At 62.9% G+C, this 114,351-nt stretch carries 103 protein-coding genes and 5 pseudogenes (1 of these 108 only partly in view); 28 read left to right on the top strand and 80 right to left on the bottom strand.

The window, feature by feature from the left end:
* The 3 genes from FH041_RS00535 to FH041_RS00525 all read right to left on the bottom strand — a co-directional run.
* Positions 1-154, bottom strand: partial view of a diacylglycerol kinase gene (locus tag FH041_RS00535; protein ID WP_027913901.1) — the 5' portion only. The gene continues 215 nt to the left of window position 1, outside the view; 154 of the gene's 369 nt are visible here — the first part of the coding sequence; the start codon lies at positions 152-154; its stop codon lies off the left edge, out of view.
* 73 nt (positions 155-227) lie between these two features.
* Positions 228-878 carry a response regulator transcription factor ErdR gene (gene erdR / locus FH041_RS00530; protein WP_027913900.1) on the bottom strand — a complete coding sequence of 217 codons (651 nt, stop codon included), beginning with the start codon at positions 876-878 and terminating at the stop codon, positions 228-230.
* 175 nt (positions 879-1,053) lie between these two features.
* Complete coding sequence (locus tag FH041_RS00525; RefSeq protein ID WP_059183695.1) at positions 1,054-1,764, bottom strand: tRNA-uridine aminocarboxypropyltransferase; 711 nt, start codon at positions 1,762-1,764, stop codon at positions 1,054-1,056.
* Between the two features lie 210 nt (positions 1,765-1,974).
* Between FH041_RS00525 and FH041_RS00520 the strand changes: the two genes are divergently transcribed.
* Positions 1,975-2,394, top strand: coding sequence for a quorum-sensing-regulated virulence factor family protein (locus FH041_RS00520; RefSeq protein ID WP_027913898.1), 420 nt, complete (start codon positions 1,975-1,977; stop codon positions 2,392-2,394).
* A 118-nt stretch (positions 2,395-2,512) separates the two neighbouring features.
* Positions 2,513-3,622: a TIGR00730 family Rossman fold protein gene (locus FH041_RS00515; protein WP_059183694.1), complete on the top strand. Its 1,110-nt coding sequence runs from the start codon at positions 2,513-2,515 to the stop codon at positions 3,620-3,622.
* 15 nt (positions 3,623-3,637) lie between these two features.
* Here the strand turns inward: FH041_RS00515 and recX are convergent, their stop codons facing one another.
* The 3 genes from recX to FH041_RS00500 all read right to left on the bottom strand — a co-directional run bounded on the left by recX (position 3,638) and on the right by FH041_RS00500 (position 5,778).
* The gene (recX, locus tag FH041_RS00510; protein WP_027913897.1) at positions 3,638-4,105 is read right to left on the bottom strand and encodes a recombination regulator RecX; all 468 of its coding nucleotides are present in this window, start codon (positions 4,103-4,105) and stop codon (positions 3,638-3,640) included.
* Between the two features lie 20 nt (positions 4,106-4,125).
* Positions 4,126-5,193 (bottom strand): recombinase RecA, encoded by a 1,068-nt coding sequence (gene recA / locus FH041_RS00505; protein ID WP_023534161.1) that lies wholly within the window; start codon positions 5,191-5,193, stop codon positions 4,126-4,128.
* A gap of 102 nt (positions 5,194-5,295) precedes the next feature.
* Positions 5,296-5,778, bottom strand: coding sequence for a CinA family protein (locus tag FH041_RS00500; protein WP_027913896.1), 483 nt, complete (start codon positions 5,776-5,778; stop codon positions 5,296-5,298).
* A gap of 199 nt (positions 5,779-5,977) precedes the next feature.
* Here FH041_RS00500 and mutS point away from each other — a divergent pair, with 199 nt between their 5' ends.
* Both mutS and fdxA read left to right on the top strand, forming a co-directional pair.
* Entirely contained in the window at positions 5,978-8,551 is a 2,574-nt protein-coding gene (mutS, locus tag FH041_RS00495) for a DNA mismatch repair protein MutS (protein ID WP_023534160.1), read from the top strand.
* Between the two features lie 139 nt (positions 8,552-8,690).
* Positions 8,691-9,014 carry a ferredoxin FdxA gene (fdxA, locus tag FH041_RS00490; RefSeq protein ID WP_023534129.1) on the top strand — a complete coding sequence of 108 codons (324 nt, stop codon included), beginning with the start codon at positions 8,691-8,693 and terminating at the stop codon, positions 9,012-9,014.
* A gap of 654 nt (positions 9,015-9,668) precedes the next feature.
* On the opposite strand, the gene rpoS is transcribed toward fdxA, so the two are convergent.
* From rpoS to FH041_RS00450, 8 genes are all read right to left on the bottom strand, one after another.
* Complete coding sequence (rpoS, locus tag FH041_RS00485; protein WP_023534146.1) at positions 9,669-10,676, bottom strand: RNA polymerase sigma factor RpoS; 1,008 nt, start codon at positions 10,674-10,676, stop codon at positions 9,669-9,671.
* Positions 10,677-10,784: 108 nt separating this feature from the next.
* Entirely contained in the window at positions 10,785-11,642 is an 858-nt protein-coding gene (locus FH041_RS00480) for a peptidoglycan DD-metalloendopeptidase family protein (protein ID WP_027913895.1), read from the bottom strand.
* Positions 11,643-11,834: 192 nt separating this feature from the next.
* Positions 11,835-12,473 carry a protein-L-isoaspartate(D-aspartate) O-methyltransferase gene (locus tag FH041_RS00475; RefSeq protein ID WP_161780410.1) on the bottom strand — a complete coding sequence of 213 codons (639 nt, stop codon included), beginning with the start codon at positions 12,471-12,473 and terminating at the stop codon, positions 11,835-11,837.
* Between the two features lie 35 nt (positions 12,474-12,508).
* Entirely contained in the window at positions 12,509-13,258 is a 750-nt protein-coding gene (gene surE, locus FH041_RS00470; protein WP_033694933.1) for a 5'/3'-nucleotidase SurE, read from the bottom strand.
* Positions 13,246-14,304, bottom strand: a complete 1,059-nt coding sequence (gene truD, locus FH041_RS00465) for a tRNA pseudouridine(13) synthase TruD (protein WP_027913892.1) — start codon at positions 14,302-14,304, stop codon at positions 13,246-13,248. Before truD ends, surE begins: the two co-directional genes overlap by 13 nt.
* The gene (gene ispF / locus FH041_RS00460) at positions 14,301-14,774 is read right to left on the bottom strand and encodes a 2-C-methyl-D-erythritol 2,4-cyclodiphosphate synthase (protein ID WP_027913891.1); all 474 of its coding nucleotides are present in this window, start codon (positions 14,772-14,774) and stop codon (positions 14,301-14,303) included. The genes truD and ispF overlap by 4 nt, the downstream gene beginning before the upstream one ends.
* 96 nt (positions 14,775-14,870) lie before the next feature.
* The gene (fghA, locus tag FH041_RS00455; RefSeq protein WP_028686879.1) at positions 14,871-15,725 is read right to left on the bottom strand and encodes an S-formylglutathione hydrolase; all 855 of its coding nucleotides are present in this window, start codon (positions 15,723-15,725) and stop codon (positions 14,871-14,873) included.
* Between the two features lie 8 nt (positions 15,726-15,733).
* The gene (locus FH041_RS00450) at positions 15,734-16,846 is read right to left on the bottom strand and encodes an S-(hydroxymethyl)glutathione dehydrogenase/class III alcohol dehydrogenase (RefSeq protein WP_023534027.1); all 1,113 of its coding nucleotides are present in this window, start codon (positions 16,844-16,846) and stop codon (positions 15,734-15,736) included.
* A 107-nt stretch (positions 16,847-16,953) separates the two neighbouring features.
* Between FH041_RS00450 and FH041_RS00445 the strand changes: the two genes are divergently transcribed.
* On the top strand, positions 16,954-17,847 hold the full coding sequence (locus FH041_RS00445; RefSeq protein WP_027913889.1) for a LysR substrate-binding domain-containing protein: 894 nt from the start codon (positions 16,954-16,956) through the stop codon (positions 17,845-17,847).
* Between the two features lie 69 nt (positions 17,848-17,916).
* On the opposite strand, the gene ispD is transcribed toward FH041_RS00445, so the two are convergent.
* From ispD to rpsB, 23 genes are all read right to left on the bottom strand, one after another.
* Entirely contained in the window at positions 17,917-18,624 is a 708-nt protein-coding gene (gene ispD, locus FH041_RS00440; RefSeq protein WP_027913888.1) for a 2-C-methyl-D-erythritol 4-phosphate cytidylyltransferase, read from the bottom strand.
* Positions 18,621-18,902 (bottom strand): cell division protein FtsB, encoded by a 282-nt coding sequence (gene ftsB, locus FH041_RS00435; RefSeq protein WP_023534037.1) that lies wholly within the window; start codon positions 18,900-18,902, stop codon positions 18,621-18,623. Before ftsB ends, ispD begins: the two co-directional genes overlap by 4 nt.
* Positions 18,903-19,060: 158 nt before the next feature.
* Positions 19,061-20,350, bottom strand: coding sequence for a phosphopyruvate hydratase (gene eno, locus FH041_RS00430; protein WP_023534096.1), 1,290 nt, complete (start codon positions 20,348-20,350; stop codon positions 19,061-19,063).
* A gap of 152 nt (positions 20,351-20,502) precedes the next feature.
* Positions 20,503-21,348, bottom strand: coding sequence for a 3-deoxy-8-phosphooctulonate synthase (gene kdsA, locus FH041_RS00425; RefSeq protein ID WP_027913886.1), 846 nt, complete (start codon positions 21,346-21,348; stop codon positions 20,503-20,505).
* A 3-nt stretch (positions 21,349-21,351) separates the two neighbouring features.
* On the bottom strand, positions 21,352-22,980 hold the full coding sequence (locus FH041_RS00420; RefSeq protein WP_027913885.1) for a CTP synthase: 1,629 nt from the start codon (positions 22,978-22,980) through the stop codon (positions 21,352-21,354).
* Between the two features lie 270 nt (positions 22,981-23,250).
* Positions 23,251-24,534 (bottom strand): tRNA lysidine(34) synthetase TilS, encoded by a 1,284-nt coding sequence (gene tilS, locus FH041_RS00415; RefSeq protein WP_027913884.1) that lies wholly within the window; start codon positions 24,532-24,534, stop codon positions 23,251-23,253.
* 87 nt (positions 24,535-24,621) lie between these two features.
* On the bottom strand, positions 24,622-25,569 hold the full coding sequence (locus FH041_RS00410; protein ID WP_027913883.1) for an acetyl-CoA carboxylase carboxyltransferase subunit alpha: 948 nt from the start codon (positions 25,567-25,569) through the stop codon (positions 24,622-24,624).
* A 106-nt stretch (positions 25,570-25,675) separates the two neighbouring features.
* A complete protein-coding gene (gene dnaE, locus FH041_RS00405; RefSeq protein ID WP_140174113.1) occupies positions 25,676-29,200 on the bottom strand; it encodes a DNA polymerase III subunit alpha in 3,525 nt (1,174 codons plus the stop codon).
* Between the two features lie 175 nt (positions 29,201-29,375).
* Positions 29,376-29,999, bottom strand: a complete 624-nt coding sequence (gene rnhB, locus FH041_RS00400) for a ribonuclease HII (protein WP_027913881.1) — start codon at positions 29,997-29,999, stop codon at positions 29,376-29,378.
* A 1-nt stretch (position 30,000) separates the two neighbouring features.
* Positions 30,001-31,128: a lipid-A-disaccharide synthase gene (gene lpxB / locus FH041_RS00395; protein ID WP_027913880.1), complete on the bottom strand. Its 1,128-nt coding sequence runs from the start codon at positions 31,126-31,128 to the stop codon at positions 30,001-30,003.
* A gap of 1 nt (position 31,129) precedes the next feature.
* Complete coding sequence (gene lpxA / locus FH041_RS00390; protein WP_027913879.1) at positions 31,130-31,906, bottom strand: acyl-ACP--UDP-N-acetylglucosamine O-acyltransferase; 777 nt, start codon at positions 31,904-31,906, stop codon at positions 31,130-31,132.
* Positions 31,903-32,343 (bottom strand): 3-hydroxyacyl-ACP dehydratase FabZ, encoded by a 441-nt coding sequence (gene fabZ, locus FH041_RS00385; protein ID WP_023534097.1) that lies wholly within the window; start codon positions 32,341-32,343, stop codon positions 31,903-31,905. The genes lpxA and fabZ overlap by 4 nt, the downstream gene beginning before the upstream one ends.
* A 113-nt stretch (positions 32,344-32,456) precedes the next feature.
* Positions 32,457-33,512, bottom strand: coding sequence for a UDP-3-O-(3-hydroxymyristoyl)glucosamine N-acyltransferase (gene lpxD, locus FH041_RS00380; protein ID WP_027913878.1), 1,056 nt, complete (start codon positions 33,510-33,512; stop codon positions 32,457-32,459).
* Between the two features lies 1 nt (position 33,513).
* A complete protein-coding gene (locus FH041_RS00375) occupies positions 33,514-34,017 on the bottom strand; it encodes an OmpH family outer membrane protein (RefSeq protein WP_023534153.1) in 504 nt (167 codons plus the stop codon).
* 44 nt (positions 34,018-34,061) lie between these two features.
* Positions 34,062-36,413, bottom strand: coding sequence for an outer membrane protein assembly factor BamA (gene bamA, locus FH041_RS00370; protein WP_027913877.1), 2,352 nt, complete (start codon positions 36,411-36,413; stop codon positions 34,062-34,064).
* A 74-nt stretch (positions 36,414-36,487) separates the two neighbouring features.
* Complete coding sequence (rseP, locus tag FH041_RS00365) at positions 36,488-37,840, bottom strand: RIP metalloprotease RseP (protein WP_027913876.1); 1,353 nt, start codon at positions 37,838-37,840, stop codon at positions 36,488-36,490.
* A 67-nt stretch (positions 37,841-37,907) separates the two neighbouring features.
* Positions 37,908-39,098 (bottom strand): 1-deoxy-D-xylulose-5-phosphate reductoisomerase, encoded by a 1,191-nt coding sequence (gene ispC, locus FH041_RS00360; protein ID WP_088523259.1) that lies wholly within the window; start codon positions 39,096-39,098, stop codon positions 37,908-37,910.
* Positions 39,095-39,910 carry a phosphatidate cytidylyltransferase gene (locus FH041_RS00355; protein ID WP_028686886.1) on the bottom strand — a complete coding sequence of 272 codons (816 nt, stop codon included), beginning with the start codon at positions 39,908-39,910 and terminating at the stop codon, positions 39,095-39,097. Before FH041_RS00355 ends, ispC begins: the two co-directional genes overlap by 4 nt.
* Complete coding sequence (uppS, locus tag FH041_RS00350; RefSeq protein WP_088523258.1) at positions 39,910-40,665, bottom strand: polyprenyl diphosphate synthase; 756 nt, start codon at positions 40,663-40,665, stop codon at positions 39,910-39,912. Before uppS ends, FH041_RS00355 begins: the two co-directional genes overlap by 1 nt.
* Positions 40,666-40,680: 15 nt before the next feature.
* Entirely contained in the window at positions 40,681-41,238 is a 558-nt protein-coding gene (frr, locus tag FH041_RS00345) for a ribosome recycling factor (protein WP_027913872.1), read from the bottom strand.
* The gene (gene pyrH / locus FH041_RS00340; protein ID WP_023534028.1) at positions 41,235-41,978 is read right to left on the bottom strand and encodes a UMP kinase; all 744 of its coding nucleotides are present in this window, start codon (positions 41,976-41,978) and stop codon (positions 41,235-41,237) included. Before pyrH ends, frr begins: the two co-directional genes overlap by 4 nt.
* Before the next feature lie 180 nt (positions 41,979-42,158).
* Positions 42,159-43,022, bottom strand: a complete 864-nt coding sequence (gene tsf / locus FH041_RS00335; RefSeq protein WP_023534066.1) for a translation elongation factor Ts — start codon at positions 43,020-43,022, stop codon at positions 42,159-42,161.
* A gap of 182 nt (positions 43,023-43,204) precedes the next feature.
* A complete protein-coding gene (rpsB, locus tag FH041_RS00330) occupies positions 43,205-43,942 on the bottom strand; it encodes a 30S ribosomal protein S2 (RefSeq protein ID WP_003252287.1) in 738 nt (245 codons plus the stop codon).
* 351 nt (positions 43,943-44,293) lie between these two features.
* Between rpsB and map the strand changes: the two genes are divergently transcribed.
* The 3 genes from map to dapC are packed head-to-tail and all read left to right on the top strand — an operon-like array spanning position 44,294 to position 49,038.
* A complete protein-coding gene (gene map / locus FH041_RS00325; protein ID WP_027913871.1) occupies positions 44,294-45,076 on the top strand; it encodes a type I methionyl aminopeptidase in 783 nt (260 codons plus the stop codon).
* Between the two features lie 38 nt (positions 45,077-45,114).
* Positions 45,115-47,814 (top strand): [protein-PII] uridylyltransferase, encoded by a 2,700-nt coding sequence (locus FH041_RS00320; protein WP_088523257.1) that lies wholly within the window; start codon positions 45,115-45,117, stop codon positions 47,812-47,814.
* 27 nt (positions 47,815-47,841) lie between these two features.
* Positions 47,842-49,038: a succinyldiaminopimelate transaminase gene (dapC, locus tag FH041_RS00315; RefSeq protein ID WP_027913869.1), complete on the top strand. Its 1,197-nt coding sequence runs from the start codon at positions 47,842-47,844 to the stop codon at positions 49,036-49,038.
* A gap of 26 nt (positions 49,039-49,064) precedes the next feature.
* On the opposite strand, the gene FH041_RS00310 is transcribed toward dapC, so the two are convergent.
* On the bottom strand, positions 49,065-50,711 hold the full coding sequence (locus FH041_RS00310) for a Na+/H+ antiporter (RefSeq protein ID WP_027913868.1): 1,647 nt from the start codon (positions 50,709-50,711) through the stop codon (positions 49,065-49,067).
* A 363-nt stretch (positions 50,712-51,074) separates the two neighbouring features.
* Between FH041_RS00310 and FH041_RS00305 the strand changes: the two genes are divergently transcribed.
* The 4 genes from FH041_RS00305 (at position 51,075) to FH041_RS00290 (ending at position 54,182) form a co-directional block, all read left to right on the top strand.
* A complete protein-coding gene (locus FH041_RS00305; protein WP_027913867.1) occupies positions 51,075-51,422 on the top strand; it encodes an ArsC family reductase in 348 nt (115 codons plus the stop codon).
* Positions 51,423-51,453: 31 nt separating this feature from the next.
* On the top strand, positions 51,454-52,488 hold the full coding sequence (dapD, locus tag FH041_RS00300; protein ID WP_027913866.1) for a 2,3,4,5-tetrahydropyridine-2,6-dicarboxylate N-succinyltransferase: 1,035 nt from the start codon (positions 51,454-51,456) through the stop codon (positions 52,486-52,488).
* A gap of 81 nt (positions 52,489-52,569) precedes the next feature.
* On the top strand, positions 52,570-53,775 hold the full coding sequence (locus tag FH041_RS00295; protein ID WP_027913865.1) for an aminotransferase class V-fold PLP-dependent enzyme: 1,206 nt from the start codon (positions 52,570-52,572) through the stop codon (positions 53,773-53,775).
* On the top strand, positions 53,772-54,182 hold the full coding sequence (locus tag FH041_RS00290; protein ID WP_027913864.1) for a SufE family protein: 411 nt from the start codon (positions 53,772-53,774) through the stop codon (positions 54,180-54,182). The genes FH041_RS00295 and FH041_RS00290 overlap by 4 nt, the downstream gene beginning before the upstream one ends.
* Before the next feature lie 13 nt (positions 54,183-54,195).
* On the opposite strand, the gene tcdA is transcribed toward FH041_RS00290, so the two are convergent.
* Complete coding sequence (gene tcdA / locus FH041_RS00285) at positions 54,196-55,005, bottom strand: tRNA cyclic N6-threonylcarbamoyladenosine(37) synthase TcdA (protein ID WP_033694928.1); 810 nt, start codon at positions 55,003-55,005, stop codon at positions 54,196-54,198.
* Between the two features lie 118 nt (positions 55,006-55,123).
* On the opposite strand from tcdA, the gene FH041_RS00280 reads away from it, so the two are divergent.
* The 4 genes from FH041_RS00280 (at position 55,124) to FH041_RS00265 (ending at position 60,264) form a co-directional block, all read left to right on the top strand.
* Positions 55,124-57,721, top strand: coding sequence for a glycosyltransferase (locus FH041_RS00280; RefSeq protein WP_027913862.1), 2,598 nt, complete (start codon positions 55,124-55,126; stop codon positions 57,719-57,721).
* A gap of 181 nt (positions 57,722-57,902) precedes the next feature.
* Positions 57,903-59,054 carry a succinyl-diaminopimelate desuccinylase gene (dapE, locus tag FH041_RS00275; RefSeq protein WP_027913861.1) on the top strand — a complete coding sequence of 384 codons (1,152 nt, stop codon included), beginning with the start codon at positions 57,903-57,905 and terminating at the stop codon, positions 59,052-59,054.
* A complete protein-coding gene (locus FH041_RS00270) occupies positions 59,054-59,866 on the top strand; it encodes a putative RNA methyltransferase (RefSeq protein ID WP_027913860.1) in 813 nt (270 codons plus the stop codon). Before dapE ends, FH041_RS00270 begins: the two co-directional genes overlap by 1 nt.
* 17 nt (positions 59,867-59,883) lie before the next feature.
* A complete protein-coding gene (locus FH041_RS00265) occupies positions 59,884-60,264 on the top strand; it encodes a hypothetical protein (RefSeq protein WP_023534045.1) in 381 nt (126 codons plus the stop codon).
* Between the two features lie 60 nt (positions 60,265-60,324).
* Here FH041_RS00265 and FH041_RS00260 read toward each other — a convergent pair whose 3' ends face one another.
* Positions 60,325-60,534: a cold-shock protein gene (locus FH041_RS00260; RefSeq protein ID WP_023534051.1), complete on the bottom strand. Its 210-nt coding sequence runs from the start codon at positions 60,532-60,534 to the stop codon at positions 60,325-60,327.
* Positions 60,535-60,778: 244 nt separating this feature from the next.
* Here FH041_RS00260 and plsB point away from each other — a divergent pair, with 244 nt between their 5' ends.
* Both plsB and FH041_RS00250 read left to right on the top strand, forming a co-directional pair.
* Complete coding sequence (gene plsB / locus FH041_RS00255; RefSeq protein ID WP_140174112.1) at positions 60,779-63,265, top strand: glycerol-3-phosphate 1-O-acyltransferase PlsB; 2,487 nt, start codon at positions 60,779-60,781, stop codon at positions 63,263-63,265.
* Between the two features lie 28 nt (positions 63,266-63,293).
* Entirely contained in the window at positions 63,294-63,980 is a 687-nt protein-coding gene (locus FH041_RS00250; protein ID WP_027913858.1) for a DUF4197 domain-containing protein, read from the top strand.
* A 57-nt stretch (positions 63,981-64,037) separates the two neighbouring features.
* Here FH041_RS00250 and FH041_RS00245 read toward each other — a convergent pair whose 3' ends face one another.
* Together FH041_RS00245 and FH041_RS00240 are read right to left on the bottom strand one after the other, a co-directional pair.
* Positions 64,038-67,106: an efflux RND transporter permease subunit gene (locus FH041_RS00245; protein WP_027913857.1), complete on the bottom strand. Its 3,069-nt coding sequence runs from the start codon at positions 67,104-67,106 to the stop codon at positions 64,038-64,040.
* A 6-nt stretch (positions 67,107-67,112) separates the two neighbouring features.
* Positions 67,113-68,210 carry an efflux RND transporter periplasmic adaptor subunit gene (locus FH041_RS00240; RefSeq protein WP_027913856.1) on the bottom strand — a complete coding sequence of 366 codons (1,098 nt, stop codon included), beginning with the start codon at positions 68,208-68,210 and terminating at the stop codon, positions 67,113-67,115.
* Positions 68,211-68,383: 173 nt separating this feature from the next.
* On the opposite strand from FH041_RS00240, the gene FH041_RS00235 reads away from it, so the two are divergent.
* Positions 68,384-69,025, top strand: coding sequence for a TetR/AcrR family transcriptional regulator C-terminal domain-containing protein (locus FH041_RS00235; RefSeq protein ID WP_027913855.1), 642 nt, complete (start codon positions 68,384-68,386; stop codon positions 69,023-69,025).
* A 78-nt stretch (positions 69,026-69,103) separates the two neighbouring features.
* Here FH041_RS00235 and FH041_RS00230 read toward each other — a convergent pair whose 3' ends face one another.
* Positions 69,104-69,880: a class I SAM-dependent methyltransferase gene (locus tag FH041_RS00230; protein WP_059183687.1), complete on the bottom strand. Its 777-nt coding sequence runs from the start codon at positions 69,878-69,880 to the stop codon at positions 69,104-69,106.
* Positions 69,881-69,984: 104 nt separating this feature from the next.
* On the opposite strand from FH041_RS00230, the gene FH041_RS00225 reads away from it, so the two are divergent.
* Positions 69,985-70,605, top strand: coding sequence for a hypothetical protein (locus FH041_RS00225; protein WP_027913853.1), 621 nt, complete (start codon positions 69,985-69,987; stop codon positions 70,603-70,605).
* Between the two features lie 2 nt (positions 70,606-70,607).
* On the opposite strand, the gene FH041_RS00220 is transcribed toward FH041_RS00225, so the two are convergent.
* The 7 genes from FH041_RS00220 to ppc all read right to left on the bottom strand — a co-directional run bounded on the left by FH041_RS00220 (position 70,608) and on the right by ppc (position 77,826).
* Positions 70,608-71,297 carry an extensin family protein gene (locus tag FH041_RS00220; RefSeq protein ID WP_027913852.1) on the bottom strand — a complete coding sequence of 230 codons (690 nt, stop codon included), beginning with the start codon at positions 71,295-71,297 and terminating at the stop codon, positions 70,608-70,610.
* Positions 71,294-72,127, bottom strand: coding sequence for an oxaloacetate decarboxylase (locus FH041_RS00215; protein ID WP_140174111.1), 834 nt, complete (start codon positions 72,125-72,127; stop codon positions 71,294-71,296). The genes FH041_RS00220 and FH041_RS00215 overlap by 4 nt, the downstream gene beginning before the upstream one ends.
* Before the next feature lie 29 nt (positions 72,128-72,156).
* Positions 72,157-73,026 (bottom strand): DUF72 domain-containing protein, encoded by an 870-nt coding sequence (locus tag FH041_RS00210; RefSeq protein ID WP_140174110.1) that lies wholly within the window; start codon positions 73,024-73,026, stop codon positions 72,157-72,159.
* Positions 73,027-73,029: 3 nt separating this feature from the next.
* Complete coding sequence (locus FH041_RS00205) at positions 73,030-73,320, bottom strand: hypothetical protein (protein ID WP_049695516.1); 291 nt, start codon at positions 73,318-73,320, stop codon at positions 73,030-73,032.
* 130 nt (positions 73,321-73,450) lie between these two features.
* Positions 73,451-74,125, bottom strand: coding sequence for a tRNA (adenosine(37)-N6)-threonylcarbamoyltransferase complex dimerization subunit type 1 TsaB (tsaB, locus tag FH041_RS00200; protein WP_140174109.1), 675 nt, complete (start codon positions 74,123-74,125; stop codon positions 73,451-73,453).
* Positions 74,126-74,291: 166 nt separating this feature from the next.
* A complete protein-coding gene (gene adk, locus FH041_RS00195; RefSeq protein WP_140174108.1) occupies positions 74,292-74,942 on the bottom strand; it encodes an adenylate kinase in 651 nt (216 codons plus the stop codon).
* A 256-nt stretch (positions 74,943-75,198) separates the two neighbouring features.
* Positions 75,199-77,826 (bottom strand): phosphoenolpyruvate carboxylase, encoded by a 2,628-nt coding sequence (gene ppc, locus FH041_RS00190; protein WP_027913846.1) that lies wholly within the window; start codon positions 77,824-77,826, stop codon positions 75,199-75,201.
* A gap of 197 nt (positions 77,827-78,023) precedes the next feature.
* Here ppc and FH041_RS00185 point away from each other — a divergent pair, with 197 nt between their 5' ends.
* From FH041_RS00185 to FH041_RS00175, 3 genes are all read left to right on the top strand, one after another.
* Positions 78,024-78,365 (top strand): hypothetical protein, encoded by a 342-nt coding sequence (locus FH041_RS00185; RefSeq protein WP_027913845.1) that lies wholly within the window; start codon positions 78,024-78,026, stop codon positions 78,363-78,365.
* 279 nt (positions 78,366-78,644) lie between these two features.
* On the top strand, positions 78,645-79,058 hold the full coding sequence (locus FH041_RS00180) for a DUF4398 domain-containing protein (RefSeq protein ID WP_023534068.1): 414 nt from the start codon (positions 78,645-78,647) through the stop codon (positions 79,056-79,058).
* Between the two features lie 50 nt (positions 79,059-79,108).
* Entirely contained in the window at positions 79,109-79,891 is a 783-nt protein-coding gene (locus FH041_RS00175; RefSeq protein WP_027913844.1) for an OmpA family protein, read from the top strand.
* Between the two features lie 88 nt (positions 79,892-79,979).
* On the opposite strand, the gene FH041_RS00170 is transcribed toward FH041_RS00175, so the two are convergent.
* The 18 genes from FH041_RS00170 to FH041_RS00085 form a co-directional block, all read right to left on the bottom strand.
* A complete protein-coding gene (locus FH041_RS00170; protein ID WP_023534135.1) occupies positions 79,980-80,306 on the bottom strand; it encodes a hypothetical protein in 327 nt (108 codons plus the stop codon).
* The gene (locus tag FH041_RS00165) at positions 80,303-81,226 is read right to left on the bottom strand and encodes an alpha/beta hydrolase (protein ID WP_140174107.1); all 924 of its coding nucleotides are present in this window, start codon (positions 81,224-81,226) and stop codon (positions 80,303-80,305) included. Before FH041_RS00165 ends, FH041_RS00170 begins: the two co-directional genes overlap by 4 nt.
* A complete protein-coding gene (locus FH041_RS00160) occupies positions 81,198-82,496 on the bottom strand; it encodes a flavohemoglobin expression-modulating QEGLA motif protein (RefSeq protein ID WP_177438137.1) in 1,299 nt (432 codons plus the stop codon). Before FH041_RS00160 ends, FH041_RS00165 begins: the two co-directional genes overlap by 29 nt.
* A gap of 103 nt (positions 82,497-82,599) precedes the next feature.
* Complete coding sequence (locus FH041_RS00155; protein WP_027913841.1) at positions 82,600-83,148, bottom strand: hypothetical protein; 549 nt, start codon at positions 83,146-83,148, stop codon at positions 82,600-82,602.
* Positions 83,149-83,175: 27 nt separating this feature from the next.
* A complete protein-coding gene (locus FH041_RS00150) occupies positions 83,176-83,880 on the bottom strand; it encodes a TetR/AcrR family transcriptional regulator (RefSeq protein ID WP_028686904.1) in 705 nt (234 codons plus the stop codon).
* A gap of 188 nt (positions 83,881-84,068) precedes the next feature.
* Positions 84,069-85,571, bottom strand: a complete 1,503-nt coding sequence (gene lysS / locus FH041_RS00145) for a lysine--tRNA ligase (RefSeq protein ID WP_028686905.1) — start codon at positions 85,569-85,571, stop codon at positions 84,069-84,071.
* Between the two features lie 92 nt (positions 85,572-85,663).
* Positions 85,664-86,759 (bottom strand): peptide chain release factor 2 gene (gene prfB / locus FH041_RS00140; RefSeq protein WP_097223500.1). Its coding sequence is split into 2 segments (ribosomal slippage): positions 85,664-86,686 and positions 86,688-86,759, totalling 1,095 coding nucleotides; the frame shifts between segments, so codons are not numbered across the junction.
* A 140-nt stretch (positions 86,760-86,899) separates the two neighbouring features.
* The gene (locus FH041_RS00135) at positions 86,900-87,904 is read right to left on the bottom strand and encodes a PleD family two-component system response regulator (protein WP_027913837.1); all 1,005 of its coding nucleotides are present in this window, start codon (positions 87,902-87,904) and stop codon (positions 86,900-86,902) included.
* Positions 87,905-87,955: 51 nt separating this feature from the next.
* Positions 87,956-88,969, bottom strand: a complete 1,014-nt coding sequence (locus FH041_RS00130; RefSeq protein WP_027913836.1) for a chemotaxis response regulator protein-glutamate methylesterase — start codon at positions 88,967-88,969, stop codon at positions 87,956-87,958.
* On the bottom strand, positions 88,966-91,269 hold the full coding sequence (locus tag FH041_RS00125; RefSeq protein WP_027913835.1) for a hybrid sensor histidine kinase/response regulator: 2,304 nt from the start codon (positions 91,267-91,269) through the stop codon (positions 88,966-88,968). The genes FH041_RS00130 and FH041_RS00125 overlap by 4 nt, the downstream gene beginning before the upstream one ends.
* Positions 91,266-91,934, bottom strand: coding sequence for a chemotaxis protein CheW (locus FH041_RS00120; RefSeq protein ID WP_028686909.1), 669 nt, complete (start codon positions 91,932-91,934; stop codon positions 91,266-91,268). The genes FH041_RS00125 and FH041_RS00120 overlap by 4 nt, the downstream gene beginning before the upstream one ends.
* A complete protein-coding gene (locus FH041_RS00115) occupies positions 91,931-93,196 on the bottom strand; it encodes a protein-glutamate O-methyltransferase CheR (RefSeq protein WP_028686910.1) in 1,266 nt (421 codons plus the stop codon). The genes FH041_RS00120 and FH041_RS00115 overlap by 4 nt, the downstream gene beginning before the upstream one ends.
* Positions 93,193-93,699 carry a chemotaxis protein CheW gene (locus FH041_RS00110; RefSeq protein WP_028686911.1) on the bottom strand — a complete coding sequence of 169 codons (507 nt, stop codon included), beginning with the start codon at positions 93,697-93,699 and terminating at the stop codon, positions 93,193-93,195. The genes FH041_RS00115 and FH041_RS00110 overlap by 4 nt, the downstream gene beginning before the upstream one ends.
* A gap of 5 nt (positions 93,700-93,704) precedes the next feature.
* Entirely contained in the window at positions 93,705-95,327 is a 1,623-nt protein-coding gene (locus FH041_RS00105; RefSeq protein ID WP_028686912.1) for a methyl-accepting chemotaxis protein, read from the bottom strand.
* 143 nt (positions 95,328-95,470) lie between these two features.
* Positions 95,471-96,154 carry a tellurite resistance TerB family protein gene (locus FH041_RS00100; RefSeq protein WP_028686913.1) on the bottom strand — a complete coding sequence of 228 codons (684 nt, stop codon included), beginning with the start codon at positions 96,152-96,154 and terminating at the stop codon, positions 95,471-95,473.
* A 143-nt stretch (positions 96,155-96,297) separates the two neighbouring features.
* On the bottom strand, positions 96,298-97,404 hold the full coding sequence (locus FH041_RS00095) for an NADH:flavin oxidoreductase/NADH oxidase (RefSeq protein WP_028686914.1): 1,107 nt from the start codon (positions 97,402-97,404) through the stop codon (positions 96,298-96,300).
* Between the two features lie 224 nt (positions 97,405-97,628).
* On the bottom strand, positions 97,629-99,338 hold the full coding sequence (gene recJ / locus FH041_RS00090) for a single-stranded-DNA-specific exonuclease RecJ (RefSeq protein WP_027913828.1): 1,710 nt from the start codon (positions 99,336-99,338) through the stop codon (positions 97,629-97,631).
* Between the two features lie 8 nt (positions 99,339-99,346).
* Positions 99,347-99,889 (bottom strand): YaeQ family protein, encoded by a 543-nt coding sequence (locus tag FH041_RS00085; RefSeq protein ID WP_023534041.1) that lies wholly within the window; start codon positions 99,887-99,889, stop codon positions 99,347-99,349.
* Between the two features lie 132 nt (positions 99,890-100,021).
* Between FH041_RS00085 and FH041_RS00080 the strand changes: the two genes are divergently transcribed.
* Together FH041_RS00080 and FH041_RS00075 are read left to right on the top strand one after the other, a co-directional pair.
* On the top strand, positions 100,022-101,221 hold the full coding sequence (locus FH041_RS00080) for a CaiB/BaiF CoA-transferase family protein (RefSeq protein WP_027913827.1): 1,200 nt from the start codon (positions 100,022-100,024) through the stop codon (positions 101,219-101,221).
* A gap of 2 nt (positions 101,222-101,223) precedes the next feature.
* Positions 101,224-102,186 (top strand): TIGR02285 family protein, encoded by a 963-nt coding sequence (locus FH041_RS00075; protein WP_373682153.1) that lies wholly within the window; start codon positions 101,224-101,226, stop codon positions 102,184-102,186.
* Between the two features lie 126 nt (positions 102,187-102,312).
* On the opposite strand, the gene FH041_RS00070 is transcribed toward FH041_RS00075, so the two are convergent.
* From FH041_RS00070 to ffh, 12 genes and pseudogenes are all read right to left on the bottom strand, one after another.
* Positions 102,313-102,594 (bottom strand): DUF3509 domain-containing protein, encoded by a 282-nt coding sequence (locus tag FH041_RS00070; protein ID WP_023534040.1) that lies wholly within the window; start codon positions 102,592-102,594, stop codon positions 102,313-102,315.
* Between the two features lie 69 nt (positions 102,595-102,663).
* Positions 102,664-103,092, bottom strand: coding sequence for a response regulator transcription factor (locus tag FH041_RS00065; RefSeq protein WP_128610241.1), 429 nt, complete (start codon positions 103,090-103,092; stop codon positions 102,664-102,666).
* Positions 103,093-103,218: 126 nt separating this feature from the next.
* Positions 103,219-104,628 (bottom strand): threonine synthase, encoded by a 1,410-nt coding sequence (gene thrC / locus FH041_RS00060; protein ID WP_027913825.1) that lies wholly within the window; start codon positions 104,626-104,628, stop codon positions 103,219-103,221.
* Positions 104,629-104,873: 245 nt separating this feature from the next.
* Positions 104,874-106,178: a homoserine dehydrogenase gene (locus FH041_RS00055; RefSeq protein WP_023534107.1), complete on the bottom strand. Its 1,305-nt coding sequence runs from the start codon at positions 106,176-106,178 to the stop codon at positions 104,874-104,876.
* A gap of 83 nt (positions 106,179-106,261) precedes the next feature.
* Positions 106,262-107,005, bottom strand: a complete 744-nt coding sequence (locus tag FH041_RS00050; protein WP_027913823.1) for a thioredoxin fold domain-containing protein — start codon at positions 107,003-107,005, stop codon at positions 106,262-106,264.
* Between the two features lie 154 nt (positions 107,006-107,159).
* The gene (gene xerD, locus FH041_RS00045; RefSeq protein WP_027913822.1) at positions 107,160-108,056 is read right to left on the bottom strand and encodes a site-specific tyrosine recombinase XerD; all 897 of its coding nucleotides are present in this window, start codon (positions 108,054-108,056) and stop codon (positions 107,160-107,162) included.
* A 587-nt stretch (positions 108,057-108,643) separates the two neighbouring features.
* Positions 108,644-109,063: an acyl-CoA thioesterase gene (locus tag FH041_RS00040; RefSeq protein ID WP_027913821.1), complete on the bottom strand. Its 420-nt coding sequence runs from the start codon at positions 109,061-109,063 to the stop codon at positions 108,644-108,646.
* 93 nt (positions 109,064-109,156) lie between these two features.
* Positions 109,157-109,508, bottom strand: a pseudogene (rplS, locus tag FH041_RS00035) (50S ribosomal protein L19).
* Between the two features lie 41 nt (positions 109,509-109,549).
* Positions 109,550-110,128, bottom strand: a pseudogene (gene trmD / locus FH041_RS00030) (tRNA (guanosine(37)-N1)-methyltransferase TrmD); the annotation flags it as partial.
* A gap of 181 nt (positions 110,129-110,309) precedes the next feature.
* Positions 110,310-110,846, bottom strand: a pseudogene (gene rimM / locus FH041_RS00025) (ribosome maturation factor RimM).
* A gap of 5 nt (positions 110,847-110,851) precedes the next feature.
* On the bottom strand, positions 110,852-111,103 hold the full coding sequence (gene rpsP / locus FH041_RS00020; protein ID WP_023533649.1) for a 30S ribosomal protein S16: 252 nt from the start codon (positions 111,101-111,103) through the stop codon (positions 110,852-110,854).
* A gap of 239 nt (positions 111,104-111,342) precedes the next feature.
* Positions 111,343-112,714 (bottom strand): annotated as a pseudogene (gene ffh, locus FH041_RS00015) (signal recognition particle protein).
* A 251-nt stretch (positions 112,715-112,965) separates the two neighbouring features.
* Here ffh and FH041_RS22615 point away from each other — a divergent pair.
* From FH041_RS22615 to FH041_RS22610, 3 genes and pseudogenes are all read left to right on the top strand, one after another.
* Positions 112,966-113,106: a hypothetical protein gene (locus tag FH041_RS22615; protein WP_168199518.1), complete on the top strand. Its 141-nt coding sequence runs from the start codon at positions 112,966-112,968 to the stop codon at positions 113,104-113,106.
* A 115-nt stretch (positions 113,107-113,221) separates the two neighbouring features.
* Positions 113,222-113,770, top strand: coding sequence for an inner membrane protein YpjD (locus tag FH041_RS00010; protein WP_140174106.1), 549 nt, complete (start codon positions 113,222-113,224; stop codon positions 113,768-113,770).
* Between the two features lie 9 nt (positions 113,771-113,779).
* A pseudogene (locus tag FH041_RS22610) lies at positions 113,780-114,350 on the top strand (transporter); the annotation flags it as partial.
* Position 114,351 lies beyond the last annotated feature (1 nt).

The following is a 114,351-nucleotide window of genomic DNA, read 5'->3' as shown; positions in this document are numbered from 1 at the left end:
AGAATGCAACAGGCACCAGCACGACGTTGAGCAGCACCAGCTGGCGGAACGCAGCCTCGCCCTTGAAGGCGGCGCGCAGCCCGTCCAGGGAATAGCCTGCGGCGTTGAGGATTCGTTTCAGGCCAGTCTGGCCCTTGAAAGGTGATGGCGTCATGAGGTTCGCTTAGCTACAAAAAGGCCGGCAGACTAGGCTGGCAAGGGTCAAAAAAGCGTGAAGCCACGTACAGTCAGGTGCTTGCAACCGATTCAAGTTGTTGCAGCAACAAAGCGGCCTGGGTGCGCGTGCGCACGCCCAGTTTGCGGAAAATGGCCGTCACATGGGCCTTGATGGTAGCTTCGGACACACTCAGCTCGTAGGCGATCTGCTTGTTAAGCAAGCCCTCGCAGACCATGGTCAGCACCCGAAACTGCTGCGGCGTGAGGCTAGCGAGGCCTTCGCTGGCAGCCTTCGCTTCGGCAGGCACATCGACCTTCTCGAACGCCTGCGGTGGCCACCACACGTCGCCATCGAGCACTTTGCGCACCGCATCCTGAATCACTTCAAGGGTGCTCGATTTGGGAATGAACCCGCTGGCGCCGAACTCGCGGGACTTGACCACGACCGCAGCCTCCTCCTGCGCCGAAACCATCACCACCGGTATCTGCGGGTACTGCCCGCGCAGCAGGACCAATCCGGAAAAACCATAGGCACCCGGCATGTTCAGGTCCAGCAGCACCAGGTCCCAGTCTGCCTTCTCGCTCAGGCGGTTTTCCAGCTCGGCGATACTTGCCACTTCCACCAGGCGCACGTCCGGGCCCATGCCCAGGGTTACGGCCTGGCGCAGTGCACCGCGAAACAGCGGGTGGTCATCGGCAATCAGGATTTCATATGTGGCCATCGATCTAAGGATCCTGTTCTGTACCAAGGGCCCGTCGACACGGGCACGTTGGCGGGAATCGGCGCCAAGGATGCCGAGCGGCAACGGCAAAGGTCAAGCCAGCCTGCCAGTCGTTCAACCCGCCTCGGCGGCATGCCGGCCATTATGAACCAAAGCCGGTAGGCTGCCCCTTGGACTATAGGAAGGTATGCAGGCGCTGGTGAACAGCATCCTGCTCATCCAGAGGCAGGCGACGCTTGCCACTGAGGTAGTGCAAGCTGAAGACGTCCAGATAGGCATCCAGTGCCTGTGAGGCGAGGTGGTCCCCAGCCAGGTCCAGGCACATGGCGGCTACTTCCGCCGTGCAGAAGTGGTCATCGCGCCGCGAGCGGCGCAGGCGGTAGCGCGACATCTGCTCGGGCTGCAGGCTGAGCACCGGAAAACGCTCCAGGTACGGACTTTTGCGGAACATCTTGCGCGCCTCGGTCCAGGTGGCGTCGAGCAGGATGAACAATGGCCGCTTCTCAGGCGAGCGCACCACGTCCGTCACGACGCGCTCCGGCGCCACGAATTCACCCGGGAACACGATGTACGGCTGCCATTGCGGGTCATCGAGCAACGCCAGCAAGCCTTCGTCCACCGAGGTTCGCAGCCAGCCGAAGGCTGATGTGTCTTCGATCAGGTCAGCGATGAGCCAGCCGGTGTTGGTTGGCTTGAGCGGCTCGGTATCGTGCATCAACAGGCAGATGCCCGACTCGGCACTGACACTGGGCTTCCAGTCACACAGGCAATGCGTGGCGATGACCCGGCAGCCCGGGCAACGCTCGGCACGTGAGCCGCGTGCGACGAAGGGTTTGTTGCTGCGTGCCAGGCGTTCGGCGCGCAGCCGTGCGACGGCATGACTCATGCCGGCACGCGGTGCAGAAGAGAGGTGGCAGTCACAGCAATTGCTCGATTGAAAACGGCCGGCAGTTTACCAGAATGCTGGCCAGTTGCTGTGCAGACGACCAGTGCGCCCCTATACTCGCGATTTCAAGCGCCATACGGGCGGCAGCGATTACGGAACGCCGCCTGTCCTTGCCTGTCCAAGCGCCAGTCACCGAACCAGGAGAGATCCATGCTGCGCCTTATCGCCCCCGCCCTGAGCTTGCTGCTCGCATTGCCACTTGCAGCCCAGGCGGCTTCCAAGCAGGACTATGACCTGAACACGATGCTGCAAAAGGTTGCCAAGGAAAGCAGCGTCGGCACACCCCGCGCCATCAACGAAGACATTCTCGACCAAGGCTATACCGTCGAAGGCAAGGCCCTGATCAATCACCTCAGCGTACGCGCCGACCATGCTGCGCGCATGCAGGCCAACCCTGAGCAGGTGCGTAGCCAGTTGGGCGACAGCGTTTGCCGCAACAGCGGGTTCCGCAACCTGATGTCCAAGGGCGCAGTGATGGTGTACCGCTTCACGGTCTACAAGACCAATCAGCCGTTGATGGATCAGGCCTTCGACAGCGCCAGCTGCGTTGCCGGTAACAAGAAGAAGTAAATCTTCGACTACCGCTCAAGCCCCGTCCGGGCGCCCTCATGCGCCCGACGCCCTGATACGGGCTGGGCGTGACCGGTGCTAAAGGGCTAGATTGATGAGGTGCAGAAGGAGAAGTTGCATGCCCTATCAATCGAATGACCTGCTTTACAGCCACTTCCGCGATCATGACATCGACCTGAGCTACATCGACGCGCAACTCGAACGCGTGGCCCCCGATAGCCCCAACCTGCCCCTCTATCGCGACATGATGCTGACGGTCCTGCGCATGGCCCATGACGATGCCGACCGCTGGAGCACCAAGATCACCCTGCAAGCACTGCGCGAACTCGACCAGTCCTTTCGCGCACTGCGTCGCCACAAGCATCGCCGCAAGGTCACCGTCTTCGGCTCGGCGCGTACGCCGCTGGAGCACCCCATGTATGCCCTGGCCCGTGAGCTGGGTGCTGCGCTGGCCCGCTCGGACCTGATGGTCATCACCGGGGGTGGTGGCGGTATCATGGCCGCCGCCCATGAAGGTTCAGGCGCCGACAACAGCCTTGGCTTCAACATCACCCTGCCCTTCGAGCAACATGCCAACCCAACGATAGACGGCACCGACAAGCTGCTGTCGTTTCACTTCTTTTTCATTCGCAAGTTGTTTTTCGTCAAGGAAGCGGACGCGCTGGTGTTGTGCCCCGGAGGGTTCGGTACGCTCGATGAGGCACTGGAAGTGCTGACGCTTATCCAGACAGGCAAGAGCCCGCTGGTACCGGTGGTGCTGTTGGACTCGCCGCAGGGTACTTTCTGGCAGGACTGCCTGACGTTCATTCGCCATCAGTTGCAGGACAACCGCTACATCCTCCCAGGCGACCTCAAGCTGCTGCGCCTGGTGCACAGTGCTGACGAAGCTGTCGAGGAAATCAATCAGTTTTACCGAAACTACCACTCCAGCCGCTGGCTGAAACGCCAGTTCGTCCTGCGCATGCACCGGCCACTCACGCCCGAAGCGTTGCACGCAATTGGCGAGCGGTTTAGTGATCTCTGCCTGAGCGGCAGCTTCGAGCAAACGCCTGACAGCAATGTCGAAAACGAGACCGGGGATTTTGGGCACCTGACACGCCTGAGCTTCGCTTTTACCGGCCGTGATCAAGGCCGACTGCGAGAGCTGGTGGACTTCATCAATCTGCCGCAACATTGGGCTGTTGCGCCACCGACCTGCCTTGAACAGCGTTTGCCGGATCTATCCTAGGCGCAGGCTGTGCGCTCAGTCGTCCCAGCCTCGACCACTAAGCAGCCTGCCAATCATGTCCATGGGGAAACCGCGATAGGCGAGGAAACGCATTTGCTGCGCACGCGCCTTGGGGTCTTCAGGGCGTTGCCCGGCATATTTGCGCTGCCATACTTCAAACAGCCGCTCGCCCCAGTCGATTTGACTCTCGCGAAGCGCCGCGTCGATATCACCACGCGCCAAGCCGCGCTGCCCGAGCTCCTCACGGATTCGGGCAGGGCCATAACCTGAACTGGATCGATAGCGAATGAAGCTTTCCAGATAACGAGCTTCACTCAGCAGGCCTTCGTCGCTCAGCCGATCGAGCTCAGGCTCGATCAGCGTCTGCAACGCCCCGCGCTGAAGTAACTTGCGGGTCAATTCCACGCGACCATGCTCACGTCGCGCAAGCAGGTCCATGGCTGCCCGCCGAATGGCGACGGGAGTGTCGAGTACGGCAGGCATGTTCGGCTACGGTCGCGTGATCAATAGCCAGCTTCGGCTTCGGCCACGTCACCCGCATCGGCCTGTGCGGCTGCAGCCTTGGCAGCAGCGGCTACAGCACCGGCATTGAGCAGCTTGTCGCGGATCTGCTTCTCGATTTCGCTACCGATAGCGGGATTCTCATGCAGGTACTTGGCAGCATTCGCCTTGCCCTGACCGATCTTGTTGCCTTGATAGCTGTACCAGGCGCCCGATTTCTCGACCAGGCCCTGAGACACGCCCAGGTCGATGATTTCACCGTTACGGTAGATACCCTTGCCGTACAGAATCTGGAATTCCGCTTGACGGAATGGTGGCGCCACCTTGTTCTTGACGATCTTGACGCGGGTTTCACTACCCACCACCTCGTCGCCTTCCTTGACTGCACCGGTGCGGCGGATGTCCAGGCGAACCGAGGCATAGAACTTCAGTGCGTTGCCGCCGGTGGTGGTTTCCGGACTACCGAACATCACGCCGATCTTCATACGGATCTGGTTGATGAAGATAACCAGGCAGTTGGCGTTCTTGATGTTACCGGTGATCTTGCGCAGCGCCTGGGACATCAGACGAGCCTGCAAGCCCACGTGCATGTCACCCATTTCGCCTTCGATTTCAGCCTTGGGTACCAGCGCCGCCACGGAGTCGACGATGATGACGTCGACCGCGTTGGACCGTACCAACATGTCGGTAATTTCCAGCGCCTGCTCACCCGTGTCAGGCTGCGAAACCAGCAGGTCGTCTACGTTGACGCCCAGTTTGCCAGCGTACTCCGGATCAAGAGCATGCTCGGCATCGACGAACGCACAGGTGGCGCCACTTTTCTGGGCTTCGGCGATGACCGAGAGCGTGAGCGTGGTTTTACCTGACGATTCCGGACCGTAGATTTCAACGATACGGCCTTTTGGCAGACCGCCGATACCCAGGGCGATGTCCAGCCCCAGAGAGCCGGTGGAAATGGAAGGGATGGCTTGGCGCTCATGGTCGCCCATGCGCATGACCGCGCCCTTACCGAATTGACGTTCGATTTGACCCAGGGCCGCAGCCAAGGCGCGCTTCTTGTTGTCGTCCATTGAAATCCTCACGTGTTCGACTTGGCCCTGATGGCCGGATAACTGTATAAGTAGCCAGTATTATTCCACAGGCGAGCGTTCGAGCAAACCCCCGATTTCGATTTAACCGATGCCAAGCTGTAACAAGCCTTCTAAGGCGGCGATGACGGTCTGGCGCCGCACGGCCTCGCGGTCGCCGTCGAACTGACGACGCTCGCTGACGACCTGCTGGCCATCGCTCCAGGCCAACCATACAGTCCCCACGGGCTTGTCGGCCGAACCGCCGCCGGGGCCGGCCACTCCGCTGACCGCCACGGCAAAGCGGGCGCCGCTGGCCAGCTGCGCGCCCTTGACCATGGCCTCGACCACCTCCTGACTTACGGCGCCCACCTGCCCGAACAACGCTTCGGGCACCCCGAGCTGACGCGTTTTTTGCCGGTTGGAATAGGTCACGTAGCCGGCTTCGAACCAGGCCGAGCTGCCGGCAATCCGGGTAATGGCCTCGGCAATGCCGCCGCCGGTACAGGATTCGGCGGTGCTCACATGCGCCCCCAGGCGTTGAAGGTGGTCACCCAGGCGAGTGGCGAGTGTGGTAATCGGGTCCATGCGAGGGCTCCTTGTAGACTGACTACTACCCTATCACCCCAATAGAGAAGCTTGCCCGGCAAACGTTCAGGTTTTCCAAGCCCCTGACGCAGCACCCATGGTGGGCAGGCACGGCGTTCGGCGCCTGCATCGCACCGAAAAAGCCTGTACCATTGCCGGTTTACCCTTGCCAACCAGATCACCCGCTGTAAGGCCGACCATGTCCGATCTCTCCGCACATACCCCAATGATGCAGCAGTACTGGAAGCTGAAAAACCAGCATCCGGACCAGCTGATGTTCTATCGCATGGGCGACTTCTACGAGATCTTCTATGAAGATGCGAAAAAGGCCGCCAGCCTGCTGGACATCACCCTGACCGCGCGCGGGCAGTCCGCCGGCCAGTCCATTCCCATGTGCGGGGTGCCGTTTCATTCCCTCGAGGGTTACCTAGCCAAGCTGGTCAAGCTGGGCGAATCGGTGGTCATCTGCGAGCAGATCGGCGACCCGGCCACCAGCAAGGGGCCGGTCGAGCGCCAGGTCGTGCGCATCATCACGCCAGGTACCGTCAGCGACGAAGCGCTGCTCGATGAGCGCCGTGACAACCTGATCGCAGCGCTGCTGGGCGACGAGCGCCTGTTTGGCCTGGCCGTGCTCGACATCACCAGCGGTCACTTCGGCGTCCAGGAGATCAAAGGCTGGGAAACCCTGCTGGCTGAACTGGACCGCCTCAACCCGGTCGAGCTGCTCATCCCGGATGACTGGCCACGCGACCTGCCTGCCGAGAAACGCCCCGGTGCGCGTCGCCGAGCGCCCTGGGACTTTGACCGCGACTCGGCGCGCAAAGCGCTCTGCCAACAATTTGCCACCAAGGACCTCAAGGGCTTTGGCTGTGACAAGCTGACCCTGGCCATCGGCGCCGCCGGCTGCCTGCTGGCCTATGCCAAGGAAACCCAGCGTACGGCCCTGCCGCACTTGCGCAGCCTGCGTCACGAGCGCCTGGACGACACCGTCATCCTCGACGGGGCCAGCCGTCGCAACCTGGAGCTGGACGTCAACCTGGCAGGTGGGCGTGACAATACCCTGCAATCGGTCGTCGATCGCTGCCAGACGGCCATGGCCAGCCGCCTGCTGAGCCGCTGGCTGAACCGTCCGCTGCGCGACCTCAAGGTCATACAGGCCCGCCAGGATTCGATCCGCTGCCTGCTCGACAGCTACCGGTTCGAAAAGCTGCAACCCCAGCTCAAGGAAATCGGCGATATCGAGCGCATCCTGGCCCGTATCGGCTTGCGCAACGCCCGCCCACGCGACCTGGCGCGGTTGCGAGACGCACTGGGCGCCCTGCCCGAGCTGCAGAATGCAATGACCGAGCTCGAGGCGCCGCACCTGGCACGCCTGGCCGCGATCACCGGCACCTACCCGGAGCTGGCCAGCCTGCTGGAGCGTGCGGTGGTCGACAACCCGCCTGCCGTGATCCGTGATGGAGGCGTGCTCAAGACCGGCTACGACAGCGAGCTCGACGAGCTACTGGCCATCAGCGAAAACGCCGGGCAGTTCCTGATCGACCTCGAGGCGCGTGAGAAGGCGCGCACCGGCCTTGCCAACCTCAAGGTCGGCTACAACCGTGTGCATGGCTATTTCATCGAGCTGCCTTCCAAGCAGGCTGAGCAGGCCCCGGTCGACTACATCCGCCGGCAGACCCTCAAGGGCGCCGAGCGTTTCATCACGCCGGAACTCAAGGCATTCGAGGACAAGGCGCTGTCGGCCAAGAGCCGCGCCCTGGCCCGGGAAAAGATGCTCTACGACGCGCTGCTGGAGACCCTGATCAGCCACTTGGCGCCACTGCAGGACAGTGCCGCCGCCCTGGCCGAACTGGACGTGCTCAGCAACCTGGCAGAGCGTGCCCTGAACCTGGACCTGAACTGCCCACGCTTCGTCGACGAGCCGTGCCTGCGCATCGAGCAGGGGCGTCACCCGGTGGTCGAGCAGGTGCTCACCACGCCGTTCGTGGCCAACGACCTGGGCCTGGACGACAGTACCCGGATGCTGATCATCACCGGGCCGAACATGGGTGGTAAGTCCACGTACATGCGCCAGACCGCACTGATCGTGCTGATGGCGCACATCGGCAGCTTCGTTCCAGCAGCGCGCTGCGAGCTGTCGGTGGTCGACCGCATCTTCACCCGCATTGGCTCGAGCGACGACTTGGCAGGCGGGCGCTCCACCTTCATGGTGGAAATGAGCGAAACCGCCAATATCCTGCACAACGCAACCGACCGCAGCCTGGTGCTGATGGACGAAGTAGGCCGCGGCACCAGTACCTTCGATGGCCTGTCGCTGGCCTGGGCAGCAGCCGAACGCCTGGCGCGCCTGCGGGCCTACACCTTGTTCGCTACCCACTATTTCGAACTGACCGTGTTGCCCGACAGTGAGCCGCTGGTGGCTAACGTGCACCTCAATGCAACGGAGCACAACGACCGTATCGTGTTCCTGCACCACGTGCTGCCAGGGCCTGCGAGCCAGAGCTATGGCCTGGCGGTTGCGCAACTGGCAGGTGTACCGGCGGTGGTCATCCAGCGCGCCCGTGAGCACCTGTCACGCCTGGAAACCACCAGCCTGCCGCACGACTCGACTCAGGTCACGAAAGCGCAGGATGCACCACAAGTGCCGCACCAGAGCGACCTGTTCGCCAGCCTGCCTCACCCAGCCATCGAGAAACTGGGCAAGCTGCAGCTTGATGACATGACACCGCGCCAAGCTATCGAAATGCTATATCAACTAAAGAACCTGTTATAACGGCAGCCATGACAAGCTGGTAGAATCCGCCGCGGTTTGCTGGTACTGCACGGTTATTAGCCTGGCCTGCAGCCAAAACCCGCAAACCGCGCGGCCCGAGAGGAAGGGCCGCCGCCGTCGCCTGAGGAGAGAACTAGAAATGACCTTCGTCGTCACCGACAACTGCATCAAATGCAAATACACCGACTGCGTGGAAGTCTGTCCGGTGGACTGCTTCTACGAAGGCCCGAACTTCCTGGTCATCCACCCGGATGAGTGCATCGACTGTGCACTGTGCGAACCAGAGTGCCCGGCACAAGCCATTTTCTCGGAAGACGAAGTGCCATCGGGCATGGAGAACTTCATCGAGTTGAACGCCGAACTGGCTGAAATCTGGCCCAACATCACCGAGCGCAAGGATGCCCTTCCTGATGCTGAGGAGTGGGACGGCAAGCCAGGCAAGATTGCCGACTTGCAGCGTTAACGTCGCATGAAAAAACGAAAAGGCCCGCAAGGGCCTTTTTGTTTAGCGCGAAAAACCTGCATGCAGACGTGGCCGCCGCCACGCGGGTTCTGGCAGAGCTGTTCACAAGCGTCATGCAGTCTGGCGCTGGTATCGAAAAGCTCAGATCCTGAAAAAAAGGCAAAAAAAAGGGGCGGTTTGACCCGCCCACATTTTTTTCCGTAGTCCCTGCTTGTCCTGTACATCGTCCTGATGAAATCGCTTCTTGCGATGTCCTTGGCGCTCTTCCTGAGTGCCTGTGCGTGTCCGTGTGCACAGTTCGAATACTAGCGATCTGAGCAGGATGTGCAACGCGTCCTCCTCACAGAATGTTGCGACCTACAAACTTTCACACATCTAAATACTTCAGCTTTTTCAATGACTTAAGAAAAGGTTGCTTTTGAAAACGACAATGATTTACCGCCACACCCTTCAAAGGCTTACGCAACGAGTAAGCAAAGGCTTACAGGCCGAACTGTCAGGGTGAGCACATCGCTGAGTACGCCTGTGAATCTGCAAACCGGGCCGAGCACCGCTCACCGCAGAGAACGGATCGACAGCACGGCTCCCCAAACCCCAAACGCAAAAACGCCCCTTTTTATCGGGGCGTTTCTGTACGCAGCGTAAGACCAGGGACTAACGAAAAAGCGACTCGCTGGATAAGCCGTTCTTTTCCAGAATCTCACGCAGGCGCTTGAGCCCCTCGACCTGTATCTGCCGCACCCGCTCGCGGGTCAGGCCGATTTCCAGACCGACGTCCTCCAACGTACTGCTTTCGTGTCCACGCAAGCCGAACCGGCGCACCACCACTTCACGTTGCTTGTCGGTCAGTTCACCGAGCCACTGATCGATGCTCTGCGACAGGTCATCGTCCTGCAGCAACTCGAACGGGTCAGTGGGGCGATCATCCGTCAGGGTGTCGAGCAGCGTCTTGTCCGAGTCAGGGCCCAGAGACACGTCCACGGAGGACACCCGCTCGTTGAGACCCAGCATGCGCTTGACCTCGGCAACCGGCTTCTCAAGCAAGGCGGCGATCTCTTCGGGCGAAGGCTCGTGATCCAGCTTCTGGGTCAGTTCGCGCGCCGCGCGCAAGTAAACGTTGAGTTCCTTGACCACATGAATGGGGAGGCGAATGGTGCGGGTCTGGTTCATGATCGCCCGCTCGATGGTCTGCCGAATCCACCAGGTGGCATAGGTCGAGAAACGGAAGCCCCGCTCAGGATCGAACTTCTCCACCGCGCGAATCAGCCCAAGGTTGCCCTCCTCGATCAGATCGAGCAATGACAACCCCCGGTTCACGTAGCGGCGAGCGATTTTCACCACCAGGCGCAGATTGCTTTCGATCATGCGCTTGCGGCCGGCAGGGTCGCCCTTTTGCGACAAGCGCGCAAAATGCACTTCTTCTTCCGGCGAAAGCAGAGGCGAAAAACCAATCTCGTTGAGGTACAACTGAGTCGCATCGAGGGCGCGGCTGTAATCGATGTACTTGTGTTGTTTAAGTGAAGAGCCTGATTTGGCCCTGGTCCGAACCGAAGGTACAGCAGGTTCGTCTGACACCACATCCGTTTCCAAAACGATGCCCGTCTCCATGAGGAGGACGTCATCGTCGATGTCAAACTCCGGCGCTTCTTTGCTGAGAGCCATTGTTATAGTCCTTTGCTGAGTTCGAACTCAGACTCAAGCGGCGCCTTTCTCCTTGGCAGCGCTGGAGCCTGTCCCCTCCATGTCAGCGGAACAGACCGGAAACAACAATCAACGGCGTGGCAGGAACTGGAGCGGATCGACGGGTTTGCCCTGACGGCGAATTTCGAAATGCAACTTCACCCGATCTGTGCCTGTAGACCCCATTTCAGCAATCGACTGCCCTGCCTTGACCTGCTGCCCCTCCCGTACCAAGAGCCTGCGGTTGTGGCCGTAGGCACTGACATAGGTATCGCTGTGCTTGATGATGATCAGCTCGCCGTAGCCCCTCAAACCACTCCCGGCGTACACCACTGATCCACTGGCCGCAGCAAAAACAGGCTGTCCCAAATCACCGGCGATATCAATGCCTTTATTCAAACTACCGTTTGAAGCAAATTTGCCGATCAAAACCCCGTTCGCCGGCCAGGTCCAGCCACCGGCCGCACGTTCGGCGGCAGGCACGGTAGCGACTACCGGCGTGCTCGCCGAGCTGGATGTGGTGACGGTCTTGGTGGTCGTGGCAGGAGTAGAGGCCGTGGCACCCACAGGACGGCGGGTGACCGTGGTTCGGCTGGACGAGGACGGGCTGGCCACTACGGTGGTGCTGCCCGAGGCCCCGCTACTGAAGCGAATTGGCTGGCCAGGGCGAATGGTATACGGCGGGGCGATACCGTTGCGGGCCGCCAACTCCTTGTAGTCCCAGCCATAGCGAAACGCGATGGAGAACAGCGTGTCGCCTGGCTTGACCACATACTGACCGGAGGTCACGGTAGGCCGTTTGGGCGCGCTGCTGTTGCGGTCGACGACACGCGCACTGTTGCTGCCGGAGCTCGAGCACCCCACCAACAGTGTGCCCATGGCCAGTACCAGCACCAGGAGCCTGAGACCCGAGCTGTCCTTGCGCTGCCGAAAGACTGTGTGACCCACCCGCGCTCCCCTCATGGTGCCGAAAACGTTTCAAGACATGAATGCAATATTGTTGCAATTATAACGAAGCTCGCCAGTCTTGGCAGGCGGCTGCAACACACTTGCGCAACGTGCGTGCACCGCCAGATAGACAGGTCGATCCTGCAAGAATTCGACGCAGGTGCAAAAATAGCCCGTCGATGCCCAGATGAATCAGGTTACCGGTCCATTGAGCAGAGGCACGAAGCGTACCGCCCCAAGCACACGGCGTGAAAACCCATGCTCTTCTCGGACGATGAGCATCAGCTGCTGCACTTCACCGGGTGAACCCACTGGAATCACCATCCGCCCACCCGGCGCCAGTTGGTCGAGCAGCGCCTGGGGCACTTCCGAAGCAACGGCGGTCACGATGATGCCATTGTAGGGGGCCAGTGCCGGCCACCCCTCACACCCATCGCCCCAACGAAACACCACGTTGCGCAGGTTCAGCTCCACCAGGCGTTCCTTGGCGCGGTCCTGCAAGACCTTGATGCGCTCGACCGAGAACACCCGCTCGACCAGTTGCGCCAGCACGGCGGTCTGGTAGCCAGAACCGGTGCCGATCTCCAGGACTTTATCCAGCGGACCCGCCTCGAGCAGCAATTCGCTCATGTGCGCCACCATGAACGGTTGCGAGATGGTCTGGTTGTGGCCGATGGGCAGCGCGGTATCTTCATAGGCGCGATGGGCCAGTGCCTCGTCCACGAACAGATGGCGTGGCGTGCGGCGAATCACATCGAGCACCTGGGGGCTGGACACGCCCTCCTCGCACAGCCGCTGGATCAGACGCTCGCGGGTGCGCTGGGACGTCATGCCGATGCCCCGACGCAACATATCGTCCTCACGCATCAAAGCAAGCCCTCCAGCCAGCCATCGAGCTGCTCGAAAGCGTCGTTGAAGGTGCGGTCGAGCTGCAACGGGGTGATGGAAACGTAGCCTTGCATCACGGCATGGAAGTCGGTGCCCGGGCCGCCGTCCTCTGCATCGCCGGCGACTGCGATCCAGTAACCTTCCTTACCACGCGGGTTGACCACTTTGGTGGGTGCCGCGGCCCGCGCCCGATGGCCGAGTCGCGTCAGCTGGATGCCACGAATGCGCTCAAGCGGCAGGTTGGGTATGTTGACATTGAGCACGGTGCGCGGCGGCAGCGTCAGGCGCGACTGTGCCTCGACCAGGCGACGGGCGATATGAGCCGCGGCGGGAAGGTTGTCCGGCTGGCGCGAAAGCAGTGAGAACGCCAGCGACGTACCGCCCAGGAAACGACCCTCCAGCGCAGCGGCCACGGTGCCCGAGTACAGCACGTCATCGCCCAGGTTGGCCCCCAGGTTGATGCCCGACACGACCATGTCTGGCGTATACGGCAACAGCCCGTTGAGCCCCAGGTGCACGCAGTCGGTCGGCGTGCCATTGAGGCTGATGAAGCCGTTGGCCAGCGTCTGCGGATGCAGCGGCCGGTCCAACGTCAGCGAGCTGCCGGCGCCGCTCTTGTCTTGGTCAGGTGCAATGACCGCGCACTGCGCGTAATCGGCAAGCGCAGCGTGCAGCGCGGCGATGCCTGGTGCGGTCACACCGTCGTCGTTCGAAATCAGAATACGCATGGGCTGTCCGTCTGCCCTGCCGACACCAGATCCACCACCTCGCGCACCACGACGGTGGCGAAGCATCCGGCCGGAAGGACGAATTCCAGTTGCAGGATATCAGGCTCGGGATAATGCCACGTAAGGCCAGCAATAGGGAGCCGCAGAATACGCCGTTCGTGATCCATGCCCGCCTTTGCCAACCACTGGCACAGCGCGGGCTGGGCAGCACCGACCGAATTTTCCAATGCCCGGGTTCGACCGCTGGCTGGCGAATCGCCCTCGCCCCACAGGGGGCCTGTAGGGTGCAGGTCGAGAACGGCTAGGCGAGGATCAGCGCATTCAGCTTCAGCAGCCGGAAAAAAGCTGCGGCTGTCGGTGAATGCCAGCAGATCGCCCACTTGCGCACTGGCCCAGCTGCCATCGGCTACCCGTGCGGCCAGGACCTGGTTGAACAGGTAGCTGCGACCGGCTGAAAGCAGGCGCGAGCGAACGTTACGTTGCTCAGGCAAGGCCTGGCGCTCGGCCCAGGCCAGGGCGTCATGCACATTGCCGCCGGCATGCCCGAAGCGCTGGGTACCGAAGTAATTGGGCACGCCGTTCGCTTTGAGCTGGGCCAGGCGCGCGTCGACTGCCTGATGATCGGCTGCCAGCTGGGTCAGGCGCAGCGTGAAGCCATTGGACGAATGCGCGCCGCGCTGCAACTTGCGCTGGTGGCGCATCTGCTTGAGGACGCGCAGATTGGCATCCTCGGCCCGCGACAGGTCGGGGTCGGCCTTGCCCGGCAAATGCAGGCTGAACCACTGGCGGGTCAAGGCCTGGCGGTCCTTGAGCCCGGCGTAGCTGATCGCGCGCGCAGGCACCCCCGCGGCCCTTGCAAGCCGGCGGGCCGCTTCCTCGGTATTGAGCTCACGCTTTTCCACCCATAGCCACAGGTGCTCGCCCTGGCCAGACAGCGGGATATCAAGCACTTCGTCGACCTGAAAATCTTCGGCAACGGCCTTGAGCACAGCCGTACCGAGCGCTTGCCCCGAGGCCCTTGGGCCCAGCAGATCCAATTCGGTCATGCTGGCAGCAACAGGGCAACCGCATGCACGGCGATCCCCTCCTCGCGCCCGGCGAAGCCGAGCTTTTCGGTGGTGGTGGCCTTGACGTTGACCTGGTCCAGGCCCACTTTGAGGTCGTCGGCGATGCGCTGGCGCATGACCTCGATGTGGGGTGCCATCTTCGGCGCCTGGGCAATGATGGTGGCGTCGACGTTGCCGACTTGCCAGCCCTTGGCCCGAACGACATCCAGCACATGACGCAGCAGCACGCGGCTGTCGGCGCCCTTGAACTGCGGGTCGGTGTCGGGGAAGTGCTTGCCGATATCACCCAGCGCGGCGGCGCCGAGCAATGCGTCGCTCAGGGCATGCAGCAGCACGTCACCATCGGAATGGGCCAGCAGGCCGTACTTGTGGGGGATACGCACCCCGCCCAGGGTAATGAAATCACCGTCGCAAAACCGGTGCACATCGTAGCCGTGGCCAATACGCATAAGAAAACGCCCTGAATGAGTCAGGGCGTGATTCTACCTGCATTTGCAACGCCAAGGTGCAGAGCCGGCCAACGTCGCCGGCTGGCTGCCCTGCGGCTACACCCGGCCCAAAGCCACCGCGTGATGACGCAGGTGTTCCTCGATGAAGCTGGCGATGAAGTAGTAGCTGTGATCGTAGCCCGGTTGCAGACGCAGGGTCAGCTCATGACCGCCTTTGCGCGCCGCCTGCTCCAGGGCTTCGGGCTTGAGCTGCTTTTCGAGGAAGTCGTCGCGATCGCCCTGGTCCACCAGCAACGCAGGGCACTGCCCCGACGGGGTTTCGGCCAACAACACGCTGGCATCCCACTCACGCCAGCGCGTGCGCTCTTCACCCAGGTAGCGGCTGAAGGCCTTTTCGCCCCAAGGGCAATCCATCGGGTTGCAGATCGGCGAAAACGCCGACACCGAGCGATAGCGGCCTGGGTTGCGCAATGCGCAGACCAGGGCGCCGTGCCCGCCCATGGAATGCCCACTGATGCTGCGCTCGCCGGAGGCCGGGAAATGCGCCTCGATCAGGGCTGGCAGCTCCTGCACCACGTAATCGTGCATGCGGTAGTGCTGAGCCCAGGGTTGCTGCGTGGCATTGAGGTAGAAGCCAGCACCCAGGCCAAAGTCCCAGGCACCGTCGGGATCACCGGGTACCTGCTCGCCGCGAGGGCTGGTATCGGGCGCCACGATGATCAGCCCCAGCTCTGCGGCCAGGCGCTGGGCGCCGGCTTTCTGCATGAAGTTCTCGTCGTTGCAGGTCAACCCGCTGAGCCAGTACAGGACCGGCAGCTTTTCGCCCTGCTCGGCCTGGGGTGGCAGGTAGACGGCGAAGACCATGTCGCAACCCAGCACCTTGGAGGTGTGGCGGTAACGCTTGTGCCAGCCGCCGAAGCTCTTCTGGCAGGAAATATTGTCCAGGGTCATGGCAAGCCTCAGAAGTGGATGACGCTGCGAATGCTCTTGCCTTCGTGCATCAGGTCGAAGGCCTTGTTGATGTCCTCCAGGCCCATGGTGTGGGTGATGAAGGTATCCAGCGGAATCTCGCCCTTCTCGGACATTTCCACGTAGCTAGGCAGTTCGCTGCGGCCACGCACGCCGCCGAACGCCGAACCGCGCCAGACGCGTCCGGTGACCAGTTGGAATGGCCGGGTGGCGATTTCCTGACCGGCGCCAGCGACACCGATGATGACCGACTCGCCCCAGCCCTTGTGGCAGCACTCCAGGGCCGCACGCATCAGTTGCACGTTGCCGATGCACTCGAAGGAGAAGTCCACGCCGCCGTCGGTAAGGTCGACGATCACTTCCTGGATGGGGCGATCGTACTCCTTGGGGTTGATGCAATCGGTAGCGCCCAGCTGGCGAGCGATTTCGAACTTGGCCGGGTTGATGTCGATGGCGATGATGCGCGAAGCCTTGGCCTTGACTGCACCAATGATGGCCGACAGGCCGATGCCGCCCAGGCCGAAGACGGCGACGGTATCACCCGGCTGCACCTTGGCGGTGTTCAGCACGGCGCCAATACCCGTGGTCACGCCGCAACCCAGCAGGCAGACCTTCTCCAGCGGCGCTTCTTTCTGGATCTTGGCCACCGAGATTTCCGGCAATACGGTGTATTCGGAGAACGTCGAGGTGCCCATGTAGTGGAACAGCTGCTGACCCTTGTAGGAGAAGCGCGTGGTGCCGTCGGGCATCAGGCCCTTGCCCTGGGTGGCACGGATGGCCTGGCACAGGTTGGTCTTGCCAGACAGGCAGAATTTGCACTTGCCACACTCGGGCGTGTACAGCGGAATCACATGATCACCCACCGCCACCGAGGTCACGCCCTCGCCCACGGCTTCGACGATGGCACCGCCTTCGTGGCCCAGGATGGACGGGAAGATGCCTTCGGGGTCAGCACCGGACAAGGTATAGGCATCGGTGTGGCACACGCCGCTGGCGACCACGCGCAGCAATACCTCGCCAGCCTTGGGCATGGCCACATCGACTTCAACGATTTCCAAGGGTTTCTTGGCTTCGAATGCTACGGCAGCGCGGGACTTGATCATCGCAGGGGCTCCAGACAGGTCAATGAAATCGGCAGACAGTGTAATTCACCCGCAATTGCTGAATAATCGGGTGAAAGACAAAACATTATTGCTGTGCAGGGATAATCATGAGCAACCGCTGGGAGGGCATCGATGAGTTCGTGGCGGTGGCCGAATTGGGGCAGTTTACGGCGGCGGCTGAACGGCTGGGCGTATCCTCGTCCCATGTGAGCCGGCAGATAGCGCGCCTGGAAGAACGCGTGCAGACACGTTTGCTGTACCGCAGCACGCGAAGGGTTACGCTCAGCGAGGCCGGTCAGACGTTCCTGCAGCACTGCCAGCGCCTGCAGGATGGGCGTGAGGAAGCGCTGCGGGCAATGGGCGACCTGGCCAGCGAGCCCAAGGGGCTGCTGCGCATGACGTGCGCCGTGGCCTACGGCGAGCGCTTCATCGTGCCGCTGGTGACCCGTTTCATGGCGTTGTACCCGCAGTTGAGGGTGGACGTCGAACTGAGCAACCAGACCCTGGACCTGCTGCACGAAGGCATGGACCTGGCCATCCGCCTCGGTCGCCTGGCCGACTCGCGCCTGATCGCGACGCGCCTTGCGCCCCGGCGCATGTACGTGTGCGCCTCGCCGGGCTACCTGGCGCGCTATGGCAGGCCCCACAGCCTGTCGGAACTGGCCAGGCACAACTGCCTGATAGGCAGCTCGGATGTATGGGCATTGCAAATGGAGGGGCGTGAAATCAGCCAGCGTGTTCAGGGCAACTGGCGGTGCAACAGCGGCCAGGCGGTGCTGGATGCGGCGCTCCAGGGCATCGGTTTATGCCAACTGCCGGATTACTACGTGCTCGAACACCTGCACAGCGGCGCATTGGTCCCGCTGCTGCAAGCCCACCAACCCCCCAATACGGCAGTATGGGCCTTGTACCCGCAACAGCGGCATTTGTCGCCCAAGGTGCGGCGCCTGGTGGACTATCTGAAAGAGGGCTTGGCAGGTCTGCCTGAGTACCGGGCATGACCGGCGCTCAGTCAGAATGGCGGGTGGTGGGAGCCTGACTCAATCACCGGGGAGTTGAACGGGGCCCTGTCAACGCCGCCCATTCCAGCGTTGGCGCAGCCACTCCAGGTCTTCGGGGCGCGTAACCTTGAGGTTGTCACTGCGGCCTTCGATCAGCCGTGGCGACTGACCGGACCATTCGATGGCCGACGCCTCATCGGTCACCACCACATCCGAGACCAGGCACTCGGCCAGCGCCCGATGCAGCGCCCCTAAACGGAACATCTGCGGCGTATAGGCTTGCCAGATGGTGCTGCGGTCAACCGTGGCGCTGACGCGCCCATGGCCGTCGGATTTTTTGAGCGTATCGCGAGCAGGTACCGCCAACAGGCCGCCCACCGGATCATCTGCCAATTCGGCCAGCAGCTTGTCCAGGTCACTGCGTGCCAGGTTGGGCCGCGCCGCATCGTGCACCAACACCCAGTCATCATCTTGCGCGCCCTGAGCGTGCAACAGCAGCAAGGCATTGAGTACCGAGTCAGCACGCTCGCGCCCCCCGGCAGCCCGGCGGATGCGCGGGTCGCTGGCGCACCCAAGGCCGGGCCAGTAAGGGTCATGTTCAGCGATGCTGACCACGACCCCCTTGAGGGCGGGGTGATCGAGAAAACACGCCAGGCTGTGCTCGATGATGGTCTGCCCCGCCAACGACAGGTATTGCTTGGGGCGATCGGCAGCCATGCGGGCGCCCACTCCCGCCGCAGGGATCACGGCCCAGAAGGCCGGCAAGCGCTCACTCATTTCTGTGGCAACTGAAAGAGGGTTTCGCCTTCCTTGACCATGCCAAGCTCGTGGCGGGCACGTTCTTCGACGGTTTCCATGCCTTTTTTCAACTCCAGTACTTCGGCGTCGAGCACACGGTTACGCTCCAGCAGCCGCTCGTTCTCGGCATGCTGCTCGTCAATCTGCTGCTTGAGCTCGGCCACCTGCGCCAGGCTGCCATTGCCTACCCACAAACGGTATTGCAGGCCGCCCAGCAGCAGAAGCAGGACCAGGAACAACCAATAAGGACTGCGCATCAAGATATCCAGGTTGAAAGACCCTGTTGGTTCAGGGTCTCAGATAGCACGAAGCCTGGCCGAGGCCAGGCTTCTCAAACAGAAACCCGATGGAACGTAGGAAGTTACGGTACGAACGTTCCTACAGCTCCGGCTGCTGTCTTTTTACCATCTCTTGCTTAGCCGCGAAACTCGGTACGGCCACGGTAAACCGCCTTGGCACCCAGTTGCTCTTCGATGCGCAGCAATTGGTTGTACTTCGACACGCGGTCGGAGCGGCACAGCGAACCCGTCTTGATCTGACCGGCCGCAGTACCCACAGCCAGGTCGGCGATGGTGGAGTCTTCGGTTTCACCCGAGCGGTGGGAGATCACGGCGGTGTAACCGGCAGCCTTGGCCATCTGGATGGCTTCCAGGGTCTCGGTCAGCGAGCCGATCTGGTTGAACTTGATCAGAATCGAGTTACCGATGCCCTTCTCGATGCCTTCCTTGAGGATCTTGGTATTGGTCACGAACAGGTCGTCACCGACCAGTTGCACCTTCTCGCCGATCTTGTCAGTGAGGATCTTCCAGCCAGCCCAATCGGACTCGTCCAGGCCATCTTCGATCGAAATGATCGGGAAGCGCTCGGTCAGGCCTTTGAGGTAGTCGGCAAAGCCTTCGGCGTCGAACGACTTGCCTTCGCCGGACAGGTTGTACTTGCCGTTTTCATAAAACTCGGAGGCGGCGCAGTCCAGGGCCAGGGTCACGTCGGTGCCCAGTTTGTAGCCGGCTTTCTCGACGGCTTCGGCGATGGCGCCAAGGGCGTCTTCGTTGGAGGCCAGGTTAGGGGCGAAACCGCCTTCGTCACCCACGGCAGTGTTCAGGCCACGGGCCTTGAGCACGGCCTTGAGGTGATGGAAGATCTCGGTCCCCATGCGCAGGCCGTCGGAGAAGGTCTTGGCGCCCACTGGCTGAACCATGAACTCCTGGATATCGACGTTGTTGTCGGCATGCTCGCCACCGTTGATGATATTCATCATGGGTACCGGCATCGAGTACTGGCCTGGAGTGCCGTTGAGGTTGGCAATGTGGGCGTACAGGGGCAGGTCCTGATCCTGGGCTGCCGCTTTGGCAGCCGCCAGGGACACGGCCAGGATGGCGTTGGCGCCCAGCTTGGCCTTGTTCTCGGTACCGTCCAGCTCGATCATGGCGTGGTCCAGGGCCTTCTGGTCGGAAGGGTCCTTGCCCAGCAGCAGGTCGCGGATTGGGCCATTGATGTTGGCGACAGCCTTCAGCACACCCTTGCCCAAGTAACGGCTCTTGTCGCCATCACGCAGCTCCAGCGCTTCGCGCGAGCCGGTGGAAGCACCGGACGGCGCGCAGGCGCTGCCGATGATGCCGTTGTCGAGCAGTACATCGGCTTCCACGGTGGGGTTGCCACGTGAATCGAGAACTTCACGACCTTTGATGTCGACGATTTTTGCCATTGTTGTAAGCACTCCAGAATTGACGAAAACAACGCAGCTTAGAAAATTCTTGCCGTTCACCGGACGAGGATGCAGAGGCAGGCCCGGCGAAGGGAGCCCCTGACCGAGTGGTCAGGGGTGAATCGGACGGTACTTTACCCGAGAAAAGTGCTTTACGCGGTTTCTACCGTCGGAAAACTTTTCACCAGGTCATCCAGTTGCTTGAGCTGAGCCAGGAACGGCTCCAGCTTGTCCAGGCGCAAGGCACACGGGCCGTCGCACTTGGCGTTGTCCGGATCGGGGTGAGCTTCGAGGAACAACCCTGCCAGCCCCTGGCTCATGCCGGCCTTGGCCAGGTCGGTCACCTGAGCGCGGCGCCCGCCTGCGGAGTCGGCACGACCACCCGGCATCTGCAGGGCATGGGTCACGTCGAAGAACACCGGGTACTCGAACTGCTTCATGACACCGAAGCCGAGCATGTCCACGACCAGGTTGTTGTAACCGAAGCTCGAACCACGCTCGCACAGGATCAATTGGTCATTACCGGCTTCCTCGCACTTGGTCAGGATGTGTTTCATCTCCTGGGGTGCGAGGAACTGCGCCTTCTTGATATTGATCACCGCGCCAGTCTTGGCCATCGCCACCACCAGGTCGGTCTGGCGCGACAGGAAAGCCGGCAACTGGATGATGTCGCAGACCTTGGCCACCGGCTCGGCCTGGTAGGGCTCGTGCACATCGGTGATCACCGGCACGTTGTAGGTGCGCTTGATCTCCTCGAAGATCTTCAGGCCCTCTTCCAGGCCAGGGCCGCGGTAGGAAGTGACCGAGGACCGATTGGCCTTGTCGAAGCTGGCCTTGAACACATACGGGATACCGAGCTTTTCGGTAACCCGCACGTATTCTTCGCACACCTTCATGGCCAGGTCGCGGGACTCCAGAACGTTCATGCCACCGAACAGGACGAATGGCTTGTCGTTGGCGATATCGATGTGACCGACGCGGATGATCTTCTGGGGCATGGGTCAGGCCTTGTTCTTCTGGGCGAGCGCTGCCTTGACGAAGCCACTGAACAGCGGGTGGCCATCGCGTGGGGTGGAGGTGAACTCCGGGTGGAACTGGCAGGCGACGAACCACGGGTGGTCCTTGGACTCCACCACCTCGACCAGGGCACCGTCTTCGGAACGACCGGAAACCACCAGGCCTGCGCCCACCAGCTGCGGCAGCAGGTTGTTGTTCACTTCGTAGCGGTGACGGTGACGCTCGGTGATGATGTCCTTGCCATAGCACGCATGCACGTTGGAACCGGCAGCCAGCTGGCAGTCCTGGGCGCCCAGGCGCATGGTGCCGCCCAGGTCCGACGCCTCGCTACGGGTTTCGACCGCGCCGGTGGCATCGGCCCACTCGGTGATCAGGCCGACGACCGGGTGGCCGCTGTCGCGATCGAACTCGGTGGAGTTGGCGTCGCTCCAGCCCATCACGTTGCGGGCGAACTCGATGACGGCCACTTGCATGCCCAGGCAGATACCCAGGTACGGCACCTTGTTCTCACGGGCGTATTGCACCGCCGTGATCTTGCCTTCGACACCGCGCAGGCCGAAACCACCGGGTACCAGGATGGCATCGGCGCCCTGGAGCAGGCTGGTGCCCTGGTTCTCGATGTCTTCGGAATCGATGTAGCGCAGGTTGACCTTGGTGCGGTTGGTGATGCCCGCGTGGCTCATCGCTTCGATCAGCGACTTGTACGCATCGAGCAGCTCCATGTACTTGCCGACCATGGCGATGGTGACTTCATGCTCCGGGTTGAGCTTGGCGTCGACCACCTTGTCCCACTCGGACAGGTCGGCACTGCTGCACTGCAGGCCGAAACGCTCGACGACGAAGTCGTCCAGACCCTGGGCGTGCAAGACACCTGGAATCTTGTAGATGGTGTCGACGTCTTCCAGCGAAATCACAGCGCGCTCTTCAACGTTGGTGAACAACGCGATCTTGCGGCGCGACGATGCATCGACAGGGTGGTCGGAGCGGCAGATCAGCACGTCAGGCTGCAGGCCGATGGAGCGCAGCTCCTTGACCGAGTGCTGGGTCGGCTTGGTCTTGGTTTCACCGGCGGTGGCGATGTAAGGCACCAGCGTCAGGTGCATCAGCATCGCGCGCTTGGAACCCACTTCCACGCGCAGTTGGCGAATGGCTTCGAGGAACGGCTGGGACTCGATGTCGCCCACGGTGCCGCCGATCTCGACCAGGGCCACGTCGGCATCGCCTGCACCCTTGATGATGCGGCGCTTGATTTCATCGGTGATGTGCGGGATGACCTGGATGGTCGCGCCCAGGTAGTCACCACGGCGTTCCTTGCGCAGCACGTGCTCGTAGACGCGGCCGGTGGTGAAGTTGTTGTTCTGGGTCATGGTGGTGCGGATGAACCGCTCGTAGTGGCCCAGGTCCAGGTCGGTCTCGGCGCCATCCTGGGTGACGAATACTTCACCGTGCTGGAACGGGCTCATGGTGCCTGGGTCGACGTTGATGTACGGATCCAGCTTGAGCATGGTGACCTTCAGGCCCCGCGCCTCCAGGATGGCCGCCAGGGAAGCCGAGGCAATGCCTTTCCCCAATGAAGAAACAACACCGCCCGTGACGAATATGTAGCGCGTCATGAAAAACCCTAGAAGTCTGCGTTAAAGCGGCCAGCGCCGCCGGAGATAGCGAAGGAGGGCAAACGCCCCCGATCACCTGCGTCAATCACAGTGCATCTCGAAAAACTGCCGCGTGTGTACAGACCAGGGGTAACCCTGGCAGGGCGCTCGCTCGTCATTTCTAAGAATCAGCCCAGCAAAAAACTGCTTGGTAATCGGCAACTCCTGTGTTTTCGCGGAACCCACAGAAGCTGTATCAAGAAGGGAGGGTAGTCTACCCGAATGTACCCACTAGCTCAAACCTTGCGCGCGCGTCGGCAACTGCCAATGCAGCCGGTAATCCCCCTGAGCCAAACTGGGCAGGTTGGCCACCGCCAGCAGCCGCTCACCTTGGAAAAGCAGAGGCAGGCGCATGCGCAGAAAATGCGGCACTTGCAGCTCATTGAGCAGGCGCTTGAGATCACGCCGCCCGCGTCCTGGGATGTCCAGCCACTCCCCGCCCTGACGGTAGCCGATACGCAGGCCCGTCAGCGAGCCTGCGCCAACAAGTCGCACACTGCCGTTGCCCGGCAAGGCCAACGGCTCATCGGCGTTTTCCCAAGCCATGGCCTGACGCGGCGTTTGCAACCAGTCGCCGCTCAGCCACCAGATGCGCCCTTGGCTGCGCACCAGTTGGCCATCGCTCAGTTGCCACACGGGGCAGGCATCGCCAGCGGCGTCGCGCAGGTCCGCCCAGCCGGCCCAGTGGCGCGTGTCGGGCAAGCGGGTTCGGTGGCTGAGCCAATACTGCAACGCATTGCGTTGGCGTGCAGGTGAAAGCGCGAGCAGGCCGGCCAGGTCCAGCGAATCGAGTCCAGGCCAAACAGCAGGGGCATTTTGGCGTACCGGCGCCAGGTCGCTCTCGGCCAGCTCGTCCAGCAGGCTCAGGGCTTCGCCCAGGTGGTCGGCGGCACGGGCCAGGCTCTGCCCGGCGTGCGGCCAGCGCTGCCGAAGGGACGGCAGAACCTCCCTGCGCAGATAGTTGCGGGCAAACCGGGTGTCGGCATTCGAAGGGTCCTCGACCCAGCCCAACGCGTGCGCCTGTGCATAGTGTTGCAACTGTCGCCGGGAGCAACCGAGCAAAGGCCTGACCAGCCTGCCCTGCCCCATCGCCCGCTCCCTCGGCATCGCCGCCAGGCCGCGCAACCCCGCGCCCCGCAGCAGGCGAAACAGCAGCGTTTCAGCCTGGTCGTCGCGGTGCTGGCCAGTGAACAGCATGTCATCTGCCGCCAACACCCGCTCGAAGGCGGCGTAACGGGCATGGCGGGCAGCCTGCTCCAGGCTCGGGCCCGGGGCGACGTCGACCTCGATGACCTGCAGCTCGATGCCCAGGTCATCGCAGACGCGTTGGCAATGGGCAGGCCACGCCTGCGCGACCGGTTGCAGGCCATGCTGGATGTGAATCGCGCGCAGCGGCGGTGCACGATGGCTGCGGGCGTAGGCGGCGAGCCAGTGCAGCAGAACGGTGGAGTCCAGGCCGCCAGAGAGGGCGACGTACCAGGTGCGGGCGCAAAGCCAGGGGGCGGGATCAATCATCAAGGCTTCCATCAACCTGAGTGACGGATGCGGGTGAGCCTGGGTTCCAGGCTCACCCGAGGGGCCGACAGACGGCCCCGAAGGCGATCAGACGCCGTAGCTCATCAGACGATCGTAACGGCGAGCCAGCAGTGCGTCGTGGTCCAACCCGCTGAGCATGTCCAACTGCTGCACCAGCTCGGCGCGGATGCTTTCGGACATGGCGGCAGGGTCACGGTGAGCGCCACCCAGTGGCTCCGGGATAACCTTGTCGACGATGTCCAGGCTCTTGAGGCGCTCAGCCGTGATGCCCATGGCCTCGGCGGCATCGGCAGCCTTGTCGGCCGTCTTCCACAGGATCGAAGCGCAGCCTTCGGGCGAGATGACCGAGTAGGTGGAGTACTGCAGCATGTTCAGCTGGTCGCACACGCCGATGGCCAGCGCGCCGCCCGACCCGCCTTCACCGATCACCGTAGCGATGATTGGCGTCTTCAGGCGCGCCATCACGCGCAGGTTCCAGGCGATGGCCTCGCTCTGGTTACGCTCTTCGGCGTCGATACCTGGATAGGCACCCGGCGTGTCGATGAAGGTCAGAATCGGCATGCGGAAACGCTCGGCCATTTCCATCAGACGGCACGCCTTGCGGTAGCCCTCAGGGCGCGGCATGCCGAAGTTACGGCGAACCTTCTCCCGCACTTCGCGGCCCTTCTGGTGCCCGATGACCATGACCGGCTTGCCGTCCAGGCGTGCGGTACCGCCAACGATGGCAGCATCGTCGGAGAAGTGGCGATCGCCGTGCAGTTCTTCGAATTCGGTGAAGATGTGCTGCAGGTAGTCCAGGGTATAGGGACGACGCGGGTGACGTGCCAGGCGAGCGATCTGCCAGCTGGTCAGGTTGCCGAAGATGCTTTCGGTCAGGGTATTGCTCTTGTCTTGCAGACGGGCAATTTCATCGCTGATGTTCAGCGAATTGTCGTTGCCTACCAGGCGCAGGCCTTCGATCTTGGCTTGCAGGTCGGCAATCGGCTGTTCGAAGTCGAGAAAGTTCGGGTTCATAGTCATCCGTCTTGGGTCTACGGCCAGGCGGCCGGCCGGTTGATCCGTTTGGCGCCATACCTTAAGGGATCAGGCGCCTTCAGGTCGAGATTAAATGTTGAGCGGCTCAACGGTATTGCAAAAAGACGTTCTCACGTCCGAACTGGTCACGCAGGGTCTGAATCAGCCCGTCTGCGGGGTCGATGGCCCACTGGTCGCCAAATTGCAGCATGGCCTTGGCATCGCTGCCGGTATATTCCAGCGTGATCGGGCAGGCGCCGCGGTGACGGGTGATCAACTCACCCAACCACTTGAGGCGATCGCCCTTGAGCGCCTCGTGGGCGACCTTCAGGCGCAGGCTCTCGGCCAGCTTGGTACGGGCATCCTCCAAGGTCATCACCTGCTTGACCCGCAGCCGCAGGCCGCCTGAGAAATCGTCGTTGCTGACCTCCCCTTCGACCACCACCATCGCATCGTTCTGCAGCAGTGACTGGGCCGTGATATAGGCATCGGCAAACAGCGAGGCCTCGATGCGGCCAGACCTGTCATCCAGGGTGACGAACCCCATCTTGTCGCCCTTTTTGTTCTTCATGACTCGCAGGGCGATGATCATGCCGGCGATGGTCTGGGTTTCGCGCGAGGGCTTGAGGTCGATGATGCGCTGGCGCGCGAAGCGGCGGATTTCAGCCTCGTATTCATCGATCGGGTGACCGGTGAGGTAAAGCCCCAGCGTGTCCTTCTCGCCCTTGAGCCGCTCCTTGAGCGTCAGTGGTCGCGCTTTGCGATAACTGGCATACACGTCGGCGTCCGGCTCGTCGAACATGCCGCCGAACAGGTCGATGTGACCGCTGTCGGCCGTGCGGGCCGTCTGCTCGGCCGCCTTGATGGCATCGCCCAGTGCCGCCAGCAGGATGGCCCGGTTGATGTCGATGTGGGCATGGTAAGCCTTGATCTCGTCATGAAAATGCGGGCCGAGCCGGTCCAGCGCGCCACTGCGTACCAGCGCATCGAGGGTGCGCTTGTTGACGCGCTTGAGGTCGATACGCTCGCAGAAGTCATACAGGTCCTTGAACGGGCCGCCCTCGGCACGGGCCTCGACGATCGCCTCCACAGGCCCCTCACCCACGCCCTTGATGGCGCCGAGGCCATACACAATGCGGCCATCGTCGTTGACGGTGAACTTGAAGTCCGAGAAGTTCACATCTGGCGCGTCCAGACGCAACTTCATGGTGCGCACTTCCTCGACCAGCACCACCACCTTGTCGGTGTTGTGCATGTCCGCCGACAACACCGCGGCCATGAACGGTGCCGGGTGGTGGGTCTTGAGCCAGGCTGTCTGGTAGGACACCAGGCCATAGGCGGCCGAGTGAGACTTGTTGAAGCCGTAACCTGCGAACTTCTCTACCAGGTCGAAGATGTTGCCCGCAAGATCCCCATCGATTCCATTATTGGCACAGCCTTCAATGAAACCGCCGCGCTGCTTGGCCATTTCCTCGGGCTTCTTCTTGCCCATTGCCCGACGCAGCATGTCGGCGCCACCCAAGGTGTACCCCGCCATCACCTGGGCGATCTGCATCACCTGCTCCTGATACAGGATGATGCCGTAGGTCGGCGCCAGCACCGGCTGCAAGCCGTCATACTGATAGTCCGGATGCGGGTAGGCCAGCTCGGCACGTCCGTGCTTGCGGTTGATGAAGTCGTCCACCATGCCCGACTGCAGCGGGCCGGGGCGGAACAGCGCCACCAAGGCGATGAGATCTTCGAGGCAGTCGGGCTTGAGCTTCTTGATCAGCTCTTTCATGCCGCGCGATTCGAGCTGGAACACCGCTGTGGTTTCGGCCTTCTGCAACAGCTCGTAGGTCTTGCGGTCATCGAGCGGGATGAAGTCGATGTTCAGGTCGGGCAGGTCTTTCTTGGCCTGCTCACGGTTGATGATCTCCATCGCCCACTTGATGATGGTCAGGGTGCGCAGGCCCAGGAAGTCGAACTTCACAAGGCCCGCCGCCTCCACGTCGTCCTTGTCGAACTGGGTGATCAGGCCACCGCCTTCTTCGTCGCAGGCGATGGGCGAGAAATCAGTAAGCTTGGTCGGCGCAATGACCACGCCACCGGCGTGCTTGCCGGTACCGCGCGTGACGCCTTCGAGCTTCAGGGCCATGTCCCAGATTTCGCGAGCGTCCTCGTCACCCTTGAGGAAGTCGCGCAGGATTTCTTCCTGCTCGTAGGCCTTCTCCAGGGTCATGCCCACTTCGAACGGAATCATCTTCGACAGACGATCGGCCAGGCCGTAGGACTTGCCTTGCACGCGTGCCACGTCGCGCACCACGGCCTTGGCCGCCATGGTGCCAAAGGTAATGATCTGGCTCACGGCATTACGCCCGTAGGCCTCTGCCACGTAGTCGATGACCCGGTCCCGGCCGTCCATGCAGAAGTCGACGTCGAAGTCGGGCATGGACACCCGCTCAGGGTTCAGGAAGCGCTCGAACAGCAGGTCGTAGGCCAGCGGGTCGAGGTCGGTGATCTTGAGCACATAGGCCACCAGCGAGCCTGCACCCGAGCCTCGGCCAGGTCCCACCGGTACGCCGTTGTTCTTGGCCCACTTGATGAAGTCCATCACGATCAGGAAGTAACCGGGGAAGCCCATCTGGATGATGATATCCAGCTCGAACTTCAGCCGATCGAGGTAGACCTGGCGCTTTTGCTCGTAGTCGGGCGTGGTCTCTTTAGGCCACAGCACCGCCAGGCGCTCTTCCAGCCCTTCGTGGGACACGTGCCGCAGGTAATCGTCGATCCCCATGCCATTGGGCGTGGGGAAGTCAGGCAGGAAGTACTTGCCCAGTTGCACCTGGATATTGCAGCGCTTGGCGATTTCGACGGTGTTGGCCAGGGCGTCCGGCAGGTCGCTGAACAGCTCGGCCATTTCCTCGGCCGATTTCAGGTATTGCTGGTCGCTGTACAGGCGCGGGCGACGCGGATCGTCCAGCGTCCAGCCTTCACCGATGCATACACGGGTTTCGTGGGCGTCGAAATCGGTCTGTTTGATGAAACGCACATCGTTGGTGGCCACCAGCGGCGCACCCAGCCGATCGGCGAGGGCCACGGCGGCATGCACATACTCTTCGTCCCTGGGGCGACTGGTGCGCTGGACTTCGACATAAAAGCGCTCGGGGAACATGGCCATCCAGTCCTCGAGCAGCGCTTGCGCCTCCTCACTACGCCCCCCCAGCAACGCCATGCCGATGTCGCCTTCCTTGCCCGCCGAAAGCGCGATCAAGCCTTCGCTGGCCGCGGCAATCCAGTCACGCTGGATGATGACCAGGCCATTGCGCTGGCCCTCGGTCCAGCCCCGGGAAAGCAACTCGGTCAGGTTGCGGTAGCCCAGAGGGTTCATGGCCAGGAAGCAGATACGCGACAGCGGCGCCTGCGCATCTTCACCGGCCAACCACAGGTCCGCACCACAGATCGGCTTGATGCCCGCCCCCATGGCCGCCTTGTAGAACTTGACCAGCGAGCACATGTTGCTCTGGTCGGTGATCGCCACCGCAGGCATGTTCATCCCGACCAGCGCCTTGGCCAGCGGTTTGATCCGGACCAGACCGTCGACCAGCGAGAATTCGGAGTGGACGCGCAGGTGAACGAAGGAAACCGACATGAATGATCCTGTAGCAGTGCTTAACGACAAGGGCGCGATTGTAGCTCAATTGGGCAGGGGTTTTGAGGGCCGGTTGCCCCTGCGCGACGGCAGGGCGGCCTGAGCAAATGCCCGGGAACGTGGTCCAGCCCGACCCCACAGGGCCTCAAGCCCCTGGATACGGCAGGGTTGGGTATCAGATCAGCGAGGCGGTCACAGCCTCACGCACACCCCAGGCGGCACGCACGGGCGCAAACGATCGACGATGAATGGGCGTCGGCCCGAGCCGTGCCAGTGCCTCCAGGTGGACCGGCGTCGGGTAGCCTTTATGCGCGCCTATGCCGTACCCGGGGTAGATCAGCTCGAAGGCGCCCATTTCGCGATCCCGCGTCACCTTGGCCAGGATCGAAGCCGCCGCGATGGCGGGCACCTTGGCATCCCCCTGCACGACCGGTGCCGAGGGCACCGACAGCTGCGGGCAGCGATTGCCGTCGATCAAGGCCATGTTCGGGGTGATGTGCAAGCCTTCCACCGCGCGCTGCATGGCCAGCATGGTGGCATGCAGGATATTGAGGCGGTCGATTTCTTCGACTTCAGCGCGGGCAATGAAAAAGCTCAGGGCCTTGTCGCAGATTTCGTCGAACAAGGCCTCACGGCGTGCCTGGGTCAGCTTCTTCGAGTCGTTCAGCCCCAGGATCGGGCGTGCTGGGTCAAGGATCACGGCAGCCGTCACCACGTCGCCACACAGGGGGCCGCGGCCCACTTCGTCGACGCCGGCGACCAAGTCTTCGACCAGGTTGAAATCCAGACCGAACTGCATCTCAGCGTTTCTCCAGCAGGGCCAGCACGGCGTCGGCGGCCTGATTGGAGGCATCCCGGCGCAACGTGCGGTGAATCTCGTCGAACGAGTCGGTTTGCCCGCTACCGTCGCGCAGCAAGGGCAGCAGCGCATCGACCAGCGCTTCGCTGGTCGCGGCGTCTTGCAGCAACTCGGGCACCAGTGCACGGCGCGCCAGCAGGTTGGGCAAGGACACGTAGGGGCTTTTCACCAGCCGTTTGAGTATCCAGTAGGTAAGCGGCGCCAGGCGGTAGGCGACTACCATGGGTCGCTTGAACAGCAGCGCTTCCAGGGTGGCCGTACCCGATGCGATCAGGACGGCGTCACACGCGGCAAGCGCCTCGTGCGAGCGGCCATCGAGCAGGGCCAACGGCAAGTTGCGGCCCTCGAGCATTTGCTCGAGCTGCGCGCGGCGAGCGGCGTTGGCACAGGGCAGCACGAAGCGCACACCCGGCACCTGCTGCTGCAGACGTTGCGCTGCATCCAGGAACAGCGCACCCAGGCGCCCGACTTCGCCCCCACGGCTGCCTGGCATCAGGGCGACCACCGGGCCATCGCCCAGGCCCAGGGCGGCGCGCGCCGCGGGCCGATCCGCCTGCAGGGCAATGGTATCGGCCAGCGGGTGGCCGACGAATCGCACCGGCACGCCCTGCTCTTCATAGAAGCGGGCCTCGAACGGCAACAATGTCAGCATCAGGTCGCAACCCTGACGTATCTTCAACACGCGCTTTTGCCGCCATGCCCACACTGAAGGGCTGACGTAATGGACGGTCTTGATCCCCGCCTGGCGCAGTTTGAGTTCGATCTCCAGCGTAAAGTCGGGCGCATCGATACCGATGAACACGTCCGGCTTCTGCTCGATGAGTGTCTGGACCAGCAGCTTGCGGCGCTTGAGCAATTCACGCAGGCGACCGAGCACCTCGACCAGCCCCATGACGGCCAAGCGCTCCATGGGGAAGTAGGATTGCAGGCCTTCGGCCTCCATGAGCGGGCCACCGACACCGATGAAGCGCACATCGGGATGGCGCGCCTTCAAGGCGCGCATCAAGCCGGAACCGAGGATGTCGCCGCTGGCTTCACCGGCGACCAGGGCTACGCAGAGCTGGGCCATGTCAGCGAGTGATGCCGCGGGCCGAACTCACGATCGACTGGCGGAACAGCTCGACCTCGGGATGCTGCGCCGCCGGCGCTTCGAGTTCGCGCAATGCATCCTCCACCGTCAGGCCCTGGCGGTAGACGATCTTGTAGCAGCGACGCAGCACATGGATGACCTCGTCGCTGAAACCACGGCGGCGCATGCCTTCGAAGTTCATGCTGCGCGCTTCGGCGGGGCTGCCGAAAACGGTGACGAACGCGGGTACGTCCTTGCCGATGGCCGTGCCCATGCCAGAAAACGCATGGGCGCCGATGTGGCAATACTGGTGCACCAGGGTGAACCCGGACAGGATCGCCCAGTCGCCCACATGCACATGGCCCGCCAGCGCAGTGTTGTTGACCAGAATGCAGTGGCTGCCGATCACGCTGTCATGGCCAATGTGGGCATAGGCCATGATCAGGTTATGGTCGCCGACGGTGGTTTCGGCGCGATCCTGCACGGTACCGCGGTGGATCGTGACGCCTTCACGGATGACGTTGTGATCGCCGATCACCAGGCGGGTGGGCTCACCCTTGTACTTGAGGTCCGGGGTGTCTTCGCCAATCGAGGAAAACTGAAAGATACGGTTGTGCTTGCCGATCCGGGTCGGCCCCTTGAGCACAACGTGTGGGCCGATGACGGTGCCCTCCCCGATTTCGACATCGGGGCCAACGATCGACCAAGGGCCCACCTCGACGCCTTCGGCCAGCTTGGCCGAAGGGTCGATGATGGCCCGAGGATCAATCGAATTCATAGGGAGCGTTCCGCACAGGTGATTTCGGCCGAGCATACTGCCTTGCCGTCGACCAGGGCACGGCATTCGAATTTCCAGATCATGCTTTTGCGGCTCAGGAACTTCGCTTCCAGCACCAGCTGGTCACCCGGCAGCACCGGCTGACGGAAACGCAGCTTGTCGGAGCCTACGAAGTAGTACAAGGTGCCGTCGGCAGGCTTGGCATCGAGCATCTTGAAACCGAGGATGCCGGCCGCCTGGGCCATGGCTTCGATGATCAGGACGCCGGGCATGATGGGGTGCGCCGGGAAGTGACCGTTGAAGAACGGCTCGTTGATGCTGACATTCTTGTAGGCACGAATGCTCTGGGCCTCGTAATCCAGATCCGTCACGCGGTCCACTAGCAGGAACGGGTAACGGTGAGGCAGGTATTCGCGAATCTCGTTGATGTCCATCATTTCGGGGGGGAAGCCTGTATAAGAATAGGGAGCGCAGGTGCTGACCACACGCTCCTTTTGCAATCCAAAGAGGAGCCAGCTAGCGACTGTTCACTCTTGCTCAGGAAATGGTATCAGCCTTCTGATGTCGGCTGCCCACCTGAGGTCACGGTATCGACGCGTTTTTCCAACTGCTGGAGACGCTTGGCCATGTCGTCCAGGTGGCGGATACGCGCGGCGCTCTTGCGCCAGTCAGCCAGAGGCTGCATGGCAGTCCCGGAAGAATAGCCACCCGGCTCGGTGATCGAGCGGGTCACCATGGTCATTCCGGACACGAAAACGTTGTCGCAGACATCGATATGACCGACCATGCCCACGCCACCGGCGATGGTGCAATGCTTGCCGATACGCGTGCTGCCGGAGATACCCACGCACGCGGCCATGGCCGTATGCTCCCCGATCTGCACGTTGTGGGCAATCTGGATCTGGTTGTCGAGCTTGACGCCGTGGGCGATGCAGGTGTCGGACAAGGCGCCACGGTCCACGGCCGTGTTCACACCAATCTCCACATCGTCACCAATGCTGACCCCGCCGATCTGGGCGATCTTGCGCCACACGCCTTTCTCGTTGGCAAAGCCAAAGCCTTCACCACCGATCACTGCGCCGGACTGGATGACCACCCGCTTGCCAATGGTGACATCGTGATACAGCGTGACCCGCGGCGCCAGCCAGCCCCCTTCGCCGATCACGCAGCGGGCACCGATGAAGCAGTGGGCACCGATGGTGACATGGGCGCCGATACGCGCACCGCTTTCAACGACCGCGAAAGGCCCGACACTGGCCGTCGCGTCTACCTGGGCATCCCCGGCCACCACGGCGCTGGGGTGAATCCCCGCCACAGCCTTGGGTTTGGGGTCGAACAGGTGGGAAATGCGGGCATATGCCAGGTAGGGATCGGCAACGATCAGGGCATGACCGGCGAACGCCTCGGCATCGGCGGCCTTGAGCAGCACGGCAGCCGCCTGGCTCTCGTCCAGGTATTTGCGGTACTGCGGGTTGGCAAGAAAGCTCAACTGACCCGGCCCGGCCTCCTGCAAGGTGGCAAGGCCTGTGATCTGCAGCGTCTCGGGGCCCTTGAGGGTGGCCCCGAGGGTCTCGGCCAGTTGGCCAAGCGTCATGGTCACGGTCATATCAACGGGCTTGGTTCATACGCTCGATAACCTGGCGGGTGATGTCGTACTGAGGCTTGACATCAATGACCGCACCGCGCTCGAGCACCAGGTCGTAACCGCCCTTCTTGATCACTTCCTCGACGGCGCCGTCCAGCTTGGGCTTGAGCTGCTTGAGCATGTCGCGGTCGGCAACAGCCTTGGCTTCGTTCAGCTCCTTGGACTGGAACTGGAAGTCACGGGCCTTTTGCTTGAACTCGAGCTCCAGGCGCTCACGCTCCTGCTGCTGCATCTTGTCACCGCCCTTGATCAGGCGATCCTGGATGCCCTTGGCGCTGCTTTCCAGGCCTTTGAGCTTGGTCAGCTGAGGGCCGAACTTCTTTTCGGCATCCACGGCGTACTTCTTGGCGGCATCGGACTCGAGCAGTGCCATCTGATAGTTCAGAACGGCAACCTTCATTTCGGCGAAAGCCGGGGTGGCGACCAGCGCCGCGGCCACTACGGCCATTTGGGTCAACTTGCGCACGATGAACTCCTGGATAAACCGTTGTCGTTAAGCAAGGGCCGACCTTAGAAGGTCTGGCCCAGAGAGAATTGGAACACCTGGGTGTCTGCCTCGTCCGGCTTCTTGATCGGCATCGCCAGGCTGAAGCTCAACGGGCCCAAGGCCGTGATCCACGTCACGCCAAGACCGACCGAACTGGCCATGTCGGAGAAACCGACCTTGGTGCAGTCCGGCTTGTTGCCGCAGTTGGTGTCGAACACGTTACCCACGTCCCAGAAGACCGAGGTGCGCAGGGAACGCTGGTCCTTGACGAACGGCAGCGGGAACAGCAACTCGACGCCGCCCTGGACCAGGACGTTGCCGCCGAATGGAAGCGGGTCTTGGTCGGGGTCAAGCAGAGTTCCGTTCTTCTCGTTAAGTTTACTTGGCGTACTGCGCGGCCCCAGGGTGCTGTCCTTGAAGCCGCGAACCGAGTTGAAGCCGCCCGCGTAGTAGTTCTCGTAGAACGGCAGACCGGAGGTACCCCCGAAGCCGTCACCGTAACCCAGTTCGGTGTGCAGACGCAGGGTGTAGTTCTGGCTCAATGGCTTGAACAGCTGGCCGCGGTAGTCCAGTTTGTAGAACGACAAGTCGCTGCCTGGAATCGTGGTTTCGAGACTCAGGCTCTGAGAGTGACCGCGTGTCGCCAGCACACCTTTGTTCAACGTCGATTCGGACCAGCCGATCGAGGCTTTGAAGTTGGTGAAGTTCTCGCCTTCCTTGTTGATGAAATCAAAGATCTCGTCAACGGTGTACTTACCGGTCTTGAGCTTGTCCTGCTGCACACTCAACCCATAGGTCAGGCGCGACGTCTCGCTGATCGGGTAACCCAGGCTCACACCGGCACCCAGGCTGTCCACCGCGTAGCTCGCCACGTCGACATCGAGGTCGTCGTAGTTGGTGCTGCGGTAGAAGGCGTTGTAACCCAGGCTCACGCCATCGGCAGTGAAGTAGGGATCGACGAAGCCGAAGTTGTATCGCGACTGGTACTCGGACCGGGTCAGGCCAACGGAAACCTTGTTACCGGTACCCAGGAAGTTGCTCTGGCTGATCGAGCCACCCAGGATCAAGCCTGCGCTCTGGGCAAAGCCGACGCTGGCGGTGATCGAACCGGAGGCCTGCTCTTCGACGCTGTAGTTCACGTCGACCTGATCGTCGGTGCCCGGCACCGGTGGGGTCTCGACGTTCACGTCCTTGAAGAAGCCCAGCCGTTCCAGACGGGTCTTGGACTGGTCGATCAGGTAGGTCGAGGCCCAGCCGCCTTCCATCTGACGCATTTCGCGGCGCAGCACTTCGTCTTCGGTCTTGGTGTTGCCGCGGTAGTTGATGCGGTTGACGTAGGCACGCTTGCCCGGATCGACCACGAACATGATGTCGACGGTGTGATCCTGGTCGTTTGGCTGAGGCACACCGTTGACGTTGGCGAAGGTATAGCCTTCGTTACCCAGGCGGCGGGTGATCAGCTCGGACGTGCTGGTCATCACCTTGCGCGAGAACACCTGGCCCGGCTGCACCAGCAGCAGCGACTTGACCTGGTCTTCCGGCACCTTGAGGTCACCGGAGAGCTTCACGTCACGGACGGTGTACTTCTCGCCTTCGTTGATGTTGACGGTGATGTAGACGTGTTTCTTGTCAGGCGTGATGGACACCTGGGTGGACGCGATGTCCATGTTGATGTAGCCGCGGTCCAGGTAGTAGGAACGCAGACGCTCCAGGTCACCGGACAGTTTTTCGCGGGCATACTTGTCGTCATTCTTGAAGAACGACAACCAGTTGGTGGTCTTGAGCTCGAACAGCTGACCCAGGGTGTCGTCATCGAACACGTTGTTGCCAACGATGTTGATGTGCTGGATGGCAGCGACGGTGCCCTCGTTGATCTTGATCTTCAAGGCCACACGGTTGCGCGGCTGAGGCACCACCTCGGCGTCGACCTCGGCCGAGTAGCGGCCCTGGGCCACGTACTGGCGCTGCAGCTCGTTACGCACGCCTTCGAGGGTAGCACGCTGGAAGATCTCGCCTTCGGCCAGGCCCGATTGCTTCAGGCCCTTCATCAGGTCTTCGGTACTGATCGCCTTGTTGCCTTCGATCTCGATGCTCGACACCGACGGGCGCTCGACCACATTGATGATCAGCACGTTGCCATCACGGTTCAGCTCGATGTCCTGGAAGAACCCGGTCTTGAACAGCGAGCGGGTCGACTCCACCAGGCGCCGGTCATCGGCCTGGTCGCCCACGTTCAGGGGCAAGGCACCGAAGACGCTGCCGGCGGAAACCCGCTGCAGGCCATTGACGCGGATATCGGAGATGGTGAAGGACTCGGCGTGAACTTCAGCGATCATCAGTGCGGAGAGCACCGCAGTTAGCAACAGACGTTTCATGAAGTCCTTTTATTCCAACTGGCAATAAACAACCTGCCGTCATGAACGACAGGTTTCGCAATTGAGCGAAGCTTTTATAGTCGACCCAGATCGTTGATCAGGGCGAGCAACATCACCCCCAAGACCAAACTGATACCGATCTGGACCCCCCAACCTTGTACCCGGTCAGACAACGGACGACCGCGCGCCCATTCAACCAGGTAGAACAGCAAGTGCCCCCCATCCAGTACCGGGATGGGCAGCAGGTTAAGAACCCCCAGGCTTATGCTCAGGTAGGCCAGGAAATTCAGGAAATCCCCCACGCCGGACTGGGCTGAAGCGCCCGCCACTTTAGCAATGGTTATCGGTCCACTCAAGTTTTTTACCGAGAGCTCACCGAACAGCATTTTCTTCAGTGACCCAAGCGTGAGCACGCTCATGTTCCAGGTGCGCGACAGGCCTTCACCCACCGCCTCCAGCGGCCCATAGCTGACTTCGCGCAGCATCGAGGCCGGCCATTGACCGCCTTTGACGCCCGCCCCCAGGTAGCCTGCCGCCGCCTCACCCTCGCCCTTCACGCCCAGCGTTACCGGTACGTCCAAGGGCGCACCGTCGCGCTCCACACGCACTACCATCTGGGCGCCGGGCCGCGCGCGCACGCTATCGACCACCTGCTGCCATTCGTTCACCGACTGGCCGCCGATGCCCAACAACCGGTCGCCGGTCTTCAAGCCCGCCGCCCCGGCCGGCCCCTTGGGGTCGATCTCGGCCAGCACCGGCTCGATGGCCGGGCGCCAGGGTTGAAGCCCCAGCGAGCGAATCGGATCGGGCTCATCGGCACCTTTCAACCACTGGTCGAGTTTCACCTGGCGCTGCTGATCGGTACTGCTGCCTTCATCGCGCACACCGATGTTCAGCGTGCCGCTCTCACCCAGGCGGCGAACCAATTGCAGGTTGACCGCCGACCAACCGTTGGTCGGCTTGCCATCCACTGAGACGATTTCCTGGCCGGCCGTCAGCCCTGCTGCTGCCGCCGGGCTGCCATTCTCGACGGTGCCGATTACCGGTCGGATCTGCTGGCTGCCGAGCATCGCCAGCACCCAGAAGAAGAAGATGGCCAGCAAAAAGTTGGCGACCGGCCCCGCGGCAACGATCGCGATGCGCTGGCCGACGGGCTTGCGATTGAATGATTGACCCACCAGTGCAGGGGGCACGTCGCCTTCGCGCTCGTCGAGCATTTTCACGTAGCCACCCAGTGGAATGGCTGCAATGACGAACTCGGTGCCCTGGCGATCATGCCAGCGCACCAGCGGCGTACCGAAGCCCACGGAAAACCGCAGCACTTTCACGCCACAGCGACGCGCCACCCAGAAGTGGCCGAACTCATGGAAGGTGACCAGCACACCCAAGGCGACGAGCGTACCGATGATCATGTAGAGCGCTGTCATGTCCATCTCCGAATGATGAGCAATGGGTCAATAGGGGTGCTGTCGTCGATGACCGGGCGAGCCCGCCTCAGCGGCCGTTGAGGTCCAGCCAGGCCCAGGCCAGCTCGCGCGCGCGCTGGTCGGCGGCAAACACTGCTTCCAGCGAAGTCAGCGGCACCACGGGCTCCTGGTCCAGTACCTGTTCGATCATACTCGCGATCTCCGGGAAGCGGATACGGCCCTGGAGGAACGTCTGCACCGCCACTTCGTTGGCCGCATTGAGCACGGCTGGGGCGCTGTTGCCTGCCTGCGCCGCCTGTCGTGCCAGGCGCAGGCAAGGGAAACGCTGCTCATCGGGCGCCTCGAAATCCAGGCGCGCAATGCTGAACAGGTCCAGCGGCGCGACCCCGGAATCGATTCGCTCTGGCCAGGCCAGGGCATTGGCGATGGGTGTACGCATGTCCGGATTACCCAACTGTGCCAGCACCGAACCGTCGACGTAATCAACCAGGGAGTGGATCACGCTCTGCGGGTGCACCACCACCTCAACCAAGCTGGGCGGCGCATCGAACAGCCAGCATGCCTCGATCAACTCCAGGCCCTTGTTCATCATGCTGGCCGAATCGACGGAAATCTTGCGCCCCATCGACCAGTTCGGGTGGGCGCACGCCTGTTCGGGCGTGACGTCCTGCAGGGCCTGGGTCGATGTCTGGCGGAACGGTCCACCCGAGGCCGTCAGCAGAATGCGGCGCACACCCACAGCGCTCAGCCCGCGCGCGTAGTCGCCGGGCATGCACTGGAAGATGGCGTTGTGCTCACTGTCGATGGGCAACAACACGGCGCCCGACTGACGCACGGCGTCCATGAACAAGGCGCCCGACATGACCAGGGCCTCCTTGTTGGCCAGCAGCACCTTCTTGCCGGCCTGCACGGCGGCCAGGGTCGGCCGCAGGCCGGCGGCGCCGACGATGGCGGCCATGACCGCATCCACTTCGCTGGCGCAGGCGACCTGGCACAACCCGGCTTCGCCTTCCAGCACTTCGGTAGCGCACCCTGCCGCTGCCAGGCCTGCACGCAGGCGCCCCGCCGCGTCGGCGCTCGGCACCACGGCGTAGGCCGGGCGATGCCGCACACACAGGGCCAACAGCTCCTCGACGCGGGTGTAGCCGGTCAAGGCGAAGGCCTGATAGCGCTCAGAGTGGCGGGCAATCACGTCCAGGGTACTCAGACCAATGGAGCCGGTGGCCCCCAGCACGGTAATGCGTTGCACTTGACTCACATCACACCCCATTCAGCCGCCCACAACAGCACGGCGAACAATGGGATGGCCGCCGTCAGGCTGTCGATGCGGTCGAGCACGCCACCGTGGCCAGGCAGCAGATTGCTGCTGTCCTTGATGCCCGAGCGGCGCTTGAACATGCTTTCGGTCAGGTCGCCGATCACCGAGGCCATGACCACCAGCGCAGCGCCTGCCAGACCCAGCAGCAGCTGACCAATGCTCCAGTCTCGGCTGATACCCACCACCAGGGTGATCACCAGGCTGACCGCCAGCCCGCCGTACACGCCTTCCCAGCTTTTGCCAGGGCTGACCTGCGGCGCCAGCTTGCGCTTGCCGAAGGCCCTGCCGGAAAAGTACGCACCGATGTCGGCGGCCCAGACCAGAGCCATGACCGACAGGATCAGCCAGTTGCCCAGCGGCCAGTGCTTGAGCAGCACCAGGCCTTGCCAGGCCGGCAGCAACACCAGCAGGCCGATCAGCAGCCGGCAGGCAGCGCTGGCCCACAGTTCGCTGGTGCGTGGGTACGTTAGCACCAGCCAAGTGGCCAACCCCCACCAGATGACGGCAGCCCCAAGCACCCAGGGTGCAAGCTCCGGCAGGATGTACAGCAGCATCAACGCCCCGGCAACGACCAAGGCATAGGCGACACGCAGGGGCTGAGCCATCAACCCCGCCAACCGTGCCCACTCCCAGGCGCCGAGCGTTACCACCAGACCGATGAACAGGGCGAAGTTGCCCCCCTCGAGCAGGAAGAACCCACCCAGCGCTATGGGCAACAGGATCAGCGCGGTAATGATGCGTTGTTTAAGCATTAAGCACGCGCTCCAGCCTCGACCTGCTCGCTGGTCTTACCAAAGCGGCGCTGGCGCGAAGCGAAATCAGCCAATGCACTGCGCATGGCCTCGTGTTTGAAGTCCGGCCAGTAAAGGTCGGAGAAATACAACTCGGCGTAGGCCAGTTGCCACAACAGGAAATTGCTGATGCGATGCTCGCCGCCGGTGCGGATGCACAAGTCCGGCAAAGGCTGCTCGCCGGTCGCAAGGCACGCCTGCAACAACCCTGGGGTGATGTCGTCGGGGCGAAGATGGCCAGCCTGAACTTCACGCGCCAGCCGCTGCGCGGCCTGGGCGATGTCCCACTGCCCACCGTAGTTGGCGGCGATCTGCAGGATGAAGCGGCTGTTGCCTGCGGTCAGCGCCTCGGCTTCGCGCATGGCAGCCTGCAACTCCGGGTGAAAGCGCGAGCGGTCGCCGATGATGCGCAGGCTGATGTTGTTGTCGTTCAAGCGACGCGCCTCGCGGCGCAGCGCCGAGAAGAACAACTCCATCAATGCACCGACCTCATCGGCAGGTCGCTGCCAGTTTTCACTGGAGAAGGCAAACAGGGTCAGCACTTCGACGCCGGCCTCGGCGCACACTTCGATGACTGCGCGCACGGCATCGACGCCCGCCTTGTGCCCGGCAACGCCAGGCAACAAGCGCCGTTTCGCCCAGCGATTGTTGCCGTCCATGATGATCGCGACGTGACGCGGCACCGAGGGAGGCACCGCTGGCTTGGTCTTTTCCATTAAAAAAACCCGGCCTTAGACGGCCATCAGGTCCTTTTCCTTGGCCTTGAAGGCTGCATCCACCTCGGCGACGAACTTGTCCGTCAGCTTCTGGATGTCATCGGCAGCGCGGCGCTCTTCGTCTTCGCTGATGGACTTGTCCTTGGTGAGCTTCTTCAAGTCCGCCAGGGCATCACGACGCACGTTGCGCACGGCGACCTTGGCGTCTTCGGCAACGCCGCTGGCCTGCTTGGTGTAGTTTTTGCGGGTTTCTTCGGTCAGAGCAGGCATCGGCACACGGATGGTGGTGCCGGCGCTCGACGGGTTCAGCCCGAGGTCGGAGGTCAGGATGGCCTTTTCGATGGCAGCGCTCAGGTTCTTGTCGTGAGCGACGATCTTCAGGGTGCGCGCGTCCTCGACGCTGATCGCAGCGACCTGATTCAGCGGCATCTCGCTACCCCAGGCAGTGACCTTGACGCTGTCCAGAATGCTTGGGTGCGCGCGACCGGTGCGGATGGCCGCCAGGTTGCGGCCCAGGGCCTCGATGGACTTGGTCATGCGCTCCTGCGCGTCTTTCTTGATGTCGTTGATCATGCTTGGCCTTCCTCGATCAGAGTGCCTTCAGCGCCGCCCACCACGATGTTCAGCAGGGCGCCTGGCTTGTTCATGTTGAATACCCGCAATGGCATGCCGTGGTCACGGCACAGGCAGATTGCGGTCAAGTCCATCACGCCGAGCTTACGATCCAGGACCTCGTCATAGGTCAGGCGATCGAACTTCTCGGCGTGCGGGTCCTTGAATGGATCGGCAGTGTACACACCATCGACCTTGGTCGCCTTCAGCACCACGTCGGCATCGATTTCGATGGCTCGCAGACAGGCTGCCGAGTCGGTGGTGAAGAACGGGTTGCCGGTACCGGCGGAGAAAATTACCACATCCCCGGAATTGAGGTGGCGAATCGCTTTGCGACGGTCATAGTGATCGGTAACGCCCACCATGGAGATGGCCGACATGACCAGTGCCGGAATGTTCGAGCGCTCCAGCGCATCGCGCATGGCCAAGGCGTTCATCACGGTAGCCAGCATCCCCATGTGGTCGCCGGTAACGCGGTCCATGCCGGCGGCGCTCAGCGCAGCCCCTCGGAACAGGTTGCCACCACCGATGACCAGGCCGACCTGCACACCGATACCGACCAGCTGCCCTACTTCAAGGGCCATGCGATCGAGCACCTTCGGGTCGATCCCGAAGTCTTCGGAGCCCATCAGGGCCTCGCCGCTAAGTTTGAGCAAAATGCGTTTATAGCGAGGTTGGCGACCACTCACCTGCTGAGCCATTGCGAGTCTCTCCTGCGGCGTACTGTAGAAAATTCGTGCGGGCTGTTTGCAGCCTGCTAACTGTAGCGTGGCACCGTTTCGGCGCCAGCGGCGGCAGCGTCGTGTAAACGCCTCGCCGCTTTGACAAAGAGGCTGCGCGCGTGAGCGGGCAGCCTCTTTGGGGCGACAGACGGGGCTGTCTTACTGCTTGGCAGCAGCAACCTGTGCGGCAACTTCGGCAGCGAAGTCGTCGACTGGCTTCTCGATGCCTTCGCCAACCTTAAAGTAGGTGAAGGAAACGATTTCAGCACCGGCTTTCTTGGCCAGCTCGCCGACCTTGACTTCCGGGTTCATGACGAACGCCTGCTCTTTGAGCGAGGCTTCAGCCTTGAACTTGGTGATACGGCCGTTGATCATGTTTTCAACGATGTTTTCCGGCTTGCCGGCAATCTTGTCGGCGTTCAGCTGCAGGAAGACACCCTTCTCGCGCTCGATGGCTTCGGCGGAGATTTCCGACGAGTCCAGGAACTCGGGGTTGGACGCTGCAACGTGCATGGCGATGTTCTTGGCCAGCTCGACGTCACCGCCTTTCAGGACAACGACAGCACCGATCTTGTTGCCGTGCAGGTAGGCGCCGACCACGTCGCCTTCCACACGTACCAGGCGGCGGATGTTGACGTTTTCGCCGCACTTGGCGACCAGGGCTTCACGGGCAGCTTCACGCGAGGCGATCAGCGGAGCGGCGTCGGTCAGCTTCTGGGCGAAGGCTTCTTCCAGGCTTTCGGCGACGAAGTTCTTGAAGTCGTCTTGCAGGGCCAGGAAGTCGGTCTGCGAGTTCACTTCCAGCAGTACGGCGGCCTTGCCGTCGGTCTTGACGGCGATAGCGCCTTCGGCAGCCACGTTGCCAGCCTTCTTGGCGGCCTTGATGGCGCCCGAGGCACGCATGTCGTCAATGGCTTTTTCGATGTCGCCGTCAGCCTTTTCCAAGGCTTTCTTGCAATCCATCATGCCTTCGCCGGTACGCTCGCGCAGTTCTTTGACCAGCGCTGCAGTAATTGCTGCCATTTCAAAATCCTCTTGGAAAGTTTTTCAACCATTCCACCCGTTTGTGACGGGCGTTCAATTCTGCTAATCCGCTGTCTGTGCCTGCATGCCCATGAAAGGGACGGCTGCCGACAGCAGGATTTCAAGGTGGCAAAAAGGGGGCATAGCCCCCTTTTCGCGTGCCAAGTCGACGCTAGCGTCTATTACTCGGCAGCAGGTGCAGCCGCTTCTTCAGCGTAGACTTCGGTGCCGCCAGCAACGTTGTTGCGGCCACGGATGACAGCGTCAGCCATGGAAGTCATGTACAGCTCGATAGCGCGAATGGCGTCATCGTTACCTGGGATGATGTAGTCAACACCTTCCGGGCTGCTGTTGGTATCGACAACGCCAATGACCGGGATACCCAGTTTGTTGGCTTCGGTGATCGCGATGCGCTCGTGATCAACGTCGATGACGAACAGAGCGTCAGGCAGACCGCCCATGTCCTTGATGCCGCCCAGGCTGCGGTCCAGTTTTTCCAGATCGCGGGAGCGCATCAGGGCTTCTTTCTTGGTCAGCTTGGCAAAGGTGCCATCTTCGGCCTGAGTTTCCAGGTCGCGCAGACGCTTGATCGAAGCACGGATGGTCTTGTAGTTGGTCAGCATGCCGCCCAACCAACGGTGGTCAACGTACGGCGAACCGCAACGAGCAGCTTGCTCGGCGACGATCTTGCCGGCGGAACGCTTGGTGCCGACGAACAGGATCTTGTTCTTGCCCTGGGCCAGGCGCTCAACGAACGACAGGGCGTCGTTGAACATCGGCAGGGTTTTTTCCAGGTTGACGATGTGGATCTTGTTGCGCGCACCGAAAATGTACTTGCCCATTTTCGGGTTCCAGTAACGGGTCTGGTGGCCGAAGTGCACACCGGCCTTCAGCATATCGCGCATGTTGACTTGGGACATGATAGTTCCTTGATAAGTCGGGTTGGGCCTCCACGTATCCCAATGACCAACCCGCGAACCCTGAAGCTCGGGGCACCCAGGCCATCGTGTCGACACGTGTGTGGGTTTGGATGCAGACGGAGCTGGCTCCGAAAGCGGCGCATGTTATACCACAGGCTGCGCGCAAACAAAACACGAAACTCACCCCCCAACCGCCGGACGGCAGGGCATGTGCGCCAGCGCACGACCAGCGACGGTGCAGGTGTGGCGTGTTTGCAAGGGCCGCGTGCCGCTACGAGCCCGCACCTCTGATAGAATGACGCCTTTCCCGATTTGAACGCGCCGCCTGCGGCGCCGAGTAGAGAGCCTGTAATGACCGTCACCATCAAGACTGCAGAAGACATCGAGAAGATGCGCATCGCCGGCCGCCTGGCAGCCGACGTGCTGGAAATGATCGAGGAGCACGTCAAGCCCGGTGTCACCACCGAGGAGCTCGACCGCCTGTGCCACGACTACATCGTCAACGTCCAGCAGGCCATACCGGCGCCGCTCAACTACAAGGGCTACCCCAAGTCGATCTGCACGTCGATCAACCACGTGGTCTGTCACGGCATCCCCAATGACAAGCCCCTGAAAAACGGCGATACCCTGAACATCGACATCACGGTGATCAAGGACGGCTACCACGGCGACACCAGCCGCATGTTCCACGTCGGCACCGTGCCGGTGTGGGCCCAGCGTCTGTCCCAGGTCACCCAGGAATGCCTGTACAAGGCCATCGAACTGGTCAAGCCGGGCTGTCGCCTGGGCGACATCGGCGAAGTCATCCAGAAGCATGCCGAGAAGAACGGTTTCTCGGTGGTGCGCGAGTTCTGCGGCCATGGCATCGGCAAGGTATTCCACGAAGAGCCGCAGATCCTGCATTACGGCCGCGCCGGCACCGGCATGGAACTCAAGGAAGGCATGACCTTCACCATCGAGCCGATGATCAACCAGGGCAAGGCCGACACCAAGGTGCTGGGCGATGGCTGGACCGCGATCACCAAGGACCGCAAGCTCTCGGCGCAGTGGGAGCATACCCTGGTGGTCACGGCGACCGGGTACGAGATCTTCACCCTGCGCAAGGACGACACCATCGCCCGCACCTCGGCCTGAGCCACCCCAGCAGCCTTCGATGACAGGAACCTGACCCCATGCTCCAGCTCGACCCCGAACTGTTCGACCGTGGTCAGTTCCAGGCGGAACTGGCCCTCAAGGCCAGCCCCATACCCGCCTTCAAGAAGGCCATTCGCCAGGCGGGCGAGGTGCTGGACAAGCGCTTTTGCGCAGGCCACGCCATCCGCCCACTGATTCAAGCTCGGGCCTGGCTGGTGGACAACGTCCTGCAGCAGGCCTGGAACCAGTTCGACTGGGGCGAGCAGGGCGGCATTTCCCTGGTGGCGGTCGGCGGCTACGGGCGCGGTGAGCTTCACCCGCACTCGGACATCGACCTGCTTATCCTGCTGGGAGAGGCCGAGCACGAACGGTATCGCGATGCCATCGAGCGCTTTCTGACCCTGCTGTGGGACATCGGCCTGGAGGTCGGCCAGAGCGTGCGCACCGTCGATGAGTGTGCCGAACAGGCCCGCGCCGACCTCACCATCATCACCAACATGATGGAAAGCCGCACCATCGCCGGCCCGGAAGCCCTGCGCCAGCGCATGCTCGAGGTCACCAGCACGGCGCACATGTGGCCGAGCCGCGAGTTCTTCCTGGCCAAGCGCGCCGAGCTGCAGGCGCGCCACCACAAGTACAACGACACCGAGTACAACCTCGAGCCCAACGTCAAGGGCTCGCCTGGGGGGCTGCGCGACATCCAGACCGTGCTGTGGGTGGCGCGCCGCCAGTACGGTACCCTGAACCTGCATGCCCTGGCCGGCGAAGGCTTCCTACTGGAAAGCGAGAATGCGCTCCTGGCCTCCTCCCAGGATTTCCTGTGGCGGGTGCGCTACGCCCTGCACATGCTCGCCGGCCGTGCCGAGGATCGCCTGCTGTTCGACCACCAGCGCAGCATTGCCGCCCTGCTGGGCTACAGCGACGAAAACCCCAAGCGTGCCATCGAGCAGTTCATGCAGCAGTACTACCGGGTGGTGATGAGCATCAGCCAGTTGTGCGACCTGATCATCCAGCATTTCGAGGAAGTCATTCTCGCCGACGACGACAGTGGTACCACCCAACCGCTCAATGCGCGCTTCCGCCTGCATGACGGCTACATCGAGGCCGTGCGCCCGAACGTGTTCAAGCGCACGCCGTTCGCCATGCTGGAAATATTCGTGCTGATGGCCCAGCACCCGGACATCAAGGGTGTGCGTGCCGACACGGTACGCCTGCTGCGCGAGCATCGGCACCTGATCGACGACACCTTCCGCAACGATATTCGCAACACCAGTCTGTTCATCGAACTGTTCAAGTGTGAAATCGGTATTCATCGCAACCTGCGGCGCATGAACCGCTACGGCATCCTCGGGCGCTACCTGCCGGAGTTCGGGCTGATCGTCGGGCAGATGCAGCACGACCTGTTCCACATCTATACCGTCGATGCCCATACCCTCAACCTGATCAAGCACCTGCGCAAGCTGCAGTACACACCGGTGTCGGAGAAATTCCCGCTGGCCAGCAAGCTCATGGGCCGCTTGCCCAAGCCCGAGCTGATCTACCTGGCCGGTCTCTACCACGACATCGGCAAAGGCCGTCAGGGCGATCATTCCGAGCTCGGCGCGGTCGATGCCCTCAAGTTCTGCGAGCGCCACCAGCTCCCAGCCTGGGACAGCCGGTTGATCGCCTGGCTGGTGCAGAACCACCTGGTCATGTCCACCACCGCCCAGCGCAAGGACTTGTCCGATCCGCAGGTGATCAACGACTTCGCCCTGCACGTGGGGGATGAAACACGGCTGGACTACCTCTATGTGCTGACGGTGGCGGACATCAACGCCACCAACCCCACCTTGTGGAATTCATGGCGAGCCAGCCTGTTGCGCCAGTTGTACACCGAGACCAAGCGTGCCCTGCGCCGTGGGCTCGAAAACCCGCTGGATCGTGAGGAGCAGATTCGCCAGACCCAGTCCTCGGCATTGGACACGCTGGTGCGCGAAGGCACCGACCCAGATGACGTGGAGCAGCTGTGGTCGCAGCTGGGGGATGACTACTTCCTCAAGCACACCGCCTCCGACGTGGCCTGGCACACCGACGCCATCCTGCAACAGCCGGCTGACGGTGGCCCGCTGGTACTGATCAAGGAAACCACCCAGCGCGAATTCGAAGGCGGGACTCAGATCTTCATCTATGCCCCTGACCAGCACGATTTCTTCGCCGTGACGGTGGCGGCCATGTCGCAGCTGAACCTGAACATCCACGACGCCCGCATCATCACCTCCAGCAGCCAGTTCACCCTGGACACCTACATCGTGCTGGACAACGACGGCGGTGCGATCGGCGACAACCCGCAACGGGTCAGGCAGATTCGCGACGGCCTGACCGAGGCGCTGCGCAACCCCGAAGACTACCCCACGATCATCCAGCGTCGGGTGCCGCGCCAACTCAAGCACTTCGACTTCCCGCCGCAGGTGACCATCCTCAACGACGCCCAGCGCCCGGTGACCATTCTCGAAATCACCGCGCCCGACCGGCCGGGCCTGCTGGCGCGGCTGGGGCGCATCTTCCTGGAATTCGACCTGTCGTTGCAGAACGCCAAGATTGCCACCCTGGGCGAGCGTGTGGAGGACGTGTTCTTCATCACCGACGCCGACAACCAGCCCCTGTCCGACCCGCAACTGTGCAGCCGCCTGCAGGAAGCCATCGTGCAACAACTGCAAGCAGGGCAGGCCAGCGCCAGCCCTGCCCGCGTGACCTTTTGACGACATGATTGACGAGACCTTGCGCCAATGAACCCTGCCTTGAGCCAGCTTCAGCCCTACCCTTTCGAAAAGCTTCGTGCCCTGCTGGGCAGCGTTACGCCCGCTGCTGACAAACGCGCCATTGCCCTGTCGATTGGCGAGCCCAAGCACGCCTCGCCACCCTTCGTGGCCCAGGCGATGGCCGACAACCTCGACAAGCTGGCGGTATACCCCAGCACGCTGGGCCTGCCTGCCTTGCGCCAGGCCATCGGGCAGTGGTGCGAGCGCCGCTTTGGCGTGCCTGCTGGCTGGCTGGATGCCGATCGTCATATCCTGCCGGTGAACGGCACCCGCGAAGCGCTGTTCGCCTTTACCCAGGCGGTGGTCGACCGTAGTGCCGATGGCCTGGTGTTGAGCCCCAACCCGTTCTACCAGATCTATGAAGGGGCTGCGCTGTTGGCCGGTGCCACCCCGTACTACCTGCCGTGCCTGGAAAGCAACGGCTTGAACCCCGACTTCGACGCGGTGCCCGACCACGTCTGGGCCCGTTGCCAGGTCCTGTTCCTGTGCTCACCCGGCAACCCCACCGGCGCCCTGGTGCCCATGGACACCTTGAAAAAGCTGATCGCACTGGCCGATGCGCACGATTTCGTGATCGCTGCCGACGAATGCTACAGCGAGTTGTATTTCGATGAGGATGCACCGCCACCGGGGCTGTTGTCGGCCTGTGCGGAGCTGGGGCGTAATGACTTCAAGCGCTGCGTGGTGTTCCACAGCCTGTCCAAGCGTTCGAACCTGCCGGGGCTGCGCTCGGGCTTCGTGGCCGGCGATGCCGACATCATCAAGCCGTTTCTGCTGTACCGCACCTACCATGGTTGCGCCATGCCGGTGCAGACACAGTTGGCCAGCATCGCCGCCTGGGAGGATGAGGCGCATGTGCGCGCAAACCGCGACCAGTACCGCGCCAAGTATGACGCCGTGCTGGCCATCCTCGAGCCGGTCATGGATGTGCAGCGCCCGGACGGCAGCTTCTACCTGTGGGCCAAGGTGCCGGGTAGCGATGCCGACTTCACGCGCGATCTGTTCGAGGCCGAGCACGTGACCGTGGTACCCGGCTCGTACCTGTCCCGTGAAGTGGGCGGGGTCAACCCCGGCGCCGGACGCGTGCGCATGGCGCTGGTTGCCCCGCTGTCCGAATGCATCGAGGCGGCCGAGCGTATTCGCGCGTTCTTGCACACGCGCTGAAGCCTTTTAGGCAAGACGGGGCCAGTTCACTTGATCTGGCCCAGGTTAGCCTCGCTCATGTCCAGGTCGCCCAGCACATGCCGCACCACCTCGTCGCCGAGCAGGTGCTGGCGGTGCAGGTTGTAGAGCTCCAGGCGCTGGGCCCGCAGCGCACGCAAGCGCAGGCGGCGCTCGAGCAGGTCCATCTGCTCGGCCAAGGCCCTGGCCTCCTCACTGTCATTGTGCCGGTCCAGCTGGTCGCGATACTCAGCCATCAGCCGAGCCTTCAATTCTGTAGCCAGTGTGGCCTGGGCGGCATCCTGCGGCGCGTTGGCATCGACCACCTCCTCGGCCTCCAAGGCGTGAATCGCGGCCTCAGCGGTGCGTCGCCAGGCTTCATGCACCTCTTGCTGCATGCGCTCGTCAGGGCTTTTGGTCACGCCGCGCAGTAAAAGCGGCAGTGCGACACAGGCACCGATCAACGACAGCAGGATGACACCGGCGGCAATGAAGATCAGCAGATCGCGCTCTGGAAACGCCTTGTCCGCGCCCATCAGCAACGGAATCGACATCACACCCGCCAGGGTGACGGCCCCTCGCACACCGCCCAGCGTGAGCAACCAGCACGAGCGTGCGGTGGGCAACATCACCAGCGCAGGCTTGCCGCGCCAACGGCGCAGAACCCCCACCAGGCGCCAGATACTCTGCACCCAGATGAACCGCAGCACGATCAGCGCCGCGAAGATGGCGACCACGTCCAGGCAGCGCCAGGCCAGGGTCGGCCACAGCGTGGTTTCATGGCTGACCACCGCCTTGACGATGTCGGGCAGTTGCAAGCCCAACAACAGGAAGATCAGCCCATTGAACGCGAACTCCAGCAGCGACCACACGCTACGATTGAGCAGGCGGGTGCTGGTCTGGCGTGGCAGCAGGTCGAGCCAGCTCTGCATCATGCCGGCCGCCACTGCCGAGAGGATGCCCGACACCCCGAGGCGCTCGGCCAGCACATAGGCCGCGAACGGCAGCAGCAGCATGAACACCACATGGGTGGCCGGGTCGTCCCAGCCGCGGCCGATCATCCAGGCACGCAGGCGGCCGACCAGCCAACTCAGCGCCACCCCCACGGCCAGACCGCCAAGCGCCACCAGTGCGAAGCTCAGGCTGGCATCGGTCAGTGAAAAGACACCGGTGATGGCCGCAGCCAGGGCGAACTTGAAGGTAACCAGGCCCGAGGCATCGTTCATCAGGGCCTCACCCTGGAGCATGTGCATCAACGGCGTAGGCAGGCGGTCCTGGGTAATGGCCGACACGGCCACCGCGTCAGTCGGCGACAGTACGGCTGCCAGCGCGAATGCCACCGGCAACGGGATGCTCGGCAACAACCAGTGGATGAAATAGCCCGCACCGACCACGGTGAACAACACCAAGCCCACCGCCAGGGCCACCACCGGGCCGCGAATGCGCCACAACGCGCGTTTGGGAATGCGCCAGCCATCGGCGAACAACAGCGGCGGCAAGAACAGAAACAGAAACAGTTCGGGGTCGAGGGCGACATGCAGCCCCAGTGTCGGCCAGGCCAGCAAAGCGCCAGCTGCGATTTGTACCAGCGGCAGAGGCAGGGGAATCAGGCGGCCGACCAATTTCGACACGCTGACCAGCATCAGCAGGATAAGGACGGTATAGGCGGACTGCATCCAGTGGGTCTTCCTTCTTCAAACGGCCCCGTACCCGAGGACAAAACGTACACCTGGATCAGCATGGTAACGGGTGACAAGCGTGCCTGGCCGCTGCACCAAGGTCGCAGGTGGCGAACTAATGTGTAACATGAAGATACATCTACCGCCCAAGGGTTCAGCCGGTATCGGGAAATGACCGGTGGTTTCGCTCAATTGGACGCACGTTCCCGCCCATGAAGGAAGGCAGCACGCGTTTGCAGAAGCAACCGCTGCCCGTTCAGGACAACCTCCCGTGGCGCCGTGCGGAGGGTTATCGCATAATCGCGCGACTGACATTCGGAAATGGAGAGATTGGGGCGACACGTATCCCCGATGCACACAATGACCTACACGCTCTACGGCATCAAAGCCTGCGACACCATGAAAAAGGCTCGCACCTGGCTCGACGACCAGGCCATCGCCTACGAATTCCATGACTACAAGACTCAAGGCATCGACCGTGACAGCCTGAACCGCTGGTGCGACGAGCACGGCTGGGAAACCCTCCTCAACCGCGCCGGCACCACGTTCCGCAAGCTCGACGACGCCAGCAAAGCCGATCTCGACCAGGCCAAGGCCGTCGAGCTCATGCTGGCCCAGCCTTCGATGATCAAGCGCCCGGTACTCGACCTGGGTACGCGCACGCTGGTGGGCTTCAAACCCGACCTGTACGCCGCCGCCCTGGCCTGAGTCCCTACCCTATTTAGCAAGAGGTAACCACATGTCCAATTCCCTGTTCAGCCTGGCCTTTGGTGTCGGCTCCCAGAACCGCCAGGGCGCCTGGCTGGAAGTGTTCTACGCACAGCCCCTGATCGACCCGAGCCCCGAGCTGGTCGCGGCCATCGCACCAATCCTTGGCTATGAGGGTGGCAACCAGGCCATCACCTTCAGCAACGCCCAGGCCGCGCAACTGGCCGACGCCGTCAGAAGCGTCGATGCCGCACAAGCCGCCCTGCTCACGCGTCTGGCAGAAAGCCACAAGCCGCTGGTGGCCACCCTGCTGGCTGAAGACGCCGCACTGGCCTCCACGCCCGAGGCCTACCTCAAGCTGCACCTGCTGTCCCACCGCCTGGTCAAGCCGCACGGCGTGAGCCTGGCCGGTATCTTCCCCCTGCTGCCAAACGTGGCCTGGACCAACATCGGCGCCGTGGACCTGGCCGAGCTCGCCGAGCTGCAACTCGAAGCGCGCTTGCGTGGCGAGCTGCTGGAAGTGTTCTCGGTGGACAAGTTCCCGAAGATGACCGACTACGTGGTCCCGGCCGGCGTGCGCATCGCCGACACTGCACGGGTACGCCTGGGCGCCTACATTGGCGAAGGCACCACCATCATGCACGAAGGTTTCGTCAACTTTAACGCCGGCACCGAAGGCCCGGGCATGATCGAAGGTCGTGTGTCGGCCGGTGTCTTCGTCGGCAAAGGGTCGGACCTCGGTGGCGGCTGCTCGACCATGGGTACCCTGTCCGGCGGCGGCAACATCGTCATCAAGGTCGGCGAAGGCTGCCTGATCGGTGCCAACGCCGGTATCGGCATTCCACTGGGCGACCGCAATACCGTCGAAGCGGGCCTGTACATCACCGCCGGGACCAAGGTGAACCTGCTGGACGAGCACAACGAACTGGTCAAGGTCGTCAAGGCACGCGACCTGGCGGGCCAGGCCGACCTGTTGTTCCGCCGCAACTCGCTCAATGGCGCCGTGGAGTGCAAGACCCACAAATCGGCCATCGAGCTGAACGAAGCCTTGCACGCACACAACTGAAAACCCCACCGGGTATGAAGTGTTAAGATCGGGTCTGGCGCCTCAGCGCCAGACCCGATTTTCATTCCAGGCCCCGCGAATATGTTCCAGCCCTCCCCCTGGCGTGCCGATTTTCCTGCCATCGACGCCCTGCAACGCCAGCACCAGACCTACCTGGACAGCGCCGCCACCGCTCAGAAACCCCAGGCGCTGCTCGACGCTCTAGGCCATTACTATGGCAGCGGCGCGGCCAATGTCCACCGTGCCCAGCACCTGCCTGGCGCGCGGGCAACCCAGGCCTTCGAAGCCAGCCGCGACAAGGTCGCCCGCTGGTTGAATGTCGGACAGACCGGCCAGATCGTGTTCACCCATGGCGCCACGGCTGCGCTGAACCTGCTGGCCTACGGCCTGGAGTCTCGTTTCGAGGCCGGCGACGAGATTGCCATCAGCGCCCTCGAACACCATGCCAACCTGCTCCCGTGGCAGCAGCTGGCACACCGACGCAACCTGCGCCTGGTGATATTGCCGGTCGATGCACGCGGTTTCATCGACCTGGAGCGGGCGCTGCAGATGATCGGGCCACGCACCCGCGTCCTCGCCGTCAGCCAGTTGTCCAACGTGCTGGGCACTTGGCAGCCGCTGCCGGCCCTGCTCGCCCATGCCCGCGCACAGGGTGCACTGACGGTGGTAGACGGCGCCCAGGGTGTGGTGCATGGGCGCCAGGACCTGCAGCAACTGGGGTGCGACTTCTATGTGTTCTCCAGTCACAAACTGTACGGGCCGGACGGGGTGGGCGTTTTGTACGGGCGCGACCAGGCGCTGGGGCTGCTGCGCCATTGGCAGTTCGGCGGAGAGATGGTGCAACTGGCCGAGTACCAGCGCGCGAGCTTCAGGCCGGCGCCGCTGGGCCTGGAAGCCGGCACACCGCCCATCGCCGGGGTGATCGGCCTTGGCGCTACGCTCGATTATCTGGCGAGCCTGGACGCGGCGGCGGTGCTGGCTCACGAGGCCGGGTTGCATGCCCGGCTGATCGAGGGCCTCACGCAACGCGAAGGTATTCGCCTGCTAGGCCTGCCGCAGTGTGCGTTGGCCAGCTTCGTCGTGGAAGGGGTGCACAACGCCGATATCGCGCACCTGCTCACCGAACAAGGCATTGCCGTGCGGGCAGGCCATCACTGTGCGATGCCCCTACTCCAGGGGTTGGGCCTGGACGGGGCGATCCGCGTGTCGCTGGGCCTCTACAATGACCAGGCCGACCTGCAACGCTTCTTCGAGGCGCTGGACCAGGCGCTGGAGTTGCTGCGATGACCTTGCCAGCACAAGCCGATCAGGCACTGGAGGCCTTTGCGCAGAGCAAGGGCTGGGAGCAGCGCGCGCGGCTGTTGATGCAGTGGGGGGACCGCCTGGAACCGCTGACTGAAGCCGAGAAGACCGAAGCCAATCGCGTTCACGGGTGCGAAAGCCTGGTCTGGCTGGTGGCCGATGCCGTGGACGGCCACTGGCGATTCAAGGCCAGCAGCGATGCACGCTTGCTGCGCGGTCTGCTGGCGCTGCTGCTGGTGAGGGTGCAGGGCTTGAGTGGTGAGGCGCTGCTGGCGCTGGACGTGCAGGACTGGTTCGGGCAACTGGGCCTTGAACGCCAGCTGTCACCCTCACGCAGCAACGGCTTGCATGCCGTGGTGCAGCGAATGGCTGTGCTGGCTTCTGGGCGTTGATGCCACCGCGCATTCACTCCGGCCGGACACGCTCCGATGGCCGCCTGGCGCCCGCTACCAGCTTCTCCACGGCTTTGCTGGCGGCAACCATGCCGAACGTGGACGTCACCATCATCACCGCGCCAAAGCCGCCGGAGCAGTCCAGCCGTACGCCCTCGCCCACGAAACTCTTCTGCAGGCACACACTGCCATCCCCCTTGGGATAACGCAGCTGTTCACTGGAAAACACACAGGGCACGCCATAGTTACGGCTGACATTGCGCGAGAAGTTGTAGTCGCGGCGCAAGGTCGAGCGCACCCTTGAGGCCAGCGGGTCGTTGAAGGTCTTGTTCAAGTCCGCGATCTGGATCTGGGTCGGGTCGATCTGGCCACCTGCACCACCGGTGGTGACGATGCCGATCTTGCGCCGCCGGCACCAGGCTATCAGGGCTGCCTTGGCCATGACGCTGTCAATGCAGTCCACCACGTAGTCGAACTGTTCGGTGATGTACTCGGCCATGGTCTCGCGGGTGACGAAATCGGCCACCGCGTGGACCTTGCACGCCGGGTTGATGGCCCGCAGGCGCTCGGCCATCACCTCGACCTTGGGCCGGCCCACCTGCCCTTCCAGCGCATGGGCCTGACGGTTGGTATTGCTCACGCACACATCATCCAGGTCAAACAGGGTGATCTCACCCACCCCCGAGCGGGCCAAGGCTTCGGCCACCCACGAGCCCACCCCGCCAATCCCGACGATGCCCACGTGGGCCTGCTGCAGGCGCTGCAGGCCCTGGTCGCCATACAACCGGGCCACCCCTGCAAAACGTGGATCTTCTGTGCTCATGTCAATACCCCAAAAAACCGGCGCGCATTATAGGCCAGCCAGGCCATGCCCTGCACGGTTATGAAAGACACCTTAACCCTGCTTTAATGTCGTAACACTTCGACACTTATGGACGACAATGTCTTCACGTAAATTCGGCCTGAACCTGGTAGTGGTCCTGGCCATCGCGGCGCTGTTCACCGGTTTCTGGGCGCTGATCAATCGCCCGGTATCGGCACCGGCCTGGCCCGAACAAATCTCCGGCTTTTCCTACTCGCCGTTTCGCCTGGGTGAAAGCCCGCAGAAGGGCCAGTACCCGGACGACAACGAGATGCGTCAGGACCTGGAGCAGATGAGCAAGCTCACCGACAGCATCCGTATCTACACCGTCGAAGGCACCCAGGCGCACATCCCGAAGCTGGCCGAGGAATTCGGGCTGCGGGTAACGGTGGGGATCTGGATCAGCCCGGACCTTGAGCGTAACGAGCGCGAGATCGCCACGGCCATCGAACTGGCCAACACCTCGCGCAGCGTGGTACGGGTGGTGGTCGGCAACGAAGCCTTGTTCCGCGAGGAAGTGACGCCGGAAAACCTCATCCAGTACCTGGACCGTGTACGCGCGGCCGTGAAAGTGCCGGTGACCACCAGCGAGCAGTGGCACATCTGGAAACAGAACCCGCAACTGGCCAAGCATGTGGACCTGATCGCCGCCCACATCCTGCCCTACTGGGAATTCGTGCCCATGAAGGACTCGGTCGAGTTCGTCCTCGACCGTGCGCGGGAGCTGAAACACCAGTTTCCCCGCAAGCCGCTGCTGCTTTCGGAAGTGGGCTGGCCGAGCAATGGCCGGATGCGCGGTGGTGCCGATGCCACCCAGGCCGACCAGGCCATCTACCTGCGCACCCTGGTCAACACGCTCAACCGACGCGGCTTCAACTATTTTGTGATCGAAGCCTACGACCAACCCTGGAAAGCCAGCGATGAAGGCTCGGTCGGGGCCTATTGGGGCGTGTTCAACGCCGAACGCCAGCAGAAATTCAACTTCGAAGGCCCCGTGGTCGCCATTCCCCAATGGCGAGCCTTGGCAGTGGCCTCGGTGGTGCTGGCGATGATTGCACTGATGGTGCTGTTCATCGATGGCTCGGCCCTGCGCCAGCGTGGGCGCACCTTCCTGACGTTCATCACGTTCCTGTGCGGATCGGTGCTGGTGTGGATCGCCTACGACTACAGCCAGCAGTACAGCACCTGGTTCAGCCTTACGGTAGGCGTGCTCCTGGCCCTTGGCGCACTGGGGGTGTTCATCGTGCTGCTGACCGAAGCCCATGAGCTGGCCGAGGCAGTATGGACGCACAAGCGGCGGCGCGAATTCCTGCCGGTGCACGGCGACAGTGCCTACCGACCGAAAGTGTCGGTGCATGTGCCGTGCTACAACGAACCGCCGGAAATGGTCAAACAGACCCTCGATGCCCTGGCCGCGCTGGATTATCCGGACTACGAAGTGCTGGTCATCGACAACAACACCAAGGACCCGGCCGTGTGGGAGCCGCTCAAGGCCCACTGTGAAAAGCTCGGCGAGCGCTTCCGGTTCTTCCACGTCGCACCCCTGGCCGGTTTCAAGGGCGGCGCGCTCAACTACCTGCTCCCGCACACGGCCAAGGATGCCGAAGTGATCGCGGTGATCGACTCGGACTACTGCGTCGACCGTAACTGGCTCAAGCACATGGTGCCGCATTTCGCCGATCCGAAGATCGCCGTGGTGCAGTCGCCGCAAGACTACCGCGACCAGCACGAGAGCGCCTTCAAGAAGCTGTGCTACAGCGAGTACAAGGGCTTCTTCCACATTGGCATGGTCACCCGCAACGACCGCGATGCGATCATCCAGCACGGCACCATGACCATGACCCGGCGCAGCGTGCTGGACGAACTGGGCTGGGCCGAGTGGTGCATCTGCGAAGACGCCGAACTTGGCCTGCGGGTGTTCGAGAAGGGCCTGTCGGCGGCCTACGCCCACAACAGCTATGGCAAGGGCTTGATGCCTGACACCTTCATCGACTTCAAGAAACAGCGCTTCCGCTGGGCCTATGGCGCCATCCAGATCATCAAGCACCACGCCGCTGCCCTGCTGCGCGGCAAAGGCAGTGAATTGACCCGCGGCCAGCGTTACCACTTCCTGGCCGGCTGGCTGCCGTGGATTGCCGACGGCATGAACATCTTCTTCACGGTGGGGGCCTTGTTGTGGTCTGCCGCCATGATCATCGTGCCGCACCGGGTGGACCCGCCGCTGATGATCTTCGCCATCCCGCCGCTGGCGCTGTTCTTCTTCAAGGTCGGCAAGATCGTGTTCCTGTATCGCCGCGCCGTTGGGGTCAACCTCAAGGATGCACTGGCCGCTGCGCTGGCCGGGTTGGCGTTGTCGCACACCATCGCCAAGGCCGTACTGTACGGGTTCTTCACCAGCAGCATGCCGTTCTTCCGCACGCCGAAAAATGCCGACAGCCATGGCTTGCTGGTGGCGATTTCCGAAGCGCGGGAAGAACTGTTCATCATGCTGCTGTTGTGGGGCGCTGCAGCCGGAATTTACCTGGTGCAGGGCTTGCCGAGCTCGGACATGCGCTTCTGGGTCGCCATGCTCCTGGTGCAGTCGCTGCCCTACCTGGCCGCGCTGGTGATGGCGTTTCTGTCATCACTGCCCAAGCCTGAAGCAAAGGCTACGGAAAAGGCTGTCGAGACGCCCTAGGCGTGAGGCCTTGCAGGCCGACTTGCCGGCCATCACCGGCAAGTCGCCTGCAAAAGGACTGCGTGTTGTGCGAATGCGTGCAGGGGCCGGCTTGTCGGCGATTGGGCCGTGAAGCCCGACATCATTTGATATAAGATAACGCCCCTCAGCTTTCCCGCCTTGCCTTGCCCCGGAGTTCCCCATGACGGCCCCTGCCGAGCTCTCGCCTACCCTTCAACTGGCCTGCGACCTGATACGTCGTCCCTCGGTCACCCCCATCGACGCCGATTGCCAGGCGCAGATGATGCAGCGCCTGGGCGCCGTGGGCTTCGAGCTTGAACCGATGCGCATCGAGGACGTCGACAATTTCTGGGCCACCCATGGCACCCAGGCAGGCCCGGTGCTGTGCTTTGCTGGCCATACCGATGTCGTGCCTACCGGCCCGGTCCAGCAGTGGCAACACGAGCCGTTCCAGGCGCTGATCGATGCCGACGGCATGCTCTGCGGCCGTGGCGCGGCCGACATGAAGGGCAGCCTGGCGTGCATGGTGGTGGCCAGCGAACGCTTCGTGCGTGACTACCCAGGCCACCGGGGCCAGGTTGCCTTCCTGATCACCAGTGACGAGGAAGGCCCGGCCCATCACGGCACCAAGGCCGTGGTCGAGCGCCTCAAGGCGCGCAACCAGCGCCTGGACTGGTGCATCGTCGGCGAGCCCTCCAGCACCAACGTGCTGGGCGATGTGGTCAAGAATGGCCGTCGCGGCTCGCTCGGCGCCACGCTGACCGTACGCGGCAAGCAAGGCCACGTCGCCTACCCGCACCTGGCGCGCAACCCGATCCACCTGGCCGCGCCAGCGCTGGCCGAACTGGCAGCCGAGCATTGGGACCAGGGGAACGCCTTCTTCCCCCCGACCAGCTTCCAGATTTCCAATCTCAACGCCGGGACCGGTGCAACCAACGTGGTGCCCGGCGAACTGACGGCGCTGTTCAACTTCCGCTTCTCCACCGAGTCCACCGTGGAGGGCCTGAAGGCTCGGGTCTCGGCGATCCTGGACAAGCATGAACTGGATTGGTCGGTGGAGTGGGCGTTGTCCGGCCTGCCGTTCCTGACCGAGCCGGGCGAGCTGCTCGATGCGGTTTCGGCCAGCATCAAGGGCGTCACCGGCCGCGACACCCAACCCTCGACCAGCGGCGGCACCTCCGATGGCCGCTTCATTGCCACCATGGGCACCCAAGTGGTCGAACTCGGCCCGGTCAACGCCACCATTCACCAGGTCGACGAGCGCATCCTAGCCAGCGACCTGGACCTGCTGACCGAAATCTACTACCAGACCCTGGTACGGTTGCTCGCCTGATGCTGACCTGCCCACTCTGCCAGGCTGCCCTGAGCCCGCTGGACAACGGTGTGGTGTGCCCAGCGGGCCACCGCTTCGATCGCGCGCGCCAGGGCTACCTGAACCTGCTGCCGGTGCAGCACAAGAACAGTCGCGACCCAGGTGACAACCAGGCCATGGTCGAGGCACGCCGTCATTTTCTGGACGCTGGCCATTATGCACCGGTGGCCGGACGGCTGGCGCAATTGGCGGTCGAGCGCCAGCCAGGTACTTGGCTGGACATCGGTTGCGGCGAAGGCTACTACACCGCGCAATTGGCCCAGGCACTGCCTGATGCCCAAGGCTACGCCCTGGATATCTCCCGCGAGGCCATCAAGCGTGCCTGCCGCCGCGCACCGGACGTCACCTGGATGGTAGCCAGCATGGCGCGCGTGCCGCTGGCCGATGCCAGCTGCCAGTTCATCGCCAGCGTCTTCAGCCCGCTCGATTGGGCCGAAGCCAGCCGTGTGCTGAGCCCAGGCGGTGGCCTGATGCGCGTAGGCCCTACCAGCGGCCACCTGATGGAGCTGCGCGAAGTGCTCTACGACCACGTGCGCCCCTATGCTGACGACAAGCACCTGGCCCTCGTGCCCCAGGGCATGTATCACGCCCATGGCGAGGTCCTGGAATTTCGCCTGAGCCTGGCCGAACCCCAAGCCCGCGCTGCCCTGCTCGCCATGACCCCGCATGGCTGGCGCGCCAGTGCAGAGCGTCGGGCGCGCGTGATCGAGCAGCCGGAACCGTTCGAGGTCACCGTCTCCATGCGTTTTGACTATTTCGTGCGCCAAGCATGAGCACACCCGGAGGTGTTATGCGCCAACCTGATATCGAGATTTATCTCAAAGACGCCGAAGTCGACCACAAGCAGATTGCAGCCTGGCTGACCCAGGCCATCGGCCCGTGCACCGAATGGAAGCAGAAAGGCCAGACCTACAAGTGCCAGGCCGGTAACATTCCGGTCACTTGGTTACCCAAGGCTGTAGGGAAATGGAACAGCCTGTACCTGGAAAGCGACCAGACGCCCTGGGCCGATGATATCGCCTGTGGTCGTGATGCCCACGCGGCTCTGGGTGTGGAAGTACGCTGTGCACCCGGCGGCTGGGTAGAGGAAGACGGCGAGGAAGATGCTGACCGCTGGGTGCGTATCAGTGCCGACGGCGAAGAGGAAATCACCTGGCGCACGTCGCCCTGATGGGCGTCCCTGAAGCTGCAAGCACAGCCGGCTTGCAGCTTCAGGCTTGAGCCTGGTCGCTCAGAGACCCACGACATCCTCGGCCTGCAGGCCTTTCTGGCCCTGCACGCAGGCATACTCGACCTGCTGGCCCTCGACCAGGCTACGATGCCCCTCACCCCGGATGGCCCGGTAGTGAACGAAGACATCTGCGCCCCCTTCCCGTTGAATGAAGCCATAGCCCTTGGCATCGTTGAACCACTTCACGTTCCCAGTCTCACGAGACGACATCTGCACTACTCCGGATTTTTATTGTGAAAATCGCCTTGCAGACACGAGACAATCGCCCCGAATCAGCGCCGCGTGCGTAAATCTCCTGCAAGCGGCAGGCCTGATCGGTGCTGGCGCATAAAAAAATTGAAGACAGGCCACGTGCACGTCAAGCTAGGCGCAATGCGAACGACTGGCCTATCTGGGCTAACCGCGCAGTGATCGCTGCGCTCGGCACTCTTCACCCTCAACCAGGGCTCTTTTCATGACCCGTTCTCCCCTGCACCGCTTGGTATTCGGCGTTCTGCGCCGGTTCTTGTACCTGTGGGTGCGCTCCGAAACCATCAATCAGTCAGCCCTGACCCTCAAGCTCGACCGCAGTCGCCCTGTGTTCTACGCCTTGCCTTCGCCTGCGCTGACGGACCTGGCGGTGCTCGACCACGAGTGCACCAAGGCAGGGCTGCCACGCCCGGTACTGCCAGTGGTCGTCGGCCCCCTGCACGAGGCGGCTGCGTTCTTCTACCTCACCCCCGACCCGGACTGGCTGGGGCGCCATGACAAAAGTGGCGCCCCGCCTACCCTGGAACGTCTGGTCGAAGTGCTCGGCCAGCACGCCGAGGAAGATGCGCAGATCATTCCGGTCAGTGTGTTCTGGGGGCAATCGCCCGACAGCGAGTCGAGCCCGTGGAAGCTGCTGTTTGCCGACAGCTGGGCGGTGACCGGCCGCTTGCGCCGCTTGCTGACCGTGCTGATCCTGGGACGCAAGACCCGGGTGCAATTCTCCACCCCGATTCACCTGCGCGAACTCGTGCAGCACAACAAGGGCCACGCCCGCACCGTGCGCATGGCCCAGCGCCTGATGCGCGTGCACCTGCGCAACCTCAAGACAGCGGTCATCGGGCCGGACATCTCCCACCGACGCAACCTGGTCAAAGGCTTGATCCATGCGCCGTTGGTGCGCCAGGCCATCGCCGAGCACGCTGAGCGCGAGCACGTGCCCCAAGCCAAGGCCGAGGCACAGGCCCACCACTACGGTAACGAAATCGCCTCGGACTACACCTACACGGCCATTCGCTTTCTCGAAGTGGTACTCAGCTGGTTCTGGCACAAGATCTATGACGGCATTAAGGTCAACCACATCGAGCAGGTCCAGGGCATCGCCCCGGGCCACGAGGTGATCTACGTCCCTTGCCACCGTAGCCATATCGACTACCTGCTGCTGTCGTACTTGCTGTTCAAGAACGGCCTGACACCACCGCATGTGGCGGCCGGCATCAACCTGAACATGCCCGTGGTGGGCAACCTGTTGCGCCGTGGTGGCGCGTTCTTCATGCGCCGGTCGTTCAAGGGCAACCCGCTCTACACCGCCGTGTTCAACGAATACCTGCACACGCTGTACACCAAAGGGTTCCCGGTGGAGTACTTCGTCGAGGGCGGCCGCTCGCGTACCGGGCGCATGCTCCAGCCGCGCACGGGAATGCTGGCCATCACCCTGCGCAGCTTCCTGCGCTCCTCACGCACGCCGATCGTGTTCGTGCCTGTCTACATTGGGTATGAGCGCGTACTCGAAGGCCGTACCTACCTCGGGGAGTTGCGCGGGGCGAGCAAGAAGAAAGAATCCATTTTCGACATTTTCAAAGTGCTAGGTGCGCTCAAGCAACGCTTTGGCCAGGTCTACGTCAACTTCGGCGAACCCATCCGCCTGGCCAGCTTTCTCGACCAGCAGCAACCCGGCTGGCGAGACCAGGACCACGGGCCACAGTACCGCCCGGCTTGGCTCAGCGAAACCACGACGCGCCTGGGCGATACCGTCGCCAGGCACCTGAACGGCGCAGCGGCCATCAACCCGGTCAACCTAGTGGCGCTGGCCCTGCTTTCCACCAGCAAGCTGGCCCTGGACGAACGTGCGCTGGTGCGCGTGCTCGACCTGTACCTGGCGTTAATGCGCCAGGTGCCCTACTCCGCACATACCACAGTGCCCGAAGGCGACGGTCAGGCCCTGATCGAGCATGTGCGCGGGATGGACCTGGTGGCAGAGCAGAAGGACGCGCTTGGGCGCATTCTGTACCTGGATGAAAACAACGCGGTACTGATGACCTATTACCGCAACAATGTCCTGCACATCTTTGCCCTGCCTGCCCTGCTGGCAAGCTTCTTCCTGAGTAGCTCGCGCATGAGCCGCGCCTTGCTTGGCCAATATGTCCATGCCTTGTACCCCTACCTGCAGGCGGAGCTGTTCCTGCGCTGGGAACCTAAGCAGTTGGACGAGGTGATCGACCTGTGGCTTGGCGCGCTGGTCGAGCAAGGCCTGCTTCGCCAGAACCACGACATCTTTGTCCGTGCAGCGCCCAGTTCTCGTCAGTTCGTGCTGCTGACCCTGCTGGCGCGCAGCATCACCCAGACCCTGCAGCGCTTCTACATGGCGACTTCGCTGCTGCTCAACAGCGGCCAAGGTACCCTGAGCGCCGAAGCGCTCGAAGCACTGTGCGTGATGATGGCCCAGCGCCTTTCGATCTTGCATGGCCTGAACGCACCGGAATTTTTCGACAAAAGCCTGTTCCGCCACTTCATCCAGACGCTGATCGACCAAGGTGTGCTGCGCGAGAATGCACACGGCAAACTGAGCTACAGCAACAAGCTAGGCGGGTTGGCCGAAGGCGTGGCCAAGCGCGTGCTGTCGGCCGAGTTGCGCTTGTCGATCCGCCAGGTTGCCCTGCACGGGGATGATGGCCTGGCAACGGCGACCCTATGAACCTTTTTCTGAATACAAGGACACTGCCATGACCCGCTCCTCCCTGCGTCTGACCACCCTGTGCGCCGGCCTGCTGCTGTCGGCCAGCGCCTTTGCCCTGTCGCTTGGCGACCTCAGCCAGAAGGACGCCACCGGTGGCCTGAAAGACGCACTGACCCAAGGCGCGCAGTTGGCCGTCAAGCAGCTGAGCACGCCGGGCGGCTTCAGCAACAACCCGGACGTGCGTATCGAGCTGCCCGGCAACCTGGGCAAGGCGGCCAAGGCCATGAAAATGTTCGGCAAAGGCGACCAGGTGGACGCGCTCGAAGCCGGCATGAACAAGGCCGCTGAGGCGGCCGTGCCGCAGGCCCAGGCGATTCTCGTCAACGCCGTGAGAAACATGACCGTGACCGATGCCAAGGGCATTCTAAGCGGCGGTCAGGATTCGGCCACCCAGTACCTGAACAAAAGCAGCCGCGAGCAGATCCGTGCCAAGTTCCTGCCAATCGTCAAGCAAGCGACCGACCAGGTCGGCGTGGCCCAGCAGTACAACGCCTTCGCCGCACAGGCCAAAGGCCTGGGGCTGATCAAGAATGACGCCAACATCGAGAACTACGTGACGGAAAAGGCAATGGACGGTTTGTTCGAGATGATCGCCAAGCAGGAGCAGAGCATTCGGCAGAACCCTGCCCAGGCCGCCACGAGCCTGGCCAAGAAGGTATTTGGCGCACTCTGATCGCTACCTGAAAGGGGCCCCGCCGCGGGCCCTTTTTACACCGCAGCAAAAAGGCCGCTAGTCGCGTTCCCTGACCTTGAACCAGGCGGCGTACAACGCCGGCAGAAACAGCAGGGTCAAGGCGGTGGCGACGATCAGCCCGCCCATGATCGCCACGGCCATTGGCCCGTAGAACACGCTGCGCGACAACGGGATCATGGCTAGCACGGCCGCCAAGGCCGTCAGCACGATAGGCCGGAAACGGCGCACCGTGGCTTCGACGATGGCCTGCCAGCGCCCCAGCCCGGATGCGATATCCTGCTCGATCTGGTCCACCAGAATGACCGAGTTGCGCATGATCATGCCCGCCAGGGCAATGGTCCCCAGCATGGCGACGAACCCGAACGGCTGGTTGAACACCAGCAGGAACAGGGTCACGCCAATCAAGCCCAGCGGCGCCGTCAGAAAGACCATGACCGTGCGAGAAAAACTGCGCAGCTGAATCATCAGCAGGCTCAACACGACCACGATGAACAACGGCATGCCGGCATTCACCGATTTCTGCCCACGTTCGGCATCTTCCACCGTGCCACCCACCTCTAGCAGATAGCCATCGGGCAACTTGGCCCGGATGCCTTGCAAGGTAGGCTGTACCTGCTTGACCACAGTGGCCGGCTGTACCTTGTCGTAGATATCGGCCCGCACGGTCACCGTCGGCAGACGGTCGCGGTGCCAGATGATGCCTTCCTCGAAGCCGTAGGTCAGCGTGGCCACCTGTGACAGGGCCACGCTACGCCCGTTGTCCGTGGGCAGCGACAAGCTGGCGAGCTGGCTCAGGTCGTTGCGTTCCTGTGAGGTGCCTCGCAGCAGGATTTCGATCAGCTCATCGTCTTCGCGGTACTGGCTGACCGCGGTGCCTGTGAGCGAGCTTTGCAGGAAACTGGACAACTGGCGGGTGCTGACGCCCAAGGCGCGGGCGCGGTCCTGGTCGATTTCCACGAACACGGCTTTGCTGGGCTCTTCCCAGTCCAGGTGCACATTGACCACATGGGGGTTCTCCCGCACCTTTTCTGCCACTTCCCGGGCCAGGGCGCGTGCTTGTTCGATGTGCTCGCCTGTCACTCGGAACTGCACGGGGTAGCCCACCGGTGGGCCGTTTTCCAACCGGGTGACGCGCGCGCGCAGATCAGGGAACTGCTGCTCGACCGTGCTGATCAGCCAACTGCGCAAGTCTTCGCGTGCTTGCATGGAGTCGGCCAATACCACGAATTGGGCGAAGCTGGCAGCGGGCAGTTGCTGATCCAAAGGCAAATAAAAGCGCGGCGACCCTGAACCGACATAGGCGACATAGTTGACGATGCCCTGTTGCTGCTTGAGCAACTGCTCAAGCTGCCGGACTTTCTCGCCCGTGTTGACCAGCGATGCGCCTTCGGCAAGCTTCAGGTCGACCATCAGCTCAGGACGCCCGGAGGCCGGGAAGAACTGCTGCGGTACGAAGCGAAACAGGAACACGCTGCCCACGAACGCGGCGATGGTCAGCACGATAACGGTCTTGCGGCGCCGCACGCACCATGCCACCACACGGCGCACACGCTGGTAGAAGGGCGTGGCATACGGGTCCGGTGCAGCGCCGCCGTTACCGTGGCGAGCGGCGTGTCGCTTGGCCAGATCCGGCAGCAACCGCTCGCCCAGGTAGGGCACGAAGAGCACGGCGGCCACCCAGGAGGTGAGCAACGCAATGGTCACCACCTGGAAGATCGACCGTGTGTACTCGCCGGTGCTGGAGGCAGCCGTGGCAATGGGCAGGAACCCGGCTGCGGTGATCAGGGTGCCGGTCAGCATGGGGAATGCCGTGCTGGTCCACGCATAGCTTGCCGCTTTCAGGCGGTCGAAGCCCTGCTCCATCTTGATCGCCATCATCTCCACGGCAATGATGGCGTCATCGACCAGCAACCCCAGGGCGAGCACCAGCGCACCCAGTGAGATCTTGTGCAGGCCGATGCCAAAGTAGTACATGGCGGCGAAGGTCATGGCCAGCACCAGGGGGATGGCCAGCGCCACCACCAACCCCGTGCGCACGCCCAGCGAAAAGAAACTGACCAACAACACGATCACCAGCGCCTCGCACAGCACCTGGACGAACTCGCCAACCCCTGCCTTCACCGCAGCGGGCTGGTCGGACACCTTGCGCAGCGACAAGCCGGCCGGCAAGCCGCGGGCCAGACGCTCGAATTCCGCTTCCAGGGCCTTGCCCAAGGTCAGGATGTCACCCCCATCCTTCATCGACACCGCCAGGCCGATGGCGTCTTCGCCCATGAAGCGCATCCGCGGCGCAGGCGGATCGTTGTAGCCCCGGTACACGCGCGCCACATCGCCCAGGCGAAACGTGCGCTCGCCCACGCGCAGTGGCAACTGGCGAATCTGCTCGACACTGTCGAATCGCCCACTGACCCGCAGTTGCACACGTTCGCTGGGCGTTTCGAAGAACCCGGCCGTGCTCACCGCATTCTGCTCCTGCAACGCCTGCTGCACCGCCTGCAAAGGGATGCCGAGGGTGGCCAGCTTGACGTTGGACAGTTCGATCCAGATCTTCTCGTCCTGCAAACCGATCAGCTCGACCTTGCCCACATCCTTGACCCGCTGCAGCTGGATCTGAATACGGTCCGCATAGTCCTTAAGGACCGCGTAGTCGAAACCCGGCCCAGTCAGCGCATAGATGTTGCCGAACGTGGTGCCGAACTCATCGTTGAAGAACGGGCCCTGCACCTCGGGTGGCAGCGTGTGGCGGATGTCGGCGACCTTCTTGCGTATCTGGTACCACAATGTGGGGATATCGGCCGAGTGCAGAGAGTCGCGGGCCATGAAGGTCACCTGCGATTCACCGGGGCGCGAGAACGAGACGATCTTTTCGTACTCGCCGGTTTCCATGAGCTTTTTCTCGATGCGCTCCGTGACCTGGCGCGCCACCTCCTCAGCGGTGGCGCCGGGCCACAGGGTGCGGATGACCATGGCCTTGAAGGTGAAGGGCGGGTCTTCGCTCTGACCCAGCTTGGTGTAGGACAGCGCGCCAACGCCCGCGAGCAGTATCATCAAAAAGAGTACGATCTGGCGGTTGCGCAGCGCCCAGGCAGAGAGGTTGAAACCCATCCCGAGTTACTCCTTGCCCGTCAGGTCGACTGTACGGTTGGCGCGGTCCACGGGTCGCACCTGCTGGCCTTCGCGCAGCACATGACCGCCGGCTGCCACCACCCAGTCGTCAGCCGCAAGCCCCGCGAGCACAGGCACGCTGTCAGTCCCATAGGCGCCAAGCTGCACCGTGACCCGCTGCACACGGTGCTCGCCAGTGACCCGCCAGACGTACGCCTGGCCGGCTTCAGCCGTGACGGCCGACAGGGGAACCGACAACGGCACCTGCCCTGGGTGGGCGACCAATACCCTGGCGCTCTGCCCCAGCGTTGCCGGCACCTCGTTGGAGGTAAAGGCAACCCGAGCCGCGTAGGTTCTGGAGCGCGGATCGGCGGCCGGCGACAGCTCGCGGATCCGCCCCTCGAAGCGCCGCCCCGGGTGCGACCACAGCTCCACGGTGACCGGTTGGCCCACGGCGAAGCGGGCGTATTGCTGCTCGGGGACGGCGATGGCCACTTCGCGCTCGCCGTCAGCTGCCAAGGTCAATACCGTCTGACCCGCAGCGACGACTTGACCGACTTCGACCAGGCGCCTGGCTATCACCCCTGCCTGAGGCGCGCGCAACACAGCGTAGTCGGCCTGGTTACCCGCCACGTCGAACTCGGCCTTGGCCTGCTTGAGCCGGGCGACCCCAGCGCGATAGAGGTTTTCGGCGTTGTCGTACTGCGAGTGGCTGATCATCTGCTTGTCGAGCAACTTCTGGTAACGGTCACGCTCGGTGCGCACCAGCGCCAGGTTGGCCTCGGCACCGGCTACCTGCGCGCGGTTAGCCTCCAACTGCAGGCGCACATCCTGCGGGTCCAGTTCAGCCAGCGGCTGGTTGAGCTTGACCCGTTGCCCTTCTTCGACAAGCCGCTTGCTGACCTTGCCACCAATGCGAAAAGCCAGTTCCGGCTCCAGTCGCGCCCTCACCTCGCCTGGGTAGTTATCGGCCATCGCCTCGGCTGGCCGCGGCTGAACCACCAAAGCAGGGCGAACCACCGCAGGTAATGCAGGTTCCTGATTGCACGCCGTAAGCATCAAGAGGACCATGGGCAGGGCAAGGCTGAGGGCACGGGGCAACATCGGGAATCCCTTCGCAAAATGCTGATCGAATATTTGAACTGGCCGGTATAGTAAGTCAGCCATCAAGGCACGGGAAGAGCGTCCCGAGGTTTTTTTGGAGCGTTTGCGCGCTATTGCGGTCAAGAACAGCGAGCCACGCTCAAGCCGTATAAGATAGGCAACCTTCAAGGCAGATGCAGATCCCAATGTCCAACGACGTCTCCAGCGGCCCAGGCCGCCCAAAGGACCTTGCCAAGCGCCAGGCCATTCTCGAAGCGGCCAAGTCGCTGTTTCTGAGCCTGGGTTACGCAAGTACCAGCATGGATGCGGTCGCGGCGGCAGCGGGTGTATCGAAGCTCACGGTGTACAGCCACTTCACCGACAAACAGACACTGTTCTGCTCGGCGGTCATGGCCACGTGTCAGTTGCAGTTGCCCGATCAACTGTTCGAATACCCCGAGCACGCGCCGATAGAAGAAGTGCTCTTGACCATCGCCCGCAGTTTCCAGGCCCTGATCAGCAGTGACGAAGCCGTCAAGCTCAGTCGCCTGATCATGGCCCAGGGCAATAGCGATCCAGGCTTTGGCGAGTATTTCTACGAGGCCGGGCCCAAGCGGGTGCTGGCGGGAATGGAGGCCTTGCTGCGCGGGGCCGACGAGCGCGGGCTGTTGCGGATCGATGACCCGCTCAGGGCAGCGGAGCATTTCTTCTGCCTGGTAAAAGGCGCGCCGGATTACCGCCTGATGCTGGGCTGCGCCGAGCCGCTGTGCGGCGAAGCGGCCGAGGCGCATGTGTGCGAGGTGGTCGAGGTGTTTCTGCGCGCATTCAGGCCCTGAGTCGGACCAGACTCGACAACCCACGTTGATCGTCCAGGGTTGCCTGCGGCGCAGGGCCCGGCCACTCTCATGCGGTGCTCAGCCTTTCAAGGCCTTCTTGGGGTAGATGTCATAGCGGCTCGACTTGCCCTCAAGGCCGTGGCTGGGTTTGGGTCCGTCGATGATCGGCGCCTTGCGCGGTCGCTTGACCACCACGCGGTGGGTCGCCAACGCCAGCGCCGCTTCGAGCAGCGCCGGGGCGTCCAGGTCGTCGCCGACCAACGGGCGGAACACGCGCATTTCCTTTTTCACCAGGGCGCTCTTGTCCCGGTGGGGAAACATCGGGTCCAGGTAGATCACCTGCGGCGGCTCGCCTTCCCAGTTGCGCATGCACTCGATGGCGTTGCCCGTCAGCAGGCGCATGCGCGCGACGATTGGCCCGACGTCCTCATCGGCACGGGCCCGCGCCAACCCGTCTTCCAGTAGCGCAGCCACAAGCGGCTGGCGCTCGATCAGGGTCATGTGGCAACCCAGACTGGCCAGCACGAAGGCGTCCTTGCCAAGCCCTGCGGTAGCGTCGAGTACCACCGGCCTCACACCCTGGGCGATGCCCACGGCCTTGGCGATCATCTGCCCGTTGCCACCGCCGAACTGGCGCCGGTGGGCAGCCTGGCCTTCGACGAAGTCGACCCGCACCGGGCCGGGGGCCTGGGGCCCCAACTGCTGGACCTGCAAACCCTCGGGGCCCAGCTGAACGGCGAACTGCGCGTCGTCATCCTGCAAGGGCAAGCCCAAGCGCTGCGCCCATGCCTGCGCCTGGCCCGCATACTCCTCGGACATCGCCTCGACCCTGATCCCCACGCCTTGCTCTTGCATCGCTCACACCTGAAAAAAACAACCTGGCCCTTAATGAACCGGCCAACGCGGCCGATACAGGCAATATCCCGCTATTCTGCCAGAGCACAACGCGCGCGACTGCCATGTCAGAAATTCTTCCTATCGGCTTGACCTACCTGTCGCCTGTCGACAACTACAGTCAGCACAACACCCAGGCACTGGGGGGCGTCAGCCACCTGTGGCAGGATTTCTTCGCCCGGGCAATGGCGGAGCAATCTGAAACGCCCGTCGACAGCGTCAGCCAGTCATTCGTGCAGTACGACCAGGCCAGCGGAGAACCTGTCGGCGGCGCCCGTGCCCTGGCCTTGATCGACGCGCAACGCGCCTGCCCGGTGCAAGACACCGTGGTCGCGCCACCCGAGCCGTTGTTCCTGCCCAAGGCCGAACTGGAGGCCAACCTGCTGCCGCCCGCCCCCGAGCCGTTCGGTGCGCTGGAAATGATCGAGCAGCAGCGTCAGCTTGATATCGACAACAGTTGGGTTCGGCCCGTGGTCGCCCGTCAGGGCCAACCCTTAGCTGAACCGGGTCCCGGCCCTGCACCACGGCCTCTGTTCCTGCCGATCGCCGAGTTCGACAGCACGTTGCTGGACCCGGCCCCCGAACCGTTCGATGAACCGACCCTGGCACGCCAGCAGCACGACCTGGCCTTCGACATGCACTGGGCGCGCCCAGTGGTGTTGAACAACGTGCGCGCTTACGCCTGAGGCTAACGGCACACCTGCCAACGGCCCATGTCTACATGAAAGTGATCGCGGTGCGCAGCATTGTACTCCGGCCCCAGCACCGTGCTGAAGTGCTCGCACGCCGCCTGACGTACCTCACGCAAGAACATCGCCTTGTCCCCGGTCCCCTGCCAGTCGCGCGCCAGGACGATGCGTTGGCCGTCCCGCAGACGAAAACCTGCAATGTCCAGGGCGTTGGCGCTGGCATGCTGGCTCAAGCGCCCTGCCTTGCGGTTGTAGACGTTGCGGCAGGCAAAGCTACCCAGGTGATCGACCTGCACCACCGACTGGCCCAGCACGCGCTGAGCCACCGGCTGCAGGCCGTGGCGCTCGAACAGGGCGTAGGCGACCGCCAGCGGGCAGCTGGCCAGGAAACTGCTGCTCAAGCGGGCCTGCCCACCTTCGATACGCCAGACATTGCTCAGTGGGCATTTGGCCGAGGCTGGGCTGTCAGCCTGCGCCCGGTAGCGCAGTTGACTGCTTTGAAGCGCCTGTTGGCAAAGCGCCGGGTCGTCGCGCAGACGCTTGAGCTTGAAGCCAGTCAGCCAGTTGGGCGGCTGGCTGACGTCCAAGGGGGCAAGCGGGTTCCACTGCGCAGGCGGGCGCCAGCCCAGGTGCCACGCCTGGCCGGCGGCCAGCACCAGCACGCCCAGAAGCAGCAGAACGACTTTCATCCGCGGCGGAACAGCTCATTGAGCTGATCGAACGGCAAGGCCTGCTCGGCGTAGCCAAACGTACCCTGTTCACGGATTTCCTGCGCAGCCCGCTGTAAGGCGCCAAAGGCCGCACGCGCCATCGACGAACCGACGCTAACGCGCCGTACACCCAGGTCCTGAAGCTGGTTGACGCACAACGGCACCCCCGCCATGCCCATCAGCACGTTCAGTGGGCGAGGCGCCAGCGCCTGCACCACTGCCCGCACTTCCTCGGCCGTACGCAGCCCAGGGGCGTAGAGCACATCGGCGCCCGCCTCGGCGAAAGCCTGCAGGCGCTCGATGGTGTCGTCCAGGTCCTGGCGCCCGTGCAGCAGGTTTTCCGCGCGCGCGCACACGGTGAAGGGAAAAGGCAGGCTGCGCGCCGCCTGCACGGCAGCACGAACACGCTCCACCGCAAGGCCCTTGTCGTAGATAGGTGACGCGGCGCGGCCACTGGCGTCCTCGATGGAGCCACCGACCAGCCCTGCTTCAGCAGCGCGCAGAATGGCCTGGGCGCAATCCTCGGGCAGATCCCCGAAGCCGTTCTCAAGGTCCGCAGCCACTGGCAATGCGGTGGCGTCGACGATTTCGCCTGCGTTGTCCAGCACGTCATCGAGGCTTAGCGCCCCTTCGGCATCCGGGCGCCCCAGGCTGAAGGCAAGCCCGGCGCTGGTGCTGGCCAAGGCCTCGAAACCCAGGCTGGCCAGCAGCTTGGCTGAACCGGCGTCCCAGGGGTTGGCCATGACGAAGGCGCCATCGCGTTGATGCAAGGCCTTGAAGGCTTCGGCTCGCAGGGTTTGCACATCCATGATCAAGCACTCCGGCAATGGGGAAGAAATCAGAGCAGGCCCAGCTGTTCGACCTCCGGCGCTCGCGGCAATTCCGGCAGTGCGGCCAGCCCGGGCAGGCGTAGCATGAGCCGCTGGTGGAAACGTCGCGCCAACGCGGCCGCCAGGCGGTTGTCAGCAGTGTGCAAGAAGATGTACGGGCTGCGCCCCTCTTCGATCCACGCAGCCAACTTGTCCACCCAAGGGGTCAGGAAGGGTTCGTTGTACTCAAGCGCCGGATGGCCGATGAAGCGCACCTGCGGACGCTGACTGAACGCCGCTGGTCGCGGCGGAACGTTGGGCTTCTTGGACTGGGCATGCACGATGGCGGGGTCAGTGGAGGTACAGCTGAACAGCGCCCTGGGATCGAGACACACCCGCTCGACACCCAAGTCGGCCAGCAGGCGGTTGAGCGCGCGTTCATCCTCGCCCTTGGCGAAGAACGCCGGATGGCGCACCTCCACTGCAACGTTCACACCCACCTGCTGCAGGAACTGGCTCAGCTCTGCCAGTCGCCCCGGGCCGTACGAAGCGGGCAACTGCAGCCAGTAAGGGGACACGCGCGGCCCGAGCGGCGCCATCAGGCGAATGAAGTCAAAGGCAGGTTCGAGATGGTCGCGCAGGTCGCCACCGTGGCTGATGTCGCGGGGGAACTTGGCCGTGAAGCGAAAATGCGCTGGCATCGTTGCCGCCCACCGGACCACCGTGGCAGGCGATGGCCTGGCATAGAACGTGGTATTGCCTTCGACGGCATTGAAGACCTGGCTGTACAGCCCAAGCATTTGCGCGGCGCTGGCGTCGGCAGGGTACAGGTACTCACGCCAGGCGTTTTCGCTCCACGAGGGGCAGCCAATGAAATAGGGGATGGACGGCAGGCTCATCCGTCAAATGTACAGGTCGAGCCCCAGTACTTCCATGTCCCAGTCGGTAAAGCCTGCTGTGCTCAGGTAACTGGCAAGTGCCGAGGCGGTGCGCCGGTCACGGGCGCGGGGGAACACCATGTCCTGCTGACGGGCTGGCAGCGTCCCGGTACGGCGCCGAGCAGCAGGCTCCTGGGCTGCCATGGCGACCTCTTCCACCAGTTCGCCATCATCGGCCACGTCATCATGCACCGCTGCCTTGCGCGGCGTACGCTTGATCGGAAAGGACTGTGATGAGAAACCGTCGACACGCATGGCATGAGCACCCAGGACCAATGATGGCAATTTAGCAGCATTGATGGCCCGCCGCTAATGCTCGATTGAGAACTTGACCACACTTTATGCAAAAGGTTGTAGCACTATCGAGCGTGCCCGACGAACAGCCTTACTGCTTTTTGGGCGTTGCCACGTTATCGCGCAGGTAAATCGGCTGAGCCTGCTCAGCTGCGATGGCTTCACCCCGGGCCCAGGCAAAGCGCGCCAGGCTCAGCACATCAAGGGCACTGGGCAAGGCCGAGGGGTCGCTTGCGTCAGCAGTGACCGCCAGGCGCTCGGCATAGCCCCAACCCGTACCTGCTCCGAACCATAGTCCTTGCGCCCCTGCTGGCAACGCCACACGTTCGGGTGGCAGCACCGCTTCAGCGCCTTGCAGGCGCATTTCCCCGGCTATGGCCTGATAGCAGCCCCAGTACACTTCGTCCATACGCGCATCGATGGCGGCGGCCACTTGCTGGGCACCCTGTTGACGCAGTGCGCCCTGGGCCAGCGCTGCGAGATTGGACACCGGCAACACGGGCCGCTCCAGGGCAAAAGCCAGCCCCTGCACCACGCCGATGGCAATGCGCACACCAGTGAACGCACCCGGGCCACGGCCGAACGCAATGGCATCGACCGTGCCCAGGGCTACGCCGGATTCGGCCAGCAGTTGCTTGATCATTGGCAGCAACTTCTGAGCATGCATGCGTGGGATCACCTCGTAATGGCTGGTTACCTTACCGTTATGCAGCAGTGCAACGGAACAGGCTTCGGTGGCGGTATCCAGGGCCAACAAGGTGGTCATCGAACAGGTATCCAGGTGTGAGTGGGAAAGAGCGCGAGTATAGAGCAGCCGCGCCTTCGTGTCCCAAAGGGCCGCCGTGTGGGCTGCCGGGGATGCGCCCACACCGCACAAGGCCAAAAACGACAACGGCCCGCAAGCGGGCCGTCGTTCAATGACAACGTGCCGATCAGCTCAGCGCGGCCAGTACCTTGGCAGTGATCGCTTCTACCGAGCCCACACCTTCGATGTGGCTGTACTTGGGCTTGCCATCGTTGGTCGCCGACAGCTTCTGGTAGAAGTCTACCAGTGGCTTGGTCTGGCTGTGGTAGACCGACAGGCGATGGCGAACGGTTTCTTCCTTGTCATCATCGCGCTGGATCAGGTCTTCGCCAGTGACATCGTCCTTGCCTTCGATTTTCGGCGGGTTGTACTGGACATGGTAGGTACGGCCCGAGGCCAGGTGCACACGACGGCCTGCCATGCGGCCAACGATCTCTTCGTCGTCCACGGCGATCTCGACCACGGCATCAATGTCCACGCCTGCAGCGACCATGGCCTCTGCCTGCGGGATAGTGCGCGGGAAACCGTCGAACAGGCAGCCGTTGGCGCAATCAGGCTGGGCGATGCGCTCTTTGACCAGGCTGATGATCAACTCGTCGGAGACCAGTTGGCCGGCATCCATGACTTTTTTCAGCTCCAGGCCCAGGGGCGTGCCGGCCTTGACCGCCGCACGCAGCATGTCACCGGTGGAGATCTGTGGAATACCGAACTTCTCGGTGATGAACTTTGCCTGAGTACCTTTACCGGCCCCGGGAGCTCCCAGCAGAATTACGCGCATCTTGTGCTCCTCAAATTTTTGTATGCAATTCAATGGATTCGGCAACCAGGGCCAAGTCCGGAAATTAGGTATGACCATGAATCGGTCAGAAGGCTGCTCAAGATACACAGCGCCTGCCAGCCCGACAAGCGTCCCAAAGTTGCATGAATGCACCACTTCAGGTCGAGCGGGTCAGTGGTTGCGCCCAGCGCAACCCCCGTGCCGTCGCTGTTCGATGCACCCCTGCACCTTTCTGAAGCAGCCCCGCCCCCTCCCCTCAACCGGTGTTGCGCAGCCCCGCGGCGATACCGGCGATGGTCACCAGCAACGCCTGCTCCAGCGGGCTGTCCAGAGCGGCCTGGCGGTCACGCGAACGCGCCAGCAGTTCTGCCTGTAGCCGATGCAGCGGGTCCAGGTAGGTATTGCGCAGGCGGATGAATTCCAGGGTTTCGGGGCTATGCGCCAGTAGCACCTGCTGCCCGGTCAGGCTCAGCACGACCTGGCACGACTGCGACAATAGGTCGCGCAGCTGTGTACCTAAAGGTAGCAGGTGCGGTTGCACCAGACGTTGGTCGTAGGCCTCTGCAATTTGGGCATCGGCTTTGGCCAGGACCATCTCCAGCATGTCGATGCGCGTGCGGAAGAACGGCCACTGCTCGCGCATCTGCGCAAGCAACGGGCCCTGCCCAGCAGCCAGCGCGTTGTTCAGTGCCGTCTCCCAACCCAGCCAGGCTGGGAGCATCAGTCGAGTCTGGGTCCAGCCGAAGATCCAGGGGATGGCGCGCAGGCTTTCGATACCGCCGGCACGTCGCTTGGCCGGGCGACTGCCCAGCGGCAGGCGCCCCAACTCCTGCTCGGGGGTCGACTGGCGGAAGTACTCGACGAAGTCCGGGTGCTCACGCACCACGTCGCGGTAGGCCTTGACCCCATCGGCAGCCATCTGATCCATGAGGTCGCGCCAGGCCGGCTGCGGGGGCGGCGGTGGCAGCAGCGTGGCTTCGAGCACGGCGGCCAGATACAGGTTGAGGTTCTGCTCGGCAATGCCAGGCAAGCCGAACTTGAAGCGGATCATCTCCCCCTGTTCGGTGGTGCGGAACCGCCCGGCGACCGAACCCGGCGGTTGCGACAAAATGGCGGCGTGAGCCGGGCCGCCGCCGCGCCCCACCGTACCGCCCCGGCCATGGAACAGCAGCAACTCGACCTGGTGCTCGGCGCAAATGCGCACCAGGCTTTCCTGGGCGCGGTACTGGGCCCAGGCCGCGGCCGTGGTGCCCGCATCCTTGGCCGAATCGGAATAGCCGATCATGACCTCCTGAGGGCCATGCAGGCCGGCGCGATAACTGGGCAGCGCCAGCAGACGCTGCATCACCGGGCCCGCGTTATCCAGGTCAGCCAAGGTTTCGAACAGCGGCACCACCCGCATCGGACGGGTCAGGCCGGTTTCCTTGAGCAGCAATTGCACCGCCAGCACGTCCGACGCAGCACCTGCCATCGAAATCACGTACGAGCCCAGCGAGGCGCCTGGCGCCGCGGCGATCTCCCGGCAGGTGGCCAACACCTCGGCCGTCTCGTCCTGAGGCTCGAAGTGGGCTGGCAGCAGCGGCCTACGGTTGGCCAGCTCCTGTTCCAGGAAGTCGATACGCTGTTCCTCATCCCAGTCGGCATACCGGCCCATGCCTAGGTACTCGGTGATTTCGCTCAGCGCATCACGGTGACGCGCGGCGTCTTGGCGCACGTCCAGCCTGACCAGGAAGAGGCCGAAGGTCACGGCCCGGCGCAGGCAGTCCAGCAGCGGGCCATCGGCGATGATGCCCATGCCGCAGTCATGCAGCGACTGGTGACACAATTGCAACGGTGCAACCAGCTCGCGGTTGTCCACCAGCACGTCAGGCCCAGGCGGTACGTTGGCAGACAGTGCCGAATGGGCCCAGCTGCGAGTTGCCCGCAAGCGCTCGCGCAGTTGCTTGAGCAGCGCACGGTAAGGCTCCGGGCTGTCGCCCACGTGCTCGCGCAAGGCCGTACTGGCCTGTTGCATGGAAAGCTCGGCCGCCAGCGCATCGATATCGCGCAGGAACAGGTCCGCTGCCATCCAACGCGCCAGCAGCAGGACTTCCCGGGTGACCTTGGCGGTAACATTGGGGTTGCCGTCCCGGTCGCCGCCCATCCACGAAGCGAAGCGGATGGGGGCCGCCGTCAGTGGCAGCCGCTGGCCGGTCGCCTCCTGCAGGGCGTGATCGACTTTGCGCAGGTGGTTGGGGATGGCGTGCCACAACGAGTGCTCGATCACGGCGAAGCCCCATTTGGCCTCATCCACGGGCGTGGGGCGTGTACGGCGGATTTCCTCGGTATGCCAGGCCTCGGCAATCAGACGGCGCAAGCGGTCGCGGATCTGCGCGGTTTCGGCGGGGGTCAGGTCGCGATGATCCTGGGCAGCCAGCTGGGCGGCGATGGCGTCGTACTTCTGGATCAGGGTACGCCGCGAGACTTCGGTAGGGTGCGCAGTGAGCACCAGCTGGATATCCAGGCCAGCCAACTGCCGCGCCAGGTCCTGATCGTCATGGCCGGCCTGCTTGAGGCGGGCCAGCAGCTCCGGCAGCACGCGGGCCTCGAAGGGCTCGGGCTGGTCGGCATCGCGGCGTCGTATCAACTGGTATTGCTCGGCCATGTTGGCCAGGTTGAGGAACTGGTTGAATGCCCTGGCCACCGGCAACAGTTCGTCATCGTCCAGATCACCCAAGGTCGAGCTGAGCTCTTCGCCGGCATTGCGTCGATCAGCTTTCGCGCTGTGACGAATATCCTCGATCTTCTGCAAAAATTCATCGCCATACTGGTGACGAATCGTGTCGCCGAGCAGCTCTCCCAGCACATGGACATCTTCACGCAAACGCACATCGATATCGGTCATTGGCCCTCTCCGTGGCGCAGCTCAAGCGCCTGGCATGCCTTGTTAGGCTCATCGCGCTGCCTGTGAGGCCGCGACCTCATGCCAGAGTGCCAAGAGCAAGGCGGCGATGGCAAGCCATGCACACCCAAAGCAAACTAATGTCGATGCTCACCACTCTCATGCCTTGCGTGCCCTAGCAGGCGCTAACAGAGGTCATCATGAAAATTCGTGAACTCGCCCAGCACTGGGAACAGAACGCGGCCGGCACCCTCAGCCGTACCGAACATGTGTTGCACCTTGATCTGGAGTCCGAAGCGCGCCTGGCGGCGCTCATCGACATGTACCCCAAGCGAACCGCCGAAGCGCTACTTGGCGAACTGGTCGGTGCGGCGCTGGAGGAGCTGGAGGCAAGCTTCCCCTATGTCCAGGGACGCCAGGTCATCGCCACCGATGAAGAGGGTGATCCCTTGTACGAAGACGTAGGGCCCACGCCCCGCTTCCTCGCACTTTCGCGTCAGCATTTGCATGCGCTGAACGGGGCGGGGGGAGATGAGAAATGACCGTCGCCCGACCAAGACTTCGGTTGCTGGCCGTAGCGAAAACCGCTTGGGCAGGCAAAAGTTCCGCTGAATTTCAGCTGACCGATTAGTCAGAAAGAGTTACTCGTAATCTGGACTTTTTACTGAACTATTCGAAAATTCTTCCAGTCGGAGCCAATAGCCATCACGCTAAAACCCTGCACACCGGTACTTGTGCGCCATTCAGCTGAAGCGCATGAAAACGGTCCGGGGAATGAGCGATGGACTGCTACGGACATCGTCATTATCAGGAGTGATCCAATGGAGCTGACCACCATGAAAACCCGCACTGTCAAACCTTCATCCACTTACGTGCGCGGGTTCAAGCTGGCCGCGCTGGCCCTGGGCAGTAGCCTGGTCCTGGCTGGCTGTGCAGGCAACCCGCCAACCGAACAGTATGCTGTGACCCAGTCCGCCGTGAACTCTGCCGTCAGCGCAGGCGGCACCGAGTACGCTGCTGTCGAAATGAAAGCAGCTCAGGACAAGTTCAAGCAGGCCGAAATCGCCATGCATGACAAGAAGTACGACGAAGCCAAGCGTCTGGCCGAACAGGCCGAATGGGACGCGCGTCTCGCCGAACGTAAGGCCCAGGCGGCCAAGGCCCAGAAGGCCGTACAGGACGCCCGTCAAGGCGCCCAGGACGTACGTGAGGAAGGCCTGCGCAGCGCTCAATGAGCCCTGCCCTGTCTCCCTTAGCCTTCGCACTCGATCAAAGGATGAACACTATGCGCAAACACGTCATGATTCCCGCCCTCCTGGCCCTGAGCGTCGGTCTCGCTGCCTGCTCGCACGACCCGAACGCCAACCTGGAAGCGGCTCGCACCAACTTCTCTTCCCTGCAGAGCGATCCGCAGGCCAGCAAAGTGGCTGCCCTTGAAACCAAGGACGCCCAGGACTGGCTGAACAAGGCTGACAAAGCCTACATGGACCGCGAAGACGAGCAGAAGGTCGACCAACTGGCCTACCTGACCAACCAGCGTGTTGAAGTGGCCAAGCAGACCATCGCCCTGCGCACTGCTGAAGGCGACCTGAAAAACGCCGCCGCGCTGCGCGCACAGGCCAAGCTGGACGCCCGTGACGCCCAGATCGCCAAGCTGCAGCAAAGCCTGAACGCCAAGCAGACCGAGCGCGGCACCCTGGTAACCTTCGGCGACGTGCTGTTCGACTTCAACAAGGCTGAGCTCAAGAGCAATGCCTACCCGAACATCACCAAGCTGGCTCAGTTCCTTCAGGAAAACCCTGAGCGCAAAGTGATCGTCGAGGGTTACACCGACAGCGTCGGCTCGGCCAGCTACAACCAGTCCCTGTCCGAGCGTCGCGCCGGCAGCGTACGCATGGCACTGGTCCGCGCAGGCGTAGACCCAGCGCGCATCGTTGCCCAGGGCTACGGCAAGGAATATCCGGTTGCGGATAACTCCAGCAACTCGGGCCGTGCGCAGAACCGTCGTGTGGAAGTGACCATTTCCAATGACAACCAGCCAGTTGCACCGCGTTCTTCGATGAAGTAACGCTGCACGGCAGGAACAAGAACCCCGCGCTGGAGCGTCCCTTCAGCGCGGGGTTCTTTTTTGGTGCTACCGGTTAGCCACGTAGGCCCTATCGCACCTGCTGCGGCGTATCGGCGCCCACGCAGCGTACGGCGCGCTTGCGGCTGTCGACGAGCACGCCACTGAGGCCTTTTTGCTGGGTATCGAACAGTACCAGCACGCCATCGGCGCACTGGGCTACCTGCGCTGCGGGCTCCAGTGACACCTTGTAGTCTTCGCCCGGTACCGTCTTGAGCATGGTGAAATCCTGCAGCAACAAGGCATCCTCAGGCTTGGCGAAGTGCAGGTAGCCGTAGTACCACAGGGCCCCCACCGTCACGATAATGCTGCCGACTCCTGTCAGGATCAGCGGTATGGCGTTGCGTTCTTCGCTCATTGCGGGTTCTTCTCGTCATAGGCATTGGGCACTTCGGCGAGCCGCCGCAGGCCGGTGAAGTGGCTGGGGTCATCCAGAAAACGCAGCATCACTTCACGCCAGGTAGGGTCGGCGAACGTCTGCACGTGTCCACCTCGGGTCAACTGCAGCACCCGTGGAGGGGGTGCCTGCTGATACAGGCGGATGACGTTGTTCATGGGTACCAGGTCATCATCGATGCTGTGGAAAAAGAGCTTGGGCGGGCTGGTCAGCTGCCCGACGGACTCGATGGCGCTATCGGCATCGGGCACCAGCCAGGACAACGGCACCTGAAGCGGCCAGGTCATCCACGAGGTGCTCAAGGCGTATCGGCCCACCGCCCGGTAGCTGGCCGGAACGCCGTCGAACACCAGAGCGCTGAAGCGTTCGCGCTGCTCGGGATGGGCCGCCAGGTAGTGGATGGCCATGGCACCGCCCAGGCTCTGCCCCAGCAAGACCAGGGGCTTGCCCTTGACCTGCGGAGACTGGTCGAGCCAGGCCATGGCGGCGGCGATATCCTGATAGACCTCAGGTAGCCGCGGCTTGCCATCGGACAGGCCGTAGCCTCGGTAGTCGATCATCAGCACTTGGTAACCCTGCTCCGGCAACCAGTAGCTGCCGCCCAGGTGACCGGGCAGATTGCCCCCATTGCCGTGCAGGTGCAGTACCGTGCCCTTGACCGCCACCCCTTGCTTGGCCGGCAGCCACCAGGCATGCAGGCGTACACCGTCGGCGGCGACCAGGGTGACATCGCTGTAGGCGAGCCTGGCGCGCTCTGGCGTGAACGCTTGGCCCCGCTCAGGGTAGAACAGCAAGCCGCTGCAACCGCCCAGCAGCACCAGCACCATGCCCGCCGTCAGCAGGCGGAGCCCGTCAAAGGATATTCGCGTAGTCGGTTTCAATACGGTCCAGGCTCAAGTGGTTGAGGAAGTTGGAAAAGCACATCCAGGCCGACAAGGCGTTCAAGTCGCGGAATTGCTCAGGCAGGTACTTGGGCGGCTCCACCAGGCCCTCCTCGACAAGCTGGCGCAGGGTGCGCATGTCTTCGAGGGTGGTCTTGCCACAGAACAGCAGCGGTATCTGCTCCAGCTTGCCCTTCTTCACGGCCAACTGAATGTAGTTGTAAACCATGATGAAGCCCTTGAGGTAGGACAAGTCCTTGGTGAATGGCAAGCCATTGGGCACCGACCCACGGAATACCCGGCTGGCATTGCTGTAGCTCTGCCCCATGTCGAAGCCCTGCTCCTGGAAGAACCGGTACACCTGCATGAAGTCCGCACCGTCCTCGACCATGTGTATGGCGCGGGTGCGGTTGGTCAGTTTGCGCAGGCGGCTGGGGTAGGAGGCGAAAGCGATGACTTCCATCAGGATGGCCAGGCCTTCCTGGGTCACCGTCGAGGACGGCGGGCCCTTGGCCAGGAACGTGCAGATAGGCTGGTTCAGGCCATTGAGGGTAGTGCCCACGTGCACCAACCCCTCGTGCACTTCCAGGGCCCGTACATCGCGCGCGTTGAACATGGCATCGGCACGCACCTTGATGTAGTCGGCACCGGCGGCGGCATCGGCCACGATACCGTCGGACTCGAACACGCGAATGGTCCCCTCGGCTTCACCGAACACCTTGTTCAACCGGCACTGGAGGATTTCCACCGCCTGCTTGGCCGTCAGGTCCTTCGGCTCGTCCTTGAGGTCACCGCGTCCATCGATGTTGTTCAGGTAGTCCGACAGCATCAGGCCAAGGTCGGCCAGGGTCGGGTCACCGGCATGGAAAACATCGGAGGCAGCGCCGTACAGCTCCTGGGAAATCAGACCGAAATCTTGCGTACCCCTGGCCTCGAGCATGCGCACGACCATGCGGTACTCGCGGCACATGCGTTTCATGATCTGCCCCACGGGGCTGAACTGGCCAAGCTGGCGAATGATGTCACGCTCGATGGCCTGGAACTCCGCCTTCACAGCGCTGGAGTCGAACCCCAGTGAGCGCGCCTGATAATAGGCACGGTCCACGGCAGGCGGGATCTTGCCCTTGGCCTCGAAGAAGCCGCGACGGATGCCATCGTCCCACTTGACTGCATCGAGCACGCGAATCGGCGTTTGCGCAGCCACGATGCGGTCGGACAGTGCGCGAATGGTTTGCTGGTACTCGTCCACAAAGAAATCCTTATCGGCCATCAGGCCAAGCCATGTCCCGCTCGTGTCGGCCGACTCAAGTGTCGAGCAGCCGAGGCGAGAGTGCGCCCTTGGCGCATCCGCGAATCACCAGAGACTTGCCCTGTCACTGGCCAGCGCGTTTGAAGCGCACTGCCTCCACGAACAGGTCCGAATTCGCTGGGTCGTTGAGGTAGGCCAGGACACGCGCTGGTGGGCTGTCGACCAGCAGACCCTCGCCGTTGTCCTGCGCCACCTCGGTGCTGTGCCCGCTCAATTCCTTGCTGTTCACGGCCTGCTGCACTTGCTGCAGATCGAGGTTATAGACCACCAGCTCCTTGCCATCGACGATATCGAAACCACCGATCACGTAGTTGCCGCCCAGGTCGCCAGGCACTCGCGCCGACAGGTACCAGCGGTTACCCTGCTGGGCCACATTGAATACATAGGTTTGGGCAGATTTGCCCTTGGGTGTGGCCACCGCTTTGTAGGCACCTGCGTCGGCACGCGTGATGACCAGCTTCAGCGGCTCGCCCCAGGCGTCCTTGGTGGTCCAGCTGCCCACCAGCCCCTTGGGGGCCGAGGACTTACCGGGTAGCGGTTCGGAAAAGGTCACCAGACAACCGCCCAGCATCAGGAATGACAGCGTCAACAGCACCACACGCCAGGCTTTCATCAGGTTTCTTCCTCGAAAAGGTCGGGCTCAAGCCGACGCCAGCACCAACTGCAAGTATCGGGTAAGCATCGCCAGCATCGGCCCATCGGCCTGCGCCTCGGCGTGCTTGAGCAGGCCCTGATATTCCATCTGCTCGATAATCGCCGTCAACATCTGTGCATCCTGTTCGGGCTGTCGCGAGCCAACGACCTGCAGCAGTTGGCGCGTACCGTGCAGCAGAATCTGCTCGTGAGCACAGACCAGATCGGCCAGGCGTGGGCACAGCAGCGCTTCCTGGCGAAACGCCTGCTCGGCCATCATGAAATCGCGGCGGGTGAGCAGTTGGCGCTGCACGTAATCGGCCGTCATGCGCGCCACTTCATCGGCCAGTTTTGCCCGTGCCTGGGGACTGCCGTCACCTTGGGCCAGCAGTTGGCGCAACACTGCTTCGGTGTTGAGCCAGAGCTTGGCCATGTAGGCGGCGCTGCGTTCGACGTACTGGGCGAACGTGTCGGTGAGCAGGTCCTCGATGTCCTTGAAGTAGTAGGTGGTGGCCGACAGCGGCACCCCTGCCTCTGCGGCGACGGCACGGTGTCGCACGCCCCGCACGCCATCGCGCACCACGATGCGCATGGCGGCGTCCAGAATCAGTTGGCGACGCTGCTCACTGCCTTGCCGGGCCGTCTTGCGGCCCTGGTAGCGCACGCTTTCGGCAACGGCAGTGGCGATGCCTGCAGCCCCTTGTTGAGCCATGGCGGTTGTCATGGAGTACCTCATGTACGGTGTCTGGTCGGAGCATGCCCGTTCGCGTCCGATCTGCCCCCAGGCCTTGGAATCGCAGATTGCTTCGCAGGCGCTTGGATCGCGAGCGGGCCGGTAATGACAACATAATGCTTCAGGCAAGAAAAAGCCGCCTGAAAAGGCGGCTTTTTCGACTTCACTCAGCCCTGCGGACGCATGTGCGGGAACAGGATCACATCGCGGATCGATGGCGAGTTGGTCAACAGCATCACCAGGCGGTCGATGCCGATGCCCTCGCCCGCCGTTGGCGGCATGCCGTATTCCAGCGCGCGCACGAAGTCGGCGTCGTAATGCATGGCCTCGTCGTCACCGGCATCCTTCTCGGCCACCTGGGCCAGGAAGCGCTCGGCCTGGTCTTCGGCATCGTTGAGCTCGGAGTAGGCGTTGGCGATTTCGCGCCCGCCGATGAACAGTTCGAAACGGTCGGTCACCGCAGGGTTCTCGTCGTTGCGACGGGCCAGCGGCGAGACCTCGAACGGGTACTCGGTGATGAAGTGCGGCTGCTCCAGCTTGTGCTCGACCAGCTCTTCGAAAATCATCACCTGCAGCTTGCCCAGGCCTTCATGGCCCAGCACCTTCGCACCGGCCTTGCGAGCGATGTCGCGGGCGCGGTCGACATCCTGCAGATCGGCAGCGGTGAGCTCCGGGTTGTATTTGAGGATCGAGTCGAACACCGACAGGCGCACGAAGGGCTCGCCGAAGTGGAAGACCTTGTCACCGTACGGCACATCGGTAGATCCCAGCACCAGCTGCGCCAGCTCGCGGAACAGTTCCTCGGTGAGGTCCATGTTGTCGCGGTAGTCGGCGTAGGCCTGGTAGAACTCGAGCATGGTGAACTCGGGGTTGTGGCGCGTCGAAACCCCTTCGTTGCGGAAGTTGCGGTTGATTTCGAAGACCTTCTCGAAACCACCGACGACCAGACGCTTGAGGTACAGCTCAGGCGCGATACGCAGGAACATGGCCATGTCCAGCGCATTGTGGTGGGTTTCGAACGGCTTGGCCGCTGCACCGCCCGGGATGGTCTGCAGCATCGGCGTCTCGACTTCGAGGAAGTCGCGCTCGATGAGGAACTTGCGAATGTGCGAGATGACCTGGGAGCGCACGCGGAAGGTGTGGCGTGTCTCTTCGTTGACCATCAGGTCGACGTAGCGCTGGCGGTAGCGCTGCTCGGTGTCGGTCAGGCCGTGGTGTTTGTCGGGCAGCGGACGCAGCGACTTGGTCAGCAGGCGCACCTGGGTCATTTCGACGTACAGGTCACCCTTGCCCGAGCGAGCCAGGGTGCCCTCGGCGCTGATGATGTCGCCCAGGTCCCAGGTCTTGACCGCAGCCAGGGTTTCTTCGGGCAGGGTCTTGCGGTTGACGTAGACCTGGATGCGGCCGGTCATGTCCTGGATGACCATGAACGAGCCACGGTTGAGCATGATGCGGCCCGCCACCTTGACCGGGATCGCGGCTGCTTCCAGCTCTTCCTTGGTCTTGTCCGCGTACTGTTTCTGCAGGTCGTTGCAGTAGCTGTCGCGACGGAAGTCGTTGGGGAAGGCATTGCCCTTGGCGCGTTCTGCTGCAAGCTTTTCCTTGCGCAGGGCGATCAGGGCGTTTTCTTCCTGTTGCAGGTCTTGCGATTCGGTCTTCAGGTCGCTCATGTCGTCTTTGTTTCCATCAGGTATTCGTTGCCCTTGGCGGGCAGGGCGCGCGCTACCGGCACGAGGCCGGTGGCGCGGCGATAGGGTGTGGCTTACAGCCCCTGTTTGAGGCTCGCTTCCAGGTACTGGTCAAGGTCACCGTCCAGCACTTTCTGGCAGTCGCTGCGTTCCACGCCGGTACGCAGGTCCTTGATGCGCGAGTCGTCCAGCACGTACGAGCGGATCTGGTGGCCCCAGCCAATGTCCGACTTGCTGTCTTCCAGCGCCTGCGAGGCCGCATTGCGTTTCTGCATCTCCAGCTCGTACAACTTGGCCCGCAGCATTTTCATGGCGGTGTCCTTGTTGGCATGCTGGGAGCGTTCGTTCTGGCACGCCACCACGGTGTTGGTCGGCACGTGGGTGATACGCACTGCCGAGTCGGTGGTGTTCACGTGCTGGCCGCCGGCGCCCGAGGAGCGGTAGGTGTCGATGCGCAGGTCCGACGGGTTGATCTCGATTTCGACCTTGTCGTCGATTTCGGGCGAGACGAACACGGCCGAGAACGAGGTGTGGCGGCGGGCGCCGGAGTCGAACGGGCTCTTGCGCACCAGGCGGTGCACGCCGATCTCGGTGCGCAGCCAGCCGAAGGCATATTCGCCCTTGATGTGCACGGTGGCGCCCTTGATGCCAGCCACTTCGCCCTCGGAGAGTTCGATGATGGTGGCGTCGAAACCACGCTTGTCGGCCCAGCGCAGGTACATGCGCAACAGAATGTTGGCCCAGTCCTGCGCCTCGGTCCCGCCGGAGCCGGCCTGGATGTCGAGGTAGGCGTTGTTCATGTCCATCTCGCCGCTGAACATGCGACGGAACTCGAGCTGGGCCAGGTTTTCTTCAAGGCCATGCAGTTCGGTCACGACGTCGCCGACAGCGCCCTCGTCGCCCTCTTCGACGGCCATGTCCAGCAGGTCCTTGCAATCGGCCAGGCCGTTGGACAGCTTGTCCAGCGTCTCGACGACCTGCGCCAGCATGGACCGCTCACGGCCCAGGGCCTGGGCGTACTCGGGCTTGTTCCAGACGTTGGGGTCTTCCAGCTCGCGATTGACTTCGATCAGGCGGTCATGCTTGAGATCGTAGTCAAAGATACCCCCGAATGGACTGGGAGCGGTCGGAGAGGTCCTTGATGGTGTTCAGGATCGGTTGGATTTCCATGGGCAGGCTACTCGTGCGAATTCGGTGAAAAGCCTGCGAGTATAACCGAGTCGGCCGCGTGGCGGCAGACCCGCCTGGCAGGCATCGACAACCAGCCGCCGGGTGCAGCCGCTCGAAAGGAGCACCCCTCGCCCAGCGCGCTAGGCGACACCCACCTGGTTGCGGCCACCGTTCTTGGCCTGGTACAGCCCTTTGTCCGCCGCCGAGATCAATTGCCGACAGAGGCTGCCGATAGCGGGAACCTGCGTGGCCAGGCCCACGCTGACGGTCAGGTACGCTCCGGCAGCCGGTGCCGTGTGCTCGATCGCCAGGCCCAGCACGCTCTGGCGCAGTTTCTCGGCAACCAGCCTGGCGCCACCTGGGGAGGTGTTGGGCAACACCAAGGCGAACTCCTCGCCGCCGTAGCGGGCCGGAAGGTCGCTAGGCCGCGAGCACGAGCCACGGATGGCTTCTGCCACGCGCCGCAGAGCTTCGTCTCCGGCCAGGTGGCCAAAGGTGTCGTTGTAGGCCTTGAAATAATCGACGTCGATCATCAACAGCGACAACTGTTGCTGCTCGCGCATCGCCCGTCGCCACTCAAGCTCCAGGTACTCATCGAAATGGCGTCGATTGGACAGGCCCGTCAAGCCATCGGAGTTCATCAGCCGTTGCAGCATCAGGTTCGAATCGAGCAACTGCTGCTGGCTGACCCGCAGGGCGCGGTAAGCTTCGTCGCGCTGCAACAAGGTCAGGTAGGAACGCGAGTGATAGCGAATGCGCGCCACCAGCTCGATGGTGTCGGGCAGTTTGACCAGGTAATCGTTGGCCCCGGCCGCGAACGCGGCGCGCTTGACCAGCGGGTCTTCCTTGGTCGACAGCACGATGATCGGGATGTCCTGGGTGGCCGGGTTGCTGCGGTACTCACGCACCAGCGTCAGGCCATCGAGCCCGGGCATGATCAGGTCCTGCAGGATCACCGTGGGCTTGATGCGCATGGCCTGCTGCACCGCCTGGTGCGGGTCGGCGCAAAAATGAAAATCGATGTTGTCCTCATGGGCCAGGCCCCGCCGCACGGCTTCCCCGATCATGGCCTGATCGTCGACCAGCAGCACCATCGCCGAATTTTCATCGGCGGCGGTGAACCCTTCGATGGGGAGCTCATTCATGGCTGTTCACCTGAACACTGCCGGCCGGGCGGCATGATTCGTTACGCTTCATCATTGTGAAAAAATTTCCGTCAGACGCCCGGCTATGCCTTCAAGCGGGCGGATTTCCACTGCGGCATCGATCGCCGCAGCAGCCTTGGGCATGCCATAGACAGCACTGCTGGCCTGGTCCTGGGCAATGGTCAGAAAACCCCGTTGGCGCATCATCTTGAGCCCCTGTGCTCCGTCACGCCCCATGCCGGTGAGCAATACCCCCACTGCCTCGCCTGACCAGTAGCGCGCCACGCTTTCGAAGAAAACGTCGATGGAGGGGCGGTAGATTTCATTGACCGGTTCGGCAGTGTAGGCCAGTTGCCCGTTCTGTAGCAGGCGCAGATGGTGGTTGGTTCCGGCCAGCAGCACCTGCCCAGGTTGCGGTGGCTCACCTTCGCGCGCCAGGCGCACCGGCAGCCCGGCCGCACTGCTGAGCCATTCGGCCATGCCAGCGGCAAAGACCTGATCCACATGCTGGACCAGCACGATCGCGGCCGGGAACCCGGCTGGCACTCTTTTGAGCAGTATTTCCAGGGCCGCCGGACCACCTGCCGAGGAACCGATGGCCACCAACCCTCGTCGCTGGCTCGCTTCACGCAGCGGTGCGGCAACCGGCCTGGGCGTCGGCGGGCGCTGCTGTCCAATCAGCCAGCTGATATTGAGAATCTTGCGCAGCAATGGCGCGGCGGCTTCGCGGGCGTCGCCCGCACCCAGCGCCGGTGTGTCGACCACATCCAGTGCACCATGCCCCATGGCTTCGAATACCCGGTGCACATTCTGCTTGCGATCGACCGTAACGATGACGATGGCGCACGGGGTGTCGGCCATGATCCGGCGAGTCGCTTCCACGCCATCCATCACCGGCATGATCAAGTCCATCAGGATCAGGTCCGGTTGCTGCTCCTGACAGCGTTGCACGGCTTCGGCGCCGTTGCTGGCCACCCACACCACCTCATGGGCAGGTTCCAGCGCGACGGCCCGGCGCAAGGCCTCCACTGCCAAGGGCATGTCATTGACGATGGCGATCTTCATCCGTGAGCACCTCCGATCAGTTCGACTACAGCATCCAGCAACGCATCGTCGTGGAAACTGGCTTTAGCCAAATAGTAGTCGGCCCCGGCATCCAGGCCGCGCCGTCGGTCTTCCTCCCGGTCCTTGTAGGAAACCACCATGACGGGCAGCGATTGCAAGCGTTGGTCACGGCGCACCAGGGTGACCAACTCGATGCCGTCCATGCGCGGCATGTCGATGTCGGTGATCAGCAAGTCGAAATCGTCGCCGCGCAGAGCGTTCCAGCCATCCATGCCATCGACCGCCACCGCGACGTCATAGCCGCGATTGCCCAGCAGCTTGCGCTGCAGCTCACGCACGGTCAGCGAGTCGTCGACCACCAGGATGCGTTTGCGCGCCAGGCCAGAGGCGCCGGCACCGCCGCGCTCGACGCGCTCGAGCGTACCGGTGCTGAGCAGTTTGTCGACCGAGCGCAAAATGTCCTCCACATCGACAATCAGCACCACCGAGCCGTCGTCCAGCAGCGCCCCTGAAGAAATGTCCTGCACTTTGCCCAGACGCGGATCGAGCGGCATCACCACCAGCACCCGCTCGCCGATCAGCCGCTCGACCGCCACGCCATACAAGCGCTCGCGCTCGCGGATGACCACGACCCGCAGGCTGTTCTGATCGGTTTGCCCGGCCGGCCGGTGCAGCAACTGGCTGGCGGCTACCAGGCCGATGTGCTGGCCGTCATGCCAGAAGTGCTGCCGCCCTTCTATCTGCACGATGTCGTTGGCGTCCACCGCCAGGGTGTGTTCGATATGCGCCAGAGGGAAGGCATAGGCCTCCCCGCCGACTTCCACGACGAGGCTGCGCACGACCGACAAGGTTTGCGGTACCTGCAGGTGGAAGCGGCACCCCAACCCAGGCGTCTGGGTCAGTTCGATTGCCCCGCGCAATTCGCGGATCATGTGCTGCACGGCGTCAAGCCCCACACCCCGCCCGGACACTTCGGTCACCGTATCCCGCAGACTGAAACCCGGCAGGAAGAGGAAGGTGAGCAATTCATCGTCACTCATGCGCTCGACGGTTTCGGCCGGAGACAGGGCACGTTCCACGATACTGGCACGCAGGCGATCCAGGTCCACGCCGGCACCGTCGTCCATCAGCTCAAGGCTCAGCATCCCGGCGTGGTGCGAGACGCGCAGGCGGATCAGCCCTTCTTCGGGCTTGCCCGCCAACAGCCGCCTGTCTGGCAGTTCGATGCCATGATCGACCGCGTTACGCAGCAAGTGGGTCAGCGGCGCTTCGAGTTTTTCCAGGACGTCACGATCGACCTGGGTTTTCTCCCCTTCGATGATCAGGCGCACCGGTTTGCCCAGGGCGCGGCCCAAGTCGCGCACCATGCGGCTCTGCCCGGCCAGCACATCGGCAAATGGTCGCATACGGCAGGCCAGGGCGGTGTCGTAGAGCAGTTGTGCACGCTGGCTGGCCTGCCAGCCGAACTCGTCCAGGTCGGCCGCTTGCTGACGCAGGATCTGCTGGGTTTCGGCCAACAAGCGTTGGGTCTGGGCCAAGGCCTCGAGCACCTCGCCACCCTGGCCGCTGTCTTCGAGTTGCAGGCGCAGCCCATCGAGCGCCTGCATGCCCTGGCCATGCATGCGCTTGAGACGCTGCAAGGTGGCCAGGTAGGGCTTGAGACGCTGGGTTTCCACCAAGGACTTGCTGGACAGGTCGAGCAGGCTGTTGAGCCTGTCGGCGGTCACCCGCAGCACCCGCTCGCCCCCCTCTACTGTGCGCTTGCCGGCCTTGCGACGCGGCGCGGGCTCAGCATCGTCTGGCGGCTCAGACGCTGGTACAGGCGCCGCCGCCGGTGCCTGGCTCGCCACCGGCGGCGGCGCCATCGGTGCACCGGCCTGTGCGGGAACGGCAGGTGCTGCGCTCGGCCCCCCGGGCTCCAATACGGCGGCCATCAGCACCAGGAAGCCGGGCACATCGTCCTGGGCGGCGGTGTCGCCAGGTGTGGCAATGCGCATCAACAGGTCGGTGCCCTGCAGCAGCGCGTCGATATGCTCCGCGCTCAGGCGCAGGCGACCTTCCTGGGCTGCCACCAGGCAGTCCTCCATCACGTGCGCAACGGTGACACCGGCATCCACCCCAACGATGCGTGCAGCCCCTTTGAGGGAATGGGCCGCGCGCATGCAGGCTTCTAGCTGGTCGGCCTGCGTGGGGTTGCGCTCAAGGGCCAGCAGCCCGGCGTTGAGCACCTGCGTCTGGGCCTCGGCTTCAAGGCTGAACAGTTCGAGCAACGAGGCGTCGCGCATTTGCTCAGGTGTCATGACAGGCTCCGCTGTACGGCAGACAACAGCTGTTGTTCATCCAGCACACGCACGCTGCGCCCGCGCCATTGCAGCACCGCTGCCGTGAAGCGCATGGCGTCGTGAGCAGGGTCCATGGGCCGATCAAGCCGATGAATGCCGTCGATTTCCTCGACGGCCATGACCACCGGGCCACCCTCGGCCGCCAGGATCAGCATGCGCGGCAAGCCACGAGTGCTGCGCTGTTCAGTCACGCTGCCAGGCGTACCCAGCAGCTCCTGCAACGACAGGCACGGCACCAAGGCACCGCGTACATTGGCAACGCCCAACAGCACGCGCGAGCGCTGATGGGGTAGCGAATGCACGGCCTGCAAGGGCGCGATCTCGGCCAGGCATGCGGTAGGCAACGCCAGCCACTCCTCCCCCAGGCGGAACAACAGCATCGAGCGCCCTGTACAGGCCTGCTCGACTGGCTCCAAGTCCGGCTGGGCATCGGTGTCCTGCACCAGTGCATAGCGGTCCAGCAGACGCGTGGCAGCGGCGGCGTACACCTCGCAGTTGCGGCAATGGACATGACGCTCAAGCAGCGGGCACTGCTTGTTGCCATGCACACCGATGCGATTCCAGCAGTCGTCGATGCGCACATCGGTTTCGGCGAGCAGGTCGGTCACAGCCTCATCGTTCATCGGTCAGCCTCCCGACCGGCACGCATGGCACGGCTCTGCAAACGCAGGGCCCCGGCCTGGTCACCTTGGGCCTGCAACAGCGCGGCCAGGTGAACGAGCGCTTCTGGGTGCTGCGGCTCAAGGTACAGCGCCTTGCGGTAGTGAACCTGTGCTTGTTGCAAATCACCTTCGGTGTCGCTGAGCAGGCCCAACCAGTAGTACACCTGGGCCGACGGCGGGTACTGGCGAAGGTAGCGCTGGCAGGCATCACGCGCCTGCTGGCTATTGCCGGCATTGGCATGCTCGGCAATGCTTGCCAGCAATTCGTGGGGGCCGGTCCGGGGGGCTTCGACGGTCTGCCGGTCAGGCACAGGCCCAAGGGACCCGCGCAAGCGCGGCACCGGGGCGCTGGCCGAGCGGTAGCCGGTCAACGGCTTGATGGGGTCGCGTTGAATCGGCACGGCCGGCGCCGGGCGTTGCTGGGTCACATCGTCCTGGCGGACATAGGCAAACGACTGGGCAATACCCACCGGGCGCATGCCAAGGCGAGCCAGCAGGCTGCCTTCGGCAGGCCCGATGAACAGCACGCCTTGAGGATGAAGCAGGCGCTTGAGGGTTTCGAACACCCGTTGCTGAGTAGGCACATCGAAATAGATGAGCAGGTTGCGGCAGAACACGAAGTCGTAGAGGCCCTCCCGGTTGGCCAATGCCGGATCGAGGACATTGCCCACCTGCAGGGTCACTTGCTGGCGCACACGGTCATGCACGCGATGGCCTTCGTCAGCGACATCGAAATAACGTTCGCGAAAACCCAGGTCATCGCCACGAAACGCATTGCGCCCGTAGAGACCCTGGCTGGCCTTGGCCACGGACGCAGGGCTGATGTCCATACCGTCGATCAGGAAGGATGCCGGGGGAATGCCGGCATCGAGCAGCGCCATCGCCAGTGAATAGGGCTCCTCCCCTGTCGAACAGGGCAGGCTGAGCAAGCGCAGTGGGCGAGCGGCGGCCAATTTGGCCAGGCGTTTGTGCGCAAGGCCTGTCAGCGCAGTGAAGGACTCGCGGTAGCGGAAAAACCACGTCTCCGGCACGATCACCGCTTCGATCAGCGCCTGCTGCTCGGCCAGCGATTGCTGCAGGCGCACCCAGTAGTCGTCCAGGCCGCTGGCACCCAGTGCCGCGCTGCGCTGACGCAGGGCACGCTCGACCATCGACGCGCCTACCGATTCGACATCCAAACCTATGCGCTCACGCAGAAAATGAAAGAAATGCCGTTCGTTCATGTGCAGGTCCCGCCCTGTGGGTCAGGGTACAGCACTCGGTGCACGGCCTCGGGCAACACCTGGTCGACCTCGATGCGCTGCACCAGACCCAGGGCATCCTGGCGGACCGGCCCCAGGTAAGGTGCGGGGTCATTGTTTACGCCATAGGGTTTGAATTCATCAGCACGGCAGCGCAGGGTTTCAGTGGCATGCTCCAGAATCAGGCCCAGTTGCAGTGCGCTGCGATAGCGCACCAGCACCAGGCGGGTACTGGTACGCTGCAACGCCGGCCGCCCCACGCACAGGGCAGCCAAATCCACCACCGGCACCAACTGCCCCCGGTAGGCAAGAATGCCCGCCACCCAGTGCGGCGCTTGCAGCACTGGCTTGAGGGGCTGACGGGGCAGCACCTTGATCACGTCCTGCACAGACAGGGCAAAACGCTGGTCACCCAGGTGAAACTGCAGGTACAGCGCACCGTTGTCGTGGCCTGCCGGCACGGCGCGCGGTTGCATGTCGATCATCGCCTTCAGACTTTGAAGCGCGACACGCCGCCGCGCAGGCCGGCGGCGACCTGGCTCAGCTCGTCGATGGCAAAACTGGCCTGGCGCAGCGACTCCACGGTCTGGGTACTGGCGTCGCTCAGTTGCGCCAGCGCCTGGTTGATCTGCTCGGCACCGGTGGCCTGGGCCTGCATGCCTTCGTTGACCATCAGTACACGCGGCGCCAGTGCCTGGACCTGATGAATGATCTGGCTCAGTTGCTCACCGACCTGCTGAACCTCGAACATGCCGCGGCGCACCTCTTCGGAAAACTTGTCCATGCCCATGACCCCGGCCGACACGGCCGACTGGATCTCGCGCACCATCTGCTCGATGTCATAGGTCGCCACCGCCGTCTGGTCAGCCAGGCGGCGCACTTCGGTGGCCACCACGGCGAAACCGCGGCCGTATTCCCCGGCCTTCTCGGCTTCGATGGCCGCGTTGAGCGACAGCAGGTTGGTCTGGTCGGCCACCTTGACGATGGTGACGACCATCTGGGTGATGTTGCTGGCCTTCTCGTTGAGGATGCCCAGCTTGGCGTTGACCAGGTCGGCCGCACCCATGACCTGGTGCATGGTTTCTTCCATGCGCGCCAGCCCTTGCTGCCCGGAGCCGGCCAGGCTCGACGCCTGATCGGCGGCCGAGGTGACTTCGGTCATGGTGCGCACCAGGTCGCGGGAAGTGGCGGCGATTTCACGCGAGGTGGCACCGATTTCGGTTGTGGTGGCGGCCGTCTCGGTGGCGGTGGCCTGCTGCTGCTTGGAGGTGGCCGCGATTTCCGTCACCGAGGTGGTGACCTGCACCGACGAGCGCTGCGCCTGCGCCACCAGATTGGCCAACGCCTCGGCCATTTCATTGAAGCCACCCTGAACCGCGCCGAACTCGTCCTGGCGATCCAGGTTCAGGCGCATGCTCAGGTCACCCGAGCGAAGCCTGTCCAGCGCAGTCACGATGAGGCTCATGGGCGAGGTGATGGCGCGCAGCAGCAGCAAGCCACAGATACCGGCGGCCACGATGGCCAGCAACAGTGACACAACCATGCTGCCCTTGGCCGTGTTCACCGCGCTGACGATTTCTCGGGTGGCCGCGTCGGCGGACAGGCGATTCTGTTCGATCACCTCGTTCAGGTGCTTGCGCCCTTCGACCCAGGTGGGGGTCAGCACTTGGGCGATCAAACGCTGGGCTTCGGCATAATTGCGTTCGCGATACGCACTGAGCACCTGGTTGACGTTCTGCATGTAGGCTTGTTCGAGCTTCACGAAGGCGTCGAAGCGGGCCTGGTCCTCGCCATCGCGAATGGTGGTCTGGTAACTGGCCATGTGTTGCTTGAGCCGGTCTTCGAAACTCTTGAAGAGTTCCATGTCGGCCGAGCTGATCTCGCGCCGGTCAGAAAGCCCGACCAACTGTTGGCTGGTGACGTAACTGTCCACCCATGCGCTGCGGATCATCGAGCTGTAGTAGACCCCTGGAATGCTGTCGGCCCCAACTTCCTGCTCGGCAGATTCGATGGTCACCAAGCGCGAATAGGCCGCCACGATCATCAGCAGCATGATGGCGATGATCACGGCGAAACTTGCCAGGATCCGTTGGCGCAACGTCCAGTTCTTCACATTCAGCCCTCAGGGATTCACTACGAGCAGGAAAAATCGCCGAAGTATAGCCCAGGCGTCCTACAGAATTGCGTGTCATGTTCTGACAGAACGCCCAGACAACGCAGTGACCCTCCCGATCAGGCCAAAACTGCACGCGCGGCTCAGACCTGCCGCGCCTGCTTTTCCAGCTCCTCGCGCAACCCTTGGGCCAACCCCAGCTGGCGCGCCAGTTCGTCCAGATAAGCACGTTCCATGTAGTTTTCCTGATCGACCATCATCACGCTGGCCAGGTACATCTCGGCAGCGATTTCCGGCGTCTGGGCCGCCCGGGCCACCTCGGCCGGGTCCAGCGGCTTGTCGAGCTCCGCATGCAGCCACTGCTGCACTTCACGGTCACCGTCCAGGCGGGTGAACTCCCCCTCGATCAGCGCGCGTTCGCGCTCATCCACATGACCATCGGCCTTGGCCGCAGCGACCAGTGCACGCAGCACCGCCTGGCTGTGCTGCTCCACCTGGGCCGCAGGTACGCGGTCTACCGTCTGGGGCTCTGGGGTGGGGGTCTGTTGGTTGGCCTGCTGGGCCTGCCAGTTGCCATAGGCCTTGTAGGCAAGCACGCCAAGCGCGGCGAGCCCCCCGTAGGTAAGCGCCTTGCCACCAAACTTGCGGGCTTTCTTGCTGCCGAGTAACACGCCCAGCGCACCGCCGCCAAGCAGGCCACCACCTGCGCCTGACAGCAACCCGCCGAGCCCGCCGGCGCCTGCACCCGTCTTGGCCCCGCCTGCCTGCTTTTCTAGCAGTTGCTGGCCGGATTTGAGCAATTGATCAAGCAAACCCCGGGTATTCATCATGCGCATCTCCACATCATGGAAGTCAGCAGCCAGATTAAGACTTGCCCCACAACACGGCACAGAGGATTTGCTTCCAGATGTTGCATCGCCGGAGGCGGCTTGCCGGTGCCTGCACACCCGCCGCCGGCATCCACGTCCTTTCAGTCGCGCAGGTCCGATTCGTGAATTGGGCTCGACCGGCTGGTGGCCCGCTGGTATTGCGCCGGCCAGGTGGCCTGGTGCCCGCCCAGGTCGTCGTCTGCATGCAACGGCCAGTACGGGTCGCGCAGCAGCTCCCGGGCCAGGAAAATCAAGTCGGCCTGGCCTGTGCGCAGGATGTGCTCGGCCTGGGCAGGCTCGGTGATCATGCCCACGGTGCCCGTGGCCATCTCCGACTCCTTGCGCACGCGCTCGGCAAAGCGGGTCTGGTAGCCAGGGCCGGTCGGAATCTCGGCATTGCTGGACGTGCCACCTGAAGACACATCGATCAGATCCACGCCAAGCACACGCAGGCGCCGGGCCAGCTCGACGGTTTCGTCCGGGTTCCAGCCGTCTTCCACCCAGTCGGTGGCCGACACCCGCACGAACAATGGCAACTCGGCCGGCCAGACTGCGCGAACCGCTTCGACCACCTGCAAGGTCAGGCGGATGCGGTTCTCGAAGCAGCTGCCGTATTCATCCTGACGCTGATTGCTCAACGGCGACAGGAACTGGTGCAACAGGTAACCGTGGGCAGCGTGCACCTCGACCACTTTGAAGCCCGCGTCCAGCGCGCGCCTGGCCGAGGCGACAAAAGCCTGCACCACGTCCTGGATCTGCGCATGGGTCAGCTCACTGGGCACGGTGTGCTCAGGATCGAACGCGATCTTCGACGGCCCGACCGGCTGCCAGCCGCCCTCCTCCAATGTGACGCTGCCATGCTTGCCCAGCCAAGGGCGGTAGGTGCTGGCCTTGCGCCCGGCATGGGCGAGCTGGATACCCGGGATGGACCCTTGAGCGGTGATGAAACGGGTGATGCGCTGCAAGGGGGCGATCTGCGCGTCCTCCCACAGGCCGAGGTCTTCAGCGGTGATGCGCCCGTCGGCCGTGACCGCCACGGCCTCGGTGACGACCAGGCCCGCACCGCCGACAGCGCGACTGCCCAGGTGCACCAGGTGCCAGTCGTTGGCCAGGCCATCGACCGAGGAATACTGGCACATCGGTGATACGGCGATACGGTTCGGCAGGGTCAGCTGACGCAGGGTGTAAGGCTCGAGCAGCATGCTCATGAGGGCACCTCCCAATGGCTGCAAAGTGATCCGGCCGGGCACTCGTTCACACATTCCTGGCCCGGTACCGGTCTGTGTTCAGACTAGACCAGATTGGGTAGGGGGAAGGTTCCATGGGATTTGGCAGTGATGCCCTGGGCGCTGTGTGAAAAGCCTCGATACGCGGTGAGGCTGGGTTAAATACAGCCAGGCCTCTTCTCGAAACGTTTCACACAGATCCTGGCTCAGCGCGGCTCCATGTGGGCGATCATCAGTTGCACGCTTTCATTGCCGCGGAACTCGTTCACATCCAGCTTGTAGGCCAGCTCCACCCAGCGCACGGTCGGGTTGGGCCAAACCTCGCGGTCGATACCGAAGGCGATGCCGTCCAGGCGCACCGTGCCGCACTCGCTTTTGAGCACGACTTTCAGATGGCGCTCACCCACCACGCGCTGCTCGACCAGCTGGAACACACCGTGGAACAGCGGCTCCGGAAAATGTTGCCCCCAAGGCCCGGCTTGACGCAGCGCCTTGGCCAGGTCCAGGTGGAATTCCTCCACCGCCAGACTGCCATCAGACAGCAGTCGCCCGGTGAGGTCGTCCTCGCACAGTTGGCGGCGGACCTCCTGGTCGAAGGCCTCGGCGAACGCGGGATAGTTGGCTTCGGGCAGGGACAGCCCCGCCGCCATGGCATGGCCGCCGAACTTGCTGATCAGCTGCGGATGGCGCGCGGCCACCGCATCGAGCGCGTCGCGGATGTGAAACCCCGGCACGGAGCGCGCAGAGCCCTTGAGCATGCCGTCACCGGCATCGGCGAAAGCGATGGTTGGGCGGTGATACCGTTCCTTGAGGCGAGAAGCCAGGATGCCAATGACGCCCTGGTGCCACTCTGCATCGAACAGGCACAGGCCATAGGGCATCGATTCGACCGGCAAGTCCCGCAACTGGGCCAGTGCTTCACGCTGCATGCCCTGTTCGATGGACTTGCGGTCCTGGTTCAGGCCATCCAGTTGCTGAGCCATGTCCAACGCCAGGGCATAATCCTCGCAGAGCAGGCACTCGATACCCAGGCTCATGTCGTCCAGGCGCCCGGCGGCGTTCAGCCGCGGGCCCAGAATGAAACCCAGGTCGGTGGAGGTGATGCGCCGGTGGTCGCGCTTGGCTACCTCCAGAATTGCCTTGAGGCCAGGCCGGGCGCGCCCGGCACGAATGCGCTCCAGGCCCTGATGCACCAGGATGCGATTGTTCGCGTCCAGCGGCACCACGTCAGCCACGCTGCCCAAGGCAACCAGGTCCAGCAGTTCGCCAATGTTCGGCTGCGGCCGGGTGTCGTAGCGGCCCAGGCTGCGCAAGCGCGCGCGCAGGGCCATGAGCACGTAGAAAATCACCCCGACGCCTGCCAGCGACTTGCTCGGAAACGGGCAGCCTGGCTGGTTGGGGTTGATGATGGCATCGGCGTCCGGCAGCGCCTCGCCAGGCAAGTGGTGGTCGGTCACCAGGACCTTGAGGCCAGCCGCCTTCGCCGCCGCGACGCCGTCGACGCTGGAAATCCCGTTGTCAACCGTGACCAGCAGCTGCGGTTGGCGCTGCAATGCCACTTCGACGATTTCCGGCGTGAGGCCGTACCCGTATTCGAAGCGGTTGGGTACCAGGTAGTCCACGTGGGCCGCACCGAGCAGGCGCAAACCCAGCACGCCGACGGTACTGGCCGTGGCGCCATCGGCATCGAAGTCACCGACGATCAGAATGCGCTGGCCTTGGTCGATGGCCTGCACCAGCAGGTCGACGCCCGCGTCCATGCCCTTGAGCTGCTGGTAGGGCAGCAGGCGCGCCAGGCTCTTGTCCAGCTCGGCCTCGCTTAGCACGCCACGGGCGGCGTACAGGCGCGTCAGCAAGGGTGGCAGGTTGCCAAGAAACGGCAGGGTCGGGGGCAGCGGGCGAGATTCGATACGCATGGGATGCTTCAGCCACGCTCCCCCAGCAGCCACTGCAATTGCACTTCGTGCTGGCCACGGTCATCGGTCACGAACACCGTGCCTTCGCTGATCATCACATCCCATTTGATGCTGCGGGGCATGTCGGTGGCCAGGGTCTCGAGCACCTCCTGAGGCACGGCCGCGATGCTGAGGTTCTTGAGGTTCTTCACCGCGCTCACCACCTTGCCTTCCCACACACGCAGACTACCGTAGGCCAGCAGGCTGGTGCGTTCGGTACGGCGCGAGCACCAGGTCAGGCGATCGGCATCTGGCTGGCCTACTTCGATCCAGTGCAACACGCGGTCGTCCAGGCTCTTTTCCCAGAGCGCCGGCTCATCGACGTCCGACAGCCCCCGGCCGAATGTCAGGTTTTCGTTGTACCACAGCGCATAGGCCAACAGACGAACCGCCATACGCTCCTCGGTTTCCGACGGGTGCCGCGCGATGGTCTGCTTGACGTTCTCGTAGACATTGCGGTCGAGGTCGGTCAGGTTCAGTTCGAATTTGTAGGTGGTGGACGGCTGGGCCATGGTCGGGGTGCTTCTTGCCTGAAGAAAAGTCGCACAGTCTAACCGATCCAGTCCACGGTTGCGCCGCGGCAGTATCTGCCGCATCGCAGCTGTGATAAAAACACCGCTCTTCATAGCTGCCACGGATGCCCCATGTCGACGTCAAGCAAACCCCTCGCCGGCCTTAAAGTGGTCGAGCTCGGCACCTTGATCGCCGGGCCATTCGCATCGCGCATCTGCGCCGAATTCGGCGCCGAGGTGGTCAAGGTGGAATCGCCCGACGGCGGCGACCCGTTGCGCAAGTGGCGCAAGCTTTACGAGGGCACCTCGCTGTGGTGGTTCGTGCAGGCGCGCAACAAGCGCTCGCTCACCCTCAATCTCAAGCACCCCGACGGGCGCGACGTCCTGCGCAAACTGCTGGCCGAGGCGGACATCCTGATCGAAAACTTCCGTCCGGGCGTGCTCGAGAAGCTCGGTTTTGGCTGGGACGTGCTTCATGCGCTCAACCCACGGCTGGTCATGGTGCGCCTGTCAGGCTTCGGCCAGACCGGGCCCATGAAGGAGCAACCAGGCTTTGGCGCGGTGGGCGAGTCCATGGGTGGCTTGCGTTACATCACTGGGTTCGAGGATCGCCCGCCCGTGCGCACCGGTATTTCCATCGGCGACTCCATTGCGGCGTTGTGGGCGGTGATCGGCGCACTGATGGCCCTGCGTCATCGCGAGGTCAACGGGGGTTTGGGCCAGGTGGTCGACGTGGCGCTGTACGAAGCCATCTTCGCCATGATGGAGAGCATGGTGCCGGAGTTCGACGTCTTCGGTTTCATCCGCGAGCGCACGGGCAACATCATGCCGGGCATCACGCCCTCCTCCATCCATACCAGCGCAGACGGCAAGCATGTACAGATCGGCGCCAATGGCGATGCCATCTTCAGGCGCCTGATGTTGACCATCGGCCGTAGCGACCTGGCCGAGGACCCGAGCCTGGCCACCAATGACGGGCGAGACCTGCGCCGCGATGAGCTGTACGGGGTCATCGATCGCTGGGCCAACGGATTGCCACTGGAGCAGCTTATGCAGGCCCTGACCGCAGCCGAGGTGCCGGCCAGCCGCATTTACTCGGCCGAAGACATGTTCAGCGACCCTCAGTACCTGGCGCGCGAGATGCTTCTGGAGGCGCGCCTGCCCGATGGCAAGGCAGTGCGCATGCCGGGCATCGTCCCAAAGCTATCCGACACCCCAGGCTCTGCCGATTGGGTCGGGCCAGCACTGGGCGAACACACCGACGAGCTGCTAAGCCAGCTGGGCTATGATGCGGCCGCCGTCGCCGCCCTGCGTCAGGCGGGCGCTGTCTGAGCCTGTCGCTGTTCCATTGCCTGCGCCCCGTTAGGTTGGCATGGACGGGTGCCCTACTGGCTGCACTGCTGAGCGTGCCATCAAGCGCTCAGGAGCGGTTGCTGTGGCTGGTGCGCGATCTGCCACCGTTCAGCGTATCCGAGGGCCCGGAAGAAGGTCGTGGGGTGATAGACCAGCTGTTACCGCAGCTGATCCAGCAGATGCCCGAATATGCCCACAGCACCGTGCGGGTCAATCGTGCGCGTGGCTTGCAGATGCTGCAGGACAGCAGCAGCCTGACCTGTGATCCGATGCTGCTGTGGACTGCCGAGCGCGCTCGCTATGTGCGCTTTTCCATCCCGTTGCTGGGCGTGCAAACCAGCGGCCTGGTCGTGCGCAAGGAAAACCACGCCCTGGTGGCGCCCCACCTCGACGGTGAGGCGGTCGATCTTCAAGGCCTGCTGAGCGACCCATCGCTACGCCTTGGGGTAGTGGCAGAGCGCAGTTACGGGGCTGTGATCGACGATACGCTGAGCCACTTGCCAGATGCCTCCGTCAGCCGGCACTACGGCACGCAGGCCACCGCCAACCTGCTGCAGATGCAACGCTTGGGCCGACTGCGCCTGGTGCTCGGCTACTGGCCGGAAGTTCGCTATCTGATCCAGCAACAGGGCGGATCGCCTGCTGACTACCAATTTCACCCGGTTCAGGGTGTGAAGCCCTACCAATTCCTGCATGTAGGCTGCTCGGCCAGCCCGCAAGGGCAAGCCGCCATGGCCCACATCGATCAGGTCTTGACCCAGCTGCGCCAGACGGTGCTACCGAACCTGTATGCGCATTGGCTCGACCTCGCTCAGCGGGCGGACTACCTTGAACACAGTCGCGCTTTCTTCAGCGAGCACACGGCGGCACACGCCGAACGCCCTGAACAGGACGAGCGCCACGCCGCTGGGCCGATCAACCTTCAAGATCCCCAACCCAGATAAAAAGAAACCCCGGACGCTGGGGAAGAACGTCCGGGGTCAAGCGAAAGCCCTTGGGCTTCCAGCGACAGCAGTGGCCATGCGGGAGCAAAGCAGTGGCCGGCTGTACTGATCAATCTGATGACTCGCTCAGGCAAAGGTTCCCTGAGGTTGCTGACGCTGCTGCAATGCAGCAATCACGCAAGGTTGCAGCCGCCCTTCGGCGATCTGCAGATCACGGTGCAGACCATCGACCATGTCCACCAGCAGACGTTGCTCCTGCAATTGACGCTCGCTGACCGTGCGCTGTAATACCACCCTGGCCAGGTGGTCGTGGACGGTCAATTGCCGGTTACCGTGGCTATCGGCCAGGCCCAAGTGCGCCTGGTAAGGGGTGAGGGCTTGATTGAGCAGTCTGCAGATTCGTTCCATCCGGATTACTCGCTTGCTTGATGAGTTGTAAGGAGCAGACCTGCAAGCGAAGCGGAAAGTTCTAACCCTTCATGCTGTTGAATGCGCCGTCGGTGCGTTGATGGGTTGCGACCTTTCACGTTCGGACGGGCTTGGCAGTATTTGCAACACCCTTTGCAGGGCCGGGGAAGACAATGGCCATGGCAACTCCGCAATGACTTGCAAGCCAAAACCGCGGGCCTGATCAGCCAGGTTGCGTCGCCGGGCACCTGCCTGACCGACGAACAGCACCGGGCAGGCCAGCGGTAGCCGCTTGAGTATCGCAATGCCTGTGCGGGTGGGCATGGCATGGTCGAAAATCAATAAATCCGGGGAGAATGCGCCCGAAAGGCACGCGTCGAGCTCGGCCTTGTCCTGACAGACCCGCACCCGAAACACGCCCTGGGCATTGAGGGCCTGGTGCAGAAGGATCTGGTGGGACGGGCGCACCTGATGAATCAGTACATGGGGCTGTTGCATGAGCCGCTCCTGCTGGGAGGACCGGCTAATCTAGGCGCGATGACGATCGGCCAGAATAGGATTTTTCTGAATTAATGCATCGAAACCACTGAGGCTCCGGATCGGCCCGACCCGGAGCCTGCAAGGTCAGAGCGGCTTGCCGCGATTGCCGTGCTGGCTGACGAAGCCTTGTACTGCCTTGAGGTCATTGGGCAATACGGTGCATCGCTCTTCACGGCTGAACAGGTCGCTCATGTGCACGGGCAATTCAAGCGCCTTGCCAACGCCTGCCTGCTCGACCGCTTCAGGGAACTTGACCGGGTGTGCGGTACCCAGCACAACCATGGGCGTATCCAGGCTACGGCGGCACTCGCGACCGGCCTTGACGCCGATGGCCGTGTGCGGGTCCAGCACCTCGCCGGTCGTCTCAAACACCTCGGCGATGGTCTGGCAGGTCTGTTCATCGGTGACGGCCAGCGAATCGAAGAGCTTGCGCGCCTCGGTCCAGCGGTCCTGTTCGACGCTGAAGCCGCCGCCTTGGCGGAAGTTGGCCATCAACTCGGCAATCGACGCGCCGTTGCGACCGTGCAGATCGAACAGCAGGCGCTCGAAGTTGGACGAAACCATGATGTCCATCGACGGCGACAAGGTGGCGTGCAACTGCTCCTTGACGTACTGGTTGCCGCTCATGAAGCGGTGCAGGATGTCGTTGCGGTTGGTGGCCACCACCAGCTGGCTGATCGGCAGGCCCATGTTGCGTGCCAGGTAGCCTGCGAAGATATCGCCGAAGTTGCCGGTGGGCACCGAGAAGGCCACCGAACGGGCCGGGCCGCCAAGCTGCAGGGCTGCGTGGAAGTAGTAGACGATCTGGGCCATGATCCGCGCCCAGTTGATCGAATTGACAGCTACCAGGCGGGTGCCCTTGAGGAACGACTGGTCGGCGAAGCTCGCCTTGACCATTTCCTGGCAGTCATCGAAATTGCCTTCGATGGCGATGTTGTGGATGTTCTCGCCGAAGAGGGTCGTCATCTGCCGACGCTGCACTTCCGAAACCCGCTGGTGCGGGTGCAGGATGAAGATGTCGACATTGTCGCACCGACGGCAACCTTCGATGGCCGCAGAGCCGGTGTCGCCGCTGGTGGCACCGATGATCACCACACGTTCGTTACGCTTGGCCAGCACGTGGTCGAGCAAGCGACCGAGCAGTTGCAAGGCGAAATCCTTGAATGCCAGGGTCGGCCCGTGGAACAGCTCAAGCACCCACTCGTTGCTGTTGAGCTGGCGCAGCGGGGCAACGGCAGCATGGGCGAATTCGCCGTAGGTTTCTTCGAGAATTTTCTTGAAGTCGGCATCGGCGATGCTGCCCTCGACGAACGGGCGCATGACGCGGAAGGCCAGCTCGTGGTACGGCAGGCCCGCCCAGGATGCGATTTCTTCCTGCGTGAAACGTGGCAGGTTTTCCGGGACGTACAGGCCACCGTCGGTAGCCAGGCCGGCGAGCAATACGTCTTCAAAGTTCAGGGCCGGTGCCTGGCCGCGGGTACTGATATAGCGCATGGGACAAACCTTTGGTTTGAGCGGCAAGCCTGGTTTACCCGCAGCAGAAAAGGGCCGGAGGCCTCGTTCCTGGGCGGCACGCCTTGGCTTGCCGTGACTATAGGGTGTTCTAAAGCCCCTTCGCTGCGTATGGCTGCAGCGCCGGGGGTGTCGCTGGGGCTCTGTGCGAGAAGCCCCGGTACTCGGTCACGCATGTCCGAAAACAGCATTGCCGGACGTTCGTCACAAGGCTGTTCAGGCCAACCCTAGTTGAGCTGCTCGACGCGAATGCGCACGACCTGGCCTACCACATCCTGCAGGGCCTCGAGGGCAACGATAGCGTCGTTGATGCCCTGCTCCACCACCCGGTGGGTCAACAGGATCATCGGCACCAAGCCGTCTTGCTCTTCGGCTTCCTTTTGCATGATCGATTCGATGTTGATGCCACGCTCGGACAGAATGCTCGCCACCTGGGCCAGCACCCCTGGATGATCCTTGGCCTGAATACGCAGGTAATAGGCGCTCTCGCAGGCTTCGATCGGCAGGATCGGGTGCGCTGACAGCGAATCGGGCTGGAACGCCAGGTGGGGTACGCGGTTTTCCGGGTCAGAGGTCATGGCACGGACCACGTCCACCAGGTCACCCACCACCGAGGACGCGGTTGGTTCCATTCCTGCGCCTGCACCGTAGTACAACGTCGAGCCGGCGGCGTCGCCGTTGACCATCACGGCATTCATCACCCCATTGACGTTGGCAATCAGGCGGTCGGCCGGAATCAGCGTCGGGTGCACGCGCAACTCGATACCTTCGGCGGTACGGCGTGCCATGCCCAGGTGCTTGATGCGGTAGCCCAGGGCTTCGGCGTAGTTCACGTCCGCCGTGGTCAGCTGGGTGATGCCTTCGGTGTAGGCCTTGTCGAACTGCAGCGGAATGCCGAACGCGATCGATGCCAGGATGGTCAGCTTGTGCGCCGCGTCGATGCCTTCGACGTCGAACGTCGGGTCGGCTTCGGCATAGCCAAGCGCCTGGGCTTCGGCCAGCACATCCGGGAAGGCACGGCCTTTTTCGCGCATTTCGGTGAGGATGAAGTTGCCGGTACCGTTGATGATCCCCGCCAGCCAGTTGATACGGTTGGCCGACAGGCCTTCGCGAATGGCCTTGATTACCGGGATGCCGCCGGCCACCGCTGCTTCGAAGGCGACGATCACGCCCTTTTCACGGGCTCTGGCGAAGATTTCGTTGCCATGCACGGCGATCAGCGCCTTGTTGGCGGTGACCACGTGCTTGCCGTTCTCGATGGCCTTGAGCACCAGGTCGCGGGCCACGGTGTAGCCCCCAATGAGCTCGATGACGATATCGATCTCGGGGTTGCTCGCGACTTCGAACACATCAGCGGTAATGGGGGTACCGGTAATCTGGCAGTTCGGGTTCTGCGAGCGCATGGCGATCTGTGCCACTTCAATACCGCGCCCGGCACGGCGGGCAATCTCCTCGGCGTTGCGCTGAAGTACATTGAAGGTTCCGCCACCGACGGTCCCCAACCCACAGATGCCTACTTTGACCGGTTTCACTGTGAACTCCCCATTGAACGGCCGACACCTTTGCCGACCGTGAAACATGCCGTCACCCCATGACGACGGCGTATAGAACTGTATTACTTGGCAAGCGCCAGCTTGGCGACCTGCGGTGCAGGCTGGTAACCCGGAATCACCTGGCCATTTTCGAGCACGATGGCCGGTGTACCGTTGACGCCGATCGACTGCCCCAGCTGGAACTGCTTGCTGACCGGGTTGGTGCACTTGGCTGCCTTGATTTCATCACCCTCGACCATCTTGTCCATGGCTTTGCGACGGTCGCTGGAGCACCACACCGCCTGCAATTGCTGGTCGCCGGCCGAGCCCAGGCCCTGACGCGGGAAGGCGACGTAACGCACTTCGATACCGCGGCGGTTGAGTTCGGGCACTTCGGCATGCAGCTTGTGGCAGTACGGGCACGTGGTGTCGGTGAAGACGGTGATATGGGACTTGGTTTCGCCCTTGGCCGGATACACCACCATCTCACCTGCCGGAATGCCATTGATGAGCTTGGCTATGCCCAGGCGCTCGGCTTTTTCGGTCAGGTTGACGGGCTTGCCGTCCTGGATCTGGAACAGGTAGCCCTGCATCACGAACTGGCCATCAGCGCTGGCGTACAGCACACGCCCGCCTTGCAGCTTGACTTCGTACAGGCCGCTGACCGGGCTGCTGGCCACGCTCTCGACAGGCACTTCCAGGGACAGGTTCTGCAATGACTTGCGAATGGCCTGCTCGGCGCCGACTGGCGTATCGGGCGCCGCAGCCACGGCAAAGGTGCTGGCCAGCGCCAAGGCGGCGGCGGCGAAAAACGGGGTCACGCGCATGGATACTCCTGAGGGCGGACAGGGGCCGCAGAGCGTCACCTGAGTAAAACGACGAGGTGACTGGGCGGCCCTTGGTGCTAACCGCCCAAGCCTACCACATCACGCCTGGCTTGAAGCCGCCGCAGACTGCCGGTTGGGCGAACATGAAAAACATTCATCCGCGTGGATGGTGCTCGGCGTGCAGTTGCTGCAACCGTGCCTTGGCCACGTGGGTGTAGATCTGCGTGGTCGACAAATCGCTGTGGCCCAGCAACAGCTGCACCACGCGAAGGTCCGCACCGTGGTTGAGCAGGTGCGTGGCGAATGCGTGTCGCAGCGTGTGCGGCGACAAGGCCTTGTCGATGCCCGCCATCTGGGCATGGTGCTTGATGCGATGCCAGAAGGTCTGCCGGGTCATCTGCTCGCCGCGCAGGCTAGGGAACAGCACATCGCTGGGACGGCCGTTGAGCAATTCGGCACGGCCGTGGCGCAGGTAGCGCTCCAGCCACACCACCGCCTCCTCGCCCATGGGCACCAGCCGCTCCTTGCTGCCTTTGCCCATCACCCTGAGTACGCCCTGGCGCAGATTGACCTGATCGAGCGTGAGGCTGACCAGCTCGGTGACGCGCAGGCCGCAGGCATACAGCACTTCGAGCATGGCGCGGTCGCGCTGGCCGATGGCCTCGCCAAGCTCCGGGGCTTGCAACAAGGCTTCCACATCGGCCTCGGACAGCGACTTGGGCAGCGGTTTGCCCAGTTGTGGCATGTCTACCTGAAGCGTCGGGTCGATGGCGATGAGCTTTTCGCGCAGCAGGTAGCGGAAGAAACCGCGTAGCCCGGACAGGAAACGTGCGGTCGAGCGCGGCTTGTAGCCTTGGTCCAGGCGCCAGGCCAGGTGGTCGAGAATCAGTTCGCGGCCCGCATCGGGGAGGTTGACCGAGTGTGCTTGTAGCCAGCCGTTGAACAGGGCGAGGTCGCTGCGGTAAGAGGTGCGAGTATTGTCGGACAATCCCTTTTCGAGCCACAGGGCGTCCAGGAATTGATCGATGAGCGGGTGGTCCAGGGCGGGCATGCTGGGGGCTATTTGCGGCTGTGGGGGCGGTAGTGTTTCATAGCGATTGGCGGGTTGTCTGTATTTGGGGTGGGCTGGCTTGCAGTGCTTATCGAGGTTCGCGGTTTTTATGGACCGGCGGCGAAGGGGGCGCGGTGAGATTAAATAATCGGTATGAACGTTTGAGCGCCTTGGGGCCTTGGCGCCTTAGCTTGGGCGTATGTGGCAAGTTGGTATTCATTGGCGAGGGGGGCGCACAGTCACCCTTCCGCCCTTACGGCGGCTCACTTTTTGTCTTGGCAAAAAGTAAGCAAAAACCGCCTGCTCCTGTCATCCGGCCCCTACGCTGCGCTCCGGGGTTCCCTCGCTCCGGGCTTGCTCCCGGGAGGACCGCGCTGCAGGCCCCATCCTGGGGCCCAGCGCTTGACAGGCATCCATGCCTGTCACCTCCCTGCGCAAGCCCTGCGCTCGGCCTCCTGAAGTCGCGATCTGCGGTGCCTGGGCTACCGCGCGCTTAGAAGCAAAAGCTAAAGCAACGGCACTGGCACTGGCACTGGCAAGAAGCCTGTCGAATTTCGTGCGGGAGCGGCGCTCCGGCGACGCCTTGCCTATGCAGGTTTTGATATTTCCTGCAGTACCGGCACCGGACGCTTGTCCTCGTCGATGGCAACGAAACTGAAGACGCCGTGAATCGCCCGCTCCCGGCCATCGAGATACATGTTTTCGACGAAGACATCCACCTGCACCTGCAAGCTGGTATTGCCTACCTTGATCACCGTACCCACCAGCTCGACGATTGAGCCCGCCGGGATCGGGTGCTTGAAGTCGATGCGATCGGTGGAAACAGTCACCAACGGCAAGCGGCAGAAACGCGTGGCCGCGATGAAGGACACTTCGTCCATCCACGCCAGGGCCGTGCCACCGAACAAGGTGTTGTGATGGTTGGTGGTGTTGGGGAACACCGCCTTGGTCACGCGGGTGACCGAAAGCTCGGTGCGGCGCTGAATTTCCTGGTCTCGGGTGGTCATGGCTGTCACCTGTACGAAGTTCAAAACGCAAAAAAGCAGCCCGAAGGCTGCTTCTTTCTCGCTAGGCGACCTGGGCCGCCGGGCAAACTGTACTCAGGACAGTTTTTCCTTGATGCGAGCGGCTTTGCCGGACAGATCGCGCAGGTAGTACAGCTTGGCTTTACGCACGTCACCACGACGTTTCACGGCCAGGCTGTCGATCTGTGGGCTGAAGGTCTGGAAGGTACGCTCTACACCAACGCCGCTGGAGATCTTGCGCACGGTGAAGGCGCTGTTTCAGACCACGGTTGCGCTTGGCGATAACGACGCCTTCGAACGCCTGCAGACGGGAACGCTCACCTTCCTTCACTTTAACTTGAACGACAACGGTGTCGCCGGGTGCGAAGGTCGGGATTTCCTTGCTCATCTGCTCGGCTTCGAGCTGCTGGATGATCTTGTTGGTCATGCTGTGCTCCTAAGATGGATCGTGATCCACCATCGATACGTTTAACTATCGTCCCGCTCGTGGAGGTATTCCTCGAGCAGCTTCTTCTCTTCTCCAGAAAGCGAGCGACTTTCCAGAAGATCGGCGCGTCGTTCGAAGGTCCTACCAAGGGACTGCTTCATTCTCCAACGCCGGATGTGTGCATGGTTGCCACTAAGCAACACGTCGGGAACACGCTGATCCGCATACACCTCAGGTCGGGTGTAGTGCGGGCAATCAAGCAGACCATCGGTGAAAGAGTCTTCTTCCGCCGAGTCCACATGCCCTAAAGCTCCGGGCAGCAGCCGTGTAACCGCATCGATCAGTACCATGGCCGGCAGCTCGCCACCGGAAAGCACATAGTCGCCAATCGAACCAACTCCTCATCGACATGAGCTTCAATGAAAACGCTCGTCGATGCCTTCATAACGACCGGCGATCAGGATCAATGATTCCTGTTCGGCCAGGCCTTTGACCGCCTGCTGAGTCAGCTTGCGGCCTTGTGGCGAGAGATAGATCACCTTCGCCGCAGCTCCGGTTGCCTGCCTGGCGTTGACCAGGGCATCTTCCAGAGGCTTGATTTTCATCACCATGCCAGGACCACCGCCAAACGGCCGATCATCTACCGTATGGTGACGATCTGTGGTGTAGTCCCGCGGGTTTCCAGCACGTTACCTGAAGCAACCCCTGTTTCACCGCGCGGCTGGTAATGCCGTACTCCGTGATGGCCGAAAACATCTCGGGGAACAACGTGATGACGTCTACGCGAAGGTTACCCATCGATTAGAAGTCCGCGTCCCACTCAACCCGCATCACGCCTGCATCCAGGTCGATATCGAGCACGCATTGCGCAGTATAGGGCAACAAACGCTCGCGATCATCCAGGCTGCCTGCACACGGCTTGACCACCATTACATCGTTCGCACCGGTCTCCAACAGATGATCGACCTTGCCGAACAGGTGTTCGTCCTGGTTGATGACCTTCAGAACCTACCAACTGGTACCAGTAGTACTCATCGGCGGCCAGGTTGGGCAAAAGGCTCCGCGCAATGCAGATTTCGTAACCGCTCAGAAGACGGGCTTCGTCACGATCCTCGAGACCTTTCAGTTTCACGACCAGGCCCTTTTGGGAGCCACGACCGCTGACCAGCTCGACCTGCTTTACCTTGCCTTCGTGCCGAAGCGTCCAGCTTGGATAATCCAACAGGTTTCAATCGGATCGGTAAAGGAATACACCTTCACCTCGCCGCGAACGCCGTGAACCGAAAAAATCTTGCCAACGACGATGAGGTCGTCAGCCTTTTCTGGCGTCGCGTTCATATTGCTCAGGCGGCAGCCTTGGCAGCGTCCTTCAGCAGCTGAGCAACACGCTCAGACGGCTGTGCGCCCTGGCTCAGCCAGTAGGTGACGCGCTCTTGGTTGACCGACAGCTTGACTTCGGCGCCAGCAGCGATCGGGTTGAAGAAACCTACGCGCTCAACGAAACGGCCGTCACGGGCGTTACGCGAGTTGGTCACGGTCAGGTGGTAGAAAGGGCGCTTTTTCGAGCCGCCACGGGCCAGACGAATGGTTACCATGTGAACATCGTTCCTATAGTCGGTGCTGCAGTTGGTACTGCAAATCTGAATGCCAAATAGGCACACGGGTGCCCAAAAGGCCGCATATTCTCAAGGAATACACGGACATTTGCAAATGACTTTTTCGGTCGAAGCTTGCCCGACCGTCCAGACTTGCTGCGTAAGCCGCGAAAATCGCGACCGTTGTCCCGCTTGCGCGGGGTGAGGGGCCGGCACGAAGACGGTCTGCCCCGAAAACTTCACAGCTTGGGCATGCCGCCGCCCGGCAGCATGCCGCCGAGCCCTCGCATCATCTTGGCCATGCCGCCTTTGCTGGAGAACTTCTTCATCATCTTCTGCATCTGCTTGTGCTGCTTGATCAGCCGGCCGATGTCCTGCACCTGGGTACCGGAGCCTAGGGCAATGCGGCGCTTGCGCGAGCCGCTGATCAGGTCGGGATCGCGGCGCTCGGCCGGCGTCATGGAGTTGATGATCGCCTCCATCTGCTTGAACTGCTTCTCGGCAGCGCCCTGGGCATTGCCCATCTGCGACAGGTTGACGCCGCCGATGCTCGGCAGCTTGTCCATCAGCCCGCCCAGGCCCATGTTCTTCATCTGCTGAAGCTGGTCACGGAAGTCTTCAAGGTCGAAGCCCTTGCCCTTCTTCAGTTTCTTGGCCAGCTTGTCGGCCTTGGCCTTGTCGATGGTCTGCTCGGCCTGCTCGATCAGGCTGAGCACGTCGCCCATGCCCAGGATGCGCGAGGCCACCCGGTCGGGGTGGAACGGCTCGAGCGCTTCGCTCTTCTCGCCCATGCCGATGAATTTGATCGGCTTGCCGGTGATGGCGCGCACCGACAGCGCCGCACCACCACGCGCATCACCATCGACCTTGGTCAGCACCACGCCGGTCAACGGCAAGGCTTCCCGAACGCCTTGGCGGTGTTGGCGGCGTCCTGGCCGGTCATGGCATCGACCACGAACAACGTTTCGATGGGCTTGACCGCGGCGTGCAGGGCCTTGATCTCGTCCATCATGTCGGCGTCGATGTGCAGACGGCCTGCGGTATCGACGATGACCACATCGATGAACTTGAGCTTGGCTTCGCGAATGGCGGCTTCGGCGATGGCGACCGGCTTCTGGCTGATGTCGGACGGGAAGAAGGTGACGCCGATGTCGTTGGCCAGGGTCTCGAGCTGCTTGATAGCCGCGGGACGATAGACGTCGGCAGACACCACCATCACGCTCTTTTTCTTGCGCTCTTTAAGGAAGCGCGCCAGCTTGCCGGCGGTGGTGGTCTTGCCCGCACCTTGCAGGCCGGCCATCAGCACCACGGCAGGCGGGGCGGCATTGAGCGCCAGGTCCTCGTTGGCGCCCCCATCAGGCTTTCGAGTTCGGCCTGGACGATCTTGACGAAGGCCTGGCCTGGGGTGAGGCTGCGCGACACTTCTGTGCCGACGGCACGTTCCTTCACGCTGTTGACGAAATCCTTCACCACCGGCAGGGCAACGTCGGCCTCGAGCAGGGCCATGCGCACTTCGCGCAGCGTGTCCTTGATGTTGTCTTCGGTCAGCTTGGCCTTGCCGGTGACATGGCGCAGCGTCTGTGACAGGCGGTCGGTCAGGTTTTCGAACATGATGATCCTTTCTGGCCCAGTAAAAGCCGAGGTTGTCAGGCGCCCGCGGGGAAATGCACACCCGCCAGGCACAGCAAGGCGGCGATTATAGCGAAGTGAAGCGACCGCGCACACCTTCAGTGGCACTCGCCAGTCGCGACGTGGGTTTGCCCCGTGCCTGCGCCGCCTCCGCCTTGCGCGCCCGTCAGTCTTCCTAGAGCGGCGCGGTTTATGCCAAACTCCGTCTCTTTAAGGCTCGCCCACCAGGACTTATGGTCTCCTCTCCCAGCCTCATCCCCAACCTGATTGCCGCTGCGCTCTACATCGTCGCGGCCATCTACCAGGGCTCATCCCTGGCCAAGGGCCGCAAGATCGACAAACGGCTACCCGGTCTGTTGGCACCATTGCCGTGATCGCCCAGGGCGGTGCGCTGTTCTTCCAGCTGATCACCCCGCTTGGCCTGAGCCTGGATTTCTTCAGTGCCGCCAGCCTGATCGCCGTGGCCGTCATCGCCCTGACCTTGCTGGCATGCCTGCGCATCCGGTGGAGAACCTGCTGGTGCTGTTCCCGCTCGGTGCGGTCACTGCGCTGCTGGCCCAATTCGCGCCGCCGGGGACCGTGCCGCTGATCGATGAGGAACCGGGCATTCTTGCCCATATCCTCTTGTCGATTCTGGCCTACGGGCTGTTCACCATCGCCGTGTTCCAGTCGTTGCTGTTGCTGGTCCAGGACCATCAACTCAAGCACAAGCACCCCTCAGGCCTGATTCGAAACTTCCCGCCACTGCAAACCATGGAAAGCCTGCTGTTCGGCTTTCTCTGGGCAGGCTGGTGCCTGCTGTCCCTGTCGCTGGTGTCCGGCTGGTTGTTCCTTGACAACCTGTTCGCCCAGCACCCTGGTGCACAAGACGTTGCTGGCCTGCGTGGCCTGGGTTGTGTTCAGCGTATTGTTGTGGGGCGTACCCGCCTGGGCTGGCGGGGCCACAAGGCCATCCGCTGGACCCTGGCAGGCTTCTGCCTGCTGATGCTGGCCTATTTCGGCAGCAAGCTGGTTCGCGAATTCATCCTGCACATCTGACGGCCTTACATGAACATCCTGCCGTACGCACCTCTTCTCGGCACCTCGGCAATCGCCTGCTGTGGTCTGCACTGCTCACCGCCATCGAGACCGCACGCCTGCACACGATGGTGTCGGGCGGCGAGAATGACAGCCCACCCAAGCTCTCGGGCCCTGCCCTGGTCCTGGGCGCCAGCCTGGGCAAATGGCTGGTGCTGGCGCTGGCCTGCCTGATCGGGCTGCGCCAAGGCGGTGACAATGGCCTGTGGCAGGCAGGCCTTGCTGCCGCTGCCGTTCTGTTGGTGTTCGCCGAGTACCTGCCGCGTCGCCTGGCCAGACGCAACCCGCACGTCTTCGTCAGCCTGGGCGCCTTGCTCAAGCCGCCACTGGTACTGCTGCAACCGCTGGCCGGTGTACTCGACGGCTGCGCCAAGCTGCTGCTGCGCCCACTGCGCAAGCAGCCCGCCGCAGTCGCCCTGCACCCGAGCAAGCCGACGCCTTCGAGGACGACGAGCACCCGGAAACACCACGACGGGGCTTGCTCGACGGCATCCAGTCGCTGGACAAGATCACCGTCAACGACATTCTGGTGCCGCGCAACG

Origin of the sequence: Pseudomonas sp. SWI7 (genome assembly GCF_006351945.1) — a bacterium.
GTDB lineage: Bacteria > Pseudomonadota > Gammaproteobacteria > Pseudomonadales > Pseudomonadaceae > Aquipseudomonas > Aquipseudomonas fulva.
The sequence above is the reverse complement of the archived record's forward strand: the minus strand, read 5'-3'. Positions and strand labels throughout refer to the sequence as shown.

What these genes read in the sequence shown, in the direction of transcription:
- FH041_RS00040 (WP_027913821.1), bottom strand. Translation starts at nt 109,063, where the DNA reads ATGACCACCCGAGACCAGGAAATTCAGCGCCGCACCGAGCTTTCGGTC.
- FH041_RS00150 (WP_028686904.1), bottom strand. Translation starts at nt 83,880, where the DNA reads ATGGCTCAACAAGGGGCTGCAGGCATCGCCACTGCCGTTGCCGAAAGC.
- FH041_RS00225 (WP_027913853.1), top strand. Translation starts at nt 69,985, where the DNA reads ATGTCAGAAATTCTTCCTATCGGCTTGACCTACCTGTCGCCTGTCGAC.
- FH041_RS00115 (WP_028686910.1), bottom strand. Translation starts at nt 93,196, where the DNA reads ATGAACGAACGGCATTTCTTTCATTTTCTGCGTGAGCGCATAGGTTTG.
- FH041_RS00270 (WP_027913860.1), top strand. Translation starts at nt 59,054, where the DNA reads ATGCTGACCTGCCCACTCTGCCAGGCTGCCCTGAGCCCGCTGGACAAC.
- kdsA (WP_027913886.1), bottom strand. Translation starts at nt 21,348, where the DNA reads ATGCCCCAGAAGATCATCCGCGTCGGTCACATCGATATCGCCAACGAC.
- FH041_RS00515 (WP_059183694.1), top strand. Translation starts at nt 2,513, where the DNA reads ATGCCCTATCAATCGAATGACCTGCTTTACAGCCACTTCCGCGATCAT.
- FH041_RS00175 (WP_027913844.1), top strand. Translation starts at nt 79,109, where the DNA reads ATGCGCAAACACGTCATGATTCCCGCCCTCCTGGCCCTGAGCGTCGGT.
- FH041_RS00280 (WP_027913862.1), top strand. Translation starts at nt 55,124, where the DNA reads ATGTCTTCACGTAAATTCGGCCTGAACCTGGTAGTGGTCCTGGCCATC.
- FH041_RS00125 (WP_027913835.1), bottom strand. Translation starts at nt 91,269, where the DNA reads ATGACACCTGAGCAAATGCGCGACGCCTCGTTGCTCGAACTGTTCAGC.
- truD (WP_027913892.1), bottom strand. Translation starts at nt 14,304, where the DNA reads ATGACCGAATTGGATCTGCTGGGCCCAAGGGCCTCGGGGCAAGCGCTC.
- FH041_RS00110 (WP_028686911.1), bottom strand. Translation starts at nt 93,699, where the DNA reads ATGATCGACATGCAACCGCGCGCCGTGCCGGCAGGCCACGACAACGGT.
- FH041_RS00305 (WP_027913867.1), top strand. Translation starts at nt 51,075, where the DNA reads ATGACCTACACGCTCTACGGCATCAAAGCCTGCGACACCATGAAAAAG.
- dapE (WP_027913861.1), top strand. Translation starts at nt 57,903, where the DNA reads ATGACGGCCCCTGCCGAGCTCTCGCCTACCCTTCAACTGGCCTGCGAC.
- FH041_RS00475 (WP_161780410.1), bottom strand. Translation starts at nt 12,473, where the DNA reads ATGACGTCCCAGCGCACCCGCGAGCGTCTGATCCAGCGGCTGTGCGAG.
- xerD (WP_027913822.1), bottom strand. Translation starts at nt 108,056, where the DNA reads ATGCCCGCCCTGGACCACCCGCTCATCGATCAATTCCTGGACGCCCTG.
- FH041_RS00080 (WP_027913827.1), top strand. Translation starts at nt 100,022, where the DNA reads ATGTCGACGTCAAGCAAACCCCTCGCCGGCCTTAAAGTGGTCGAGCTC.
- FH041_RS00295 (WP_027913865.1), top strand. Translation starts at nt 52,570, where the DNA reads ATGTTCCAGCCCTCCCCCTGGCGTGCCGATTTTCCTGCCATCGACGCC.
- FH041_RS00220 (WP_027913852.1), bottom strand. Translation starts at nt 71,297, where the DNA reads ATGAAAGTCGTTCTGCTGCTTCTGGGCGTGCTGGTGCTGGCCGCCGGC.
- FH041_RS00410 (WP_027913883.1), bottom strand. Translation starts at nt 25,569, where the DNA reads ATGAACCCGAACTTTCTCGACTTCGAACAGCCGATTGCCGACCTGCAA.
- FH041_RS00445 (WP_027913889.1), top strand. Translation starts at nt 16,954, where the DNA reads ATGAGCAACCGCTGGGAGGGCATCGATGAGTTCGTGGCGGTGGCCGAA.
- fdxA (WP_023534129.1), top strand. Translation starts at nt 8,691, where the DNA reads ATGACCTTCGTCGTCACCGACAACTGCATCAAATGCAAATACACCGAC.
- FH041_RS00180 (WP_023534068.1), top strand. Translation starts at nt 78,645, where the DNA reads ATGGAGCTGACCACCATGAAAACCCGCACTGTCAAACCTTCATCCACT.
- tilS (WP_027913884.1), bottom strand. Translation starts at nt 24,534, where the DNA reads ATGATTGATCCCGCCCCCTGGCTTTGCGCCCGCACCTGGTACGTCGCC.
- FH041_RS22615 (WP_168199518.1), top strand. Translation starts at nt 112,966, where the DNA reads ATGGTCTCCTCTCCCAGCCTCATCCCCAACCTGATTGCCGCTGCGCTC.
- tcdA (WP_033694928.1), bottom strand. Translation starts at nt 55,005, where the DNA reads ATGAGCACAGAAGATCCACGTTTTGCAGGGGTGGCCCGGTTGTATGGC.
- FH041_RS00450 (WP_023534027.1), bottom strand. Translation starts at nt 16,846, where the DNA reads ATGATCAAGTCCCGCGCTGCCGTAGCATTCGAAGCCAAGAAACCCTTG.
- FH041_RS00215 (WP_140174111.1), bottom strand. Translation starts at nt 72,127, where the DNA reads ATGGATGTGCAAACCCTGCGAGCCGAAGCCTTCAAGGCCTTGCATCAA.
- fabZ (WP_023534097.1), bottom strand. Translation starts at nt 32,343, where the DNA reads ATGATGGACATCAACGAGATTCGCGAATACCTGCCTCACCGTTACCCG.
- FH041_RS00050 (WP_027913823.1), bottom strand. Translation starts at nt 107,005, where the DNA reads ATGCGCGTGACCCCGTTTTTCGCCGCCGCCGCCTTGGCGCTGGCCAGC.
- FH041_RS00230 (WP_059183687.1), bottom strand. Translation starts at nt 69,880, where the DNA reads ATGCAAGAGCAAGGCGTGGGGATCAGGGTCGAGGCGATGTCCGAGGAG.
- FH041_RS00205 (WP_049695516.1), bottom strand. Translation starts at nt 73,320, where the DNA reads ATGCGTGTCGACGGTTTCTCATCACAGTCCTTTCCGATCAAGCGTACG.
- FH041_RS00500 (WP_027913896.1), bottom strand. Translation starts at nt 5,778, where the DNA reads ATGGACCCGATTACCACACTCGCCACTCGCCTGGGTGACCACCTTCAA.
- uppS (WP_088523258.1), bottom strand. Translation starts at nt 40,665, where the DNA reads ATGGAAAAGACCAAGCCAGCGGTGCCTCCCTCGGTGCCGCGTCACGTC.
- rseP (WP_027913876.1), bottom strand. Translation starts at nt 37,840, where the DNA reads ATGACAGCGCTCTACATGATCATCGGTACGCTCGTCGCCTTGGGTGTG.
- FH041_RS00100 (WP_028686913.1), bottom strand. Translation starts at nt 96,154, where the DNA reads ATGAATACCCGGGGTTTGCTTGATCAATTGCTCAAATCCGGCCAGCAA.
- FH041_RS00240 (WP_027913856.1), bottom strand. Translation starts at nt 68,210, where the DNA reads ATGTTGCCCCGTGCCCTCAGCCTTGCCCTGCCCATGGTCCTCTTGATG.
- FH041_RS00265 (WP_023534045.1), top strand. Translation starts at nt 59,884, where the DNA reads ATGCGCCAACCTGATATCGAGATTTATCTCAAAGACGCCGAAGTCGAC.
- recX (WP_027913897.1), bottom strand. Translation starts at nt 4,105, where the DNA reads ATGCCTGCCGTACTCGACACTCCCGTCGCCATTCGGCGGGCAGCCATG.
- tsaB (WP_140174109.1), bottom strand. Translation starts at nt 74,125, where the DNA reads ATGACCACCTTGTTGGCCCTGGATACCGCCACCGAAGCCTGTTCCGTT.
- thrC (WP_027913825.1), bottom strand. Translation starts at nt 104,628, where the DNA reads ATGCGCTATATCAGTACCCGCGGCCAGGCACCGGCCCTGAACTTTGAA.
- map (WP_027913871.1), top strand. Translation starts at nt 44,294, where the DNA reads ATGACCGTCACCATCAAGACTGCAGAAGACATCGAGAAGATGCGCATC.
- FH041_RS00250 (WP_027913858.1), top strand. Translation starts at nt 63,294, where the DNA reads ATGACCCGCTCCTCCCTGCGTCTGACCACCCTGTGCGCCGGCCTGCTG.
- FH041_RS00310 (WP_027913868.1), bottom strand. Translation starts at nt 50,711, where the DNA reads ATGCAGTCCGCCTATACCGTCCTTATCCTGCTGATGCTGGTCAGCGTG.
- FH041_RS00130 (WP_027913836.1), bottom strand. Translation starts at nt 88,969, where the DNA reads ATGAAGATCGCCATCGTCAATGACATGCCCTTGGCAGTGGAGGCCTTG.
- FH041_RS00290 (WP_027913864.1), top strand. Translation starts at nt 53,772, where the DNA reads ATGACCTTGCCAGCACAAGCCGATCAGGCACTGGAGGCCTTTGCGCAG.
- FH041_RS00355 (WP_028686886.1), bottom strand. Translation starts at nt 39,910, where the DNA reads ATGCTTAAACAACGCATCATTACCGCGCTGATCCTGTTGCCCATAGCG.
- FH041_RS00155 (WP_027913841.1), bottom strand. Translation starts at nt 83,148, where the DNA reads ATGAAAGCCTGGCGTGTGGTGCTGTTGACGCTGTCATTCCTGATGCTG.
- pyrH (WP_023534028.1), bottom strand. Translation starts at nt 41,978, where the DNA reads ATGGCTCAGCAGGTGAGTGGTCGCCAACCTCGCTATAAACGCATTTTG.
- fghA (WP_028686879.1), bottom strand. Translation starts at nt 15,725, where the DNA reads ATGACCCTGGACAATATTTCCTGCCAGAAGAGCTTCGGCGGCTGGCAC.
- mutS (WP_023534160.1), top strand. Translation starts at nt 5,978, where the DNA reads ATGTCCGATCTCTCCGCACATACCCCAATGATGCAGCAGTACTGGAAG.
- FH041_RS00010 (WP_140174106.1), top strand. Translation starts at nt 113,222, where the DNA reads ATGCCTGCGCATCCGGTGGAGAACCTGCTGGTGCTGTTCCCGCTCGGT.
- rpoS (WP_023534146.1), bottom strand. Translation starts at nt 10,676, where the DNA reads ATGGCTCTCAGCAAAGAAGCGCCGGAGTTTGACATCGACGATGACGTC.
- FH041_RS00235 (WP_027913855.1), top strand. Translation starts at nt 68,384, where the DNA reads ATGCAGATCCCAATGTCCAACGACGTCTCCAGCGGCCCAGGCCGCCCA.
- FH041_RS00420 (WP_027913885.1), bottom strand. Translation starts at nt 22,980, where the DNA reads ATGACGCGCTACATATTCGTCACGGGCGGTGTTGTTTCTTCATTGGGG.
- lpxB (WP_027913880.1), bottom strand. Translation starts at nt 31,128, where the DNA reads ATGGCCCAGCTCTGCGTAGCCCTGGTCGCCGGTGAAGCCAGCGGCGAC.
- frr (WP_027913872.1), bottom strand. Translation starts at nt 41,238, where the DNA reads ATGATCAACGACATCAAGAAAGACGCGCAGGAGCGCATGACCAAGTCC.
- FH041_RS00320 (WP_088523257.1), top strand. Translation starts at nt 45,115, where the DNA reads ATGCTCCAGCTCGACCCCGAACTGTTCGACCGTGGTCAGTTCCAGGCG.
- FH041_RS00095 (WP_028686914.1), bottom strand. Translation starts at nt 97,404, where the DNA reads ATGAGCATGCTGCTCGAGCCTTACACCCTGCGTCAGCTGACCCTGCCG.
- recA (WP_023534161.1), bottom strand. Translation starts at nt 5,193, where the DNA reads ATGGACGACAACAAGAAGCGCGCCTTGGCTGCGGCCCTGGGTCAAATC.
- ftsB (WP_023534037.1), bottom strand. Translation starts at nt 18,902, where the DNA reads ATGCGCAGTCCTTATTGGTTGTTCCTGGTCCTGCTTCTGCTGCTGGGC.
- recJ (WP_027913828.1), bottom strand. Translation starts at nt 99,338, where the DNA reads ATGCGTATCGAATCTCGCCCGCTGCCCCCGACCCTGCCGTTTCTTGGC.
- erdR (WP_027913900.1), bottom strand. Translation starts at nt 878, where the DNA reads ATGGCCACATATGAAATCCTGATTGCCGATGACCACCCGCTGTTTCGC.
- ispF (WP_027913891.1), bottom strand. Translation starts at nt 14,774, where the DNA reads ATGCGTATTGGCCACGGCTACGATGTGCACCGGTTTTGCGACGGTGAT.
- dapD (WP_027913866.1), top strand. Translation starts at nt 51,454, where the DNA reads ATGTCCAATTCCCTGTTCAGCCTGGCCTTTGGTGTCGGCTCCCAGAAC.
- ispD (WP_027913888.1), bottom strand. Translation starts at nt 18,624, where the DNA reads ATGAGTGAGCGCTTGCCGGCCTTCTGGGCCGTGATCCCTGCGGCGGGA.
- FH041_RS00070 (WP_023534040.1), bottom strand. Translation starts at nt 102,594, where the DNA reads ATGGAACGAATCTGCAGACTGCTCAATCAAGCCCTCACCCCTTACCAG.
- FH041_RS00185 (WP_027913845.1), top strand. Translation starts at nt 78,024, where the DNA reads ATGAAAATTCGTGAACTCGCCCAGCACTGGGAACAGAACGCGGCCGGC.
- rnhB (WP_027913881.1), bottom strand. Translation starts at nt 29,999, where the DNA reads ATGCAGTTCGGTCTGGATTTCAACCTGGTCGAAGACTTGGTCGCCGGC.
- FH041_RS00065 (WP_128610241.1), bottom strand. Translation starts at nt 103,092, where the DNA reads ATGCAACAGCCCCATGTACTGATTCATCAGGTGCGCCCGTCCCACCAG.
- eno (WP_023534096.1), bottom strand. Translation starts at nt 20,350, where the DNA reads ATGGCAAAAATCGTCGACATCAAAGGTCGTGAAGTTCTCGATTCACGT.
- FH041_RS00245 (WP_027913857.1), bottom strand. Translation starts at nt 67,106, where the DNA reads ATGGGTTTCAACCTCTCTGCCTGGGCGCTGCGCAACCGCCAGATCGTA.
- FH041_RS00210 (WP_140174110.1), bottom strand. Translation starts at nt 73,026, where the DNA reads ATGAGCCTGCCGTCCATCCCCTATTTCATTGGCTGCCCCTCGTGGAGC.
- FH041_RS00525 (WP_059183695.1), bottom strand. Translation starts at nt 1,764, where the DNA reads ATGAGTCATGCCGTCGCACGGCTGCGCGCCGAACGCCTGGCACGCAGC.
- dapC (WP_027913869.1), top strand. Translation starts at nt 47,842, where the DNA reads ATGAACCCTGCCTTGAGCCAGCTTCAGCCCTACCCTTTCGAAAAGCTT.
- ppc (WP_027913846.1), bottom strand. Translation starts at nt 77,826, where the DNA reads ATGACCGATATCGATGTGCGTTTGCGTGAAGATGTCCATGTGCTGGGA.
- tsf (WP_023534066.1), bottom strand. Translation starts at nt 43,022, where the DNA reads ATGGCAGCAATTACTGCAGCGCTGGTCAAAGAACTGCGCGAGCGTACC.
- FH041_RS00135 (WP_027913837.1), bottom strand. Translation starts at nt 87,904, where the DNA reads ATGAATGAGCTCCCCATCGAAGGGTTCACCGCCGCCGATGAAAATTCG.
- FH041_RS00260 (WP_023534051.1), bottom strand. Translation starts at nt 60,534, where the DNA reads ATGTCGTCTCGTGAGACTGGGAACGTGAAGTGGTTCAACGATGCCAAG.
- FH041_RS00520 (WP_027913898.1), top strand. Translation starts at nt 1,975, where the DNA reads ATGCTGCGCCTTATCGCCCCCGCCCTGAGCTTGCTGCTCGCATTGCCA.
- lpxD (WP_027913878.1), bottom strand. Translation starts at nt 33,512, where the DNA reads ATGACCGTGACCATGACGCTTGGCCAACTGGCCGAGACCCTCGGGGCC.
- bamA (WP_027913877.1), bottom strand. Translation starts at nt 36,413, where the DNA reads ATGAAACGTCTGTTGCTAACTGCGGTGCTCTCCGCACTGATGATCGCT.
- FH041_RS00120 (WP_028686909.1), bottom strand. Translation starts at nt 91,934, where the DNA reads ATGAACGATGAGGCTGTGACCGACCTGCTCGCCGAAACCGATGTGCGC.
- surE (WP_033694933.1), bottom strand. Translation starts at nt 13,258, where the DNA reads ATGCGTATTCTGATTTCGAACGACGACGGTGTGACCGCACCAGGCATC.
- lpxA (WP_027913879.1), bottom strand. Translation starts at nt 31,906, where the DNA reads ATGAATTCGATTGATCCTCGGGCCATCATCGACCCTTCGGCCAAGCTG.
- FH041_RS00160 (WP_177438137.1), bottom strand. Translation starts at nt 82,496, where the DNA reads ATGGCCGATAAGGATTTCTTTGTGGACGAGTACCAGCAAACCATTCGC.
- FH041_RS00170 (WP_023534135.1), bottom strand. Translation starts at nt 80,306, where the DNA reads ATGAGCGAAGAACGCAACGCCATACCGCTGATCCTGACAGGAGTCGGC.
- plsB (WP_140174112.1), top strand. Translation starts at nt 60,779, where the DNA reads ATGACCCGTTCTCCCCTGCACCGCTTGGTATTCGGCGTTCTGCGCCGG.
- adk (WP_140174108.1), bottom strand. Translation starts at nt 74,942, where the DNA reads ATGCGCGTAATTCTGCTGGGAGCTCCCGGGGCCGGTAAAGGTACTCAG.
- rpsP (WP_023533649.1), bottom strand. Translation starts at nt 111,103, where the DNA reads ATGGTAACCATTCGTCTGGCCCGTGGCGGCTCGAAAAAGCGCCCTTTC.
- FH041_RS00085 (WP_023534041.1), bottom strand. Translation starts at nt 99,889, where the DNA reads ATGGCCCAGCCGTCCACCACCTACAAATTCGAACTGAACCTGACCGAC.
- dnaE (WP_140174113.1), bottom strand. Translation starts at nt 29,200, where the DNA reads ATGTCGGTTTCCTTCGTTCACCTGCGCGTCCACTCCGAATTCTCGCTG.
- rpsB (WP_003252287.1), bottom strand. Translation starts at nt 43,942, where the DNA reads ATGTCCCAAGTCAACATGCGCGATATGCTGAAGGCCGGTGTGCACTTC.
- lysS (WP_028686905.1), bottom strand. Translation starts at nt 85,571, where the DNA reads ATGAGCGACCTGAAGACCGAATCGCAAGACCTGCAACAGGAAGAAAAC.